A 113590-nucleotide genomic window follows, 5' to 3' on the forward strand; every position below is an offset into this window, starting at 1 on the left:
CCTGGCCTCATCGCCGATACGCGCCCCCGCCTTGTTGTTGACGACGTGGGACACGGTCGCGACCGATACGCCGGCGGCCTTGGCGACGTCCCGCATCGTCACGCTCGAGCCGATCTTGTTGGGGTCTGCCTTGCCGGGTTCGGGGGTGCTCATCCCTTGGTCGCCCCGCTCTCGAGGCCCTGGATCATCGCCTTGTTGAGGACGAGGAAGACCAGTAGCAGCGGCGTCACGGTCACGCAGACGGCTGCGAACGTGGCAGTCCAGTCGGTGTTGCCCATTGCCCCGATGTAGTTCTGCAGACCGAGCGGGATGGTCTTGAGCCCGTCGGAGAGCACGAAGGTGTTCGCGAAGATGAAGTCGTTCCAGATGAAGATGCTGTTCACGAGTACGACGGTAATGATCGTGTTCGCGGAGAGCGGGAAGGTGATCTGCGCGAAGATCCGGTACGGCCCGGCGCCGTCGAGCGACGCGGCCTCGTACAGCTCGCGGGGGATGTACTCGTAGAACGACGAGAACAGGTAGACGGCCATCGGCAGCGAGAAGGCGGCCAGCGGGATGATCATCGACAGATGGGTGTCGAGGAGCCCGATCCGGGAGTAGTCGATGAACAGCGGCACCAGTGCGATCTGCACCGGCACGACGATGCCGAGCAGGAACAAGGAGCGTACGAAGCCGCTGAACCGGAACCCGAGCACCTGCAGGGCGTACGCGGCCATCATTCCCGCGATGACGATCAGCAGGCTCGCCCCGGCTGTGACGATGAAGCTGTTGAGGATGTTCAGCCACAGGTTGCCGGTCGCGAAGGCTCGTGTGTAGTTGTCCAGGGTGTAGTCCGAGGGCAGCGCGAACGGGCTGCCACCGGTGAAGTCCGCGGCGGTGCGAAAGCTTGTCAGGAAGAGCCACAGCAGCGGGTAGACCTGCACGATGACGATGAGCACGATCGTGAGCGTGAGCAGCGCGCGTTGCAGACGGAGCCTTGGCGGTCGTGCCGCCGCGCGGGCATTGGGCGGTGTCGGCACGGTGGCCTCCGACGGTCGGGTGAGCACGGGCGTGGTCACGAGTCGTCCCTTCGACGAAGCAGCAGGAAGATGAGGCCGACCGCGATCAGGCACTCCACGACGATGAAGACGGAGATCGCACTGGCATAGCCGTAGTCGGTGTGCACGAAGGCGGTCTTGTACATGTACGTCGTGAGCAGCTCGGAGGATTGGCCCGGGCCGCCGTTCGTCAGCAGGTAGGGGATGTCGAACCCGCGCAGCGCGAAGGTCGTCGCCATGACCGTGGTCGTGATCCACACCGGGCGGATGTAGGGGAACCGGATACGCCAGAACGTCTGCCACCAGGACGCGCCGTCGAGTCGCGCTGCCTCCTCGAGCTCGCGGGGCACGGCGATCAGTGCTGCGTACACGATGAGCATGTAGAGCCCGGTGAAGCGCCAGCCCTCAGGAACGGAGACGGCTGCGAGAACCGTGTTCACGTTCGAGAGCCAGGCGGTCTGGGCGCCGTCGAGGCCGATCCAGGCGAGCAGCTGGTTGAGCGGGCCGACCGGGTCGTAGGAGTAGATCCGCTGGAAGAGGAAGGCGATCGCGACCGTCGAGATGACCGCAGGGAGCAGGTAGAGGGTCTTCACCAGCTCCCGGGCCCGTGGCAGCGCCGTCAGGAGCGCCGCGACGGCGAGGGCGCCGCCGAGCTGCAGCACCAGGCAGATCACCAGGTAGCCGAGTGCGTTGCCGAACGCCGTCCAGAAGACGTCGTCGCGGGCGAACATCTTGACGTAGTTGTCGAGGCCGACGAACTTCATCTCCGTGATGCCGTCCCAGCTGAACAGGCTGAGGAACAGGGACTGAACGATCGGAAGCAGCACCGCGACGCCGTACAGCAGCAGCGGAGGGATCAGGAAGACGGCCACCGAGAGCCGAGACCGACGCGGAAGCATCGATGTCGCCACTGGGCTCCGGCGTCGGCGCGGACCCGAACGGCCCGCGCCGGGCCTGGCTTGCGCGAGGTCAGCCATCGCTGTTCTCCGCCAGGGTCGCGTCCATCGTCGCGATGAACTCGTCCGGCTTGATGTCGCCCTGGACGAGCAGCGTCAGCTCCTGCTGCAGACGCGTGTTCGTGGCGGGGTCGAGCTGGGTGTCCCAGGGCATCGCGCTGTCGGCGCCGACCTCGTCGGCCTGCTTCACGGCCTTGGGGTAGAGGTCGGTCGCGTTCTCGGGGATCGAGGTCTCGACATTCGTGGTGGGGGAGAGCGCACCAGTCGAGGCGTACATCTCCGGGTAGCGCTCGAGGGCGTAGGCGAGGAAGTCGCGCACCAGCGGGTCATAGGTCTGCGCGTTGACCGCCATGCCGATGCCTGAGGGCGTGACGTACGCGTTGTCGTCGGTGACGGCGCCGTCGACCGTCGGCAGGGTGAAGTAGTCGACCGATTCACGCACCGCCGGGTCGAGCGCCTCCGTCGCGAGATTGGCGAGCTCCCAGGTCCCGATGTTGTAGATCGCGGCCTTCCCCGACGTGAACATGCCCTGCGCGTCTGCGTACCCGGTCGAGGAGAAGTCCTTCTGGAAGCATCCGGCCTGACCCAGCTCGTAGAGCCACTCGGCTGCGGCTCGGCCGGCGGGGTCGGCGAACTTCGCATCACCGTTCTTGAGCTCCTGGACGTACTCCGGTCCGGCCATCCGGAACGGGTAGTAGGCCAGGTAGCGTTCCAGGGGCCACTGGTCCTGCCCGTCGAGCGCGATCGGGGTGACACCTGCGGCTCGCAGGTCCTTGCACAGCTGGGGGAAGTCGTCGAGCGTCTCGGGAACCTTGACGTTCGCGCGCTCGAGGAGCGCGGAGTTGTACCAGAAGAACTCCAGCTGGAACTCGAACGGCACCATGTAGAGGGAGCCGTCGTCGAACCGCTGGTAGTTGAGCGCTGCCTCGCGGTAGTCGTCGGCAAGGCCGAGGTCCTTCAGCAGCAGGTCGACGTCGAGCATGCGGCCCTGGTCGGCGAGCTTCTGGGCGAACGGCGTCGCATCGGTGTCGAACAGCTCGGGCAGCTTGTTGGCTGCGGCGAGCGTCTCGTACTTCTGGATGTAGGAGGGACGGTCGGGGGTCGTGATCAGGTTGAGGGAGAACCCCGGGTGGTCCTTGGCGTACTCCTCGGCGATCTGCTCCATCGCCGTGATCACCCCGCCATCGGCCGGGCGCGAGAGCAGCCAGGAGATCTCGCGAGGCTCGACCTTGCCCTCGGGATCGATGTCGGTGGGGTCCGCGCTGCCAGCTGTGCCCGAGCAGCTGGTGAGCGCGAGCGCGGCGGCGGTCAGGGCGGCACACAGAGCCGTCTTGGGGATGGTCATGGGCATTGTTGGTCTCCGTTGACTTGGTCGGAAATGGGCTTAGTCGGTAGGGCCGAACGGGGGAGAGGGGATCAGGTTGCGGCAGCGATCAGATCGTGGTTCGAGATGGTGGGCACAGGACCGCGCTCGGCGCGGGCGAACACGGTGAAGGTGTCGACGGTGACCGTGCCTTCGCCGGCGAAGACGCCTAGGTGGCCCGTCGGCCGGTCGTAGATTCGCGTGCTCAGCACCGTCGCGTTGTCGAGGGTCGCCACGCAGAGATCGCCGTCGACGATGACCTCGAGCTCGTGCGCCCCGGGCCCGATCCGGCAGGGACGCTCCAGCTCGAGTGCGAACGGTACGTCGCCGGAGATCTGCCACTGCTCGGTGCCGGTGCTCCGGCGCGGCCAGCGGTCGAGGACGAGACGGCCACGCTTCGGTTCTAGACGAAGCACGTAGCCTTCGTCTCCATCAGCACTCGCCCGCAGCAGCAGACCGCACTCGGTCGTGCCGTCGGCGATGTCGAACCTGACAACGGACCGGAAGGCGCTCGGGGTCTCGGCCGGGGTCACCTCGACCGCGTAGCCGTCAGGGGCGCTCAGGACGGTGCCCGCATCGATCCCGACACCGCCGATCTCGGCGTCGAACGTCTCGCGCAATGCAGCGGTCGGGTGGAACGCGAGGGTTCCGTCCTCGCGCTGGTCGGCCTCGAGCACCGACATCGTGCCGGCCCACTGCCACGCGCCGTCATCGCTGGATCCCTCTCGGGAGGCGATCCAGCCGAAGAAGAAGCGACGACCGTCGCGGCTCGCCGACTTGGCGGCGTAGAAGGCGCGTCCGTCGAGCGTGTCGTGCTCCGGGACGATCCACGGGCCGTGCTGGCTGCGCGACATGCGGTAGCGAGTGGTGAAGGCGTCGCTGAACTCGGAGTAGACGAGATACCACCACTCGCCCCACTGGAAGACCTCGGGGCACTCCATCGCGACGTATCGCTGAGGATCCCAGAAGGCCTCGGCCGGCTCCCAGTGCACCAGATCGCGTGAGAGGCACTGCGCGATCACGCCGCGTCGCCGCGCCGGTCCCTTCGCGTGGCGTGCGGTGATCAGCATCCGCCACAGCTGGGCTTCGTCGTCCCAGAAGACGAAGGGGTCGCGCCAGTCGCCGGTCTCGTAGCCGTCGGTGGCGCCGAACGTCTCGTCCGGATGCCGCTGCCAGGTGTGCATGCCGTCGCGGCTCGTGGCGTGCATGACCAACTGCAGCGGCCGACCATCTGCGCCCGTGTTGGCGGGGTTCTGACCGGTGTAGAAGGCGTGATGGGTGCCATCCGGACCGAGCACGATGCTGCCGGTGTAGATGTTGAAGTCAGCGGCCGAGGGACCGTTCGATGCGATGGCTTCGCCGAGCTCGCGGAAGCCGACGAGATCCTCGGTCACCACCCGGTGCCAGGGCATGCCGTCGGCGGGAGTCCGGCGAGTCTCGTGCAGGTAGAAGAGGTGGAAGACCCCGTCCTCCTGCCAAGGGATCACATCGCCTACCCAGGCGTCCCGTGGTCGGTAGAAACCCTGCTGACTCATGCCACCTCATCCGTTGGTTAACCGGTTACGCAGGAATCGTAGATGTGACGCGCCTCACTGGTCAAGCGGTTAACCAAGTTAACCAGATTGTCCCGTCGCCGCGGTCCACGGCCCTGGCCGCCGACGGCGCGTAATCTGTCCCGCTCCCAGTCGGTGCGAGGCAAACCCATGGAAGAACCGACGCCGGACGCCGGTCACCGCTCGGACGACACCCCAGTGCCTTTGTCGCCCCGGTGACGGGGCGACGTCTCCGGGACGTCCGAAGTCCCGGCCGGCGGCGCCGGCTCGCCCTCGATCGAGATGTGGGGGAGGACCTTGTCGAGCCATCGGGGCAGCCACCAGGCCGCGCGTCCGAAGATCACGAGCGCTGCCGGCGCAAGGGTGACCACGAGGATGCCCGCGAGGAGCACAGCGACGGAGAGGCCGACGCCGAACTGCTTGATCGTCGGGTCCAGGTCGAGGATGAAGCTGGCGAACACCGACGCCATGATGAGGGCCGCGGCCGTGGTGATCCGGGCGCTGGAGACCAGCCCCGAGTGGACCGCCTGCCGGGGTTCGGCCCCCTCGTGGACGTGCTGCTGGACGTGGCTGACGAGGAACACCTCGTAGTCCATCGAGAGCCCGAACAGGCCGGCGAACATCATCAGAGGTACGTAGCTGGCGATCGGCACCGTCGAGGACGCCGTGTCGATGCCGAGCAGGTCGATGCCCCAGCCCCACTGGAACGCGGCGGTCAGGACGCCGAACGCGGCGGCGGCCGAGAGCAGGTTGGTCACCGCCGCCTGGAGCGGGATGAGCAGCGATCGGAAGGCCACCATCAGCAGCAGGAAGCCGAGCAGGATGACGGTCCCGATGACGAGCAGCAGCCGGGCCGAGATGAGGGAGGCCAGGTCGACGTACGAGGCGGTGTAGCCACCGACGTACGACGTGACGCCCGTGCCCTCGTTCGTCTTCGGCAGCACGGAGTCGCGGACGTGTCCGACGAGGTCGGCGGTGTCGTCCGAGGCGGGGGAGGTCGTCGGCACGGCGGAGAGCAGGACGACGTCGCCCTTCTTGTTGATCTGCGGTGGGGTGAGGGTCGCGACCCCGTCGGTGTCCGAGAGACCTTTCTGCAGGTTCACCACGCGGAGATCGGTGCCGCGTGCGTCGCCGCCCGCCGCCGTCATCATCTGGGTGAGCTCGTCCTGCAGCTGCTCGGCCTCCTTCTGCTCCTGCTCGGCCTGTTGCTGCTCAGCCTTGAGATCGTCGGCCTTCTTCTGGAGCTCTGCCGCCTGCTGCTCCAACGTGTCCCCCTGCCGGCGCAGCGAGTCGGCCTGGGCCCGGAGCTCGTTGCCCTGCGCCTGCAGATCGTCGCCCTGGGCCTGCAGCGAGGCCGCCTGGCGCTCGAGCTCGGCCTTCTGCCGGGCGAGCGAGTCGGCCTGCCGTTGCAGCGCGTCGGCCTGCTGCTGGAGGCGCTGTGCCTGCGCCTGCAGCCGGCGGGCCTGCCGAGCGAGGCTGCGTGCCTCCTTCTCCAGCGGCGCGAGCTTCTTCTGGACGGCGGCCTGCTCGGCCTCCACCGCGTCGAGGCGGGCCTGCAACCGTTCCACCCGGGCCTCGTCGCCTGCGCGCTCGGCGCGGGCGATGCGACGTTCCAGGACGCGCTCGCGGACCCGGAGGCGTACGAGCTCCCGGACGAGCGGCCGGGCCTGCATCGCCAGCCGTCTCGCCTCGCGTCGCAGCTGGTCCCGGCGTGCCTCGAGGCGTGCCTGCTCGGCCTCGAGCTTCCGCTGCTCGGCGCGGAGCCGGTCGGCCTGCCGCTCGAGGTCCGCCTGCTGCCCGCGCAGCGCGTCGGCCTGCTGCTCGAGGGTGGCCTGCTGCGCCTGCAGCTGTGCGCTCTCTCGTTCCAGGGACGCCTGCTCGGCCTCGAGCTGTGCCTGCTCGGCTTCGAGCTGTGCCTGCTCGTCCTCGAGCTGCTGTTGCTGTTTGGGCAGCTCCTTCTGCTTGTTCTCGAGGTCGGACTTGAGCGACATCGCCTTGTCGTACTTCTGGGTGTACTCGTCGCTCGGGGCCGCGGGCGGGTCGAGGGACGAGGCGACCTGCAGCGGACCGTTGTAGCCGACGCCCAGGCCCGCGCTGATCAGGTCGTACGCCTGCCGCTCGGTCGTCTCCTTCGAGGTGGCGCCGACGTCCTCCTGGCCGAGCTCGAGGCTGAGCACCGGGATGATGAGCGGCACCAGGGCCGCGAGCGAGACGCCCGCGACCCCCCACGGGTGGCGGTGGACGACCCCGGCCCACCGCGCCCACAGGCCCCGGTCGCGCCGTCGTCCCGGACGCATGAAGCCCGGCAGCGAGGCCCAGCGGATCCGGTGGCCCAGCAGTCCGAGGAATGCGGGCAGCAGGGTGATCGCCACCAGGACAGCGGCCACCACGGCCATCGCCGAGGCGTACCCGAGCGCGGAGACCAGTGGGATGCCGGCCACGCCCAGCGCGAGGAGGGCCACCACGACGGTGCAGCCGGCGAAGACGATGGCGCTGCCGGAGGTCGCCACCGCGTGCGCGATCGACTCGCGGATCGGCATCCCGTCGCGCAGCTGGTCCTGGTGGCGGGTGATCAGGAAGAGGGCGTAGTCGATGCCCACGCCCAGGCCGATCATGGTGGCCAGGGTCGGCCCCGCGGACGGGATCGCGAGGAGATGGCCGACCAGACCGACGCTGGCCAGGGCGACGCCGAGCCCGACGACGGCGGTGATGATCGGCAGCCCCATCGCCACCAGGCTCCCGAGCACGAGGCTGAGGATGATCATCGCGGCGATGATCCCGACGACCTCGCTGGTCCTGGACTCGTCGGTAGACAGCGTCGAGCCGATCGAGCCGCCGGCCGCGGTTGTGATGCCCGCGTCCTGTGCAGGGTGGGTGGCGTCCAGGACGTTGCCTGCGATCTCCTCTGTCAGGTCGCTTGACCCGACGTCCATCAGCACCGGCGCGAACGCCGTTCGACCGTCCTTCGACAGCAGGCCGGCGGTCTGTCCGTCGCTGCTCAGCGGGTTGGTGACGGTGTGGACGTGCGGCTGCTTGCCGATCTCCTTCACCGCGTCGCCGACGGCCTGCTTGTTGGCGGAGTCGGTCAGCTTCCCCTTGCTCACGTGGAAGACGATCGGGTTGACGCCGTTCTGCTGGGGCGGGAACCGGTCGGAGAGCAGGTCCTTCGCCTCCTGGCTGCCGGTGTCGGGCAGTGCGAGGTCGTTGCTGGTCTTGGCGCCGAGGGTCGAGACGGCCATGACCACGGTGACGAGCACCAGGACCCAGGCGCCGATGACGAGGAGGCTGTGCCGGGCACAGAAGCCACCGAGCCGGCCGAGGAGACCTGCCACGACGCTGCTCCCTTCTGTGGCCTCGTCGCATGAGCCGCGGGGTGCGTGTGCTGCCCATGGACCGTAGCGGGATCTCGTGACAGGGGAGGAGGGCCGATATGCAGGTTCCCCGGAATCGGGGACCGCATCCACGGCGACGGGGTTGCCGTGGAGCACGGCAACGTCCCCTGAACCGCGTTTCGGCAGTTCAGAGGTGGGAAGCGGACGGGCTGGCCTGTAAGCCGGGTTCTGTAGTCGGCGACCATCCATCTCGGGCCATCGTTGCCGATGGCCTCTAGCAACCTACCCGCGCACTCGGGCGGACCGCCCTCCCAGTGAACTAACACCGTCGTACGCTGTCTGGTCTTGCTCCGGGTGGGGTTTACCTAGCTCCTCGTGTCACCACGAGGACTGGTGGGCTCTTACCCCACCGTTTCACCCTTACCGCTACCTGGAGGGTAGAGGCGGTCTGTTCTCTGTGGCACTGTCCCGCGGGTCACCCCGGGTGGCCGTTAGCCACCACCCTGTCCTGTGGAGCCCGGACTTTCCTCGACGTATCTCTACGACGCGATCGCCCGGCCAGCCCGTCCGCATGAAAAGTCTAGTGCGAGGCGGGCTCGATGTGGGCATCCGGACCGGGGAAGACGAGCGACTCGTGGTCGCTGTCGCTCCAGCGTACGAGGTAGGGCGGGCTGCCGTCGGGGTGGCTGACCTCGATGATCTCGGCCTCTCGCGTGTGGTCGCCGACGTGTGGGCCCATGACGACGAGGTGGTCACCTACTGATGCATGCATGCGCGTTCACCTCCTAACCGTCACAATGGTGCTCCCAGAGCGGGTGCGGATGGAATACCGCGTGGGGGTATCACGTTCGGAGGGTGTGATGACGGAGAACGAAGAGTTCGAGTACGTAGCCCCGGCTGTCGTCTTCCCGGGCCAGACCTCGCACGAGGTGGCCTACCGGACGGCCCATGACCTGCTCTCGCGGCGCTTCCCGGTGGAGGCGCTGGAGATCTTGGAGCCGGCGCTGGCCGACGACCCCGACAACTTCGGGCTGCGCAGCATGCGGGCCTGGGCCTACATGCTGCGGGCTCAGCTCGCCAAGGCCGAGGCCGAGCTGCGCTGGCTGGTCGAGCGCGACCCGAGCGACGCCTGGAGCCAGCACTCGCTGGGTCGCGTCCTGGAGCGCCAGGACCGGCTCGAGGACGCGCTCGGCCCGCTGCGCCTGGCGGCCGTGATGAGCGACGACTACGACCATCACGCAGCCGTCTACCGCGTACGCAACCGGCTCGCGCAGCGTCAGGAGTGAGCCCAGCGGTGACCCGGATGACGCGGCGACCTCGGCGGTGGCAGGGTGGGGGTATGGAACCTGACACCACGACCCTCAACGCCGAGCAGGTCGCCCAGGAGCAGCTGGATGGCTGGACGTTCGACACGAGCGGCGAGGCCGACAGCATCGTCGCCCGCGTGGACACCGGTGACTTCATCACCGGTCTCGCGCTGGTCAACGCGATCGGGGCGAAGGCCGAGGAGGCCAACCACCACCCCGACATCGACCTGCGCTACCCGTACGTCGAGATCCGGCTCACCAGCCACGACGCCGGTGGCGTCACCAGCCGTGACATCGCGCTGGCGAAGGTCATCAATGGCCTCGCGGCCGAGTCCTCGCTCTGAGCGAGCCTAGGCGAGCCGGGTCATCTCGACGGTGACCTCGACCGCCGGCTCCTCGGGGCCCGAGTAGATCCCGCCCAGCGGCTTGACGTCGGTGTGGTCACGACCTGTGGCCACACCGACGTAGGCGTCTCCGGGCTCGGTGCCGGTGGCCGGGTCGATGCCGTGCCACCCGTTGTCCCACCACTCCACCCAGGAGTGGGCGCCGCCGGGGTAGACATAGCCGGAGACGTAGCGGGCCGGGATCCCGACCGTACGCAGCGCCCCGAGCAGCTGGTGGGCGGCATCCGGTGCCGGCGCCGACCCACCCGCGACCGCCCGGGCGATCTCGACCGCGGCCTCACCCGGAAGCGCCGCGGAGGCAGCAATGGTCTTGGCCCGGGTCGTGAGCTCCTCGTCGGGCACCACCAGCGACGGCAGGGCGAGGAACTCGATGAACCGGTCCGCGACCCCGGGCAGAGCGGCCTCCTCCCAGGTGAGCACCGGCGCGGCCCCGGGCTTCCGGTCGACCCGGACGGTGCTGGTCGCGGAGACCTTCAGGGCCCGATGCGCCTCGAGCACCTCGATCGCGGTGACCTCGTTGCCGAAGTAGTCCTTGTACTCATACGTCCACGGCTTGGGCGAGACGTCGATCCGGTGATGGACCACGATCTGGTCGGGCGTGGTCAGGGGAGTCAGCCGCGCCTGGTTGTAGGAGGCGACCGCCGGTCCGTCGTAGGCGAACGTCGTGGTGTGCACGATGCGGAACTGCATGCTCATCTCGATCAGACTCCTCAGACCGGCTGCCAGGCCAGCGCCTCGGCGCCGGCGAAGTAGCGCTTGGTGACCGCCTCGGTGGCCTCGGCGCAGGTGACCTGGAGCCGCTCCATCTCGGCGGGCAGGTCCGCCAGCAGATCGTGGAGCGAGCGATACTCCAGCGAGGCCCGCATCCGGCCGATCAGCCGATGGGCCTCGTCGGTGAAGCCGGCGCGGCGGGTCGTCCCCTCCAGGGTGTCCAGGGCCCCCTCGGCCCGCTGCAGCGCGTGCACCACCGAGCGCGGGAAGATCCGGTCCAGCAGCAGGAACTCCGCAGCCGCCTGCTCGGTCTCGACCCCCTTGTTGACCCGCAGGAACGCGTCGTACGCCCCACATGCGCGCAGCGTCGAGTTCCACTGCGACGCCCCGCCGGCGGCCGAGGTCAGCGACGTCGTCGCGACCAGCCGCGAGGTCATGTCGGCGCGCTCGACGTAGCGCCCGAGCATCAGGAACTGCCAGGACTCGTCACGCATCATCGTGGCGTCGGCGGTGCCGTTGATCTGGGCCACCCGGTCGCGCACCCAGCCGAAGATGAACGGGGCCCGCATGTGTTTGAACTGACCGGCCGGGATCGCCCGGTAGGTGGTGTTGAGCGCCTCCCACAACGGCACCGAGAGCGTCTCCCGAGCGCCGCGGGCCGACTCCCTGGCCGCGCCGAGCGCGTAGGCCATCGAGGTCGGTGCGGTCGTGTCGTACGCCAGCATGTCCAGCATCTGCGGCAGCCCGACCTTCTCCTCCTCGGAGAGCTCGATGCCCATCACCGCGAGCAGCGAGCGGCAGGCGGTCTCCTCGTCGGTGGCGGCGTCCTCGAGGATGTGCTGGGTCTGTACGTCGAGGATGCGCGCGGTGTCCTCGGCGCGCTCCACATAACGCCCGATCCAGAACATCGACTCGGCGATGCGACTCAGCATCACGCAACCCCCTGCGTTTGAGACTGACTCCGCCTGTGTGGCCGAGAGGACGTCGGTCCGGCGAGCACCCAGGTGTCCTTCGAGCCGCCGCCACGGGAGCTGTTCACGATCAGCTCGCCTTCTGCGAGCGCCACCCGAGTCAGGCCACCGGGAAGAACCCAGACCTTGTCGCCATCATTGACCGCGAACGGCCTCAGGTCCACATGCCGCGCCCCGAGATCGCCATCGGTGAAGGTCGGGACGGTCGAGAGCTGCACCACCGGCTGTGCGATCCAGGAGCGGGGGTCGTCCAGGATCTTGCCGCGCAGCACGTCCAGCTCGCGCGCGGAGGCTGCCGGCCCGATCACGATCCCCTTGCCGCCCGAGCCGTCGACCGGCTTGAGCACGAGCTCGTCGAGCCGGTCGAGGACCTCCTCGCGCGAGGAGGCGTCGCCCATCCGCCAGGTGTCGACGTTGCGGATCACCGGGTCCTCACCGAGGTAGTAGCGGATGATGTCGGGCATGTAGGTGTAGACGAGCTTGTCGTCGGCGACCCCGTTGCCGACCGCGTTGGCCAGCGTCACGTTGCCCATCCGGGCGGCGTCGATCAGCCCGACGCAGCCGAGCATCGAGTCGGGCCGGAAGTGCACCGGATCGAGAAACTCGTCGTCGATGCGCCGGTAGATGACGTGCACCGGGGCCAGCCCCTTGGTCGTACGCATCAGCACCTGCCCGTTGCGGCAGGCCAGGTCGCGCCCCTCGACGAGCTCGACCCCCATGGTTCGGGCCAGCAGCGCGTGCTCGAAGTAGGCGCCGTTGTAGACCCCCGGGGTCAGCACGACCACGGTCGGGTCCGCGACGCCGGCGGGAGCGGCCGCGCGCAGTGCGGCGAGAAGCTTCTGCGGGTAGTTGGCCACCGGCCGGATCCGGTGCTCGGCGATCGTCTCCGGGAGCGCGGCCGAGATCGCGCGACGGTTGGTCATGACGTACGAGACACCCGACGGCACCCGCACGTTGTCCTCCAGCACGCGGAACTCGCCGGCGTTGTCACGGACCAGGTCGATGCCCGAGACCTGGACGCGTACGCCGTTGGGCGGGTGCACCCCTGCGGCAGCGCGGTGGTAGTGGCTGGAGGTGGTGATCACCTCGCGCGGTATCACCCCGTCGTCGAAGACCTTGCCCTCGTCGTAGACGTCGGCGAGGAACAGCTCCAGCGCCTTGACCCGCTGCTGGACGCCCTTGTCGATCGTCGCCCAGGCGTCTCGCTCGATGACCCTCGGCACGATGTCGAGCGGGAAGGCCCGCTCCTCGCCGCCGATGTCGAAGGTGACGCCCTGGTCGAGATAGCTGGCCTGCATCGCCTCGACCCGGCTGATCAGCTCCGACGCGCTGAGCCGGCGCAGCGAATCACCGAGCCGTTGATAAGGGGGCCGGAGCTCGCTGCCGACGAACATCTCGTCATAGGCCGGATCCCGAGTCTCGTAGGCGTCGAACATCTGGCTCATGGAGGCAACCTACTGAAATCCGTGTAACAGCGCTGTTGCCCACGCGAACATCTCGCGCAACGGTAAGTTGGAGGCATGAGCGACGAGCACGCGGGCGAGTACTACTACTGCCTCAAGCACAAGACCGTCGAGCCGTACGAGGGCTGCAAGGCCAAGGACCGTCTCGGCCCCTACGCCTCCCATGCCGAGGCATCCCGGGCGCTGGAGCACGTGCAGGAGAACAACGAGCGCTGGGACAAGGAAGACAAGGCCTGGGAGGGCGACGCGGGCACCGAGGACAGGTGATCCTCAGCGCGGAGTGACCCGGAGCAGCTGGTCGCCGCCGCCGTTGTCGGTGGTGACCAGCAGGTCGCCGTCGGCGGCCAGCGAGACCGTACGCAGCCGCCCGTAGTCCCGCATGACCTCGGGTGAGCTGTCGTCGGTGAGCTTGCCGGACTCGTCGAAGGAGAGGATCCGCAGCTCCTGGTCCTTGAGCACCGCGACCGCGAGTGCCCCGCCGTAGGCGCCCCAACGGTCCTGGACCGGGATGAAGGTGCCGCCACCGGTGGCGACGGTCGGGTTGCCGGATTCCCAGGCCGCCTCGACCTGCTCTCCGGGCAGGTCCTGGTCGGTCATCGGCACCGACTCGTCGTAGCCCGCACCGGGGTTCCAGCCGTAGTCGCTGCCGAGGGTGATCTCGTTGACCTCGTCGTCGCGGTCCGGCCCGTGCTCCATCGACCAGATCGTGCCGTCTGCTCGCTCTGCCAGACCCTGCACGTTGCGGTGGCCGAACGAGGTGATGTAGCGCCGCGGCCCCTGGTCACCGGCCCACGGGTTGCCGGGCCACGGCTTGCCGGTCTGCGGGTCGAGCCGGAGCGTCTTGCCGCCCAGGGAGTCGAGGCTGCGCGGGTTCTCCTCGTTGGCGGCGTCGCCGGTGCCGACCCACAGCGCACCGTCGGCGCTGATCAGCAGCCGGCAGCCACCATGGCGCCCGGAGCTGGTGGGGAAGCCGTCGATCAGCGTCCGCTCCTGGGTGGCCCTGGTCAGGCCGGCGTCGAGGGTCCAGGAGATGACGCGTACGTCCTCGCCGTCGTTCCAGCCCTGGCAGGTGTAGATGCGCCGGTTCTCGGCGAAGCCGGGGTCGATCTCGAGGCCCATCAGCCCGGTCTCGCCGGAGACCCAGATGTCGTTGTCCTCGAGGGGGATCTCGCGCCGATTGCCGCCCTCGATCAGCGACAGGACGGCCCGGTCGCGCTCGGTGACCAGGAACCGGTCCTCGCCGATGTCGGCGACGTCCCAGGGATGGTCGAGCTCGTCGTTGACCACCTCGACGTCGAGCTCCGGGACCCGGTCGGACGTCGGCAGCACAGCCGCAGGGGCCGATGAGGAGGCGCTCGCTGAGGCGCTCGGCGAGCCCGACGGGTTCAGCGGTGGGGGAGTGGAGGCGGGATTGGAGTCTCCGGCGCATGCGGCGGTCGAGAGCCCGAGAGCGATCACGGAGGCGAGGGCGATGGCACGCATGGTGCCGACGGTACTGGTCGGGTGGGCTCTAGGGTGTCCGGTTGTGATGAACGTGATCAGGGCGATGCGCGAACACCCCTCCGCCGTACTCCTGCTCGGACAGGTGGTGGCGATCCTGGCCTACCCCTACCTCGACGGTTCGACCGCCGGCCGCGCTGCACTGGGCGTGCTGCAGCTGCTGCTCCTGCTGGCAGCGGTTGCGGCGGTGCGCATGACCCCAGCCTTCTCCTGGGCTGCCATCATCTTCGGCGGACCGGCGACGATCTTCGCGGTGTGGGAGTCCGTCGCGCCGAACGAAGGCTGGGTCGTGCTGACCTCGGCCTTCTTCCACGTCCCGTTCTACCTGTTCGTCTCCTACGCGATGATCCGCTATCTCTTCCACGACGACGTGGTGACCCGCGACGAGCTCTTCGCCACCGGTGCGGCGTTCACCGTGGTGGCCTGGGCCTTCGCCTATCTCTACGCCGCGGTGCAGGTGATCTGGCCCGGCTCCTTCGGCGACCACCGGCAGTGGTTCGACCTGCTCTACCTCTCCTTCACGACGCTGACCTCGGTCGGCCTCTCCGACATCGTGCCCGTGCTCCCCAACGCCCGCTCGGTGGTGATGATCGAGCAGATCGCCGGGGTCTTCTACGTCGCCATGGTCGTCGCCCGCCTGGTCGGGCTGGCGGCCGCCAGGGCGCGACGCTGAACCGTTCTCCACAGGATGGACTGAATACGGTGGCGGCAGACCTGACTTCGTCGCAGCGTGGGGTGCATGACGGAAGCGAAGTCACCGCGGGCGCCGCGCCGGCGCAGCGGCCGCTGGGTGAGTCTCGGGTCCGGGGTTCGGCTCGCGAGCGACGTCGGTGAGGAGACTCCGGCCTGGGCCAGGATGCGGGCCTGGGCGGAGCGGCTGCCGGACGGCACGGTCTTCACCGGGTTGACCGCGGCGGAGGCGTACGAGCTCTGGCTGCCGCCGCTGGCTCCGGACCGTCCCATCGAGATCTCGGTCCCGAGTGGGGTACGGGTGCGTCGGCCGCAGGTGGATGTCACCCGCCACCCGCTGCCCCCGCACAGTCACGGGATCGACGGCGTACGAATCGCGACGGTCGCCGAGACCGTGCTCGCCGCGGCTCCCCGCCTCGGGCTGCTGGACCTGGTCGTGATGGTCGACGGCGTGCTGCATGAGCGGGGTTGTACGCGCGAGGATCTCGAGGTCGTGGCGCGGGACCGCCGAGGCGGGCCGTGGTTGCGCGGAGCGCTCGCTCTGGCCGACGGCAGGTCGGAGTCGCCGTGGGAGTCGTTGCTCCGGATGCTGCACGAGGCGTGCGAGGTGCCGGTGCAGCCTCAGGTCGAGCTGTTCGACGACGCCGGTCGCTTCGTGGCGCGGGCCGCTGTGGGAGCAGGATCCGAGAAGTGGTCAATTTGGGCNCTCGCGTGGACGTTGCGTTTGAAGATCTCCCCATACAGCCCCAGGGACACCACGCCTTCTTGGATCCGGGCGCCGGCGCCCTCGTTGATCCCGATCAGCGGGGAACCGGTCNAGACCCGGCCGATGGACAGGCCACGGCCGCCGTAGGCCGAGGGGCTCTCCTGGTCGTAGAGCCACCACTCGTCGGCGCGGAAGGGTCGGTGGAACCAGATGGTGTGGTCGAGCGAGGCCATCTGGATGCCCTTGTGGTCCAGCGAGTGGGCGGCCAGGGAGGCGCCGAGCAGCGAGATGTCGGAGGCCCAGGTGAAGGCGCCACGCTGGATGTCGGGATCGTCGGGGAGCGAGGCGCCCAGCCGGATCCAGAGACGCTGCTGCGCCGGACGGGTCGGATCGGGCTCGATGCCGAGCAGCGAGTTGCCAACGGCACGCACCTCGACCGCCTCCCACTCGCGCGCCAGCGAGACGGCCTCCGGGCTGCCGGAGTCGGCCATCATCTTCAGGAAGTCGATGCACTTCTCGGGCGCCGGGACGGACGGCATCGCGTCCTGGTGCTCGAAGCCGGTCTCCTCACGCTGGAAGTTGGCGGTGAGGTAGTAGATGTCGCGCCCCTTCTGGCGCGCCCGGACCCGCCTGGTCTCGAAGGAGCGCCCGTCGCGGATCCGCTCGACGTCGTAGACGATCGGGTAGGACGGGTCACCCGGCAGCAGGAAGTAGGAGTGCATCGAGTGCACCGTGAAGGCCGGGTCGGCCGACCGCACCGCGGCCATCAGCGCCTGAGCGGCCACCTGGCCGCCGTAGGCGCGACCGCGCGAGTTGCGGGTGGTGGTGGCACCGTGGAAGAGGTCCTTGTCGATCTCGACCAGGTCGAGCACGCCTACCAGCTCTGCCACTGCCTGATCCGCCGCTACGGCGTCGGTCGTCATGCGTTGAGTTTCTCTCAATCCTTCTCAGGGTTGTCATCGGGGTCGGGACCGTTCAGCCCGGCCAGGAACTGCTCGAACTGCTCACCGAGCTCGTCACCGGTCGGCAGCGGCTCGTCGGGCGCCAGGAGCGAGCGTCCGGACTCCTCGCCGCGCTGGAAGGTGTCGTACTGCTGCTCGAGAGCGGCCACGACCTCCCGCACCTCGGCATTGTCCTCGATGTAGGAGGCGATCTCCTCCTCGCGGCGCTGCGCCTCGGCCTCCAGGTCGGAGACCGGGATCGTCAATCGGGCCGCGCGCTCGAGCTCCTCGACGAGCACGACCGCCGCGGCCGGGTAGTCGCTCTGGGCCAGGTAGTGCGGCATGTGCACCACGAAGCCACCCGCCGGGTGGCCCCACTCCCCCAGGCGTACTTCCACCAGAGCCTGAGCGGAGGCCGGGATCCGGATCTCGCCCTTCCAGGGGCTCTCCCAGACCTGGCCGGCGAGCTCCTGCGCGGGGTCGTTGGCGTGCCTTGTCGTGGTCAGCGGCCGGGTGTGCGGCACCGCCATCGGCACCGAGGCGAGTGCGATCACCTCGGTCACGCCGAGGCGCTCGATGACCTCGCGTACGGCGCCGGCGAAGGCCTCCCAGCGGTTGTCCGGCTCGGGGCCGTGCAGCAGGAGGTAGGGGTTGTCACCGGTGTCCTTGAGCAGCCGGACGACCAGCCGCGGCGCGTCGAAGGACTCGTAGTGGTCGCTGACGAACGAGATCGCCGGGCGGCGGGCCCGGTAGTCGTGGAGCTCGTCGACGTCGAAGGTCGCCACCACCGGCGCTCGCCTCGACGTCTGGATCAGATGGGCCGCGGCGCGCTCGGCGGCCTTGCCCGCGTCGAGGAAGCCGTCCAGGACGACCACCAGCGGCAGCTGGTCACCTCCGGCAAGGATGATCTCCTCGGGCAGGTCGTCGACGATGTGCACCAGTCGTGATCCGGCCATCGGTGTCTCCTCCCGTTGCGTACGGCCCTCGCGGACCTCGTCGTCGCTCGCCTCGCCAGGGATCGCGACCCTGGGGCTCAACCTTCTCAATACACGCTTCCACATGACGACAGCGCAGCATCCTGGACGCCCGCGTTATTCCCAAGCCGACGCGCGGAGACCGGCGACCCACCCTGCAACAGCCGGTGTGACCTCCCCCTCGGTGCGGCCGTTGTTACTAGCGGGTAATGTACTCGACGGGCACCACCCGTGCCCGCACCAACAGCGCCGCCAGGCGACAACCGACCGGCAACCCACATGGAGTGACACGGTGACCCGACAGCTGCGAGAAGTCGTCTTCGTCGACGGCGTACGCACACCTTTCGGCAAGGCCAAGGGCCAGTACGCCGAGACCCGCGCAGACGACCTGGTCGTCAAGCTCATCCGTGAGCTCACGCGCCGCAACCCCGAGCTTCCCCCCGAACGGATCGACGAGGTCGCCATCGCTGCGACCACGCAGATCGGCGACCAGGGCCTGACGATCGGCCGCACCGCCGGCCTGCTCGCCGGGCTCCCGCAGTCCGTCCCCGGCTACGCGATCGACCGGATGTGCGCCGGCGCGATGACCGCCGTCACCACCACCGCCGGCGGCATCGCCTTCGGTGCCTACGACGTCGTCATCGCCGGCGGTGTCGAGCACATGGGCCGCCACCCGATGGGTGAGGGCGTGGACCCCAACCCGCGGATCATCTCCGAGAAGCTCGTCGACCCCTCGGCGCTCGTCATGGGCAACACCGCCGAGAACGTCCACGACCGCTACCCGGCGATCACCAAGGAGCGCACCGACGCATTCGCCGTCCGCTCCCAGGAGCTGGCGGCCAAGGCGTACGCCGACGGCAAGATCCAGCCCGACCTGGTCCCCGTCGCCACCCGCTCCGCCGAGAACGGCTGGGGCCTGGCCACCACCGACGAGCCGATGCGTCCCGGCACCACCACCGAGGACCTGGCCAAGCTGAAGACCCCGTTCCGCCCGCACGGCCGCGTGACCGCGGGCAACGCGGCGGGCATCAACGACGGCGCGACCGCCTCGCTGCTGGCCTCCGAGGACGTCGCCCGCGAGCTCGGTCTGCCGATCAAGATGCGGCTGGTGTCGTACGCCTTCGCCGGCGTCGCCCCCGAGGTCATGGCCGTCGGCCCGATCCCCTCGACCGAGAAGGCGCTGGCCAAGGCCGGTCTCACGATCGACGACATCGAGGCGTTCGAGGTCAACGAGGCGTTCGCGATCCAGGTGCTCGCCTTCCTGGACCACTTCGGCATCGCCGAGGACGACGAGCGCGTGAACCCCTACGGCGGCGCGATCGCGTTCGGTCACCCGCTGGCCTCCTCCGGTGTGCGGCTGATGATCCAGCTCGCGCGCCAGTTCGAGGAGCGCCCCGAGGTCCGCTACGGCCTCACCACCATGTGCATCGGCCTGGGTATGGGCGGCACGGTCATCTGGGAGAACCCGAACTGGACTGGGGAGTCGAAGTGACTGACATCAACACCCTTCTCGCTGATGTCGAGAAGCTCTTCTCCGACGACGAGGTCGTGACCGCGGCCAAGCTGGCGAAGGTCAACCTGCCCTCAGGCAAGGTCCTCGGCCTGGTCACCCTCGACAACGGCCACGACCACACCCGGCCGAACACGTTTGGTCCGAAGTCGCTGGTCGAGCTCAACACGGCGTACGACGCGGCCTTGGCCGACCCCGAGATCGACGCGATCGCGGTGACCGGCAAGCCGTTCATCCTCGCGGCCGGTGCCGACCTGACCTCGCTGCAGGCGGGCGGCCCCGACGGGATCCGTACGATCGCCGAGCTCGGTCACGCGGTCTTCCGCAAGCTTGGCGACAGCGCCGACGGCGTCAAGAAGCCGTCCTTCGGCTTCATCAACGGGCTCGCGCTCGGTGGCGGCCTCGAGGTCGCACTGCATGCCGACTACCGCACGATCCAGGACTCGGTGCCGGCCGTCGGCCTGCCCGAGGTCATGCTCGGCCTGATCCCGGGCTGGGGCGGCGGCTACCTGCTGCCGAACCTGATCGGTCCGGCCAAGGCCGCCAAGGTCTTCATCGAGAACCCGCTCAACAACGGCAAGGTGCTCAAGGGCACCGAGGCCTTCGACCTCGGCATCGCGGACGCGATGTTCGGTGGCGCCGACTACCTCGAGCAGTCGCTGCTCTGGGCCGACGGCGTCCTGTCCGGTGACGTCACGGTCAACCGCGAGGAGATCGACCGGGGCGAGGCCTGGGACGAGGCCGCCAAGAACGCCGGCTTCTTCGCGTGGGCCAAGACCGGCGATGCCTCCCCGGCCGCCAAGAAGGCCGTCGAGCTGCTCACCCTGGCCAAGACGGCGACCCGCGACGAGGGCTTCGCGGCCGAGGACGACGCTCTCGTGGCGATGTCGAAGACCCCGCAGCTGCTCGCCTCGCTCTACTCCTTCGACCTGGTGCAGAAGCGCGCCAAGCGTCCCGCCGGCGCCCCCGACAAGGCGCTCGCGCAGAAGGTCACCAAGGTCGGCATCATCGGCGCCGGTCTGATGGCCTCGCAGTTCGCGCTGCTCTTCGTCCAGCGTCTCAAGGTGCCGGTCGTCATGGTCGACCTGGACCAGGAGCGTGCCGACAAGGGCGTGGCGTACGTCCACGCCGAGCTCGACAAGAAGCTCGCCAAGGGGCGTGCCTCGCAGGACGCGACCAACCGCCTCAAGGCGCTCGTGACGTCGTCGATCGACTACGCGGAGGCCTTCTCCGACGCCGACTTCATCATCGAGGCCGTCTTCGAGGAGATGGGGGTCAAGAAGACCGTCTTCGCCAACGCCGAGGCCGTCGCGCCGGAGACCGCGGTCTTCGCCACGAACACCTCGAGCCTCTCGATCACGGAGATGGCGGCCGACCTGAAGAACCCCGAGCGGGTCGTGGGCTTCCACTTCTTCAACCCGGTCGCGGTGATGCCGCTGCTGGAGATCATCCGCGGCGAGAAGACCTCCGACGCGGCCCTGGCCACGGCGTTCTCCGTCTCGAAGTCGCTGAAGAAGACCTCGATCCTGGTCAAGGACAGCCCGTCCTTCATCGTGAACCGGCTCCTGGGCCGCTTCATGGGCGAGGTCTCCAAGGTCGCCGACGAGGGCACCCCGATCGACGTCGTCGAGTCCGCCTTCGCCGGTGTCGCGCCGATGGGCCCGTTCGCGCTGATCGGCCTGGTCGGTCCGGCGATCGCGTACCACAACAACGAGACGCTCGCGAAGGCCTTCCCGGACCGGTTCTACCTCTCCGAGAACCTCCACCGGGTCGTCGAGGCCAAGAAGAGCTCCTTCTTCGGTCCTGACGGGCGCACCCTCGACCCTGAGGTCGAGGCGCTGCTCGTCTCCGGCGACGTGGTCAAGACCGCCGAGGAGGCCCGCCAGCAGTCGCTGGAGGCCATCGCCGACGAGATCGGCCGGATGCTCGAGGAGGGCGTCGCCCAGGCCGCCGAGGACATCGACCTGGCGATGATCACCGGTGCCGGCTTCCAGTTCTGGAACGGCGGCATCACCCAGCTCCTCGACCGCGAGGGCATCTCCGAGAAGGTCACCGGCAAGAAGTTCCACTGACCGAAGCAAGTCCGCCCCCGACCGATCTGATCGGTCGGGGGCGGTCCCATGCTGGGCCGGGGTCAGTCCCGGACGCACCTCAGCAGGGACTCAGGCCTTGTCGGTGGCCACCTTGCCGCCTCCGACCGCCGACTCCGGCGTGCCCATGTTCTGCCGCGTGCGGGGTCGCTGCTGGCGACCCGAGGCCTGCGCCGAGCCGCGCCGGCCCTCGATCCTCTTGCGGATCTGTTCGTCCGCCGCTCTGAGATCGAACGGCGCCGACATCTGCTCAGGTGACCAACGGAATTCGGCCACGAGGTCGTCATAGAGCATTGAATCCCCCGAGTGCTGTGTGGTGACGTTACCGAGGGCCCTCGTCGCCCCCGACGAACCCCACTCTAAGCCCAGACCGATCGATCTTCGCCAGGGGCTCGACGAGAGAGACCAACCCCGTAGGGTCAAGATTCGGCCCTTCAGGGCGTCAGAGGCTGACGTCTCGGGGCAGCGGGCTCGGGGTCAGAGCGCCCAGGCGCTCGATGGTGTCGAGCGCGACCGCCTGGGGGGTCAGGCCGATGCTCTCCAGGATCTTGGGACGCTTGGCGTGGTCGAGGAACTCCTGCGGGATGCCGTGGATCTTCACCGGGGTGCGTACGTCGGCGGCGGTCAGCGCCTGCAGGAAGGACGCGCCGACGCCGCCGGCGACACCGTTGTCCTCGATGGTGACGACCAGGCTGTGGTCGGCGGCCGCCTCGATGAGGGCCGGGTCGATCGGCTTGACCCAACGCGGGTCGACGACGGTGACGCCGATGCCCTGGGCGGTGAGCCGCTCGGCGACGCCCACGGCGACCTCGGCCATGGAGCCGACGCCGACGACCAGGACGTCCTTGGTGCCGTTGCGGACGAGCACGTCGGCCTCGCCGAGCTTGGCGATGGTGGGGATGTCCTCGGGCGGCGGGCCCTTCGGGAAGCGTACGACGGTGGGCGCGTCGTCGACCTCGACGGCCTCGTCGAGCAGCTCGTTGAGGCGAGCGATGTCACGCGGCGCGGCCAGTCGGAGCCCGGGGACGACCTGGAGGAGCGACATGTCCCACATGCCGTTGTGGGAGGCGCCGTCGTCGCCGGTCACGCCGGAGCGGTCGAGGACGAACGTCACCCCGGCCCGGTGCAGGGCGCAGTCCATCAGCACCTGGTCGAAGGCGCGGTTGAGGAAGGTCGCGTAGACCGCGAAGACCGGGTGCAGGCCACCCATCGCCAGGCCGGCGGCCGAGGTGGCGGCGTGCTGCTCGGCGATGCCGACGTCGAAGGTGCGCTCGGGAAACCTGGCCTGGAACGCGTCGAGGCCGACCGGGTGCATCATCGCCGCGGTGATCGCGACGATGTCCTGACGACTGTCTCCCAGCCGCACCATCGCGTCGGAGAAGTGGTCGGTCCAGATCCGGCCCTTGGGCTTCTCCGCGCCGGTCTGGACGTCGAAGGGACCCGGCGAGTGGAACTGGTCGGCCTCGTGGCGCTCGGCCGGGTCGTAGCCGTAGCCCTTGCGGGTGATCGCGTGCACGATCACCGGACCGCCGAACCGCTTGGCCGAGGTCAGCGCCTGCTCGACGGCGTGGCGGTCGTGGCCGTCGACGGGGCCGACGTACTTCAGGCCGAGGTCCTCGAACAGGCCCTGGGGCGCGACCGCGTCCTTGAGCCCCTTCTTCACCGCGTGCAGCGCGTCGTAGGCCATCGCGCCGATCCCGGGCACCGCGTTGAGGCGGCGCTTGACCATGTCGAGGAGGAGCTCGTAGCGAGGATTCGTACGCAGCGAGGTCAGCGCCGTGGCCAGGCCACCGATGGTCGGGGTGTAGGAGCGGCCGTTGTCGTTGACCACGATGACCAGCTTGGAGTCGTGCTGGATCGCGATGTTGTTGAGCGCCTCCCAGGCCATCCCGCCGGTCAGCGCGCCGTCGCCGATCACCGCGACGACGTGGCGGTCCTCGCCGCGGATCGTGTAGGCCTTGGCCAGCCCGTCGGCGTAGGAGAGCGCGGTGGAGGCGTGGGAGTTCTCGACCACGTCGTGGTCGGACTCGGACTGGCTCGGGTAGCCGCTCATCCCGCCCTCGCGGCGCAGCGTGCCGAAGTCGCCGGCCCGGCCGGTGACGAGCTTGTGGACGTAGGACTGGTGGCCGGTGTCGAAGACGATCTTGTCACGCGGGCTGTCGAAGACCCGGTGCATGGCCAGGGTCAGCTCGACCACGCCGAGGTTCGGCCCCAGGTGGCCGGTGTTGGTGGCCACGGTCCGGATCATCAGGTCCCGGATCTCGCTCGCGAGGAGCTCGAGCTGGTCATCGGAGAGATCACGAAGATCCTGCGGCGCGGCGATGCGTTCGAGGAGACCCATGGCCCGGATTCTACGTCTCGACCCTGAGGGACTCCGACCCGGATAGCGCCGCGTGCTGGGGCGATCCGAGGAAGGGCGTCAGCCCGATCCGGGCCGAGTCGCTGAGGTCCAGGTCAGGCGCCTTCGCAGGGTCGACGAAGACGATCTGCCGGCCCTCGTGGCAGACGATGTCGGCGTCGGTGAGGTCGACGCCAGCCGCGTACAGGTGGAGCTTGTCGTCGGTGCCGGTCTCGGAGTGGTGGACGTCGTGGACGGCGACCAGCTGCAGCTCGGCGGGGCTCAGCCCGACCTCGGTCTCCTCCTCGAGCTCGCGCACCGCGCCGGCCAGCGGGTCCTCGCCCGGCTCCAGGTGGCCGCCGCAGAAGGCCCACTTCTCCGGCGCGATCACGGGGCGCTCGTCGCGTTCCTGGAGCAGCACCCAGCCACGACGGTCGACAAGGATCACAGCGGCGAACTCGGTCATGGGGCGCGAGCCTAGTTGCTGCGCGGACGTACCGATGCCCTCGGCCTTCCCAGCTCGCTCGTCAATACGTCTGGTGTGGGGCTCGCCACCGAGCCCCACACCCACCTCCTCCCCTCCACCGCGGACCTGCCGACACTCCTGTGAAACATGCGTTCCTTGACTGGACACAAGCCAAGGCAAAGACTGGCTCCATGGCACTGACCAAGAAGCAGAAGGCGATCCTGACCACCGGCGCGCTCGTGGCCCAGGCGGCAGTCGCTCCGGTGATCCTGCGCGACCTGCAGACGCGCTCCGACGACGAGATCCGCGGGCCGCGGATGCTGTGGCGGCTGTGGGGCAGCACCAACCTGCTCGGCGCGGCGGTCTACTGGTTCTACGGCCGCAAGCCGGCCGCCGCCTAGGTCTTCGCCACGCCGCGAGGCTCGGTGAGGAGCCGGATCGCGAAGATCAGCTCCTCGACGTCGGCGAACCGGCGCAGGTCGCAGCCGGTGCGCTCGGCGATCCGCTCGAGCCGGTGGTAGGCGGTGTTGACGTGGACGTGCAGACGCTCGGCGGCGAGCTTCGCGTTGAGGTCGCAGGCGACGTACGCCAGCATGGTCTCGATCATCACGCAGTCACGCGCGAGGTCCTCCTCGACGAACTGGCGCAGCGCCGGGCGCACCAGGCGGCGAGCGGTCGGATCCTCGCGCAGCACCAGGTAGTCGATCGTCGAGATCATCGGCAGCGCCACCACGCCGGGATCCGCACCGAGGACGTCGCGAGCGATCCCCGCCTCTGCGTACGCGGCCGGCGCGGCGCCGAGGCCGGCGTGCACGGTGCTGGCGCCCACGGCCAGCTCGAATCCCTCCCGGGCGAGCTGGCGGTAGATGCGTCTCAGGTCGGGCACGATCGTCCTGACGTCGTCGGTGGCGACGGGCAGGATCCCGACGAGCTGCTCCTGACGGATCACGGTGACCCCCTCCCGCGCCGGACCCAGCTCGGTACGCACGTGGCGAAGCGCCTCCCTCAGGCTCCGACCCGGTCGTAGCGGCCGCACCGGCACCGCGACCACGACGATGATCCGGTCGTCCGGTTCCAGCCCGCACCGGCGGGCCACCTCGAGCATCGGGCCCGGCCGGACCCCGCGTCCGGCGAGCAGGTCCTCGACCAGGTCCCGGCGGATCCGGTCGCCCTCGGCGAGCTCGACCTGGTGGGCGGCGAGGTAGGCCTCGGCCGCGACCGTGCTACCGACCTCGATCACCTGCATCACGTGCGAGGCGACCGGGAGCGCCGCGCGGCTGGTCTCGGGGTCGGCGGCGGCGATCTCGACGATGCGCTCCCACAGCGCCACCTGGCCGATGCGGAAGGCCTGCAGGAAGTCGGCGAGCGCGACCCCCTGGCGAACCCGGCGGGTCGCCTGGTCCACGGTGAACTGGAAGTCCTCGCGTACGGCCGCGCGTCCCTCCTCCAGCGTGGTGAGCACCGCCAGGAAGACGGCCTCGGCGTGGTCGCCGACCTCCTTGCGCAGCTCGGGATCGGGGCTGACGGCGTAGGCCGGCACCTGGTCCCAGTTGTGCTTCAGGAACAGCTCCACGGTGTGCGGAAGGTCCTCCCTGATGCCCGCGACGATGCGTTTGATCGGCTCCGTGCTCATCGCGCTCCCTCGGTGTTTCGCTGGCGGTTGCGGCGTCAACCAGATCAACGCGCGAGTGTGGCGACAGTCACGCTCCAACCGGTTTGTGATCTGTCTCCATCCGGGTTGTCGCGCCCTCACACATTTCTCGACGCGCCCTTCCCAACCGAGATCTGGCTGGTGAATGGTGCTATGTGTCGGGGGTCACAAAACTCGGACCCTGCCCACGCCAGGAGTGATTACACATGGGGACGCACAACCCGGAAGGCCCTGCTCGGGTCTCCAGACGATCGTTCGTCGGATACGTCATCGGCGGCACCACGCTGATCGCAGCCGCAGACTTGGGCCTGGCTCCATCGGCCGCTCACGCCGCACCGATCCCGTCGGTGCCACAGGTCCCCGAGGTCTACGACCTCAACGACTTCCTCACCCACTGCGCGACGCCGACCTCGAACCTGATCGCGATCGAGATCGACGAGAAGGGGCACGCCCACTTCGCGCTTCCGCGGATGGAGGTCGGCCAGGGCATCACCACCGCCGTGGCCATGCTGATCGCCGAGGAGCTCGAGCTCCCGGTCGGCCACGTGCACGTCACCCTTGCGCCGGCCCGCCCCGAGCTGCTGTTCAACCAGCTGACCGGCGGCTCCAACACCATCATCTCGATGTACACCCCGGTCCGCGTCGCTGCTGCCATCGCCCGCAAGGCGCTGCTCGAGGCGGGTGCGATCCTGCTCGGGACCACCGTGGCGCAACTGGTCGCCAAGGGCGGCGTGATCAGTGCCCCGGGTGGCTCCTCGGTGACGTACGGCGAGGCGGCCGCCAAGGCGGCAGCCCCGACGACCGAGAAGGTCGAGGTCGAGCTCAAGGAGACCTCCGAGCACACCGTCGTCGGCAAGCCCCATCGCCGCGTCGACGCGCGCGCCGCCGTGACCGGCAAGAAGAAGTTCGCGATGGACCTCGACATCCCCGACGCGCTGCCCACGATGGTCTGCCGCGCGCCCGAGCTCAACGGCACGCCGGATTCGATCAACAACAAGGGCGAGGTCGAGAAGATGCCCGGCGTCACCCACGTCGCGATCATCCCCACCGGCGTCGCGGTCCGGGCCAAGACCTTCGGCCAGTGCATCGACGCCGTACGCGCGCTGGACGTGACCTGGAACTCCGGCACCGTGACCACGATGTCGGCCAAGCACATCAAGGCGGAGCTCAAGGCCGGACAGATCCCGCTGGCGGTGCCGAAGATCGGGGCGACCTCGGTCGACGGCGAGTTCACCTTCCACTTCCGCAGCGGCTCGGCCCTCGAGCCCAACTGCGCGGTCGCCGACGTACGCGACGGCAAGGCCACCGTCTGGGGAGGACTGAAGTCGCCGATCGACGCCCAGGGCAGGATCGCCAAGGCGCTCGGCCTCCCGCAGAACAGCGTGACGGTCAACGTGGTCCAGGGCGGCGGCTCCTTCGGCCGCAAGCTGTTCAGCGACGCCGCCGTCGAGGCCGCCCACGCCTCCAAGGCGTTCGGCGCGCCGGTCAAGCTGATGTGGCACCGCGCCGACGAGCCGCGCCAGGGGCGGGTGCACCCGATGGCGGTCTCGCAGATCCGGGCGACCGTGCTGGCCGGCAGCATCCTCACCTTCGAGCAGCGCCACGCCAGCGTGGCCTGTGACTTCACCCATGGGCTCGGCGAGCGCCTGACCGCCGAGGCGGCCGCGCTGCCGACCGGACTGTCGAACCTGACCTTCTCGGAGTCGATCTTCATGCTCGCCACCGAGCTGCCCTACAACTTCGGGGTCGTCACCCAGCTGCTCAACGAGCCCAAGCCCGCCGTCGACCGGTTCAACACCAGCTCGGTGCGCAACATCTACTCCCCCGACGTCGCCACGGCCAGCGAGCTGATGGTCGACCAGCTCGCCAAGAAGCTGAAGCAGGACCCGGTCGCCTTCCGGCGCAGGTACCTCAAGAGCGACATCGTCAAGCGGGTACTCGACCGTGCCGCCGAGCTCGGCGACTGGGGCCGCGCGATGCCCGCCGGCACGGCGCAGGGCATCGCCATCCACAAGGAGTACAAGGGCGCCACCGCCGTGCTCGTCGAGATCGACTGCCGCCCCGAGACCGTCAACCGCGAGGTGCGCGACGCGGTCACCGGACCGCGGGTCACCAAGGCCGTCGTGGTCGCCGACGTCGGCCTGGTGATCAACCCGGCCGGGGTCAAGGCGCAGATGATGGGTGGCTTCTCCGACGGGATGTGCCAGGCGCTGACCTACAGCAACCACCTGGTCGACGGTCACTTCCTTGAGGCCAGCTGGGACAACTCGGCCTACACCCGGCAGTGGAACGTGCCGTTCGAGTTCGAGTGCGAGGTGATGGAGTCGCACGGCAGCCAGCCGGGTGGTGTCGGCGAGGCCGGTGTGGCCGCCTCGATGGCCGCCGTCGCCTGTGCCTACACCCGGGCCACCGGCAAGATGCCGACGGAGTTCCCGATCAACTTCCACGAGCCGCTCCACTTCGAGCCCAAGTCATTCATCCCGTCCGTCCCCGAGTCGCCGACCGACGGCCTCGCCTACACGTTCTGAGGTCTCCGATGCCTTCTCACACCTTCCAGCTCAACGGCGAGACCGTCACCGTCGACGTCGAGGACGACGTACGCATCCTGTGGGTGCTGCGCGACGTCCTCGGCGTCACCGGCCCGAAGTACGGCTGCGGCATCAACGTCTGCAAGGCCTGTACGTCGCACATCAACGGCAAGGCGTTCAACCCGTGCTCGGTGCGCGTCGCCGACATCGGCTCCGACGACGAGATCACCACCATCGAAGGCCTGGCCGACACCGCTCCGGGCGACGGCCTGCACCCGATGCAGGAGGCCTGGCTCGAGCACGACGTCGCCCAGTGCGGCTACTGCCAGCCCGGCCAGATCATGACCGCGGTCGCCCTCGTCAACAAGGTCCGTAAGGAGGGCCGCGCCATCACCGAGGCCGACCTCGACACGATCCGCAACGTCTGCCGCTGCGGGACGTACTCCCGGATCCGGGAGGCCATCAAGACCGGACAGGACGCGATGGCCCGGGGTCTCTAGCCTCGGTCAGTCTCCGGAGAGCTCTTGCTCGATCCGCTCGACCTTCGCGGTGAGCTGGCCGGTGTAGCCGGGCCGGATATCGGCCTTGAGCACCAGCCCGACCCGCGGGGAGACGGCGGCAACCGCGTCGACGCACTGCTTGATGACACCCATGACCTCGTCCCACTCACCTTCCAGATTGGTGAACATGGCGTTGGTCTCGTTGGGCAGTCCGGACTCGCGGACGATGCGGATCGCCTCCGCGACGGAGGCGGCCACCGAGCCATCGGGGTCGTCGGTGGTCGTCGGGGCGATCGAGAAGGCGGCAAGCATGTCGAAACACTATCCAAACCCGGCACGCCCCACCTCGGCCTGCATATAGTGGCGCCGCCGGGGGCCGAAGGCGCACCGCCGGCGGGAAGGAACCGATGAGTGAGGGACTCGACCGGCTCGCCGCCACGCTGGGCGTGCCGGCCACGCGGCTGGCGCCGCTGGAGGCGTACGACGACCAGCAGCTGGGCCGGTTCAACGATCTGGTCCAAGGCGCGATGGCCGCGGAGGACAAGGCGTTCGACGCCTCCCTCGACGAGGCGCTGAAGCTGGTGCCGAAGATGCTGCGCGGGGTCGTCCAGAAGATGCTCGGAGGTAGCCGATGACCGCCCTGACCAGCGCGCTGGAGATCACCAAGCTCGCTCACGAGATGCACGTGGACGAGGCCGAGCTCGCCGAGTTCGCCACCACCTCCCCCGACGACCTCCGCGACCTGCGCGGGATCGTCTCGCACGCGATGTTCAGCCGTCACGAGTCTCGGGTGAAGGGGCTGGCCGCGGTCAGCAAGAAGCTTCCCGCGGCCGTCACCGCGAAGATCACCGAGATCGCGATGGGCCCCATGCTCAGCGCCCGGGTCGCGGCGGTGATGGACCCGGCCGATGCTGCCAAGCTGGCCGGCCACCTGAAGCCCGATTTCCTCGCCGAGCTCTCCGTCCACCTCGACCCGAGCCGGGTCGAGGGCATCATCGCCAAGCTCGACAGCGCGCTCGTCGTCGAGGTCGGCCGCCGGCTGCTCGCCGAGGGACACCTGCTCACGCTGGCCAGGTTCACCGGCGTCGTACGCCCCGAGACCTCACTCGAGGTCGTCGACGGCGCCTCGGGCGCCGAGATCCTCCAGCTCGCACTCTTCATCGACGAGCCCTCCGTGGTCGACCCGATCCTCGCCGGTCTCCCCGACGAGACCGTCGCGGAGATCGCCGCCGCGACGGCCGAGCACGGCGAGGCCGCCGATGCCCTCCTCGCGGCACTCCACGAGGACAGCCGCGCCAGGATCGCCTCACTGACCTGAGGCCGAGGCGTCAGGTACGTCGGCCGAAGCGTCACCCGCGCTGATCGAAGCGTCACCCGCGCTGGCCGAGGCGTCACTGCGGTGGATTGAGACGTCACCGCATGCCACCTCGACCGTCCAAACTGACGTCTCGTCCGACCTACCTGACACCTCGCCCGGCCTGCCTGACGCCTCGCCCGACGTACGTGACGCCTCGCCCGACGTACGTGACGCCTCGGCAGGATGGGAAACGGCCCGCCACCCCAGTCGGGGTGACGGGCCGTTCGTCGGCTCAGACTCAGGCGTTGACCAGACTGCGCAGGACGTACTGCAGGATGCCGCCGTTGCGGTAGTAGTTGGCCTCACCGGGGGTGTCGATGCGGACGACCGCGTCGAACTCGACGCCCGTGTCGGTGGTGACCTTGACCGTCTTCGGGGTGACACCCTCGTTGAGCGCGGTGATGCCGGAGATCGAGAAGGTCTCCTCACCGGTCAGGCCGAGGCTCTCGGCGTTCTCGCCCTTGGGGAACTGCAGCGGGATGACGCCCATGCCGATGAGGTTGGAGCGGTGGATGCGCTCGAACGACTCGGTGATGACCGCCTTGACACCCAGGAGCGAGGTGCCCTTGGCGGCCCAGTCGCGCGAGGAGCCGGAACCGTACTCCTTGCCGCCGAGGACGACCAGCGGGGTGCCGGCCGCAGCGTAGTTCTGCGCCGCGTCGTAGATGAAGCTGACCGGCGCGTCGGGCTGGGTGAAGTCGCGGGTGTAGCCACCCTCGGTGCCCGGGGCGACCTGGTTCTTGATCCGGATGTTGGCGAAGGTGCCGCGGATCATGATCTCGTGGTTGCCTCGGCGCGAGCCGTAGGAGTTGAAGTCCCGCTGCTCGACGCCGTGCTCGATGAGGTACTTGCCGGCGGGCGAGTCCTTCTTGATGTTGCCCGCGGGGCTGATGTGGTCGGTGGTGACCGAGTCGCCCAGCTTCAGCAGCACCCGAGCACCCTCGATGTCGGTGACCGGGGCCGGGGCCTTGGCCATGCCGTCGAAGTAGGGCGCCTTGCGGACGTAGGTCGAGTCCTCGTCCCAGGTGAAGGTGTCACCGGTCGGGGTCGGCAGGTTCTGCCAGCGCTCGTCGCCCGCGAAGACGTCGGCGTAGTCCTTGGTGAACATGTCGGAGGAGATCGCGGTGGCGATGGTCTCCTCGACCTCGGCCGGGGTCGGCCAGATGTCCTTGAGGAAGACGTCGTTGCCGTCCTGGTCCTGACCCAGCGGGTCCTCGAACAGGTTCAGGTTCATGTTGCCGGCCAGGGCGTAGGCGATGACCAGCGGCGGCGACGCGAGGTAGTTCATCTTCACGTCGGGGTTGATCCGACCCTCGAAGTTGCGGTTGCCGGAGAGGACCGAGACGACGGCGAGGTCGTGCTCGTTCACCGCGGCGGAGACCTCGGGGATGATCGGGCCCGAGTTGCCGATGCAGGTCACGCAGCCGTAGCCGACCAGGTTGAAGCCGACCTTCTCCAGGTAGGGCGTGAGGCCCGACTTGTCGTAGTAGTCGGTGACGACCTTCGAGCCCGGCGCGAGGGTGGTCTTGACCCACGGCTTGCGGGTCAGGCCCTTCTCGACGGCCTTCTTGGCCAGCAGCGCGGCGCCGATCATGACGGACGGGTTGGACGTGTTGGTGCAGGAGGTGATCGAGGCGATCGTGACCGCACCGTTCTCCAGCTCGAACTGCTGACCGTCGGCCAGGGTGACCGGGATCTTCGCGTCGGTCGCCTTGGAGGTGTACGTCGGCAGGTGACCCTCGAAGGAGGTCTTGGCGTCGGTGAGCGAGACGCGGTCCTGCGGGCGCTTCGGGCCGGCGATCGAGGGGACGACCGTGGAGAGGTCGAGCTCGAGCTTCTCCGAGAAGCGCGGCTCGGCGGCCGGGTCGTGCCAGAGGCCCTGCTCCTTGGCGTACTTCTCCACCAGCGCCAGCTGCTCCTCGGAGCGGCCGGTGAGCTTGAGGTAGTTGATGGTCTCCTCGTCGACCGGGAAGATCGCGATGGTGGAGCCGAACTCGGGGCTCATGTTGCCGATGGTGGCGCGGTTGGCCAGCGGCAGCGCCGTGACGCCGTCGCCGTAGAACTCGACGAACTTGCCGACCACACCGTGCTTGCGCAGCATCTCGGTGATGGTGAGCACCAGGTCGGTCGCGGTCGAGCCCTCGGGCAGGTCGCCGTTGAGCTTGAAGCCGACCACGCGCGGGATCAGCATGGAGACCGGCTGGCCGAGCAGCGCGGCCTCGGCCTCGATGCCGCCGACGCCGAAGCCGAGGACGCCCAGGCCGTTGACCATGGTGGTGTGGGAGTCGGTGCCGACGCAGGTGTCGGGGTAGGCCTGCAGCTCACCGTCGACCTCGCGGGTGAAGACGGTGCGGGCCAGGTGCTCGATGTTGACCTGGTGGACGATGCCGGTGCCCGGCGGGACGACCTTGAAGTCCTCGAAGGCGGTCTGGCCCCAGCGCAGGAACTGGTAGCGCTCGCGGTTGCGCTCGTACTCGATCTCGACGTTGCGCTCGAAGGCCTCCGGGGTGCCGAAGACCTCGGCGATCACGGAGTGGTCGATGACCATCTCGGCGGGCGAGAGCGGGTTGATCTTGGTCGGGTCGCCACCGAGCTCGGCCGCGGCCTCGCGCAGGGTGGCCAGGTCGACGATGCAGGGCACGCCGGTGAAGTCCTGCATGATCACGCGCGCCGGCGTGTACTGGATCTCCTTGTCGGGCTCGGCGGTCTCGTCCCAGCCCGCCAGGGCCTTGATGTCGTCGGCGGTGATGTTCGCGCCGTCCTCGGTGCGCAGGAGGTTCTCCAGCAGCACCTTCAGCGAGAAGGGCAGCGACGCGACGTCGAGGCCCTCACCCTTGACCGCATCCAGGCGGAAGATCTCGTAGGACTTACCGTCCACGTCCAGGGTGCTCTTGGCACCGAAGCTGTCCTTGCTGGCCAACGCGTTCATCTCCTTGCTCGCGTCCACAGTGACGTACGAATTCAAGTCTTTGAGGCCCATCCTGCCCCGGCTACCTACGCCGGGAAAACAAAGGCTCACCTAACCTTTTACGACATACTTGCCGTCGATCTCTTGATATCAAGATACATGATGTCGAACGACATTTCGAATCACCCCTGGCGCGCCGTGTTGTGACCACCGCCGCTGACAGCGATCCTCGGATGCTCCATGATTGGTCCGACCAGATCTCGGCGGGCCGCTACTCGTCGGGCACTAGTGATGCGAGGAGAGCCTTGAGCACCCTGATCGCCGTCGTGGCGCTGGTGATCGCCGTGGCCGCCGCCGCTGTCGCCTGGCGCCTGCGGCGCGCCAACAAGGCGCTGCGTGCCGAGACCATCGGTCTGCTGTGGCGACTGGAGCAGGCCGACATCTCGGCCCCGCGCACCGCCTACGCCGAGCTCCCGCCCGAGGACCGGCTGCTGAGCATCCGCATCCTCAACCCGCTCGAGCTGGCCTCCGCGCAGACCAAGGCGGCCACGATGCTGCACAAGGTGCGACCGGCGCTGCTCTCGAAGATGGTCTACGACCAGGCCGCCGACTCGCTGCGCGAGCGGCTGGCCGACGAGGGCGTGGTGGCGGAGGTCAAGGTCCATGCTGGTCGCTAGCCTCGCGCTGATCGGTGTGCTCGGCGCCGGTGTCGTCGTCGCGCTCGCCTTCCTGGAGCAGCGTCGTCTGGAGCAGGCCCTGGAGGACGTACGCCTCGCGGACCTGAAAGCGCGCACCTCCCTCGCCGAGGCCGAGCGTGCTGCCGACTGGCTCAGCCCCATCACCGACCCGATCACCGCGTCGTTCGCGGAGGCGACCCGGTCGGTGGCCGGGGCACTGGCTCGCGTGGTGCCCTACTCCGGGCGCCGTACGCCGCGCGTGCTCAACGCGATGCCGGCCACCACGACCGGGGAGCTGCTCGGCACGCTCGGGCCGCACCTGGACGAGGCCGTCCTGGACCGCCGGCAGCTGATCACCGACCTCTCCGAGGACCCGACGATGGCGATGCGGATCATCACTGACGACGCCAGTCGCTAGTCCAGGGTCTTAAGCCGCTCACCGAGGCGGGTCCGCTCGTCGTCGGTGAGCGGCACCGCGAGCTCCTCGATGTGGGCCATGACCTCGTCGATCCCGATCTCGCGGTGCTCGGTCTCCGCGCCCTCGCGGCGGATGGTGACGGTGTTGTGGGTGAGGCTGAGGTGTCGGTCCTCGAGTAGTTTGGTCACGATCATCCGGTGACGGAAGTGCACCGTCGGGTGGGTGCTGGTGTAGTGGTGGCCGAGCGCGACGTCGCTGGGCACGACCAACGCCTCGTCGTGGGTGTGCATGAGCTCCCAGTCGTCGTCCTTGGCCCGCTCCAGCGCCCAGCCGTGCTCGCTCCACCGCACCCGGTGCCTGATCCCGCGAACCTCGTCGACAGCGCCGTCGACCAGCGGGATCGGGCGCCAGACGCTCAGCCCGAACCCGGGATCAATCAGCAGCCGCTCCCCGTCGAGATCGGCGACGACCACCAGATGCGTACGCCCCGCCGCGGTCGGGTCTGCGCCCACCCGTGCCAGCCGCCGCTCGACGGCGAAGCCCAGCCGGTCCAGCACCGCCGCGAACAGCGTGCCGTGCTCGAAGCAGTAGCCACCTCTCCCCCGGCCCACGAACTTCTGCTGTACGTCGGGCAGGTCGACACCGGGATGCTGGTCGAGCAGCACGTCGATGTTGTCGAAGGTGAAGGTGCGCAGGTGGGCGTCGTAGATCTCCTCCAGCGCCTCCCGCGACGGACCGGGCGGCTCGCTCACCCCGATCCGGCCCAGATACGCCGTCAGGTCGAGCCGGTCGGTCCCCCACAGGTCATCGCTCACAAGATGAATCTGTACCGGCATCTCGCCATACCCGCAACGGACTAAGTGTCCGTGAGCGCCGCACCCGCGTCACCGACATGCGCGCTCGGCGGCACCCCGTACTGGCGCCGGTACTCCCGGCTGAACTGCGAGGCGCTCTGGTACCCGACCGCGTGCGCGACCCCGGTGACGTCGCCAGCCCGCCCCGCGAGGATCACTCGCGCCTCGTGCAGGCGCAGCTGCTTCTGGAACCGGATGGGGCTCATGCCCGTCACCGTGCGGAAGGTGCGGTGGAAGGCCGACTCGCTCATCCCCGCCATCCGCGCGAGCTCCGCGACCGAGACCGGGTCGGCGGGGTTGTCCCGGATCCAGCGAACCGCCCTGCCGACGTCGTGGAGGCGGCTGTCTGCCAGACCGAGCTGCCGCACCGTGGCGCCCTGCTCCCCCGTCATCAGCCGCCACAGGATCTCCCGCTCGATCAGCGGGGCCAGCACCTGGATGTCCCGGGGGCGGTCCAACAGTCGCAGCATGCGGACCGCGGCGTCGATCAGATCCTCGTCGGCCGAGCTCACGGCGAGCGCGGGCGCGGTGTCGCTCGAGCGGCGCCAGATCGGGTCAGCCGCAGAATCGAGCAACAACTGTGCGATCACCGATGACCGTAACCGCAGGCCGAAGCCGAGCGCGGGGTGCTGCACGCTCGCCTCCGTGTAATGACCTCTCACCGGGAGGTCCAGGGAGGTCACCAGGAACTCACCGGGGCCGTACTCATGGACCCGGTCGCCGACAGAGAGAGTCTTGCGCCCCTGCGCGATCAGGGCGAACACCGTGCCGGAGAGAGACACCGCCGCCGGATCACCAGGACCGGTCGCCATCGACACCAGCACGCCATCCGCGGCGGTGCTCGTCCCCCGCCGGGCGTGCCGGACGATCAGGCTCCGCAACTGCTCCATCGACATGTGAACAGTGAACCAGGTGGCATGCCGGTTCGCGCCTCGCCAAGCAGGATCAGGCAAGAGGACGGGAGGATCTGTCTACCTCTGAAGCGCTCGGGACGGTTGGCTGGACGACAACTCATCCAACCGATCAGAGAGACCGATCACATGTCTGCATCCTCAACGCCCACCGTCCCCGTAGCCGTGGTCACCGGAGCCAGCTCCGGGATCGGACGCGGCGCCGCAGTCCAGCTCGCCCTTCGTGGCACCGGAGTCGTCATCACGTACAACCGCAACCCCGACGGTGCACGCCAGGTCATCGACGAGATCACCGAGCTCGGCGGTAGCGCCGTCGCACTTCCGCTGGACATCGTCCGTCCTGAGTCCTTCGCCGCGTTCCGTGACCAGGTCAGCGAGGCGCTGTCCGAGCACTGGCAGACCGATCGCCTCACCGCGCTCGTCAACAATGCCGGTGTCGGCGGGGTCCCGTTGATGTTCTCCGACACCACCGAGGAGCAGTTCGACGCCTTCATGGAGGTCAACCTGCGTGGTCCCTACTTCCTCACCCAGGCGCTTCTGCCACTGCTCGCGGACGGTGGGGCGGTCGTCAACGTCACCAGCAACGCGACCGGGGCCGGGCTCACACCGGGCTACTCGGCGTACGCGATCTCGAAGGGTGGCATGGCGACGCTGACCCGCTATCTGGCCAAGGAGCTCAGCCCGCGCGGGATCCGGGTCAACGCCGTCTCCCCCGGCGTCACCCGCACCCGGCTCGGCGATGACGCGTTCGCCAAGCATCCCGAGATGATCCCCGCGATCGCCGAACAGACGGCGCTCGGCCGGATCGGCGAGCCCGAGGACGTCGGGCTGATGATCGCAGCGCTGGCCTCGGAGGAGGGACGGTGGGTGACCGCCCAGGAGATCGAGGTCTCCGGCGGCTACAACTTCTGACCGGGGGCCGGCTTTTGCTCCTGCACCTCATGCGGCAGGTCCTTGGTGAAGGCCAGAGAGAGCAGGGCAAGGAATGCCGCAGCGAGCAGCCCGGTCTTGAGCGCTTGCAGCTGTGCGGACTCGTAGCCCTCGACGAGCGCCTCGGTGGTCGTCTCGTCCAGCCCAGCCTCCTGGGCAGCTGCTCCGACCTGGTCGGCGGACACGAAGTCGATTCCGGACCCGACAGCCACACCGACCTGCTCGGAGACCGAGCTGCTGATCCGCTCATCGGAAGAGATGTTGGATACGAAAGCGCTGGTGAGGCCCGACAAGACGATCGCCCCCAGCAGGGCCACGCCCAGTGACGAGCCGAGCTGCTGGCCGGTGAACTGCAGCCCGCCGGCCTCTCCACGACCCGAGGCGTCGACCGAGGACTGCACGACGTTGCCGAGCTGCGATGCGATCAGCCCCATCCCCACGCCGAGCACCGCCATCGACAAGGCGAAGCTCGAGTTGTCCAGCTCCGGCTCGATCGTGGCCAAGAGCAGCACGGCTGCGACCATGCTGGTCGCCAGACCGGCCCGCACGATCGACCGGATGGGGAAGCGGCGCGACAGCCGTGACCCGGCTGCCGAGGCGAGGAACATGGTGATGGAGACGGGCAACATCCTGAGGCCCGTATCCAGGGCATCGAGCCCGATCACCAGCTGCAGATACAACGGAATCGTGAAGAAGACGCCCATCAGGATCAGGTTCTGGCTGAACAGGCCGAGCAGACCGGAGCGCAGCGGGGCGATCTTCAGCAGCACCAGGTGCACCAGCGGGTCGCGTCCACTGCTCTCCCGGCGAGCCTGCCACGCTTTGAAGCCCCACAACAGGACCGCCCCCGAGCCGATCACGAAAACCGTCAGCGAGAAGCCGAACGGTGTCAACGGAGAGTCCTCTGTCGGCTTGACCCACCCCCAGGTGCTCGACTGCAGCACCCCGAGCACGACCAGGCCGAGGCCCGTGGCTGACAGCACGGTGCCCACGATGTCGAGTCTCGGTGCCGGTCCGGTCCTCACCGCGTCGGCCACCTTCGGGGTCATCACCAGGATGAGGGCCACCAACAGCACCTCACCGGCGAAGATGATCCGCCACGAGTACTCGGTGGTCGCCCAACCACCCAGGATCGGCCCCACGGCGATCCCGGCACCGGCGACACCGCCGATCACGGCGTAGGCCGCCTTCCGCGAGGCACCCTCGAAATTGCCGGCAATCAGCGCCACCATCGCCGGAAGCACCAGGGCCGCACCGAGCCCTTCCAGCACCGACCAACCCAGCGTCAGGATGGCCACCGACGGCGCCAACGCCGTCATCGCCGAACCGCACGCGTAGATGATCAGACCGATGACGAACGCCTTGCGCCGACCGATGATGTCGCCGATCTTGCCGCCGGTCAGCATGAACATCGCCATCACCAGGCAGTAGAGCGTGATCACCGCCTGGATCGTGGTCACCGTCGTGTCGAAGTCCGCCACCAGCGCGCTGATCGAGACGTTCATCGCCGACTGGTCCAGCACCATGACGAACTGGGCGATGGCCAACGCCACCAGCGGCAACCATCTCGTCTTCGGAGTCGAGTCCGTCTGTGTCTCCTGGGAATCACCCGCGGTCACGGTTGCTCACCGCCTCGATGCGTTCGGGCAGCTCGATCCTCGGGTCGTCCGTTGCTCCTCGGCGGGTCAATGTGCTCGGCGCGTATCTCGTCGAGGACGGCGTCACCCGCTGTCCGACGAGATGGACCGCGAACGTCAGACCGGTCATGGGCACCACCTAGCTGAGGAACCTGTCTCCATGTACCGTCGCAGGCCCAGGTCGCCGTCGCGTCACCCGCTGCGGGCGAGGCTCAGGCCCCGCTACGCCTGACTCGCGCGGGTTCAGGCGCGCAGATCGGGCACGTCGTGACGCAGAGTGAGCCACCAGGCGGGTCCGCGGAGATCCACGCCTTCATCACGAACCGCTGCGCGGCAGGTCAGAGTCGGTTCTAGCGAGCAGAGCGACGGCTTCGACATGATGCGTCATCGGGAACAGGTCGAAGGCGCGCAGCGAGCGCAGCCGGTAGCCGTGCTCGGCGAAGATCGCGATGTCACGAGCGAGCGCGGCGGGGTCGCAGGCGACGTAGGCGACCTTGCTCGGCTCGCGCGCGACGACGGCCTCGACGACCGGGCGGCGAGCTCCCTCGCGGGGCGGGTCGAGGACGACGAGGTCGAAGGAACCTTCGTCGAGACCGCCCAGCACGGTGCTGACGTCACCAGCCACGACCTCGGCGGCGGGGACGTTGCCGACCGAGAGCGCGGAGGCAGTCTGGTCGCCCTCGACGGCGACGACACGTCCGGTCGGACCGACCCGGTCGGCGAGGAAGGCGGAGAAGAGGCCGACGCCGGCATAGAGGTCCAGGACGGTGTGGCCCGGGCCCGGGGAGAGGGCGGACAGCACCGCGAAGACCAGGGCCTCGGGCGCGCCCGGGTGGACCTGCCAGAAGCCGTCCGCGGCGACCTCGAAGGTGTGCTCCACTCCCCCGAGCGCCACCGTCTCCACGACGGTCCCGGCACCGGGCTCTCGCGCATCCTCTGTCGCGATCAGGCAGTCGTCGACGGGGATGACGTCGTGGGAGCGGTACTTCCGCATGCCTCGGCCGCCACCCGGGGCGGTCGTGTAGCGCTGACGGGTCCGCCAGCGCAGCCCGTGCTCGTCGCCGGGGACCGCCTCGACGACCAGGCCGGCGACCAGCGGGTCCTCGGCGGACAGACCACCCAGCCGGACCAGCTGCTCGCGCAGCACCGATGCCTTCAGCTCACGCTGGGCGGACACGGAGACGTGCTGGAAGTCGCAGCCGCCGCAGAGGCCTGGGCCGGCGTACGGGCATGGCGGAACGACCCGTTCCGGTGCGGCCGAGACCACCGAGACCGCGTCGCCGCGCCAGAACCGGTCGCCGGCGGTTCCCTCGGTGATCTCGACGACCACCTGCTCACCGGGCAGGGCGTGGCGTACGAAGACCACCCGCGAGGCGTCCTCGAAAGGCACGCGGGCGACGAAGTGGCCGCCGTGGGCGACCGGGCCGACCTCGACCTCGAAGCGACGGCCGACGTACGACTCGCCCTTCGACGCCTTCGGACGGGGCCGCCGCCCACGGGGCGCGGAACGCTGCGGACGGCTCATCGGCGTCCGCTTCCGCGGCGCAGGCCGGGCGCGAGCCAGTATTCCTCGCGCAGCTCCTCGGCGCGCTCCTTGCCGGAGGCGAGCTGATAGGGCACGGAGATGACCATGACGCCCGGGGTGAACAGCAGCCGGCCCTTGAGCCGCAGCGCCGTCTGGTTGTGGAGCAGCTGCTCCCACCAGCGGCCGACGACGTACTCGGGGATGTAGACGGCCACGACGCCGCGCGGGTTGGCGTCACGGATCGCCGAGGCGTACTCGACGACGGGGCGGATCAGCTCGCGGTAGGGCGAGTGGAGCACCTTCAGCGGCATCGGCAGGTTGCGCTCGTCCCACTGTTTCAACAGCTCGGCGGTGTCGGAGTCGGAGGTGGAGACCGTCACGGCCTCGAGCGCGTTGGGCCGGGTCGCCTGGGCGAAGGCCAGCGCTCGCAGCGTCGGCTTGTGAAGCTTGGAGACCAGCACGATCGCGTGGACCCGGGTCGGCATGACCTTGTCCTGCTCGTCCGCGGCCAGCTCGCGAGCGACGTTGTCGTAGTGGCGCCTGATCCCCAGCATGACCACGTAGAAGAAGCCCATCGCCAGGATCGTGATCCAGGCACCGGCGAGGAACTTGGTGATCAGCACGATCACCAGCACGACCGAGGTCATCCCGAGACCGAAGGTGTTGATCGCCCGCGAACGCTGCATCCGGCGCCGCTCGCTCGGGTCGCGCTCGGTGGCCAGATGGCGGGTCCAGTGGCGGATCATGCCAAGCTGACTGAGGTTGAAGGAGACGAAGACGCCGACGATGTAGAGCTGGATCAGCTTGGTGGTCTGCGCCTCGAAGATGATGATCAGCGCGATCGCCAGCACGGCCAGGAAGACGATGCCGTTGCTGTAGGCGAGCCGGTCGCCGCGCGCCCCCAGTGATCGCGGTGCGTAGCCGTCCTTGGCGAGGATCGAGCCCAGCACCGGGAAGCCGTTGAACGCGGTGTTGGCGGCGAGCACCAGGATGATCCCGGTGACGGTGATGACGAAGTAGAAGCCCGGCGGGAAGTCGTTGAACACCCCCGCAGCGATCTGGGAGATCACCGGGTGCTGCTCGTAGCCGTCCGGGACCGCGTCGCCGGCGGCGGTGCGCAGGTTGTCGAGAGCGTGCGGGTCGACGTAGCGGATGCTCATCTGGTTGGCCAGCACGATGATGCTCATCATCATCGTGATCGCGATCAGGCCGAGCAGCAGCAGCGTGGTGGCGGCGTTCTTGCTCTTCGGCCGCTGGAAGGCGGGTACGCCGTTGGAGATCGCCTCCACACCGGTCAGCGCCGCACACCCGGACGAGAACGCGCGGGCGAGCAGGAAGACGAGTGCCACCTGGTTGAGGGTGCCCTCCCAGCCCTCCTCGGGCCTGATGTGAAGGGAGGCGCTCTCCGCCTCGGGCAGGTTGCCGTTGACCAGCAGCAACAGTCCGTAGAGGCCCATCCCGAGGATGGCGAACATGAACAGGTAGGTCGGGACCGCGAAGAACGTCCCGGACTCGCGTACGCCGCGCAGGTTCATCGCGGTGAGCAGCACGATCGCGATCGAGGCGACCAGGACCTCGTGGCCGATCAGGCTGGGGATCGCGCTGGCGGCGTACTGCGCGGCGTTGGAGATCGACACCGCGACCGTCAGCACGTAGTCGACAAGCAGGGCGCTGGCCACGGTCACGCCCGCCCTGCGCCCCAGGTTGACCGTCGCGACCTCGTAGTCGCCCCCGCCGCTCGGGTAGGCGTGCACCGTCTGCCGGTAGGAGGTGACCACGGTCAGCATCACCAGGGCGACGACCAGGCCGATCTTCCAGGACCAGGCGTACGCCGAGGCTCCCGCCACCGCCAGCATGATGAAGATCTCGTCGGGCGCGTAGGCCACCGAGGAGAGGGCGTCGCTGGCGAAAACGGGTAGCGCGATGCGCTTCGGCAGCAGCGTCTCGCCCAGCTGAGAGCTACGGAGCTTGCGACCGATCAGGATCCGCTTGGAGACATCACCAACACCCACAACCGCAGACGCTACGGCACATCGCGGCTTCCTCGCGCTTCCGGATCGCCACGCGCATCCGAACACGCCAACTTCGAGGGCGTAGGCGACGCGCGGCCCGGGCGAGTGCAATCATGACACGGTGCACGTAGTGATCATGGGCTGTGGCCGCGTCGGCTCGACCCTGGCCAGGAGCCTCGAGGACCGTAACCACACGGTCTCGGTCATCGACCAGAACTCCGATGCCTTCCGTCGGCTGGGGCCGGGCTTCAACGGCGACAAGATCGCCGGGATGGGCTTCGACCGCGAGGTCCTCCTCAAGGCCGGCATCAAGCGCGCCGAGGCGTTCGCGGCGGTCTCCAGCGGTGACAACTCCAACATCATCTCCGCCCGGGTGGCGCGCGAGGAGTTCGGCATCCAGCAGGTCGTGGCCCGCATCTACGACCCCGGCCGCGCCGAGGTCTACCAGCGCCTCGGGATCAGCACGGTCGCGACGGTGAAGTGGACCGCCGACCAGGTGCTCCGCCGGCTGCTGCCGGCCGGCGCCGAGCCCGACTTCCGCGACATGTCGGGCAACATCCGCATCGACCAGGTCATCATGCCCGAGTCCTGGGTCGGCCAGCGGACCATCAAGTTCCAGCGCCAGTCCGGTTCGCGGATCGCGTGGATCGACCGGCTCGGTGAGGGGATCATCCCGGTCCGCGAGAGCGTGATCCAGGAGGGCGACGTGCTCCATATCGTCATGCGCGAGGAGAACACCGCGCAGGCGTACAAGACCATCAAGAACGGCCCCGAGGAAGATTAGTGGTCACTCCTGCCGCACCAGGCCCTGCTGCGCGCCGCTCGGTACGTGCGCTGGCGGCGTTGCCGCCGCTCGACAGACAACACCGGTATGCCTTCGCGGCGGCGCCTTGCCAGCGCACGCACCGAGCGACGCTCGCGACGGGCCTGGACGACAGGAGTGACCACTGATGCGCGTCGCAATCGCCGGAGCCGGGGCCGTCGGCCGGTCCATCGCCCGTGAGCTGATCACCAACGGCCACGAGGTGCTCCTCATCGACAAGAACCCGGGCTCGATCAAGCCCGAGCGGGTCGCCGACGCGGAATGGCTGCTCGCAGACGCGTGCGAGCTCTCCTCGCTCGAGGAGGCCAGGCTCGACAACTGCGACGTGGTCATCGCCGCGACCGGTGACGACAAGGCCAACCTGGTCTGCTCGCTGCTGGCCAAGACCGAGTTCGGCGTGCCGCGCACCGTGGGCCGGGTCAACCACCCCAACAACGAGTGGCTCTTCACCGAGGCCTGGGGCGTCGACGTCAACGTCTCCACCCCGCGGATCATGTCCGCGCTGGTCGAGGAGGCCGTCACCGTCGGCGACCTGGTGCGCCTCTTCACCTTCCGGCAGGGCCAGGCCAACCTGGTCGAGATCACCCTGCCCGCCGACTCGCCCTACGTCGGCAAGCCCACCGGTCTGGTGCCGTTCCCGGAGAACTGCGCACTGGTCACGCTGCTGCGTGACGGCCAGGTCTACGTACCCACCCCCGAGCAGCCTCTCGAGCAGGGCGACGAGCTCCTCTTCGTCGTGCCCACCGAGAAGGAGGACGAGCTCGAGCGTCTTCTCGCCCCCACCGGTCACGGCGGCTGACGCCGAGGATTCCGTACGCAGCAACCCCACGATCTCGGCAGGACAACAGTTGGCTCGCTCCCCTCTCCTCCAGACGCTTCGTCCTGTCCGGGGAAGGCTGGTCGCCAGCCTGCTGCTGATGGTCGTCTCGACCGTCGCCGGGCTGGTGCCGCTGGTCGGGATCGTCGAGCTCGCCCGGATCCTGCTGCCCGCGGCCACCGGCTCGCCCGTCGACGCCGACCGCGCCTGGGTCGTGGTCTGGGTGAGCGTGGCTGCGCTGCTGGTACGCCTGGCGACGGTGCTCGGCTCGTCGTGGCTCTCCCACGTCGCCGATCTCGACCTCTCCATCCACCTGCGCCGGCTGCTGGTCGCCCGGCTCGGCCGGGTGCCGCTGGCGTGGTTCACCGAACGCAACTCCGGCACGGTGAAGAAGGCGGTGCAGGACGACGTCGCCGCACTGCACCACCTGGTCGCCCACTCGGTCATGGAGCTGACCGCGGCGATCACGCTGCCGGCCGTCGTGGACTGCTACCTCTTCATCGTCTCCCCGCCGCTCGCCCTGATCACCCTGGTCCCGCTCGCGCTCGGGCTGGTCGGGTTCCGGATCTCGATGCGGGGTGCCGCCGCGCTCTACCGCGACTACGACGCCGGGCTGGCCGAGCTCGCCGCGGCCACGGTCGAGAACACCGGCGGGATCGCGGAGATCAAGACCTTCGGCGCCACCGGGCAGGCTCACCAGCGTCTGGCCGAGGTCGCCACCCGGTTCGGCGGGTTCAACCGCGCCTGGATGCGACACTCCGCCCTGGGGATGCTGCTGATGGAGCTCGCGCTGACACCGGCGCTGACCCTCGTGCTAGTCCTCGGGGCCGGGGTCTGGATGCTCCGGTCCGGCCAGATCACCGGGCCCGACCTGGTTCCGTTCCTCGTCCTCGGCCTGGCCATGACCGCGCCGGTCACCGTCGCCGGCTACGCCGCCCGCGAGCTGCGCGAGGCGACCGAGGCGGCCCGGCGCATCCAGCGCCTGCTGGCCGAGCCCGACCTTCCGGAGCCGGCCGCCCCGGGCCCAGCCCCAGACTCCGCCCGTGTCGAGCTCCACGGTGTCTCCTTCGCCTACTCCCCCGGCGCGTCACCGGTGCTCCACGACATCGACCTGGTCCTCGAACCAGGCACCGTGACCGCGCTCGTTGGTCACTCCGGCTCGGGGAAGTCGACGCTGGCCAAGCTGCTGCCCCGCTTCGCCGACCCCACGGCCGGCCGGATCACCATCGCCGGAGTGGACCTGCGCGAGATGACGAGCGCGCAGCTCTACGAGCAGGTCTCCTTCGTCTTCCAGGACACCGGGCTGCTGCGTACCTCGATCCGGGACAACATCCGGCTCGCTCATCCCGAGGCACCGGACGAGGACGTACGCCGCGCGGCCGAGGCCGCGCAGATCGCGGGCCGCATCGACGAGCTCCCGCGAGGCTACGACTCGGTGGTCGGCGAGGACGGCCAGCTTTCCGGCGGTGAGCGGCAGCGGGTCGCGATCGCCCGCGCCCTCCTCTCCGACACTCCGATCCTGGTCCTCGACGAGGCCACCGCGGCGGCGGACCCCGAGTCGGAGGCGCTCGTCCAGCGGGCGCTGTCCCGCCTCGTCGCCGGACGTACGCTGCTGGTGATCGCGCATCGGCTCTCGACGGTCACCGCGGCCGACCAGATCGTTGTCCTCGACGAGGGCCGGGTCACCGAGCTCGGCACCCACGAGGAGCTCCTCGCCCGGGGCGGGCGCTACGCGCGGCTCTGGGCCGCCGACCAGCGCGCCCATCCGGTGGACGGCTGGGCTCAGGAGAAGGCGGCCCAGGAGGAGTCGGCATGATCACCATCGTCCGTCTGCTCGCCGGCCTCCTCGATCACGCTCATCGGCGCCAGCTCGGCCGCGTCGTGGCGATGTTCGTCACCACCGGCGTACTCCAGGGGCTGGCCTTCGCCTGTGTCGTGCCGGTCCTGGACGCCGCGCTGCGCCAGGACTGGGACGCCGCGACCACCTGGCTGGGCGTGCTCGCCGGCCTCTTCGTGGCCCATCACGTGGCCCTGACCGTGGGCAACCTGGACGGCTACGACCTCGCCTGCGACCTGCTCGACATCACCCTCGCCCGGCTCGGCGACCACACCGTACGACTGCCGCTGGGCTGGTACGACCAGGATCGCACCGGCCAGCTCTCCCGGATGGCGTCCAAAGGCGCCACCGACATCGCCTCGGTGCCGGGACACCTGCTCCGGCCGCTGATCGCCGCCGTGGTCAGCCCGGTCACCGTGGTCGTCGCGATGGCGTTCCTGGAGTGGCGTCTGGCGCTCGCGCTCCTGGTCGGAGTCGTGGCCGTGCTGGCCACCACCCGGCTCCTGGCGACGATCGTCGGCCGTGGCGAGGGCGCCTACGACGCCGCGATGGCGGAGGGCTCGGCGCGCGTGGTCGAGTTCGCGCTCAACCAGCCGGCCCTGCGGGTCTTCGGCCGCACCGTCCACGGCAACGAGCTGGTCGAGAACGCGCTGCGGGAGCAGAAGCGGGCGTCGCGTCAGCTGCTGGTGACCGGGTTCGGCGGCCTGGGGATCCAGCTGCTCTCCATCCAGGCGCTGCTCACCCTGGTGATCGCGCTGGCCGTCCACCTCAGCCTCGGCGGCACGCTTGCCCCGGCCACGGCGATCGGACTCCTCGTCCTCACGGTGCGGTTCGTGGAGTCGCTCATCGACTACGGCGAGCTCTCCAGCGCACTGCGGATCGCCGAGGGTTCGTTGCGACGTGTCCTCGACGTGCTCGCCCTCGCGCCGCTCCCCGAGCCCGCCACACCCGGCGAGCCGGCCGACAGCGGCATCGAGCTGCGCGGTGTCGCCTTCTCCTACGACGCCAGCTCCTATGAACACAGCACCCGGGTCCTCGACGAGGTCTCCCTCACCGCGCAGCCACGCTCGCTGACCGCCGTGGTCGGACCGTCGGGCTCGGGGAAGAGCACCTTGCTGCGCCTGGTCGCCCGGTTCCACGACGTCACGGCGGGCTCGGTGATGCTCGGTGGGGTCGACGTACGCGACCTCGGCACCGAGGCGCTCATGCAGCGCGTCTCGATCGTCTTCCAGGACGTCTACCTCTTCGAGGGCACCCTGCGCGACAACGTGATGATGTCGCGTCCCGACGCCACCGACGACGAGCTGCGCGAGGCCGCCCGGCTGGCCCGCGTCGACGACATCGTCGACCGTCTCCCGCACGGCTGGCAGACCCGGATCGGCGAGGCCGGCTCCACGCTCTCGGGCGGCGAGAAGCAGCGGGTCTCGATCGCCCGGGCGCTGCTGAAGGACGCCCCCGTCGTCCTCCTCGACGAGGCGACCGCCGCCCTCGACGCCGAGAACGAGGCCGCCGTCCAGGAGGCGCTCACCGCGCTGTCGGCCGACCGTACGGTCATCGTCATCGCCCACCGCCTCCAGACCGTCGTCGCCGCCGACCAGATCGTCGTCCTCGACGGCGGCCGGATCGTGGAGCGCGGCTCCCACACGGACCTCCTCGCCCACGGCGGCCGCTACCTCGACTTCTGGCGCGAACGTACGCAGGCCGAGGGCTGGAGGCTTCTTGCCGGAGAGTAGGCACGAAGAGGTGACCGCCGGGCCGCCCCCGAGGACGACCCGGCGGCCCGGCGTGGATCCGACTCGGGCCCGGCTCAGAACGCGTCGGGGTGCAGGCCCTCCGCGATCGTCCGCACGGCGGTGACGTTGCCGAGCGTGCCCGGGAACGTGTCCGGGGTGCGCAGGGCGATGAAGCGGTCCTCCTTGACGGCGGTGACGTCGGGGAAGGTCTTGCGCAGGTACGCCTCGACCCGCCCGGCCTCGGACTCCTCCCGGACGGCGAACACGATGGCGTCGGGGTTGCGTGCGGCGACCTCCTCAGGTGAGACGACCGCGGAGAAGAACTGGGCGAAGAGCTCCTCGTCCGGGCTGAAGACGTTCTCGCCGCCGGCGCGCTCGATCATGTCGTACTCCACGCCGGCGCCGATCGCGGAGAGCGTCTTGCCCTCGACGAAGAGCTGGGCGACCGTGGGTCGCGGGCGGTCCTGCACGGCCTTCTCGACCGCCTCGAGGTCCCCTCGCGTCTCGGCGACCAGCTCGTCCGCGGCGCCCGAGACCCCGAAGATGCTCCCGAGTGCCTCCAGGTCGGTGAACAGGTCGGTGACCTCACCCGTGGAACGGCGCTCGGGGCAGCCGCCGGCGGCGACGTAGGTCATCACCCCGGCGTCGGTGAGCTGGTCGATCGTGGCGAAACCCTGCTCGGCGGTGAACTCGTACTCGGTCGGGGCGACGACCGCGTCGGGCTGGACGTCGAGGAGCTGCTCGCGGGCCGGCGGCGCGTCCGTGCTCAGCTCGGGCACGTCGCTCGCGTCCGCCGCGACGTCCGCGGGGAGCTCGTGCATGGCAGTCTGCGCCTGGCCGACGAGCCGGTCGGCGACCCCGAGGCGTACGAGCAGCTCTGTCTGCGCCGGGCTGAGCCCGACGATGCGCTTCGGAGCCGACTCGACCGTGATCTCGCGGCCGCAGTTCTCCACGGTCACCGGATAGCCCTCGGCGGCCTCATCTTTCGCCGCGGCGTCGTTCTGGACGCCGGTGCCGCCGCATCCGGTCGCGGCCAGGAGCGTGAGCGCTGCCGCCGGAACGGTGCGCAGCAGTGGGGTGGTGTTCATGTGTTCCTCTCTCGAACCCGCGCGGACGTCCCGCGCAGGAGCAGGTGTGGGGTGCCGGCCTCGGGATCGGTGATCCGGCTGGCCTCCACACCGAAGACCTCGCGCACCAGATCGGGCGTGAGGATGTCCGCGGGCTTCCCGAGGGCGACGACGTGCCCGCGGTCGAGCACCGCGACCCGGTCGCAGTAGGCCAGCGCGAGGTCGAGCTCGTGCAGTGCGACCACGGTGGTGATTCCGAGCTCGGCGACGGTGTGCATCAGCTCGAAGCGGTAGGAGACGTCCAGGTGGTTGGTGGGCTCGTCGAGGAGCAGGAGCTCGGCCTCCTGGGCGATCGCCCGGGCGAGCAACGTACGCTGCCGCTCGCCGCCCGATAGCCGGTGCACCGGCCGGTCGGCCAGCGCCGAGACGCCCGCCAGCCCCATCGCCCGGCCGACCACCAGCCAGTCCTCGGGACTGTCGCGACCGAGCACTCCGCGGTGCGGCGTACGCCCCAGCAACACGCTCTCGGCGACGGTGAGCCCGAACTCGTCCGGCGGCTCCTGGGCCATCACCGCGACCCGGCGAGCGATCTCGCGCCGGCTCATGGTGGCGACGTCGGCTCCGTCGAGACGAACCTGACCCGAGACGGGCCGGAGGGCGCCGAAGCAGGCGCGCAGGATGGTCGACTTGCCGCTGCCGTTGGCGCCGAGCAGGCCGAGGACCTCCCCCGGCTCCACCACGACCGAGGCCGCGGTGACGACCTCCCGGCTGCCCCGTTTCAGGGTGAGGTCCAGCGTCTCGAGCCTCATCGCGCCATCCCCTGCTCGTCGGCGGCCCGGCCGCGCATCAGCCACAGGAAGAACGGCACGCCGATCAGCGCGGTGACGATCCCCAGCGGCACCTCGGCGGGTGCCGAGACGGTCCGGGCGATCAGGTCCGCGCCGCACAGGAACAGAGCGCCGCCGAACACCGCCACGGGGACGATCCGCCGGTGGTCGGAGCCGACCAGGACCCGGGCGATGTGCGGGACCACCAGACCGACGAAGCCGATCCCGCCGGCGACCGAGACCACGGTGCCGGTGAGCAGCGCGGCGGCGAGCAGCAGGACCGACCGCAGCCGGTTCACCCGGACCCCGAGCGCCGTAGCCGTCTCGTCGCCGACCTGGAGCGCGTTGACCGCGCGTCCAGTGGTGACCGAGACAGCGAGCGCGACCACGAGGGCCACCAGCGGGCCGGCGAGATCGGTCATCGTGGCGGCGGAGACCGAGCCCAGCAGGAAGAACATCACGCTGAAGACGTTCTGCGCCTCGGTCGTGAGGGTGAGATAGCTGGTGATCGCGCTGAAGAACGTGCCCAGCGCCACCCCGGTCAGCACCAGGCGCTGCGGGGCGATGCTGCCGTTCTTGTACGCCACCCAGAACACCGCGGCGGTCGCGACCGCGGCGCCCAGGAACGCCGCGGTGCCGATCCAGGCGCCAACCGCCGCCGCGCCCAGGACGACCACGGAGACCGCGCCCACACCTGCCCCCGAGGAGACGCCGATGATCGCCGGCTCGGCCAGCGGGTTGCGTACGACTGCCTGGATGAACACCCCGGCCAGGCTCAGCGCCGCGCCGGCCAGAGCGGCCAGCAACGCACGTGGCAGCCGGAACTGCCACACCACCTGGTCCTGCAGCACGGTGTAGGTGCCGTCGCTCATCCACGGCATCCCCGGCAGCAGGTGCCCGGTGACGAGCCTGGCAGCGTCGAGCGCGCTCAGATCGACGGTGCCCGACGACGCGGACAGCGCGATGACGACGAGGAGGGCGGCCGCGAGGCCGATGGTCAGCACCCGGGCGCGCCATCTGCGCCGGGCGATGGCGGCGGGCACCAGGATGCGGCCGGGCCGCGGGAGCACCGGTGGCGAGACGTCGTCCGTGGGCACGGAGATATCGGTGGGGGTCATCACACTCCTGTGGAAACGCGTGCTGAGTCGAGGGCGAAGTCGAGGACGGAGGCGGCGAAGTCGTGCACGGCGTCGAGGTGGTTGCCGCCGTGGCCCATCCGTGGGCGGTGGCTGCGTACGACCTCGACGCCGCGAGCCGTGAGCGCCTCGGCGAGACGGTCGCTGGGTGCGGCCGCGACCCGGGAGTCCTCCGCGAAGGTGGTCAGCAGGAAGCGAGGCCAGCGCGCGCCCGGGAAACGACTGGCGCGCTCGAACGGCGAGTAGTCGTCCATGGCGGCGCGCACCGCCGGATCGCTCGGGTCGCCGAACTCCTCGGCCCAGTGCCGCGCGCCCGGATGCTCGCCGATGCGGTGCGGGTCGAGCGGCGCGGCCGTGCAGGCGACCCCGGCGACGAGGCCCGGCTCCGCGAGCGCCGCGGAGACGGCGACCAGTCCGCCGAGCGACGCCCCGGCAAGCACAAGCCGTTCCGGCCGGGTCAGGCCCAGGCGCACCAGCTCGCGCGCGACGGTGACCGCGTCGGCGACCGTACGCGCCTTGCCCGCGCCCTGCCCCGAGGTGTGCCAGGGCGTGCCCGCCCCGCCTCCGCCGCGCAGCCGGGCGGTCACGTGCAGCCCGCCGAGCTCGCACCAGGCGGCGACCGAGGGCTCGAAGGCCGGGAGGTCGACGATCCCGAACCCGCCGTAGACCTCCAGAAGGGTCGGGCCGCCGGGGTCTCCGGTCAGGATCAGCTCGATCTCGGCGACGTCCTCCGCGCACACGGTGGTCAGTCGCGACCGCGGGCCCTCGCTCGTCGAGCGTGCCGCATCCTCGAGCGCTATCACCCGCGGTGCCTCGGCCGGCGACTCGATCCGCACCCAGGCGCGGTCCTGCGCCCAGGAGAGGCCGGAGACGGTACGTACGTCCTGCTCCTCCGAGACGGCGATGGTCTGCGTCGGCGCGAGGACTCCGGCATCGGCGGCGAGGCGGACGACCACGGAGTGGCCGTCCCGGACCAGGTGGACCAGGCAGCCGCCGGGAACCGCCTGGGCGTGGACGGGGACTCCCGGCAGGGTCTCCAGTCGACATCGTGCTGGTGCCGGCCCGGGCATCCGGAGGCTCACCAGCTCGTCGCCGGTCACCGCCAGCAACGTGTCCGCCGCGGCGCTGACGCTGCGGACCCTCGGGAGCTCGAGGATCTCCGAGCCGTCGATGCCGACCAGCCGGGTCCGCACCTCGTCGGTCCGGGCGACGACCATCGTGCCGCCGACGCCGATCGGCGTCGCGCGCTCACCGGCGGCGGTGGTGAACAGCGTCCGTGGCGGTCCGCCGCGCCGGACCCGCAGGCAGCGACCCAGGGTGTCGACGAAGAACACGTCCTCGCCGGCCCAGGCCATCCGCGCGTGCCTCACCCCCACGTCCGGAAGCTCGGTCGAGGTCCGCGACGACGTGTCCACGACGACCACGCGCCCGTTCTCGGAGCCGTCGTCGCTGACCTCGAGGGCGACCAGGTGCCCGTCCGGCGACGGCGCGAAACCCTGGATCCTCACGCCCGGGTCGAGGACGAGCCCGCCGTCCTCGTCGACGAGGACCGCAAGCAGGTCGCCAGAGCGCCGGGACAGCCGGAACCGGCCCAGCGGCAGTCCCGGACGACCCGACCGCTCGGCACGACGCAGCGCGTCGCGCACGCTCGCGCGCCTCACCGCCCCACCCCGTCGACCCAGGTCTCGGAAAGCCTGATGACGCCCAGGTGCCCGCCCTCGTCGAAGGGAGAACCCAGGTCGATGGTCGACTCGATGCCCGTGCGGCCGACGAGGTGGAGCTCGCCGTCGCCTCCGCGCGTGACCGCGGCCAGGTCGTCGGAGACCAGCGCCAGCGCCCGCCGTTGTGCGGACCTGTCCCCGACGGGATCCCACGGAGCGACACCGGGACGCGGGGACGCGCTCATCGGCGGGAGCTCGACCTCGCTGAGCCGGCCGTCGGTGAGCATCGCCAGCCGGTCGCCGTCGGGATGCACGATCGTCCAGGCGACCGTTCCACCGGTCGCGTCAGGCCGGAACACCAAGCCGTCGCCGGTCCGGGTCACCTCGGCCGCACCGTCCGGGCTCCAGCGCACCAGGTGGTTGGTCCAGGTGTGCCACTGCCCGGCGTCGGAGTCGGCTCCACGTACGGAGCAGACGATCCCCAGCGCCGGATCGAAGCGGAGGAAGTACGCCCGGCCGGGCACCGGCCACGGCCAGGTCTCCAGGCGCTCGGCCCGGCCATCAGCGACCCGGAGTCGTTCGACGCCCGCCTCGGTGGACAGGTGGACGACTCCGGACCGGTGGTCGGCGGCGTCGCCGTGCCCGAGGTCGCCCGCGAGCTTCAGGCGCTCGCCGCGTACGACCGGGCAGTGCGGCCCGGCGCGGAGCAGGTGGTGCAGCGGGATGACCTCCGCCTCGCCGGGCTCGCGGTGTCGCAGCACGACCATCGGCTCTCCTGTTCCGACATCCGGAACGATCACGACGCCCGGTTCGCCGGTGCGGACCCGCACCCGCGCCGCGGTGGTGCCGCTCGGGTCGGCCAGGTCCACGACCGTGACCAGATCGCTCCACGGATCCCACGAGGCGCCCAGGCCCGTGGTGACGACGACGTAACGCCCGGTGGGGTCGCAGGCGAGATGCTCGGCAGGGATCGCGACCGGCACTCTCCGCGCCTGACCTGCGCCGTCGATCACCACGAGCGTGCCGAGCGCGTCGTCCGCGAACACCGCCCGCGCCCCGCCCGGAGCGCCTGCCGGGAGGGCGAGGACGCCCGCGTGCTCGGCCAGCGTCGCCCTCGACCACGGGCCCGGCGCACCACCGGGTTCGGAGGTACGCCAACGGCCGGCGCGATGGTCTGCCAGGACGAGTGTGGGGCTCATGTTGGGACACACTACTGGTATTGGGAATGATTCTCATATACGTTTGCCGCTGTCCGCACCAGCGGGCCCCGGCGACGCCGGGCCGAACGATCCGACAGAGGAGACAGCCGATGAACAACGACATCGTGAGCGAGATCGAGGACACCGAGCAGCTGGCGCACCTTTCCGCCACCCACTCCAACGCGCTGGTCGAGAACCCCTTCGACTGATCGCCGACGGGTGAGCACTCAGTGCCGTTCGGGCGACCTGGCCACCGTCTGATCGCGGGGGTGCCGGACTGACGAGCCCGGCACCCCCGGCCCTGTCCGAACCATGACCACCGAGCAGCCAGGAGACCCGATGTACCCCAGACACGACTGGCGCCCACTCCCCGCCGCCCGCGGCGAGGTGCGCCTCTCGACCGACATGCCGGCGCTGCGTACCGGGTCGGGCGACTTCCTCAGGCTGCACGACCTGCCCGGCCCCGGCCGGCTGTCGACCTACCGCTACCTGCTCCGGGTACGCCGCGCCGCGCTGGAACGCGACCAGCGAGCCCTGGCCTCACGATGGCCCGAGGGCCGGCGCAGCGTCCTGGTCCTCGGCCGTGGCCGGCTCAGCCGCGCACTCGCCGCCGAGCTCGCGCGCTCAGGCGCCGAGGTCATCCGCGACGACGGGGCCCGGACGCCTCCGCGCATCGATGCGGTGGTGGACGTACGCGAGGTTCCGCAGCGGCCGGACGCCGAGCTCGAGGAGCGTCTCGAGCACCTCAACGCTGACGGATCGGTCCTGCTGCGCGGTCGACGCGAGGGCGGCCGGATGCTGATCTTCCCCCTCGTCGTCGACGGCAGCGAAGCGACCCCCGACCAGGTCAGCCGCCGTCGGCTGGCCGCGTCCCCCGCCGCCCCCGAGCTCTCCTCGTGGCTCGCGAGCGGCCACCGCGACCCACGGCCGCTGCGCCGCGCGACGCTGACCCTCACGGTCGCTCGCTGCCTGGCCATCCTGGAGGACTGGGCCGCCGACGATCCCACGCTCGCCGAGCACCGGCGTCTGCTGCGCGTCGTCGGTGACGGCCTGCGCGAACGCACCCACACGGTCCTCGGCTTCGACGAACCGGCATCGCGGCCGCAGGAATCCGCGCAGTGACCGATCCGGAGGCCAGTCCCTTCCCGGTCAGCACCCGCGACGGAGTCGTCCTCGGCGGCTGGCTCGTCCGCTCGGTCGGCACCGCACGTGCCGTCGTGCTCGTGCGAACCCCGTACGACGCCCGGGCGCACCTGCCGCTGGCCAGGTCGCTGGCGCGTCACGGCTTCGACTGCCTGGTCCAGGACGTACGCGGCCGCTACTCCTCCGCGGGCACCTGGCGGCCCTACGCCGCCGAGGCCCTCGACGGAACCGACACCGTCGATGCTCTGTACCAGCGCTGCCCCCGGACACCGGTGGTGGCCTACGGCGCCTCCTATGCCGCCCACACCGCCCTCGAGACCGCTCGGACGGACGCGCGGGTGACCCGCGTGGTCGCCGTGGTGCCGGCCCTCGGGGCGTACGAGACCGCCTACTCGGCCGACGGGATCTCGCAGCACCTGGATCGGCTCGGCTGGTGGGCGATCCACGGGTTCGCGCGCGAGGACGAGGCGGCGTTGGACCCGTCTGTCCTGCGGGCCGCGGCCGCGGTCGCCGACCGCGAGGGACCGATGGCAGCCGCGGCTCGTCTCGGCTGGGACCCGGCACGTCTCGACGCGTTCCGCGAGCTGTGGACCACCCCGGCACTCGATCTGCCCGACCACTTCGGCGACGTCACCGCGCCGCTGCTGGTCGTCACCGGCGACGCCGACCCGTTCGACGCGTACGCCCGCCGGCTGGCTGTCGGGTGGGGTGCCCGCAGCGGGGTCGGCAGCGCCCTGGTCAGCGGTCCCTGGGGCCACGACCTCGGCATCGACACCCCAGACCCCGCGCTGCGGGCGGCGTACGACGCTGCCGGCTCCCCCGGCCGCACGATCCTGCGCTGGCTCACCCACGACGAGCCCGCTCCCGGGCGAGAGCTCCGGCTCGATGTCGCCTCCCGGACCTGGTCCGCGCGGCGGCTTGCCACGACCGTGCCGGCAACCGAGAGAGGACACGCATGACCAGGTCAGCGATGCCACCGCTGGACGTCGAGCGTCTGGTGGACAAGGAGACCGGACTGATCCGGCGGGTGCGCGAGGTGCTGCGCCCCGAACGGGCGCCGTTGCGCTACACCTCGCTGACCGCCGAGGTCTCCGATGCGCGCTGGCTCGGCGACTGGCCGGCCGACCGGGTATCGCTCGGCACCACCTTCGGCGATGTCGCGGGTGCCCGGATCGCCGCGATCGCGGAGGGGGTGGAGCGCTACTGCGGCAACTTCATCCCCGACCGGCCCGACCCCGCCGACTACCGGACCGGGACCGCCGCCGAGCTGCGGGACCAGGGCCTTCGAGTCATCGACCTCGACGACCTCCCCCGCTGGAGCTCGGCGCAGCTGGCCCGGCCCGACTTCCCCTACCGCGCGCTCGACGACGAGCTGCCGACGCTGTGGAGCCGTTGCCAGGAACAGCCGGCCGACGGACGGACCGATCCGGCGACCGACGTCTGGATGCCGCACGCCCTCATCGGGCTCAACTGGCGCCAGCGGCGGTTCGCTCACCTGGACCGCGTCTTCCACCTCAACTACGCCGGCATCGCCACGGGCCAGGGCACCGCCGACGCCCACGACCGTGGTCTTCTCGAGGTCGTCGAGCGCGACGCCCTCGAGGTGTGGTGGCACCACGGCGGACCGGCCCAGGGGATCGACACCGGCTCGGTTCCGGGGCTCAGCGCCGACCTGGAGGGCGCACCGCTCGACGTGCACGTCGTCCGGATGCCCACCGAGCTCGCCCCGGCGATGGCCGCGCTCGTCCGCGACCGGGAGACGGGTGTCTACGCCGCCGGCTTCTCGGCATCCACCGACCCGGTCCGCGCCGTCCGCAAGGCGGTGCTCGAGGCGGTCCACACCTGGATCTACACGCTCGGCTGCCGTGACGCCGACGGCTGGGTCTTCCAGGCCGTACGTGCCGGGCTGATGGCTCCCGGCCTCTACCTCGACCACCGCGAGGACCGCCGCTACCTGGACTCGGCAGGGCCGGACTTCACCCGGGTCCGCGACCTCGGCGCCCACGTCCAGGTCTGGCTCGATCCCCGGGTGCACCGGCTCGCCGACCGGTTCACGGCGCCGGCCCTGGGCATCGTCCCGGTCTCCGAGGTGCCGGCCACCGACGTCGCCGAGGTGCGCCGTCGCCTGCACGAGGGCGGTCATCGGGTGATCACCCGGGACCTCACGACACGGGATGTGGCACAGACGCCGCTGCGGGTCGTACGAACCTTCGTCACCGGCCTGGTGCCCAACGCCCCGGCCGCGTTCCGCTACCTCGGGATGCCGCGCTTCGCCGAGGCCGCACTGCGCCGCGGCTGGGACCCGGTCGATCTCCACGAACCGCTGGCCCTGTGCCCGCCGCCTCACATGTGATCCGGAGACGCGACATGACCTCGAGCGCCGCGCTCCTCGAGACCGCCTTCTCGCCCGACCTCCCGGGCGATCCGCTGCCTCCGGGGCCCCGCGAGAACCGCTGGCCCGGCGAGCCCGTCGAGGTCAGCGGCACACCGGCGACGGCGATCCACCGGCTGTGGCGGGCACGCGGTCACCATCCGCGCCCCGACGGGACCCCGACGACGGTCCCGCGCCGGGCGGTCCCCTCGGCAGGTGGCGCCTACCCCGTGCAGTGGCACCTGGTGGTGCCTCCTGGCCACGGGCGGCCGCTCAGCGACGGCCGCTATGTCTACCACCCGTCGGCCGAGACGCTCGTCCGTCGCTCCGAGCCCCGACCGGGACGGTCCGCACCCGGCCATGTCGAGATCGTCCTCACGGTCCAGCCGGGACGAACTTTCGGCCGCTACCGCCACCGGGCATGGCCGCTGTGGGTCGCCGATGCGGCGTACGCGCTGGAGGCACTGCTCCTCCTGGTCCCGGACGCCTACCTGCCCGAGGACTGGTCCGACCTCGCCGCGGCCCGCCGCGCCCTCGGCCTGCCCCGAGCGGCGCAGGCCGCATGGTGGCTCGAGCGCGGCCTCGTGCCCGAGATCGCGCTCGCCCGGATCCGGCTGCCCCGCGACCCGCACCTCGACGAGGTCGCCTCCGCCGCGCTCTGCTCGCGACGCAGCCCTGGGCTGGATCGCTTCCACGAGCGCCGCGACCAGATCCCCGGCATCCCACCCGGCACCCAGGCCGCGCGGCAGAGCGGCCAGTCCTGGGTGCTCGGCGCCGACCGGGTCATCGGCTGGCCGCGACCGCTACGGCTCGACGCCACCGGCTACGCCCGGCTGTGGCAGATCCATCGCCAGGCCGCCCGCCACACCTACTCACTGACCGCCCGGGGCCATGGCGTCCGCGCCGTCTCCGGGTTCTGCACACGCCCGATGGAGACCCGCCCGCTGGTCCACGCCATCGCCATCCTCGAGAACGGAGCCACCGCATGATGGTGGACAAGCTGCTTCTGCGCACCGCGCTGCGACATCCGGCCCCGGCCGCGGCCACCGTCGGCCTGCAGGTCCTCGTGACCGCGTCCTACCTCCCGCAGGCCTATGCCCTGGCCCAGGGGCTCTTCGCGGTGGTCGATCACGACGACGACCGGGCGGTCGCGGCAGCGCTGTGGATCGCCGGGATCGTGGCGGTGCGCTGGCTGCTGTCCTGGGTGCAGGCGACCACCGCGGCACGGCTGGGTGAGGACGTACGCCTCGGGGTGCGGGACGAGGCGCTGCGAGGCGTCCTGGTCCCTGAGGCCCTGCACGACCCCGGCCGGCGAGACGGGGGCCTGAGGACGGCGCTCGTCGACGGGGTCGACGGGGTCGACGCCTACGTCACCCGCTATCTGCCGGCGCTCGCCCAAGCCCTCGTGCTGATCCCGGTCGTGACGGTCCTGCTGGTGCTCGTCCACCCGCTCTCCGGGCTCGCCGCCGGGTTGGCCGCGGTCGGTGCCCTGACCGCTCCGCTGCTGTGGAAGCAACTCATGCGACGACGCTCGGACGACCACTGGGACACCTACGAGGCCCTCGGCTCCGACCTGCTCGAGGCCCTGCGCGGGATGGCGACCCTGCGCCTGCTCGGGCGGGTCGCGGAGACCCGTGCCCGGATGGCCCGCCGGAGCGAGGAGCTGCACCGCGCGACGGTGAGGGTGATGCGTACTTCGCTGCTCGACACCGCGCTCATCGACCTCGCGGTCCAGGGCGGCACGGTCGCCGCCGCCGGCCTCGCGCTGGTCGCGAGCGTGAGCGGGACGGGGGTGCCGCCGGCCGAGCTCTACCTGGCGCTGATGCTGGTGAGCGAGGTCTTCCGGCCGATCCGGGACCTCTCCGGCGCCTGGCACGCGGGCTACCTCGGGACCTCCGCCGTCCCGGCGCTCCGCGGGCTCGGCGTCGGCGGGCACCACGACGCCCCGGAAGTCGGCCCTCCCGAGGTGGACCGGACCGTGTCGCCCACGGCGGCGCTCGTCCTCGACGACGTCTCGTTCGCCTACCCCGACGGACCGGCCATCCTCGACGGCGCCCGGGAGCGCTTCGAGCCCGGCACCGTCACCGCCGTAGTCGGCCCGAGCGGCGCCGGGAAGACCACCCTCCTCGACCTGGTCCTCACCCACCTCTCCCCCACCGGCGGCCGGGTTCTGCTGGACGGCCGCCCGGTGCGTACCTCCGACGTGGCGGTGGTCTCGCAGCGGCCCGTGCTCTTCGAGGGAACGGTCCGCGAGAACCTCCGGGTCGCCCACCCCGACGCCAGCGAGAACGACCTGTGGGAGGCGTGCGCGGCGGCCGGCATCGAGCAGGAGGTACGCAGCCTCCCCACCGGTCTCGACACCCCGATCGCCAGCGCCGGAGCGAGCCTGTCGGGCGGTCAGCGCCAGCGGATCGCGCTGGCCCGGGCGGTCCTCTCGGACCGCCCCGTCCTCCTCGCCGACGAGCCGACCAGCGCCCTCGACCCGGCCTCGGCACGCACCGTGACCGCCACGCTCGCACGGCTCTCCGCCGACCGCATCGTCATCGTCGTCGCCCACCGCGAGGAGTCGCTCGACGGGGTCGAGCGCGTCCTCGAGCTCACCCACGGCCAACTGACACCGCTGCTCGACGGGAGCCACGTATGACCGCACCAGCCCCCGCCCGGCCGCTCACCGGGCTGCTCCGTCATCTCGGCGGCGAGCGCCGTGCCATCGTCGCCACCATCGTGCTGGTGGTCGTCAGCCAGGTGTGCCTGGGCGCGATCTCGGTGCTGCTCGCCGCCGCCGTCGGGCGCGCCGTCGTTCTCCGCGACGCCCCGCCGGGCTGGTTCTGGGCCCTGCTGGCCGGCCTGGTGATCCTCCGAGCGCTACTGACCTGGGGCGAGATGGATGCCTCCCACGCGCTCGCGTTCCGGGTGCTCGCCCGGCTCCGGATGGCGCTCTTCGACCGCTACGCGGTCGCGTTGCCGACCCGGCGTCGCGAGAACGTCGGCCGTGCCGCCTCGACCGCGATGGCCGACACAGAGCGCCTGGAGTTCTTCTACGCCCACACCGTGGCTCAGCTCGTCGCGGCGGCGGTCAACGCGCTTCTCGGCCTGGTCCTCCTCACCGTCGTGGAGCCCATGCTCGCGCTGGTCACCCTCGCGGCGCTCGCGCTCGTACTCGCGACGGTCCCGCTCGGCCGGCGCCGCCTGGAGACTCTCGGACACGAGGTCGTCGAGGCGACCGGTGCCCTCTCCGACCGTGTCGTCGACGTGCTCGGCGGCCTCCGCGAGGTGCTGGGCTACGGCATCCACGAACCGGTCCGTCGTCAGATCAGGGATACCGGCGCCGAGGCCGCCCGGGCCGCGGGCCGGCTCGAGACCACCCATCGCGTGCTCGCCGGAGCACGCGAGGCGGCGGTGACTCTCGCCGGCGTGGGCGTGCTGGTCAGTGTCCTCGGCCGTGACGTCGCCGCCGAGCAGGTCGCCGCCCTGGTCGTCCTCGCGCTCGCGACGGTCGCCCCGGTGGCCGACGCCGCGGCGACCTGCGCCCGCCTGCCCGCGCTGCGCGCGGCCGCCGCCCGGGTCGGCACCGAGCTCGCCCGCCCGTCCGTGCTCACCCTCGACACCCCCCAGGCGCCCCTACCCGAGGGGCCGCTCGGCCTCAGGATGAGCGAGGTGGGCTTCGGCTACGACGACCGGCGGGTCCTGGACGGGTTCGGCATCACCATCGCGCCCGGGGAGCACGTCGGGCTCCGCGGCCCCTCAGGAGCGGGCAAGTCCACCGTCGTGGCGCTGGCCAGCCGCCTCTGGGACCCCGACACCGGCGCCGTCGAACTCACCGACTCGGCCGACGGCCACGTACCGATCTCGGCTGTCGACGACGCCGCCCTCCGGGCCGCGCTGTCCACGGTCGAGCAGGACGGCGCGCTCTTCTCCGGCACCGTACGCGAGGCGATCGCCGGCCCCTCGACGACCGACGCCGAGATCGAGGACCTGCTGACCCGGCTCGGCCTCACCGACACGGTCACCGCGGAGAGCCACATCGGCGAGGCCGGCCTCCGCCTCAGCGGTGGACAACGGGCTCGACTGCGGCTGGCACGCGCCGTCCTGCATCGTCCGCGGATCCTGGTGCTGGACGAGCCCACCGCCGACCTCGACGAGGCCTCCGCGCGTCAGGTCACCGACCTGCTCGGCACCCTTCCGGCCACGATGCTGGTCGTCTCCCACCGGCCGCAGACCCTCGCCGGGATGGACCGGGTCGTCGACATCACCTCGCGCGAGGCCTCCGAAGACTCCCCCAAAGGCCCGCAAAGCCCGTAACCACGCGGGACACGCGGCGCGTGAACGTTGAAGATCCCCAGGTCTGGCCTACGCTGGCGACGAGCCGCATCTCGTCAACCTTTGCGGCTCGGATCAACGATTAAAGGAGATCGCATGAACCGCACCGACCTGGTGAGCGAAATCGCCAAGCAGGCCGAGATCACCCAGACGCAGGCCTCCGCCGCCCTGGGTGCCGCCATCGAGGCGATCAGCGCGGCCGTTGCCAACGGCGACAAGGTCACGCTGCCTGGCTTCGGTACGTTCGAGTCGCGCGAGCGCTCGGCTCGCACCGGCCGCAACCCGCAGACCGGCGCCGAGATCAAGATCCCGGCCTCGAAGGGCCCGGCGTTCAAGGCCGGCTCCGCGTTCAAGGAGCGGGTCGCCAAGGGCTGAGTCCCTGGACACCTAAGAAAGGCCGGGTCGTCATGACCCGGCCTTTCCTTCATTTGATGCCTGTTCTCAGAGGACTGTTCCTCAGAGCGCGATCTCCCGGTCGGCGACGGCAGCCGACAGGTCGGTGTCGTGGGTGACCAGCAGCAGCGCGGCCCCGCTCTCGTCGATCTCGCTCATCAGCGCGTCGACGGTCTGCTCCTGGGTGACCAGGTCGAGCCGCGAGGTGGCCTCGTCGGCGAAGACGAGCGCAGGACGAGGCAGCATCGCCCGCACGACCGCGATCCGCTGCAGCTCACCACCGGAGACCTGCCCCGGTCGGCGGCGCAGGATCTCGTAGGGCAGGCCGAGCCGCTCCAGCGACGCACGCACCTCCGCCACGCCCACACCGTGGCGCCGCATCACGTCGCCGAGCGCCTTCTCCAGGCTCACCTGCTGCGGGAAGGAGAGAGCCGGGTCCTGGTAGAGCTTCTGCAGCCTTCCCCGGACCACGCCGTCTCCGTACGTCACCGACCCCGCGTCGAGCCGGGTCAGACCGAGCAGCGCGTTGCCGAGCGTCGTCTTGCCCGCGCCGCTGGGCCCGGTGATCGCGACCCGCTCGCCAGCCCTGATCTCGAGGTCGAGGCCCTCGAAGACCGGCCCGTGGGCGTACGCCTTCGCGAGACCGGAGGCGCCGACCAGGAGCTCGCTCCCGCCAGGCGCCTGTGAACGCATCCAGCGGTGGTCCCAGCGTGAGGGCTCGGCTGCCAGCAGGCGTCGGGTGTAGTCGCCGGTGGGCGTGGCCAGCACCTCCTCGGCCGGCCCGGACTCGACCACGGCTGCCTCGCGCATCACCATCACCTCTCCCCCGAGCCGGCGGGCCAGGCGCAGATCGTGGGTGATGGTGAGCAGCAGGCCACCCTCGTCGAGGTGGCTGAGCAGCAGGTCGGCGAGCTGGTCGACCGACGCCCTGTCGAGGCCCTTGGACGGCTCGTCGAGGATCAGCAGCCTGGCCCCGCCGATGGTCGCCGCGGCGTACGCGACCCGCTGGGCCATGCCGCCCGAGAGAGTGTGCGGGTAGGCCCTGCCCGAGTCGGCCAGCCCGACCTGGCCCAGCCGGTGATCGGCGGCCCGGGCCGCGGAGGCGCTGCGTGGCGACCAGCCCGGTGCGCCCTCGGCGACCTGGGCGCGCACCCGCATGGTCGGGTCGAGCGCGAGCGCGGGCTCCTGCGGAAGCAGGGCGACCTCACGGCCCCACAGCTTCCGCCGGCCACCCCGGTCGGCCAGGTCGAACGACTCGTCCCCGACCGTCAGCGACCCGACGGCAGCCAGCTCGGCCGGCAGCGTACCCATGAGCGCGTGGGCGAGCACCGACTTGCCCGAGCCACTCTCGCCGACGATCGAGAGCGCACGCCCGGCCTCGATCCGCACCTCGGGTACGTCGGCGAGGACGAGCGGTCCGCTGCGTACGACCACTCCGGTGGCTTTCAGGTTCATCGCCCCTCCTCCGGGGATCGCAGTCCGAGCAGGCAGACGGTGAGCAGGAACAGGACCCCGACCGGGGCCAGCGGCATCCACGGCGCCGCGTCGTAGAACGGAAACGACTCGGTGATCATCAGGCCGAGCTCCGCGCGTGGCGGCTGGAGGCCGACCTTGACGAAGCCGAGCGTCGACATCGCCAGGATCGAGGTGACCATGCCGAGCGAGGCCAGCGTCACGAGCAGCGGACGCAGTGCCGGCCACAGATGGCGACGGACGACATGGATCCAGCCGAGCTGGAGCAGGCCGGCCGCCTCCACGGCGGGTGCGCCGAGCACCAGGGCGCTGCGTGCCCGCACCACCCGGAAGAACTCCACCCACTGCACCAGCGCGAGCCCCACATACAGCGCCACCATGCTCCCGGGCGCGGCGAGCGCCGAGACCAGCAGCACCACGAGCAACGCCGGCACCGCCACGAAGGCCTCCGAGACCGAGCGCAGCAGCGCGTCGACCCAGCCACCGAACCAGGCCGAGGCGACCCCGGCGACGCAGCCGAGCACCAGCGCGGTCGCCACGCACACCAGCGCGAGCAGCAGCGAGACCCGGGTGGCGTGCGCTACCCGGGAAGCGACGCTACGCCCGTAGTCGTCGGTCCCGAGCGGGTCCGACAGCGACGGCGGCTGCAGGTAGCGAGCCAGGTCCTGACTCGCGGGATCGGGCAGCACCAGCGGCCCGACCAGCGCGAACGCGGCGATCAGGACCAGCCCACCGACAGCGGCGATCCGAGTCCACGACCGCTGAGGCCGGGACCCGAGCGTCTGTTCCAGCATCAGCATGCTCATGCGGCCACCGCCCGTCCCCGCGGCCGCGGGTCGAGCCAGGCGACGGCCAGGTCGACCAGCGTGTTGACCAGCACGATCAGCAGCGCCAGCACCAGCGCGGACGCCTGCAGCACCGGGATGTCACGCCAGAACACGGCGTGGACCAGCGAGTGGCCCAGCCCGTCCCAGGCGAAGAGGCTCTCCACGACGACGACTCCTTCGATCAGCACGACGAACTGCACCCCGAGGTACGGCACCAGCACGACCGCGGCATTCCGCACCACGTGTCTGACCAGCACCCACCTCTCGGCCAGCCCCTTGGTCTGGGCGAACTCCACGTACGCCGAGCCGCGGACCTCCACGACGGCGTCCCTGGTCACCCGCGCGATGAGCCCGGACAGTCCGAGCCCCAACGTCAGCGCGGGCAGCACGATGCTCCCGCCGCCGTGCCCGACCGCTGGGAAGAGTCCCAGCTGCGCCGAGAGCACGATCATCAGCAGCAGTCCCAGCAGGAACGGTGGCACGGCACGTACGCCGGCGACCCACAGCGATGCGAACCGGTCGGCGATCCCGCCCGGCCGGCGCGCGGCCACGACCCCGATCCCGGCACCCAGGACGACCGCGATCACGATCGCGAGCCCGGCGAGCTGCAGTGTGCCCGCCAGGTAGAACCCGACCTCCTCGAGCACCGGCTGGGAGGTGACCAGCGACCGGCCCAGGTCCAGCTGGAGGAGGTCGAGCACCCACGCGCCGAGCTGCTGCCACAGCGGCTGGTCGAGTCCCAGCTCGTCGCGCACCTGGGCGGCCGCGGCCGCGTCGACCATGTCGTAGCCGTAGCGGCCCGCCGCGATCCGATAGGCGATGTCCCCCGGCAGCCGCTGGGTGATCACGAAGCACAGCGCCGATACGCCCACCGCCACCGTGAGAGCCTGCGCCGCCCGCCGGACGAGGACGCCCCCGACGACTCGCGTCCTCACGACGCCAGCTCGACGTCGGTGATCCGCCAGGTGGTCTCGAGGGAGTCCAGGACGAACCCGTCGACCCGGTCGCTGACCGCGGCGTTCATCCGGTACCACGCGACCGGGACCAGCGGCAGCTGTTCCTGAGCCGCCCGCACGATCGTCTCGCGGTGAGCGGCGCCCTCGGCACCTTCGGCTCCCGTCGTCAGCGCGGCCACGGCCTCCGCGACGGCGGGGTCGCTCCAGCCCATGGCGCCCCAGTCGGACCCACCCTCTCCGAAGGTGTCGGCGACCGTCGGCAGCGGGTCGGTGACCAGCGCGAAGAACTGGGCGACGAGCGCCATCTGAAGAGTGCCGTCGGCGTGCTTGGCCGGGATCTCGCTGGAGTTGGAGACCTCGACGTCTACCTGCACGCCGACCTTGGCGAGCTCGGCCTGGATGGCGGTTGCCAGCGCCGGCAGCTCGGGCCGGTCGGGGTAGGTCAGCAGCTCGAGCCGCAGCGGGTCGCCGTTCTTCGTGAGAGTGCCGTCGGCGCCGGCCTTCCAGCCCGCGTCGGCCAGCAGCGCCTTGGCACCCTCGGTGTCGTAGGTCAGCGGCTCGAGGTCGGCGTCCCAGTCCTTCAGGGTCGGCGGCATCAGCTGGGTCGCGGCGAGCTCCTTCTCCCTCAGCACCGCCTCGGCGATCGCCTCCCGGTCCAGCGCCAGGCTGATCGCCTGCCGGACGCGTACGTCCTTCAGCGCCGGGTCACCGGCGTTCATCTTCATGTGGATCGTGCGGGGCTGCAGGGTCGAGACCATGTCCACGCCGTCGGCCTTCTCGACCCGCTCGCGACCGGCCGGCTCGAGCCCGAAGACCACGTCGGCCTGGTCGCTGGTGGCCATGACCGCGCGGCTCTCGGCGCGGCCGACGGCCTGGAAGGAGACCTTCTCGACGTCGGGCTCCTCGCCACGCCAGTCGGCGACACGTACGGTCTCGATGCGGGAGGGCATCTGGATCGTCTCGATCCGGTAGGGCCCGGTGCCGATGACGTCCTCGACCTTCCCCTCCTCGTCGTAGGCCGAGGGGGCCAGGATCGCGGTGCTGTAGTGGCTGAGCACCGCAGGCAGGGAGACGTAGGAGTCTGCGAGCTCGATCACCACCGAGCCGCCCTCCGCGCGGATCGCCTCGACGCCGACATCGGCCAGCGGACTGGCAGCCTCGGCTTCGACCTTCTCGAGAACGGCGACGACGTTCTCGGCGGTCATCGGCTCGCCGTCGTGGAACTCGGCGTCCTCGACCAGGTCGAAGGTCCAGGTCCTGTTGTCGTCCTCGGCGGCCCACGACGTGGCCAGGCCGGGTGCGAGAGCACCGTCGATGTCGGCGGTCACCAGGGTCTCGGTGACCTGGAGCCGGGTGAAGAAGTAGCCGTCCGCGGACGACTCGAGGCTGTGCAGCTCGAAGGGTCCGGCGATGCGCAGCGTGTCGGTCGGGCTCTCGGATCGTGAGCCGCAAGCGGTCGCCGCGAGGACGACGGCCGCGAGGACCGCGACGCCGCGCAGGTGGGGGCGGATGTGCATGTTTGCTGCCTTCCAGTCAGGTGACGCCGAACCTTAAATGAGAATGATTCCCATCTGCAACTTTGCTGGCGGTCCAGCAGACAGACGTCGGCCCCGCAGCTNACCGGCCGCCGAGCAGGTGCCACGGGCTGGTCTCGTGGCCGCCCCAGGGCCCCCACCACAGCGTGTAGGAGCAGAAGACGACGCCGCCGGGCCTGGTGACGCGGAGCATCTCGTCGAGCATGGCTGTCGGTGTCGGGACGTGCTCGAGCACGTTGGAGGAGTAGCAGGCGTCGACCGAGTCGGTGCGGACCGGCAGCCGCATCCCGTCGCCCAGCATGCTGCCCTCGGCGACGATCCCGGCACCCTGCATCTCACCGGCGTCGGCGTCGAGCGCGAGGTAGGTCGCGCCGGCCTTCATGAAGGCGTCGCGGAAGTAGCCTGGGCCGCCGCCCACGTCGAGCAGGACGGTGCCCTGAAGAGTCTCACCGTCGGTGTGGTGCGCGAGCTGGCCGACCGAGTCTGCCGCCAGCGCGGTGTAGAAGCGCGCGGGATCGGTCTGCTCCACGCGGAAGTCGCTGAAGAGGCGTACGGAGCGCCGCAGCGTCGCCCGCCAGCCGCTGCCGACCGGGGCGTCGATCTGGTCCCCGCTCCGGGGGTCGAGGAGGTTCGGCACGGCGGGAACCCTAACCGAATTACCCCAACGGGTGTGCATTTGGTCACGAAGTGTCCTACTCTCCGGTAACTGCGTGACCCCTGGGGAGGGAGCGCTCAGTGCGGGGAAACTGCGAGTCAGGGGAGAACTGAGTTTTGCGCGCCAACGAGGGAGCGCAGCTGGAGGGTCGCCATGTGGCGGTCTTCAGCTGGCGCGATACAGACAACCCTGAAGCCGGTGGAGCCGAGCACTATCTCCACCAGATCACCGCCGGACTGGTGGGCGCGGGAGCACGGGTCACCGTGTTCACCGCCGCCTATCCAGGCGCGCGTGCCCGGGAGGAGCGCGACGGCATCCGCTACGTACGCCGCGGCGGCAAGCTCAGCATCTACCTGTGGGGCGTGCTGCTGCTGGCGCTGGGCCGGCTGGGCCCGATCGGCCGCGTCGACGCGGTCATCGACGTGCAGAACGGGCTGCCGTTCTTCTGCCCGCTCGGCACCAGGGCGCCGGTCACCGTGCTCGTCCACCACGTCCACCGCGAGCAGTGGCCGGTGGTCTATCCCGGCCTGTCCGGACGGATCGGCTGGTGGGTCGAGTCGTGGCTCGCGCCGCGGCTCTACCGCCACAAGCAGTACGTCGCGGTCTCCCGCGCCACCCGGGCCGAGCTGGCCACGCTCGGCGTCGACCCCGCCCGGGTCGCGGTCGTGCACAACGGCGCCGCGCCGGCGCTGAGCGACCGGCCGGCGAAGACCGAGCACCCCTCCATCTGTGTCGTCGGGCGGCTCGTGCCGCACAAGCGGGTCGAGCTCGCCGTCGACGCGGCGGTGGCGCTGCGGGCGTCCTACCCGGACCTGAGGCTGAGCATCGTGGGCGGCGGCTGGTGGGCCGACGAGCTGGCTGCGTACGTCTCCCGGGTCGGGGCCGGGGACTTCGTCGAGATGCTGGGGCATGTCGACGAGGAGACCAAGGAGTCGGTCTACGAGCGGTCCTGGCTGATGGCGCTGCCGTCGCTGAAGGAGGGCTGGGGTCTGGTCGTCACCGAGGCCGCCCAGCACGGCACCCCGACCGTCGCCTTCCGCGACGCGGGCGGGACGACCGAGTCGATCGACGACGGCGAGTCCGGGGTGCTGGTCGACGACCAGGCCGGCTTCGTGGCCGCGCTCGACCACCTGCTCGGCGACGAGATCCGCCGCAAGGAGCTGGCCGAGGGCGCCCGGTGGCACGCGCGCAAGCACACCTGGGAGCAGAGCCAGCTCAACTTCAACGCCGTGCTCGCCTCCGCGCTCCAGGGGCACGTGGTCAGCGCGGACTGAGGGCTCTGGACTGTCGTAGAGACTGTCGTAGAGATTGAGAAGAGGCCCGGCGGATCACCGCCGGGCCTCTTCTCGATTTGTCGAGCTCAGTCGTTGGTGCCGTACTGAACCGTCGACTCAGAGACGCTCGGAGGATTCTCGACGGTTTTGTCCGTGCTGCTGGTGACGACTCCGACGATGGTCGCTGCGGCGACTCCGCCGCCGACAAGAATGCTGGCGACGATGGCAATGATGTTGCCCATGGATATGTGACCTCCCTCTCCTAGCGGCGAACTTTAGCAGCCGGCCGACGAACAATACTGATCAGTAGCAGAACTGTTGATGTTGTGGCTGTGAGCCAGGCCAGGCCGTACGCCACCCACGCGACGATCACCGCCGTCAGGGTCACCGGGCCGATGGTGTAGGCGGCCGGCGGGGTCGCCTCCCCCGGCAGCCGTTGCAGGAGCAGGTCGCCGCTGTCATGGACCGTCTCGCCCGCTATCTGCGGCGCGTCTCCAGCGGTGCGGTCGGTGATGACGTACCCGATCCCGAGGCGGCTCAGCTCGGCCGCCCGTGCATCCGGGTCCGGTGCGGCGAGGGCCTCGGCGGCGGCGGTTGCGCGCGGGTCCTCACCTTCGATCTCGGTCTGGCCGATGACGAGGTCGCCGTTGATCACGCTCGCGCTGGGCAGCATCCTCGGCAGCGGATCGAGGACGGGACGATGTTCGTTCCACGCCGGTGCTCGGTAGGCGGACCAGGGCAGGACGAGTACGTCACCAGGTGCCGTCTCCTCGGCGAGCGTCACGCCGGCCTGCTGCCATGACGTCGGGTAGTCGGCGGTGCCGATGCCTCCGGCGAGACCCCATGCGGCGTCGGGAAGCACGGCGATCGGAGCGAGGACGAGGGCGACGGCTGCGGCCCATCGAGGTGCGGTCCCGCGAAGCCGGTCGCGCAGCGCGTCGACCCCGGCCGCGACGGTCAAGACGAGCAGCGGCAGACACAACGGAAGCAGGCGGCTGCTGTCCCGCATCAGCGCGAGACCGGGGATCTCCTGGGCGAGGTCGTCGAGGGCTTCGGGCGCCGCCCAGCCGGCGACGGCGATCGCCATCCCGGCCACCCACAGCGCCAGGATCGCGGTCCGTCGGCTGTCGGAGACCCACCACCGCCGGAGTCCGGCACCGATCAGCGCCACCAGGAGCGCCAGGGCCACCCAGGCCGGCCAGCTCTCGCGGCTCGCGGGGACGACCGAGGTGTTCCAGATCCCGCCGAGTGTCAGGGCTGCCAACGGGGCGGGCAGGGCGTCGCCGCGCAGCGCGAAGACCTCGAACCCGGTCGCCGACGCCGCCTCCCCCGCGTGGGTCAGGCCGGCGATCACCCAGGGCGCGTTGACCGCGGCCACCATCGCGAGCAGCAGCACCGGTCGCCGGCCCCGGCGCAGACCGGTTGCGAGCAGTACGGCGGCCGACACGATCCCCGCGCTGGCGCTCAGGCTCCCGACGAGCAGGACCGGGAGCAGCCACACCGGGCCGCGCTCGGCCCGACCGGCCTCAGCCGCGGCCCGACGCCGGCCGGCCAGCACCAGCCAGGGCACCGCGGCGTAGGCCAGCAGCATCGGCCAGTGGCCCATCCACAGCCGCTCGGCGACGTACGGGCTCCACACGGTCAGGCTCACCACCGCCAGCCGCGCGGCGAGCGAGCGCTCACGCACCAGCTCCGCGGCACCCGCCCCGGCGAGCACAAGCGCTCCCACCAGCACGAGCTTCTGCAGCAAGAGGCCCGGCACGACCTCGTCCAGCACCGCGATCACAGCGTCCGAGGGCACCGCCCGCGGCAGCCCCGACCCCAGGCCGAGCACATCCCGGGTCAGCGCGAGATCCGGCACCCACACCATGTCGTAGCTGAGCACGAACCCCGCCCCCAGCGCCGGCCCCAGCATCAGCACCGCCAGCACACCCGCCCACAGGGTCGGGGCCGCCCGTTCGATCACGCGGCAACCCTAAGCCCTCCCCAGGCCCGCCCCGCCGAGAAGTCACCCCGGTCGCGCGAGACGTCAGTTATGTCGGACGAGACGTCAGTTGTGGTGATCGAGTTCCGATCCTGGGCGGATGCCGGTGCCGGCATGTGACCCGCCGCACCCTAGGCTTTCCAAGTGCCCACGATGACCGCCAGCCCGACCAGCGCCCGCCGGCGCAGGCTGTCCGCGCTCATCCGCAGCAGCGGCTTCCTCGCCGTCTGCATCATGGTCACCAACGTCGCGACCTACGGTTTCCAGATCATCGCCGCCCGGATCCTCGGCCCCGGCCAGTACGGCGGCGTCGCGTCGATGATGTCGCTGCTCCTCGTGGTCGGCGTGGTCCAGCTCGGCATGCAGGCGACGGCGTCGCGACGGGTGACCGAGACGCCCGGCCAGGAGCGCGTCATCGAGCGGACGGTGCTACGAGCGACCTACCGCGCGGCCATCGTCGTCGGGATCGTCATGCTTGCCGCCTCGCCGCTGGTGTGGCGGGTGCTGCGGCTCGACTCCATCTATCCCGCTCTGCTGGTCGCGGTGTGTGCCGTACCGCTGACGATCATGGGCGGTCAGGCCGGGGTGCTGCAGGGCGAGCGCCGTTGGCTCGCCCTGGCGATGGTCTACCTGGCTCTCGGTATCCCCCGGGTCATCGTCACCACCGCCGCGATGTGGATCCGCCCCACCGAGGGTGCCGCCATGGCCGGCGTCGCGCTGGCCCAGTTCGCACCGGCGCTCGTCGGATGGTGGGTGCTGCGACGTCGCGCCGACACCGACGCGAAGCCCGGTCCGGTGAAGCCCGTCGTCGTCGAGATGCTCCATGGCTCATTCGCACTGCTGGGCTTCTTCGCGCTCTCCAACGTCGACATCCTGATCGCGCGCAACGTGCTCACCGACCACGTCTCCGGCCTGTACGCAGGTGGCCTGATCCTCACCAAGGCGGTGCTGTTCCTACCGCAGTTCGTGGTGATCATCGCCTTCCCGTCGATGTCGGCCGAGGCCAGCCGCCGCTCCGCGCTGGTCAAGTCGCTGGCGCTCGTCGGGGGGCTCGGCGCGTGTGCGATCGCCGGATCCTGGCTGCTGTCGTGGCTCGCGATGATCTTCATCGGCGGCCCCGACTACGCCGAGATCGAGGGCCTGCTCTGGGTCTTCGCGATCCTCGGCATGGTGCTCTCAGTGCTTCAGCTGCTCGTCTACTCGGTCCTGGCCCGGCGCAGCCGGCTCTCGGCGTACCTTCTCTGGATCGCCGTTGCCGCCGCCCTCGCCCTCGGCGCGATGCAGACCACCGTCGAAGGCCTCGTCTGGGCCGTACTCAGCGTCGACGCCGCCCTCGCCGCCGTCCTTCTCGCGACCACCTTCTGGCGACTCAGCCAGGCCCCGCACCGCAACTGACCCGCCGAGACGTCACCCCCGCCGGCCGAAACGGCAGTTACGTCGGCCGAGATGGCAGTTGTGGGCGACGAAANGACCGAGCCTCGGCAACGACCTGGTTCTCGGCACCATCCTCGGGCTCGTCCTCGAGGCTCCGCTCTACGTGCTCTTGCGGCTGTTCGATCTCACCCAGCTGATCTACGGCTATCCGGTCGCGGTGCTCGTCGGCGCGCTGGTGGTTCTCTGGCGCCGCCGACGGGTCGGTCCGGTGGTGATCGGACGGGCGCGCGTGTGGTCGTGGGCCGGTGCGGCGGTGGCGTGCGTACAGGTTCTTCTGGTTGCGAACCAGGTGTGGACTCAGAGGCCGGTCGACGCCTTGCGGGCGCCGTACGTCGACGAGCCCTTCCACCTCGCGATCGCCGGTGATCTGCTGCACCACTTCCCTGCCCAGATGCCGTGGGTGGACGGCACCCCGCTCTTCTACCACTGGCTGGTCTACGTCCACCTGGCGTCGGCAGCGACGGTCACCCACATCGAGCTCATCGTGCTCATGCGCAGCATGTCGATCGCGCTGCTCGTCCTGCTCACAGTCGGAGGAGCGTACGCAGCGGCCACACGTCTCACCGGACGGAAGTGGCCCGGGTTCGTCGCTGCGCTCGTCCTCGCCATGGGGGCCACGCCGGACTTCTTCGGCTGGACGAGCCTGGTCAGCCCCGCGCAGCTGGCCTTCGACTCCGTGACGCGTGCGTTCGACAGTCCGACGCACGCACTCGTGATGCCGCTCCAGATGGTCCTGATGGTGTTGGTGGTCGAGATGATCCGGCGCGAGCAGTGGCGTTGGGGGCCGTGGTTGCTGACGGTGGTCGTCATGGTCGCTGTGGCCGGCGCGAAGTCATCGGCCCTGCCGACGATCATCGCCGGCCTGTTCCTGGCTCTGGTGATCTCGGCTGTGCTGCGTCGCAAGCCGATGGTCCGCACCCTCGGCGCCCTGCTCGGATCGGCTGTCGCCGTCTTCCTGGTCGCACAACAGCTGTTCTACGGCGGCGGCACCCGGGCAACCGGGATCGATCTCAACGGGAGCACCGTTCAACGGCTGGGCATCTTGATGCTGCCGGAGGGGGAGACCCTTCCCGCTTCCGCGCCGTTGTCGATCTGGGTCTCGTTCACGGTCGGGTTCGTCCTCGTCGCCGTACCGGTGGTCGCGGCCGTGGTGCGTGGCGGCTGGCGACGGCCCGACTTCGTGTTCCTGGCAGGCACCTGGGCCGCTGGTGCCGGCGCGTTCATGGTCCTGAGCCATCCGGCGCTGAGCCAGGCGTACTTCCTCCTGGGCGCCAGCGGGTTCCTCGCCGTGGTCCTCGCCGTCTCGTTGTCGGACATCTTCCCCGTCGACCTGTCGTGGCGCGACGGCGCCCGGATCGTCGCCTGCGCCGCTCTCGGCTGTCTAGCCGTCGTGGCCGCGCGGCTGTTGGTGGGTGACGACATGCCGGCGAACGGCTCGGCCTTCACGCCGACGTTGCTGACCCAGCTCGTCATCGGGCTGCTGGTGCTCGCTGTCGCACTCGTCGTCGTGCTCGTGTACGCCAGGCGCTCGACGATCGCGGCACTCCCGGCCGTCGTGGCGTTGATGCTGGGGGTCGTGCTCGCCGGGGCGCCGCAGACCATCGCTCTGGCGACGGTCGGGCCCGCGGTTCCTCGGGCTGCTGACACGGACATCATCGGCCCAGGTGGAGTCGCCGCCGCACGGTTCGTCCGCGAGCACTCGCAGACCGACGATCTGATCGCGACGAACGCCCATTGCATCGGGCTGCCCGTGCCGGACTGCGATCGCCGCAACTTCTGGATCGCGGCGTACGCCGAGCGCCGGGTCCTGGTGGAGGGATGGGCCTACATCGACCCGCTCGTGGTCGGGCTGCCGTCCACGGATCTCAACAACTCGGCCTACCTGCCGTTCTGGGATCCAGAGCTGCTCGAGGCCAACGATGCGGCGATCACGCGCCCGTCTCCGGCGACGCTAGCCACGCTGCGCGACGAGCACGGAGTCGACTGGCTCGTCGTCGATCGTCGCTATCGCGCCGACCTCCGCGGCCTGCGTCGTGAGCTCGGCCAGCCGCGCTTCAAGCAGGGGCTGTACTCCGTGTTCGACCTGCGCTGACCACGCGGACCGATCACGCTCCGGTCAACGGCGCAGGAGACGACGGAGCCGGCCCCGCTGGGAGGCCTCCGCTTCCCTTCGCCGGGCGCGGGCGTCCTCGACCTCCTGCTGGATCTCCTCCGGCATCGTGTGCAGGCCCTGCATGACCAGCTTCACGACCGCCATCACCTCGTCGCCGGGGATCGAGGCGTAGTCGCCGATGTTGTATTCGGGGAAGCTGCTCTGCTCGATCATCTCGGTGAAGGAGAAGCCGCCGAGCTTGCCGATGAGGAGGTTGTCGTCGCGATAGTCGTCGAGAAGCTCCTGGCGGAACTCGGAGGTCATGTAGACCGCGCTGGTGTCGTTCCAACCGAGCTGGGTGGCCCTGGTGACGAACTCACCACGGAGGATCTGGATCCACTTCAGCCGGGTGGCCTTCCAGGAGTCGGCGCCTCGGAGGCGACCACGCATCGGTGCCGCTGCCACGATCGGAGCCAGGTGTCGCGCGGTCTCGACGGTCCGCCAGCCGGATCCGACGTTGCTCGCCCCTGCCCCCTCGCCCTGGATCGGGAGCTCGCACGTGCTGAGGAAGTCCGCGACGGCGTTCCCGTGGCGCAGCTCCTTGCGGATGAATGGGCGAAGCCGCAGGTCGACGTCCGGGATGGCCGTGGTGATGGTGTCCGCGAACTCTCCGTAGCGCAGGAAGCTCATGTCGAGCGGTGACCACTCGCGAAACTCCTCGAAGGGGAGATCGACCAGCTCGGCGTGCTCGGGCCGCATCACCATCAGCCGCTCGACGTAGAAGGCGTTGTAGAACGTGGCCTGATCGCGAACGTAGTGGACCCAGCGGACCTTCGCGCCCGCCTGGCGCGCGTAGTCGCCGATCGCGCTGATGTGCTCGGGCTTGAGCAGCGAGAACGACTCGCACGAGATCACCGTGGTCTCGGCGCTGCCCGAGGCGATCGACTCGACGAGCTGCTCCCAGGTGCCGAGGGCGGGCGTGAAGAGCACCTCGCCGAGGAGCTGGGAGTAGAGGTTCTGGTGCTGGACGCTGTGGGTGCCTCGGCCGATCGTCGGATAGGCGACCTCGGGAGGGAGATTTCCCTCGCGGCTTGCGCGGGCAAGGAAGGTCTGGATCGCCGTGCTCCCGGTCTTGAAAGTGCCGGAATGGACGATCAGAGTCTTCTGCATTCAACGCTCCAAATGTCGCAGCTGGGACGGAGCGCGGCGCGACGTCCCGCGTGGCACGGATCTTACCCGCCGGGGCTTATTGGCCGAGCTTCTTCTGCTCGATCTGAGCGTTGATCTCGACCAGCTCGGGGTGGGTCTCCAAGAGGGAGACGAGGCCACTGGTGTCGAGACGATGGGCGTCGTGGTCCTCGATGAGGATCTGCAGGAGCCGCAGGTCCTCGGGGGTGTCGAGGGTGATCCGGTACGCCGAGGCATCCCGCTCCCACGGCAGGTTGAGCTTGGGCCGGGTGTCGTCGGTGTAGAGCCACGGGGTGACGTGCTCGCGGTGGGGCGTCTCGGTGGCGAGCCGGTCGGCCTCCAGCAGCGCCGCCGCGGAGAAGACCTCGAAGTCGAGCCCTCGTGGGTAGGTGCGCTCCAGGGCGTTGCTGGCATAGAGCGTGGGGTCGCCGGCGGCGGCCCAGGTGTCGATGCCGCGGCGTACGACCTCGCCGTCGATCAGGGGGCAGTCGCTGGTCACCCGGACGACGACGTCGGGCTCGAACTCCCGCACCGCCAGCGCGAAGCGCGACAGCACGTCGGGCTCGCTGCCACGGACCACCCCGGCGCCGAGCTTGTCGGCCAGGACGGCGACCGGGTCGTCGTCGATGTTGGCCGTCGTCGCGACGATCACCGGGAGCCCGGCCGCGGTGAGCCGGGTGAGGTGGTGCTCGAGCATGGTGATGCCGGCTGCCTCCCGAAGCACCTTGCCGGGGAGGCGGGTGCTGGTCATGCGCGCCTGGGTGATGACCGCGGTCTTCACAGGGTTCCGATCAGCGTCTCGACGACCTGGTCGACCTGGTCGTCGGTCAGGTCGGGGTACAGCGGCAGGGAGAGCTCCTCGGCGTAGAACGCCTCCGCGTTGGGGCACATCCCGCGCTGGTAGCCCAGGTCCGCGTAGACCGGGTGCCAGTAGACCGGGATGTAGTTGACCTGTACGCCGATGCCGGCCGCCCGCATCTTCTCGAACACCTCGCGCCGACGGTCCTCGAGGATGCGCACCGGATAGAGGTGCCACGCCGGGTCGGCGCCCTCGCGCCGGACGGGCAGCCGCAGCCCGTCGACGTCGGCGAGCGCGGCGTTGTAGCGGGCGGTGATCTCCGCGCGCCGCTGCTTGAACCCGGCCAGCCGGGCGAGCTGGGAGAGCCCGAAGGCGCACTGCAGGTCGGTGAGCCGGTAGTTGAGCCCGAACTCGTGGACCTCCTGGTGCCACGGTCCCTCGTCCTTGATCCGGAAGCGGTCGGCGTCGCGCATCAGCCCCACGAAGTGGAACTCGTGGGCCCGCTGCGCGATGGCGGCGTCCTTCGCGACGACAGCGCCGCCCTCGGCGGTGGTGAGGTTCTTGGTCGGGAAGAACGAGAGCGTGGTCAGGTCGGCCAGGTCTCCGACCGGGCGGCCGCCGGAGAAGCCACCGATCGAATGGGCCGCGTCCCCGAGGGTGAGCGCGCCGACCCGGTCGGCGATGGGCTGGAGCGCGGCGTAGTCGGCCGGATGGCCCGCGTAGTCGACGGCGGCGATCACCTTGGTGCGGTCGGTGACGAGGGAGTCGACGGCGGCCGGGTCGAGGAGGGCGGTGTCCTCCTCCACGTCGGCGAAGACGACCTTCGCGCCGAGCAGCGAGGCTCCCGACGCGGTCGCGACGAACGTCATCGGCGTGGTGACGACCTCGTCACCGGCACCCACACCGGCGGCGGCGTAGGCGATGTGGAGGGCAGCGGTGCCGGACGTGCACGAGACCGCCCGGTGCCCACCGACCAGGTCGGAGAGCGCCTGCTCGAACGCGGCGACGGTCGGCCCGGTGGTGAGCCAGTCGCCACGCAGGATCGCCGTGACTGCCTCGATGTCCTCCTCGGAGACCGACTGGCGGCCGTAGGGCAGCATTAGTGTCCCGCACCTCCATTCCGCACCGTAAGTCGCACGCTGCGCACGCACCTCGCCGCGTTGGCATCGCTCGGAAGACGCCCGGTATGCCGTCGCGACGCCGCCTTGCGACGCACGCACGCATCGCACGACTTACGGCACGGACTCTCGGATTGGGACACTAGATCCCCGACTCCAGAACCTTGCGGAGGTCCTCGGCGTCGTACCAGATGTCGTTCTTGTCCGAGGCGCAGTGGAAGCCGTCGGGGACCGGCACGGCGTCCATGATCGGCTTGTAGCCCCACTGCGGATTCTCCGGCTCGATCACGTAGTACTTCCCGTCGCGGATGCTGACCGCGCGGCGGCCCTCCTCGGGGCTGATCATCTCCTCGTGGAGCTTCTCGCCTGGGCGGAGCCCGATGTCGACGAGCTTCGCCCCCGGTGCGACCGCCTCCGCCAGGTCGACGACCTTGTGGGAGGGGATGTGGGGGACGAGGAGCTCGCCACCCTGCATGATCTCGAAGGTGTCGAGCACCATCTGCACCGCCTGCGGCAGCGTGATCAGGAACCGGGTGCAGCGCATGTCGGTGATTCCGAGCGCCTCGCCGCGCTCGGCCATCGCCTTCCACTTCGGGATGATCGAGCCGCGCGAGCCGGTCACGTTGCCGTAGCGCACCACGGAGAACCGGGTCTCGTAGGAGGAGGCGTAGTTGTTGCCGAGGATGAAGATCTTGTCGGCCGTCAGCTTGGTCGCGCCGTAGAGGTTGATCGGCGAGGAGGCCTTGTCCGTCGAGAGGGCGACGACCTTCTTCACGCCGGCGTCGATGGAGGCCTCGACGACGTTCTGCGAACCCAGGACGTTGGTCTTGATGAACTCGAAGGGGTTGTACTCCCCGGTGTCGACCTGCTTGAGCGCAGCGGCGTGGACGACGTAGTCGACGCCGTGGAGCGCCCGGTGCAGGCGGTCGCGGTCGCGGATGTCTCCGATGAACCAGCGGAGCCGCGGGTCGTTGCCGAACAGCTGGCGGCACTCGTACTGCTTCAGCTCATCGCGCGAGAAGACGATCACGCGCCGCGGGTTGAGGTTGTCCAGGAGATGGCGGATGAACGCCTTCCCGAACGATCCGGTCCCGCCGGTGACCAGGATGCTGGCGCCATCGAGAGGATGGTTGATCGGGGCGTCGGACTCTTGAACGTCCGAATTGGGCACGGTCACAGGGATGCTCTCTACTCTGGGCCTCACTGGTGCGCCAACGACACGGCGCGCAAAAGGTGACACATGCCGTGCCGTCCGCCGAAACGGACGAATCCGAGAGGTTGCGCATACATGTCCGTGGGATCGGTCGAGGCCGAAGGTCTTTGCGTGGCCATGGTGTGCGATGCCGGTCCCGATGTCGGGATCGGGCACGTCATGCGCTGCCTTGCTCTCGGAGAGGAGCTCGTCGCCCGAGGCGTACGTGTCGTGATGGTCGCCGACCTGGACCGGGTGCCGTGGGCAGCGGAGCAGGTGCGGCGCCGGGGGATCGAGATCGCGTCGCCGGGACCGGGCGACGTCCGCGACGTCCTCGCCCGCCTCGAGCCGTCGTCGGTGGTCGTGGACTCCTATCTCCTCCCGGCCGCGGTCTACGCCGACCTGAGGGAGCGCTGGCCGCTGCTGGCGCTCACCGACGGCGACCCGCGCGGACGGGTCGCCGACCTGTACCTGGACCAGAACCTCGGCGCGGAGGCCTCGACCTGGGCACTCCCCGAGGGATCCAGGCATCTCGGCGGTCTCGACTACGCCCAGCAGCGACGTGAGATCGTCCGGCAGCGCCCGAGCGTGCCCAAGGCCGCCGCCGACGAGCACACGCCCCTCCGAGTGCTGGCGTTCTTCGGTGGAACGGACGCCTTCGGGGTCTCACCACGAGTCGCGCGCCTGGTCGCGCGGGCGGGGATCGCCGTGGAGCTGACCGCCATCGCAGCCACCCCGGAGCTGGCCGAGGAGATCGCCGGCATCGAGCCGGCGCCGGGCCAGGCCATCCACGTGATCGGGCCGACCGACACCCTGGCCGAGCTCGTCGCCGACTCGGACGTGGTGCTCAGCGCCGCCGGCACCTCGGCCTGGGAGCTCTTCTGCCTCGGCGCGGCGGTCGGGTTCGTGTGCGTCGCCGACAACCAGAAGGACGCGTACGTCCGGATGGACCGGGACCGGCTGGCCGTCGGGATCGCCGCCCTGGCCGAGCTCGACGGCGACTCCGCGGATGCCGTGGGCCGGATGCGTGACCTCCTGGGAGACGTACGTCTGCGGGAGAGGCTGCGCGCCGCCTGCTGGGCCATGGTCGACGGCCGAGGGCCGGCGCGCGTCGCCGACGCGCTCCTCGCCCTCGACCGCGATCAGGTCTAGACCAGGTCCCAGCTGAGCGGTGTGCCGGCCGGGGTGTCCTTGGTGAAGGTGCGTCCGAAGACGATGTCCACGTCGCCCGGCGGCAGCCCGTCGGCGGGGCGGACGGAGCGTACGTTGTCCGGTCCGACCTTCTCCCCGGCGCGCACGTCGCGGGTGACGAAGAGCGAACGACGGAACCGCAGGCCCTCGCGCTCGGCCGACTTCGGGCCGATCCGGGCCTCGCCGAGTGCCTGCCAGGCGATTCTCGTCTCGCTGACGAGCGAGGCGAACTCGTCGGGCTCCAGGGAGAAGTCGGAGTCGACGGCACCGTCCGCGCGCGAGAGAGTGATGTGCTTCTCGATCACGCAGGCGCCGAGCGCGACGGCCGCGACCGAGGCGCCGATGCCGAGCGTGTGGTCGGAGAGGCCGACGGCGACGTCGAGGCCGTCGCGCAGCACCGGGATCCCGCGGAGGTTGGAGGCCTCCGGGGGAGCCGGGTAGGACGCGGTGCAGGCCAGCACGACGAGGTCGTCGTTGCCGGTCGCTCGTGCCGTACGCACCGCCGCGTCGATCTCGGCGAGCGTCGCCGTGCCGGTGGAGATGATCATCGGCAGCCCGGCCTCGGCGATCGCGCGGACCAGCGGAAGGTCGGTGATCTCGGAGGAGGCCGACTTCAGCATCGGGACCCCGAGCCCGACCAGGAAGTCGACCGCGGTCGGGTCGAACGCGGCGCTGAACGGCACCATCCCGAGCTCGCTGGCCAGGGAGAAGATCGGCTCGTGCCACTCCCACGGCGTGTGCGCCTCCTCGTAGAGCTCGTGGAGGCGGCGGTTGGGCCACAGCGGGTGGTCCGTGGAGAGCCGGAAGGCGGGGGTGTCGACGTCCAGGGTGATGGTGTCGGCGGTGTAGGTCTGGATCTTGAGCGCGTGCGCGCCGGCCTCGCCCGCTGCGCGCACGATGTCGAGCGCCCGCTCCAGGTCACCGCCGTGGTTGCCGGACATCTCCGCGATCACGAACGGCTCGTGGCCGGGACCGATCGTGCGGTCCCCGACGGTGATCTCGTGGTGGGTCATCACTGCTCCTTGGCGGAACGTCGGGTCGGTCGGTCGTCGCGGTGCAGGCTGACCGGGATGGCGGTCACCACGCCGTCGTCAGTGGTCTGCTCATAGGGCTCGCCCTCGGTGAACCCGAGCCGGCGGTTCATGGCGCGTACGGATTCGTTGTGGGGGAGCACCTCGCCCTCGAGGAGGTCGATGTCGAGTCCGTCGGGCTCGGGCGCGAAGGCGTACGCCACGGCCTCGCGCATCACCTTGGTCCACGCCAGCAGCGCGGTGCCGTCGGCGGTGGTGCCGTCATGGTCGAGAAAGAATCCCCAGGAGGCCGACCTGGCGACGGGATCGTGGTCGAAGAAGGCCACCACGCCGAGCGGACGGCCGGCGTACTCGAACATGAGCACCCGCCGGGTCGCGTCCTGGCTGACCCGGGACCACCAGGCGGCGTGCTCCTCGGCGGTGATCAGGTGCTGGTTGATGCTCACCGACCGGTTGGCGTCCTGGTTGCGCCAGGCGAGCATGCTCGGCAGGTCGTCGGCGGTCGCCCGTCGTAACATCGGTCTCCTCAGACGTCATGGGATGCGCGCTCACGTTATATGGTCCGAGGCCATGGAGACTCTTGACCGACCGGCGGTCCGCAAGCTCATGGGCGAGGTGCTGGCCGTGCAGGGGAAGACCCTGCCTGCTGACGACACCGCGAAGCTGGCCGACATCGGCTTCCGTTCTCTCGACTTCTCCGAGCTCGCGCTCCGGGTCGAGGACGAGATCGGCGACGAGCTCAACTTCGAGGCGGCCGGGCTTCGCTCGATCGAGACGATCGGAGACGTGCTCGACCTGCTCGTGGAGATCCAGGGGCAGTGATCGCCGACAACCTCGTCGTCGACGCCCGGACGGGGAGGCGAGCGACCTGGGGTGAGCTCGTCCAGCAGCACGCCTCGCGGCCGGCGCCGACGGCCCACGTGGTGGAGCACAGCGTCGATGCGCTGCCGGCGGTCGCCGGCCTGAAGGACGGCGGCGAGCTGCTCGTCGTCGCCGCCGGACGTCTCGACGAGGCCCTCGCGACCGAGCTGCGTGGAGCCGGGTTCGACCTCGTCGAGCCGTCCGGCGGCGTGCAGGAGGCCACCAGCCGCCGTGCTGCCGAGGACGGCCGGGTCTGGTTGCTCACCTCCGGGTCGACCGGCCGGCCCAAGCGGGTCGGCCACACCCTGGAGTCGCTCTCGACGGTGACCGGCGAGCTGGCGCCGCGCACCTGGCTGTGCCCCTACTCGCCCGGCACCTACGCGTGGTGGCAGGTGATCACCCTCGGGCTGGGCGTGCCCGGTCAGGACCTGGTCCTCGTCGACCCGGCCGACCTGGACGACTGGGTGGCGCCGGCGCTCGAGCACGGCGTGACCGCCGTGTCCGGGACCCCGACGTTCTGGCGACGTACGCTGATGCGCCACGGCGCCGAGCTGCAGAAGCTGCCGCTCGAGCAGGTCACGCTCGGTGGCGAGCCGGTCGACCAGGCGGTGCTGTCGCAGCTCGGCGAGGCCTTCCCGGACGCGCGCGTGTCCTGGATCTACGCCTCCTCCGAGGTCGGTGCCTCGATCGTCGTCCACGACGGTCGCGCGGGCTTCCCGACCGAGTGGCTGGACCGCGACCTCCCCGGTCGCCCGCGGCTGTCGGTGGCCGACGGCGAGCTGGTGATCACCTCGCCGCACCACGGCACCGACGCCTCGGGCGCGGAGCTGGCCGGGGCGGTTCGCACCGGCGATGCCGTCCGTATCGAGGACGGCCGGGTCCTGGTCACCGGTCGCCTGGACCGCGACGAGCTCAACGTCGGCGGCTCCAAGGTCTCGGCCGGTGCCGTACGAGACCTGCTGCAGTCCCATCCCGCGATCGCGTGGGCGGCCGTGCGCGGCCGGAAGGCGCCGCTGGTCGGCACCATGGTCGTCGCCGACGTGGTCGCCGACCAGGACTCGGGCGTGACCGCCGACGACCTGACCCGTTGGGCCGCCGAGCGACTGCCCGAGTACGCCGTGCCGCGGCGCATCAAGATGCTTGCCGATATCCCGGCCAAGGAGACGCTGAAGAGCGATGTCTGATTTCCAAACTGCCGAAGCGAAGCCCGAGGCGATCAGCGCTGTCCCGCCCGTATCCGTGGCGCTGGTCTCCGGCGCTTCGCGCGGCCTCGGTCTCGCCATCGTTACGGACCTGCTCGAACGTGGCGTGAAGGTCGCCGCCTTCGCGCGCACGGTGACCCCCGAGCTCGAGGCGCTGGCCTCGAAGTACCCCGAGGACACCCACTTCGGCTCGGTCGACGTGACCGACGAGAAGGCGGCCCAGGCGTTCGTCAAGGAGGTCGAGGCGACGCTCGGCGTCATCGACGGGCTGGTCAACAACGCCGCGATCGGCCAGGACTCGCTGCACGTGCACACCTCGTCGGACCGGATCGCGCAGATCATCGAGACCAACCTGACCGCGCCCTTGGTGCTGACCCGGTTCGTGCTGCGGCGCCTGATCGGCAAGGGCCTGAAGGGCCGGGTCGTCAACGTGACCTCGATCTGCGGCCAGCGCGGCTATCAGGGCCTGGTGGCCTACTCGGCCACCAAGGGAGGTCTCGACGCGGCGACCCGCTCGCTGGCCCGTGAGCTCGGTGGCCGGCTGCTGGTCAACTCGGTCGCTCCCGGGTTCTTCGCCTCCGAGATGTCCGCGGTGCTCGGTGCGAACCAGCTCGAGTCGATCGCGCGCCGCACACCCTCGGGTGCGATGACCACCCCCGAGGACGTCGTGCCGACCGTGCGGATGTTGCTGCTCGAGCAGACCAACATCAACGGCCAGGCGATCGTCATCGACGGTGGCGGCTCGATCTGATGTCCCGTGACCGGCTCCGCGTCGGCAGCGATGCCGAGCTCGCCGGCTATCGCGCCCGCAGCCACCTCCACGACGGCCGGGTGGTCGCCTGGGCGGGCTCCTACGACGGCCCGGTGGCGGTCGACGCCGAGGTGGAGCGTACGGTTCCGGAGGCCCTCGCCAGGCGGTTCGGCACCGACGGGTTCTGGGAACGATGGACCCGGGCGGAGTGCGTCGTGAAGCTCACCGGACGCGGCGTCGCCGACATCGTGGGCCTGATGGCCGACGACCCTGCTGGGGGCGACGGACCTGGCGCGGCGGTGTCCGTGAGCACCGTACGTCTGCCGGGCGACATCGTGGTGTCGATCGGCACACTCCACCGCGAAGGTTCCCCGAGGGGTATCGGCCGGAGTGCGGGAGACCGTTCGTTCGCCTGTAACCTCTGAGTTCGATCAGATTCGCGGGCGCGTCACCCAGGACGCCTCGGACCGAGAGGGAATGTGCATGGGTCAGGGAATCGTCGACGTCTTGCGTCGCGCCGAACGAAGGATGCCTCAGGGTGTCCGTCGACTGGCTCGTGACGCCGGGCATCGCGTTCTCGGCCACGAGCGCGGCCCGCTCGTCTCGGTCGTGGTGACGGTGACCGACCAAGACAAGCAGTATCTGGCCGAGTCGCTGCTCTCCGTGCGCGAGCAGACCCACACGACCCTCGAGATCCTCATCGCGCCCTATGGTGAGGCCAGCGTGGTGAGCGACCAGATCCTCGCCGACCTCCCCGACGACTACCGCCTGCGGCTGCTGGACAGCTCCGCGACCCAGGCCGAGGCCCGCGACCGTGGTGGTCGTGCGGCGCGCGGATCCTACGTCTGCTTCCTGCTCGCCGCCGACCTCCTCACCCAGAACGCGATGCGTACGCTGGTGACCTCCCTGGAGGAGAGCGGGTCCGATCTCGCGGTCGGTCGCATCGAGAGCCGCCAGCGGCTCTCCCCGCCGGTGGTGCCGGCCTACGACCTCGTGCACGCCGAGAACCGCTCCGGCCTCACCCTCGACGAGTTCCCGGTGGCGCTGAGCGATGTCGGGGTGAGCAACCGGCTCTTCCGCACCTCGTTCTGGCGCCGGCACGGCTTCAGCTTCGGCGGCCGCGGGGGTGCCGACGCGGTCGGCTTCGACGGCTACCTGAAGGCCAACCGCTTCGACGTGGTCACGGCGCCGGTGTGCGTCGACATGGACCGCGCCGACGGCACCCCGGTCGAGCAGCTCCATGACCAGACCCTCGGGATGGAGGAGTGGATCGCGCAGACCCGCTCGACCTGGGTCGCGATCGGCGAGCTGGCCTCCGACCTGCGCGACCACTGGGCGCTCGGTGGGCTCGCCGGCCGCGCCAACACCATCCTCGGTGACGTCGAGCGGATGAGCGCCGAGCAGTGGACCGCCCTGCGCGACCTCGTCGTCGAGATCGAGCGCGACGTCTCTCCGGAGGTGTGGCTCAAGCTCCCGGTCGAGGTGCGGGCCCGGCTGACCTACCTCATCGCCGACCAGCGCGAGGACCTGACCGCGTTCGTCGCGTCGCGCTGGTTCGAGCGAGGCAACCTGCGCACCCGGGTCGTCGGAGGCCAGGTGCGCGGGATCTTCCCCGACACGGACCTGCCCGAGGCCGTGACCACGCTCAACGAGCACGAGACGCCGGCTCGGGTGCTCGTGCGGGACGTACGTCCGCTCGACTCCGACCGGGTCGTGGTGGACCTGGTGGCCCGGATCGAGCTCGTCGACCTCGCCGAGACGACCCCGTTCTTCACCGCACGCCTGGTGCCGGACTTCGTCAGCGTCGACGACGAGGACGGCGTCGCGAGCGATCCTGACACGGCGCTGCCCGACCCGATCGACCTGACCGTGACGCCGCGGCGCGACGCGCAGGCCAACATGACCATCGGCCACAAGTATCAGGACTACCGCGCCGGCGGGTGCCGCACCGAGATCGACCTCACCCGGCTCACCGCCGGGCGCTGGCACCTCGAGGTCACCGTCGGCGTCGACGGCGTCGTCCGCACCACCAGCGAGGTACAGATCGACACCCGTGGCCCGGCGGGCAACCTGGCGACGCGCTACCGGCCGCGGGTCCACACCTCCACCGGCCTGTCGGTGGGTTGCGAGCGCTACCTCGATCAGCTCAGCTTCCGCGCCGTCCCGACGACGACGACCTCCCTCGAGAAGGCGGAGGTCGACGGCCGCACCGTCTCCCTGACCCTCGCCGGCGAGCTGCCGCAGGCCGTGCGGGCGATCGGTGGCGGCGTACGCATCGAGGCGCCCGTCAAGGACGGCAAGGTCACCCTCAGCCTCCCCGCCCACGGTGCCGTCGAGCCCGGGGTGCCGGCCGCCTGGCGGCTGGACACTCTCCAGGACGGGACCTCTGGCCGGATCGTTTGGACCGACCCGATCGGTTCGCCGTGGACCGGCGAACGCGGCGGCAGCGTGCTGGCTTCGCGAGACGGCCGGGGCTACGCCCAGATCATCGAGGTGGCCGACACCGTCGCGATCGACCGCGTCGAGCTCGGCGACGGCCAGATCACGGTGTGGGGCGAGTGGCTCAGCTCGATCCCGAAGCATGCCCGGCTGACACTCTCCGGATCGCGCCACAGCGAGACCGTCAAGATCGACACCACCGCCGCCGAGTTCGAGGTCGTCTTCACGCTGCGCTGGGACGAGTGGGGCCTGGGCGATTCCGTCCTGCCCAGCGGCGTCTACCAGTTCCAGCTCACCTGCGGAGCCAAGCGCAGCGGCAACGTACGCCACACCACCGCGTTCCTCGAGCACCAGGCCGAGTTCCAGACCAGTGACGAGGTCCGGCTGCGTCCGGTCAACGGCAACGGCCCGGGAGTCACCCTGCAGCCGCCGATCCCCGTCGACCACGCCGGCAGCTACGCCCACAATCTCGCCCGCGAGCGCGTCCTGGCGGCCGAGGAGCCGCTCGACGAGTCCGCGGTCTATCTCTCGACCTACGCCGGCTCGACCGCCACCGACTCCCAGCTCGCGATCCACGAGCACCTGCGTCGCACCCGGCCCGACCTCACCCTCTACTGGGGCGTCGCCGACCACGCCTCCCGGGTCCCCGAGGGCGGCATCCCGGTCGTGCTGCAGAGCCCGGAGTGGTACCGGGTCATCGGCACCGCGAAGTACCTCGTCCAGAACATCGACTTCGACCGCTGGTGGCACAAGCGGGAGGGGCAGCGGTTCCTGCAGACCTTCCACGGCTACCCCGCCAAGTCGATGGGCCTGCGGATGTGGCGGGCGAAGATGTTCTCGCCGCTGCGCTGCGAGGCCGAGCTCGACCGTACGACCGCCGGCTGGGACCTGATCCTGACCCCGACGCCGGAGATGGACCGCTACTACCGCGAGGAGTACGCCTACGACGGCCCGATCCACAGCGAGGGCTACCCGCGCGATGACGCGCTGGTCCTCCCGTCGGCGGCGGAGGACCGCGAGCGTACGCGCAACCTGCTCGGCATCGGCTCCGACCAGAAGGTGGTCCTCTACGCACCGACCTGGCGGGACCACCTGGCGCTCAACTACCGCTCGGCGAAGATGGTCGAGCACCTCGACGTGGTCGCGGCCAGCGAGGCCCTGGGCGACGAGTACGTCATCCTGCTGCGCGGTCACCGGTTCAACTCCAAGGGGAGCGAGCGCAGCGAGCGCACCGCCCGGATCATCGACGTCACCGACTATCCGGAGATCAACGACCTGATCCTGGCCTCCGACGCGGCGGTGCTCGACTACTCCAGCCTGCGCTTCGACTTCGCCCTCACCGGGCGGCCGATGGTGTTCCTGGTGCCCGACCTGTCCGACTACACCGGCGGCATCCGCGGCTTCCTCTACGACTACGCCGACACCGCCCCCGGCCCGATGCTCGACACCGCCGAGGAGGTCGTCGCGGCCCTGTCCGACCTGGACCGGCTCGAGGCCGAGCACCGCGACCGGATCGCCGAGTTCAACGCCAAGTACCAGTACACCCAGGACGGCAAGGCGACCGAGCGGGTCGTCGAGGCCTTCTTCGACAAGCCCAGCTTCGACAAGCCCAGCTTCGACAAGCCCTGACGGTCACAGAAGCAGCGATGGCGCGTCCCCTCGCGGGGCGCGCCATCGCTGCTTTCTACGGCCTCAGGCCAGGATCACGGCAGCCGGGCGAGAGCCGGTTTGGCCACCGAGGTCTTGCCGGGGATCGCGTTCCAGCGCTCCGGCAGGACCACGCGGTGCGGGCCGACCTCGAGGAGGAGCACGTTGCGGTAGGTCATCCCGTACGTCTCGACATAGGGCGTCAGCGAGGTGAGCAGGTCCTGAGCGCGCCACTGAGCGGCGTCGAGCACGAGCACGTCGATGTCGAAGGCGTCGAAGTCGAAGGCGTGCCGCTGGTGGCCGTCCCGACGCAGCTCGGCCGCCTCGGTGGTGCGCTCGGCCTGCTTGTTGGCGGCGGCGTGGATCTGCTGGAAACCGCTGACCGCGCGCGTGCCGACGACGTCGGCGGCAGCCACCAGGTTGCCCTCCAGGTCGGTGTCGGCGAGCCCGGCGATGTCCTCGGTCAGCACGGCGGAGACCGGGAGGATGACGAGCTTGTCGACGTCGGGGAGCAGGTCGGCGACCACGAGCCGCTCGACCTGGCCGATCGGGAGCGTGCTGCCGTCGGGCTGCTTGATGCCGTCGAAGCCGGACACGTCCAGCGCGCTGAGCGTGATCCCCGGCCGGGCGAGCTCGTCGAGCCGCAGGTCGGTGCCACCGGTCTGGACCCACAGGTGAACCGGACGGGACGAGTAGGCGGCGATGGACTTGATCAGCCGGCGCAGCTTCGGGCGCTGCTTCGGGCGGGCCGAGACGGCGACGTGGATCGCGTCGGCCGGGACCTGCTCCAGGGTGCTGACCGGGTTGCTGCGTACGTCATCGGCGATCGAGCTGACCAGCTCGCCCACCTTGCGGGCGCCGGCCCGGCGCTCACGGGCGATCTCGACCTCGGCGGCGTTCATCTCGCGCCACTGCGTGTAGACCTCCTCGACGCTGGCGCCGGAGAAGATCTTGGTGAGGATCGTCTCGAGCCGGTCGTTCATGCTCTCCCGGATGCCGTCGAACTCGGCGGGGGTGAGCGGGTTGAGACCGGCGAAGCGCGGGTCGGAGAGGTTCTTCGGGCGGAAGTCGATGTCGATGCCGATGCTGCGACCGGGCAGGTAGCAGTGCAGGCGGCTGGTGACCAGCTTGCGGTGGTCGCGGCGGTAGCCCTCGAGCATCGTGATCGCGTCGTCGATGTTCTGCACGAACGGCCGGAACCGGACCTCGTCGAGGCCACCCTGGGCGTAGGTCGGGGCGCCCTCGGGGATGGAGCCGTCGAAGACGTCGACGTAGCCGACCGGCGCGTCCGGGCCGGGCAGCTCGGTGGCGTCGGGGAAGACGGTCGAGACCGTGGTGGTGAGGCAGCCGGAGAAGAAGGCGGGCACGCCGACGGAGAGCAGGATGTCGACGGTCGTCCAGTCGCGGCAGCCGATCGGGGCGTACTTCTTGAGGTACTCGATCGTCTCGTCGGTCATCATGGCGCGGGTGCTGCAGTGGAACGAGACGAAGATCGGGCGCAGGTTCTTGTGGAACGGCATCCCGTAGCGCATCTCGAAGATCGGGTGCATGTACCACCCGAAGCCGAGCATCCAGGTGTCCTTCGGGACGGGCTGGTACATCGACGCGTCGCGCTGGAGGGTCATCAGCTGGACCTTGGCGGACAGGCCCTCGCGGACGCGCTCGGGGCGGACCCGCTCGCGCAGCCGGTTGGCCAGGTCGTCGAGCTCGGACTCGCCGGTGAACTCCAGGTCCTTGTGGCGCACCACGTGACCGAGCGAGGCGACGGTCTGGACGTGGTCGCCGATGTTGGCCGAGGCGCGGGAGCGGCCGGGGTGGCCGTAGTCGACGACGGCGTAGGAGACGGTGCCCTCCGGCGCGGCCGGGGCGTCGGGCTCGTCGTTGTCGGCAGCGACCCACGGGCGCAGCCAGTCACGGCTCTCGACGGTCCACTTGGTATCGCCGTTGGTGCCGTCGCCGACGGCCTCGTCGAGGCGGGCGTAGAGGCTGCGTGCCAGCTCCTGGTCGCCGTAGCCGAAGACGCGGCTGGTCATCGCGAGCCACGCGCGCCCCGAGACGTACGACGCGCCGGACTCGGCGAGCTCGCGCAGCGTCGCGCGGGTCGCGTCGGGGTCGACGTGGAGGCCGGACATGACGTACTCGTCTGCGGCCTTGGCGGCCCACTCCTCGACCGGGACGCCCTGGAAGAGGGCCCAGGCGCGCTCGTAGAACCCGCCGCCGGCGGCGTTGACCGCACCCTCGAGATCAGCGGCGACGACGAGCGGCTCGACCTCGATGGAGATCGGCGCCGGCTTCGAGTCCTGCGGCGCACCCTCCGAGATGGACGGGACGCGAGCGGTCAGGCTCTGACGCAGGCGCTCGGGAAGCAGCTGGCGAGCGAGTCGTCGAGCTGGGCTGGCCATGGGACTCCTTCATTGATGGTTCGACGCAGTGTCGTCGGGCGGAGCCGCGATGTTCGCGGTCCGTTCACACGTTTCCCCCTATGATCCAGGCCGGATATCCTGCCCGAAGAATCGGCAATCCCCAAAGACGCCGACTAATCTCTGCGCATGCCGATCCCCAACCCCCACGAGCAGGTCGCGTTCCCTGAGGGCCGCTACCTCACGATGTGCAACGAGATCGCGACCAAGTTCGGTGGGCAGACGCGGGCGATGATCATGCGCAACCGCCTGATCACGCAGCACACCGGGATCCCGACCACGCTGCTGACGACCGAGTCGAAGCCCGTCTACGACGAGGTGCGCGAGGTGCTGCGCGAGTCGGGCCAGCTGGTCGAGGGCATGGACCTCCTCAACCTCTACGAGTGGTACCGGCTGAACACCCCGACCGACGCGCCGGACGAGTCCGTGGCCGCGCTCGGTGGCCAGCTGGGTGAGGTGGCCGGCACGACCACCTCCGACGTACTGCACCCCGACGGCACGGTCTACTACACCGCCCACTCGCAGTCGGGGAAGGACCTGGCGCGTGACTACCGTCGCGCCGACGGGTCGATCTACCTGCGGGCGCCGGGTCCGGGTGCCCCGGCCGCGTCCCGGGTGCCCTACATCCTCACCGACGCCGAGGGGCGTCCGATCCGGTCGTGGGAGACGGTCGGCGGCTGGCTGTGGCACTGGCTCGAGCTGCTCGCCGGCGACGCCGAGCGGGTCTTCTTCGTGACCGACTCCCGGTTCGCGCTGCGTGACGTCATGCCCCGACAGGACGACCGCTTCTACTTCCTCCACCTCATGCACAACAACCATGTCGTGAAGGAGCGCCGCTGGAACTCCCAGCTCTCGGGCAAGTACGCCCCGCTGCTCGACAACATCCACGAGTACGACGCGCTGGTGAACCTGACCCATCGTCAGTCCGAGCACATCGCGATGCGCTACGGCTCGACCTCGCACCGGTTCGTGGTGCCCAACCCGGTCGAGCTGCCGGAGCTGCCCGAGACGATGCCCCAGCGGGAGCCGGCGACGTTCGTCACCGTCGCCCGGCTCGAGCCGCAGAAGCGCCTCGAGCACGCCATCAAGGCCTTCGCGAAGGTGATCGAGAAGCGGCCGGAGGCCAAGTTCCAGATCTACGGTGACGGCAAGCTCTACAAGCCGCTCGCCGACCTGATCGAGACCCTCGACGTCGGCAAGAACGTCCAGCTCATGGGCCACGACCCGCGAGCCAAGGAAGCGCTGCTGCACGCCACCGGCTTCATCATGACCAGCGTCAACGAGGGCTACCCGCTGGCGACCCTCGAGTCGCTCTCCTTCGGCTGCCCGGTGATCAGCTACGACATCAACTACGGTCCGCGCGAGCAGATCAGCGACGGTGTCGACGGCTTCATCGTCGAGGCCGAGGACATCGACGCGGTCGCCGAGCGCTGCATCCAGATGATCGACGACCCCGCCGCGGTGGCCGAGATGTCCCGCAAGGCTCTGGAGAAGGCGAGCAAGCACGACTGGCGCGCCTTCCTCGAGGACTGGCGCGTCGCCTTCGAGGGCGCCGTCGCGCAGCGACCGGGCCGGATCGAGAACGCGCGCGCCCGGCTCGACGTCCACGCCCTCGGCTGGGCGCGCCCGATGCCCGAGGGCGTCGCGACCCGGCTGCCGGGTCCGGCCAGCCGGCTGGGTCGCACCCAGGCCAGCTCGGCCGCCTTCCGTGACTCTCGTACGCTCCGCTTCGACGCCATGCTCACCGTGATGGGCGAGTGGCCGAAGGGCGTGATGGCGGACCGCATCGTCACCCTCGACGCCGTCTGCAACGAGACCGGCGAGGTGGCCGCGCTGCCGCTCGAGGTCTCGCCCGAGGGCCGCGGTGAGTTCCGGCTCGCCTCCAGATTCGACCTCGCGGAGGTCTTCGAGGAGTTCTCGGAGAAGGCGCGCAACCTCGACCTACGGCTCCGGTTCACGGTCCACAACTGGAACTGGGAGACCAAGCTCGGCCGGCCCCGCGAGGTGCGCCCGAACTTCGAGGTGTCGTTCGGTCCGAACGACGTCCTTCACCTGCAGCGCCGCTGACCGGCGGGCGTCAGGCTCCGGCCGTGCGTACGACGTGCAGCTTCGTACGCCGCTCCAACCGGAAGCCGGGACGGTCCTTGAAGTACTCGTCGACAGCGTCGCGGCACCCGCTGTAGTGGAAGTAGTCGTCGAGCACGATCCGTCCCCCCACGACCAGGTGGGGGACGATCCGCTCCAAGCACGTCATCGTCGACTCGTACCAGTCACCGTCGAGGTGGGCGAAGGCGACCGGCTCGTCGATCTTCAGCGTGTCCTGGAACAGGCCCTGCACCAGCTCGACGTTGTGCTGCGCCGGATCGATCCCGTGCCTGGTGAATGAGTCGCTCACCTCGTCATAGAGGTTGTCGCGATAGCCGTAGTAGGTCTCCCCGCCGATCCCCTTCGACGTGCCGCTGACGATCTTCTGGTAGCGCTTGTGCACGTCGTCGCCGTCGCGCTCGGACGGCTCCGGGATCATCCCGAAGACGTCGTAGACCCTCATCGGCCGCTTCGGGTCCTTCGCCGCGGCCATCACGATCGCGGAGCCACCGAGCGCCGCCCCGGTCTCGATGATCAGGCCGGGCCGGTCCTGGATATCGGCGTCCAGCACCTGGCGGGCGAGCACCTGCAGGTTCTCGGGCTTGAGGTAGGTCAGGTGCTCGGCGCGGACACCGTCGAGGACGGTGCGGACCTCGGCCGGAAGCGCGAGGTCGGCCAGCGGGTCGCGTACGGACTCCCGGGTGCGTACGGTCTCGGTCCTCAGTCTCTCGACCTCGGCCTGGAGCTCGGACATGGTCGGGGCGGCCTTCGTCTGGGTCTTCGTCTCGGCCTCGGGCCGCTTCGATACGAGCGGCGTCCCGTCGGCGGGCTTGCGCGCGACGACGACGTAGTTCTTCGGCATCCCGCGCTCGAAGCGGCGACCGGAGACCTCCAGCCGCGCGTAGAGGCGGCTGAGCCGGACGGCGAGCTTCCGGTTGAGGAGCACGATCGGGGCGACGTAGGCGAGCTTCCAGCGCAGACCGCGCCCGCGAAGCTCGCCGACGCTCGCGGGGAGGTTCTTCGCCATCATCTGGTAGCTGTAGGCGACCGTCCCGAAGTAGCCCTCGAGCCAGTTCATCCTGGCGATCTCGAAGCCAGCCTCCTCGAACATCTTCCGCAGCGAGAACTGGGTGTAGCGGAAGAAGTCGTAGGGCTTCTGGTGCTCGGCGAAGAAGAGGGGCGCGGAGAGGAAGATCCGCCCGCCCGGCTTGAGTACGCGGTAGAGCTCCGCGATGGCCTTCTCCGGCTCGGGCACGTGCTCGAGGACCTGGTTGCAGATCACCCGGTCGAAGCGCCCGTCATCGACCGGGATGTCGGTGATGTCGCAGACGTAGTCGAGCGGTGCGTACGCCGAGCTCAGCTGGGCGAAGTCAGCGGCCTCGTAGTGCGCGTGCTTGAACAGCTTCCGGTAGGGCGAGCGGCCCGCACCGGCGTCCAGGACACGCATGCCACGCTTGGTGCCTTTGGCGAAGCGTGCCATCTCCTGGCGGAGACGCACTCGGGAGGGATTGATGTGTCGGGGCTGAACCGCAGCGCCGCGATTCTGCCGGCCTCGGGTCAGCATGGAGAGACATTAGCGCTGTTGAAGCGGAGTCTCCCGTAAACCACGCAAGACCGCGTCGCGGACCGGATCGTGGAGGCGGCGCTCGATGAGGTAGTGGAGCGCGATGGCCAGGACGAGGGCGGTCGAGACGGCAGCGGCCAGGACGATGTACTCGTCGTAGCGGCCGTGGAACTCGTCGATGATCCAGAACGCGAACTGCGCGTGGATCAGGTAGAGCGGATAGGTCAGCGCCCCGAGCGTCGTCAGGAAGCGCGCCTCGACCCGCCCCAGTGGGCCGGCCGAGACCAGCCAGACGAGCACCGCGAACCCCACGATCGCCCAGCCGGTGACCACCGGCGACACGGTGGCACCGACCAGCTCCGTGGCCCGGTCGGCGTACTCCGTCGCCTGGCGGATGCCCAGGATCACGTTGTAGGCCACCGCGAGCCAGGCGATGAACGAGTTGCCGAACCGGTAGATGAGGAACAGCGCCATGCCCATCGCGAAGAACGGGGCGTGCTCGGCGAACAGGAGCGAGTTGAGCATGCCGGAGTCGGTCGCCCGGGCGATCTGGGCCAGCAGCGGCCACAGGAACACGACCGCGATCACCCGCTGCTTGGTGATCCCGACGAGCAGGAAGACGCCGATCAGCAGGTAGAACTTGAGCTCGATCCAGAGCGTCCAGAAGGCACCCTGGGCACTGAGTACGTCCCAGGCGTCCTGAGTCATCGTCATGTTGATCAGGCCGCCGACGAACCCCTGGTCGCGGCCGCCCTTCCAGTAGGCCTGGAGGATCAGCGTGATGATGACGGCGACCCAGTAGGCCGGGAACAGCCGGGCGACGCGGGAGGAGACGAAACGGGGCAGGTCACGACCCCACGCGGTCATCAGGATCACGAAGCCGCTGATGATGAAGAAGAGCTCCACGCCGAGGTAGCCGTAGCGGGTGACGTGGTTGAGGGTCGGGAAGACCTCCCGTGGGTCGAGACCCCAGTAAGGGGTCGCGATGCCGGTGAGGTGGTAGCCGACGACGACGGCTGCAGCGATGAACCGGAGCGCGTCGAGCGCGCCGAGCCGGGAGCGGCGTACGGCCTTCTTCTTGGGCTCGGGGGCGGGTGCAGAGGCCGGGGCCGTTTCCGCGGGCGCGGTCGGGGTGCTGGTCATCGGGTCAGTTCCCCGCCGCAGCGTCCAGGGCCTCCTGGATCGGGTCGATGCGGCGCAGGTCGATGACGTGGCCGGTGCTCGACGCGATCAGGGTGTCCAGCGACGCCCGGGCGACGGCCTTCGACTCCAGGAGCGTGTGGGACGGCTCCTGGCCGAACGCCTTCGTGCGCATCGGGGTGCCGGTGCGCTCGGGGTTGATCGCGTTGACGCGTACGCCCTGGTCGGCCCACTCGTCGGCGAGGGCCTGGGTCAGGTTGACCGTGGCCGCCTTCGCGGAGGAGTAGAGCGCGTAGCCGCGGCGACCGCGGGTATAGGAGCTCGACGTGAAGAAGAGGAGCGAGCCCTTCGCCCGGGCGAGGTAGGGGAAGAACTCCTGCGCGATCAGGACCGGCGCGATGTAGTTGATCTCGGTCGCGTTGTAGATCGTCTCCTCAGAGACGGTGGCGAGCTCGCCGCGCGGCAGCACACCGGCGGTGTTGACCACGAAGTCGATCGAGCCGAAGCGCTTGCCGGCGTCAGCGGCCGCGGCGACGATGTCGGCCCGCTTGGCGACGTCGGTGCTGGTGGCCGAGCGGCTGTAGGAGGCGACGTTGGCACCGTAGGACTCGGCCAGCTCCGCGATGTCGGCGCCGATGCCGTAGCTGCCACCGAAGACGACCATGTTCTTGCCCTCGAGGGCTGCCCGGTAGTCGGCTTCGTCCTTCTGCGGGAACTGCTGGTGAGCGGTGAGCTGGAAGAGCTTGTCGGCGATGTAGACGTCGATCGGCTCGGTGACCTTCATGTTCTGCTCGTGGCCGTCGACCACCCAGATCTTGGTGTCGGGCAGGTACTTCAGCACCACGCTGCAGTCGTCGGTCGCCCGGAACTCAGGGTCCTGGTCGGCGATCTCGTAGGCCCGCTTCAGGGTCGAGGCGAGGAAGGCCTGCGGGGTCTGGCCGCGGCGCAGCCGCGAGCGGTCCGGGATCTGCGAGATGGTGTTGTCGTCGTTGAGCTCGATGATCGTGTCCGCGGACGGGATGGCGACGTCGACGGCCTGGTAGGTCACCAGCGCCTTGAAGCAGTCGGTGATCACGTCCTCGCTGAGCAGCGGACGTACGGCGTCGTGGAGGAGTACGTTGCAGTCCTCGCCCTCGGGGAGCGCGGCCAGGGCGCGCTTGGTCGTCTCGTTGCGGGTGTCGGCGCCCTCAAGGATCTTGGAGACCTTCGGGTAGCGGCCGTCGCGGGTCATCGCGTGCACGGCGTCGAGGTGGCCGGGGGCCATCAGGATGATGATCTCGTCGATCTGCGGGTGGCGGTCGAGCACGCCGAGGGTGTGCTCCATGATCGGCATGCCTGCGATCTTGATGAGCTGCTTCGGGATGTCGAGACCCACGCGGGAGCCCACACCGCCGGCAAGCAGCACGGCAACGTTACGAAGCACTGAACTCTGACCCTTTGGTAGATGACGAGGAGGGGTGGATTGTTCCATGATGCGCTCGATTGACTCCAATGCTGGGGGCGAGGTGATACCCAGTCGTTGGTCCGGCGTGTGATCAGCGGCGGCCGTACCTCGGTGTGATGGCAGTCACGGCATCGTGGTGTTTCGGAAGTGTGTCGGGCGGCGTACCTTTGTTTCGGCTTCGCTGAAGCGAAGCCCGAAGCATTACTGCTCGGTCACGGTGGCTGAGCAGGCAGGCACAACGTCTGGTACCCATCCCGGCTCCGCTCACACGGGGGAGTGGTCGGAGGGACTGGAACGAAAGGTCTAACCATGAACCCACTCAGGGTGGGCGTCGTCGGCGCGGGTCGCGTCGGGGCCGTCCTTGCTGCAGCGCTTCGGTCCGCCGGTCACGAGATCGTGGCTGTCGCCGGAGAGTCGGACGCCTCCCGTGCGCGGATCGCCGCTCTTCTCCCGGGGGTCCCGGTCGAGAAGCCGACCGCTGTCGCTCGCGCGTGCGACCTCCTTCTTCTCACCGTCCCCGACGACATGCTCGGCAACGTCGTCAAGACGATGACGGATGCCGGCGCCATCCGCCCAGGGATGTACGTCGCGCACACCTCCGGCCGCCACGGCCTGGCGATCCTCGAGCCGGCCGCCGCGATCGGCGCCCACGTGATGGCCGTCCACCCGGCGATGACCTTCTCCGGCACCTCGGTCGACCTCGCCCGCCTCACCGGCTGCGTCTTCGGCCTGACCGCTGCCACTCCCGCCGACCGCGCCTTCGCCGAGGCACTGGTCCAGGACCTCGGCGGCAAGCCGATGTGGGTGCCCGAGGAGATGCGGACGCTCTACCACGCCGGCCTCGCCCATGGCGCGAACCACCTGGTCACCCTGGTCACCGAGGCGATGGAGATCCTCGCCGCGGCCGGGGCCACCGACCCCGCGGGCACCCTGCGGCCGCTGCTGACCGCCGCGCTCGACAACGCCCTGGACCACGGCGACGCGGCCCTGACCGGCCCGATCGTCCGCGGCGACGTCGGCACGGTGGCGGCCCACCTCGACGACATCCGCACCAACGCACCGCAGACCCTGGCGTCGTACGTCTCCATGGCGCGGGCCACGCTCGACCGGGCCGTCTCCGACGGGCGGCTGCTGCCCATCCGGGCGCTCAAGATCAAGAACCTGCTCGACACTGTGCCGATTGCCTCGAGCTCCGCTTCGGCCACAGATCGTGCTGCCGTGCAGCCCCTGCCGCGTCCGATCCACACCTGGAACCAGTGATGACCGTTCTCGCTTCCACTCGCGAGGAGCTCGCCAAGCTTCTCGACCCCGCGCGCCGCGACGGCGTCTCCGTCGGCTTCGTGCCGACGATGGGCGCGCTGCACGAGGGGCATGCGTCGCTGATGCGCGTCGCCCGCGAGCGGGTAGGCGACGGTCCGGTGGTCGTGTCGATCTTCGTCAACCCGCTGCAGTTCGGGGCGGGCGAGGATCTCGACCGCTACCCGCGCACCCTCGAGGCGGACCTGGAGGTCTGCGAGCGGGAGGGCGTCGACATCGTGTTCGCGCCCTCGGCGGACGAGGTCTACCCGGGCGGTGACCCGCAGGTCACCGTGGCCCCCGGGCCGCTCGCCGAGGTGCTCGAGGGTAAGACCCGACCGGGCCACTTCGGGGGCGTGCTCACCGTTGTCGCGAAGCTGTTCGGGCTGGTCAAGCCCGATGTCGCCGTCTTCGGTCAGAAGGACTACCAGCAGCTCGCGCTGATCCGCCGGATGTCGGACGACCTGTGCCTCGGTGTCGACGTCGTCGGCGCGCCCACACAGCGCGAACCCGACGGTCTGGCGCTCTCCTCGCGCAACCGCTACCTCTCGCCAGAGCAGCGGGAGGAGGCGACGACGCTGTCGCGGGCGCTCTACGCCGCGCAGCGCGAAGCCGCCCACGGAGTCGAGGCCGCGCTCCAGGCGGCCCGCGCCGAGCTGCGGCAGGCGTTGGGGGTCGACCTGGACTACCTCGTGGTCACCGACCCCGCGCTCGCGCCGCTACCCGACAACCCAGCGCGCGCCAACCCGGAGCCGGGCGCCGAAGCCCGGATCCTCGTCGCCGCCCGCGTCGGCACCACTCGACTCATCGACAACATGAGCCTCACGATCGGAGCATCCCGATGACTCGTCTGCGCACCATGATGACCGGCAAGATCCACCGCGCCACGGTCACCCAGGCAGACCTCCACTACGTCGGCTCGGTGACCGTCGACGCCGACCTCCTCGACGCCGCGGACATCCTCCCCGGCGAGCTGGTCTCCATCGTCGACATCACCAACGGTGCCCGCTTGGAGACCTACACGATCGCGGGCGAGCGCGGGTCGGGCGTCCTGGGGATCAACGGCGCTGCCGCCCACCTGGTCCACCCCGGCGACCTCGTCATCCTCATCGCGTACGCGCAGATGAGCACCGAGGAGGCGAAGGCTCTCGAGCCGCACGTCGTCCACGTCGACGAGGCCAACCACATCATCGCGCTCGGCTCCGACAGGAGCGAGCCGGTTCCAGGGACCGACCAGGTGCGTGGACCACTCGTTCTCACGCAGTAGCGTGCCAGCATGAACATCGAGCTGCTCTCCGCCCGCGATCCGGGCTGGACCGAGTGGGCGGACGTGATCGTGGTCGGCTCGGGGATCGCCGGGTTGACCGCGGCGCTGCGGCTGAAGGACCAGGTCGAGCGGGTCGCGGTCGTCACCAAGGACGAGCTCAAGGCCGGCTCGACGCAGTGGGCCCAGGGCGGCATCGCGGCGGCTCTCGGCGAGGGCGACACCCCTGCTCAGCACGAGGTCGACACGCTCGTGGCAGGCGCCGGGGCGTGCGACCTGGAGGCCGTACGCGTCCTGGTCGGTGAGGGCGCCGAAGCGGTCCGTGAGCTGATCGAGTGGGGCGCCGAGTTCGACAAGGACCCGTCCGGCAACCTGTCGCTCACCCGCGAGGGCGGCCATCGGCGGGATCGGATCGCGCACGCCGACGGCGACGCGACCGGTGCCGAGATCCAGCGCGCGCTGATGGAGGCCGTCCGCCGCGCTCCCGAGATCCTGGTCTTCGAGCACGCGATGGTCGTCGACCTGCTGACGGCCGCCGACGGCGGCGTCGCCGGCCTGACCATCCACGTGATGGGCGAGGGCGATGCCGACGGCGTCGGGATCGTGCGTACCCGGGCCGTCGTGCTCGCCTCCGGCGGCCTCGGCCAGGTCTTCTCGCAGACGACCAACCCGGCCGTCGCCACCGCCGACGGGATGGCGATCGCGCTGCGCGCCGGTGCGACCCTGCGCGACCTCGAGTTCGTCCAGTTCCACCCCACGGTGATGTATCTGGGTGAGGACTCCCGCGGGCAGCAGCCGCTGATCTCCGAGGCCGTACGCGGCGAGGGCGCCTTCCTGGTCGACTGGGACGGCAACCGGCTGATGGAGGGCGTCCACGAGCTCGGCGACCTCGCTCCGCGCGACATCGTCTCCAAGGCGATCATGAAGCGGATGCTCGAGACCGGACAGCCCAACATGTGGCTCGACGCCCGCCACCTCGGTCGTGAGTTCTGGGAGAAGCGGTTCCCCAACATCCTCGCCTCCTGCGAGCAGCACGGCGTCGACCCGTCCGTCGACCTGATCCCCGTCGCTCCGGCGTGCCACTACGCCTCGGGCGGCGTACGCACCGACCTCTGGGGGCGTTCGGACGTGCCCGGGCTCTACGCCACCGGCGAGGTCGCGTGCAGCGGTGTGCACGGCGCCAACCGGCTCGCCTCCAACTCGCTGCTCGAGGGACTGGTCTTCTCGCGCCGGATCGCCGAGGTCCTGCCCGGCGAGCTGCGGCAGCTGGAGGACCCGGCCCCGGGTCCCGGCACCGGGCGCGCGCTCGTTCCCGGCACTGCGCTCAAGCAGCTGCAGGAGACGATGACCACCAAGGTCGGAGTTCTCCGCAACGCGACCGGCCTCGCCGAGGCGATCGACGAGCTCGAGCAGCTCGGGGGCACCCCTGCGACCGAGATCGACCCGGCCGCCTGGGAGGCGACCAACCTGCTGACCGTCTCGCTCGCGCTGGCGACGTCCGCGCTGCTGCGCGAGGAGACCCGCGGCTCCCACTGGCGCGAGGACTTCGCCGAGCGCGACGACGCCGGGTTCGCCGGCCACTTCGACCTGAGACTCCGGGACGGCGAGACTGTCGCCATCTTCACCCCGGCCCCAGCGACCGACCCGTCCCAGACCGAACCAACCCAGTCAACCCTGGCAGGAGCCTGATGACCATCCGACGCGTGCCCTTCGACGAGATCCCGCAGCCGCTGCGCGACGAGCTGACCAAGGCCGGCCTGGACGCCGGCGAGGTCTACGACGCCGTAGAGCTCGCTCTCGACGAGGACCTGCCCACGTCCGCTCCCGGTGAGATGCCCAGCGAGGACGTCACCTCGGTGGCCACCATCGCCCCCGACTCGACGGGGATCGGCGTCTTCGCCGCTCGTGAGGAGGGCGTCGTGGCCGGCCTCGGCGTTGCCGAGCTCGTCTTCGCGTACGTCATGGGTGACTCGGTCACGGTCACCGACCGCGTCAAGGACGGCTCCAAGGTGAAGGCCGGGGACGTCATCATGCGGATCGCCGGGCCGACCCGCGGGCTGCTGACCGCGGAGCGTACGGCGCTCAACTACGCCTCCCACCTCTCCGGCGTCGCCACCGGCGTCGCGGCCTGGACCGAGGCGCTGGAAGGGACCGGCGCGCAGGTCCTCGACACCCGCAAGACGCTGCCGGGCTTCCGGGCGCTGGAGAAGTACGCCGTACGTTGTGGCGGCGGCGCCAACCACCGGATGTCGCTCTCCGACATGGCGCTGGTCAAGGACAACCACATCGTCGCCGCGGGTGGCGCGGTGCAGGCCTACGAGGCCGTGAAGTTCGCCTACCCGGACGTGCCGATCGAGGTCGAGGTGACCACGATCGAGGAGCTCGAGGCGCTCCTCGACGCCGGTTGCGGCCGGATCATGCTCGACAACATGTCGACCGCGACGATGAAGGAAGCCGTCGAGATCACCGCCGGGCGTGCGGTGCTCGAGGCCTCCGGCGGGCTGACCCTGGACCGGGCCCGCGAGGTCGCCGAGACCGGTGTCGACTATCTCTCCGTCGGTGCGCTGACCCACTCGGTGAAGGTCTTCGACATCGGCTTCGACCTGTCCGAGGGCTGAGGCGTCCCGCGATGTCTTTGCTCGCCGTCAACATCGGCAACAGCCACACGGTCATCGGGCTGATTGCCGACGGCGTCGTGTCCGCGGACTGGCGGGTCTCCACGCTCGAGCACCGCACCGCCGACGAGTGGTGGGCGCTGCTGCGGGGAATTCTCGGCGACGCGTTGGTGGCGAGCGTGGACGGCGTGGTCGTGTGCGCGACGGTTCCCTCGGTCCTGCACGAGTGGCGCGAGATGATCGCCCGCCATCTCGGCTCGGTCGAGAGCGTGGTGGTCGAGCCCGGCGTACGTTCCGGCATCCCGATCCTCATGGACAACCCGCGCGAGGTAGGCACCGACCGGATCGCCAACGCGGTGGCGGCCCTGGCCCTCCACGGCGGCCCCGCGATCGTGGTCGACTTCGGTGGCACGGCGACGACCTTCGACGTGGTCAACGCCGCGGGACAGTACGTCGGCGGCGCGATCCTGCCCGGGATCGAGCTGTCGCTGGAGGCGCTGGGGCGGCGCGGTGCGCAGCTGCGCAAGGTCGAGCTCGCCCGCCCGCGGTCGGTGATCGCCAAGAACACGGTCGAGGCGCTGCAGTCCGGAATGGTCTTCGGAGTCGCCGCGCAGGTCGAAGGTCTGGTCGCTCGGATCATCACCGAGCTGGGTGTCTCCGCCGAGGAAGTGACCGTGATTGCGACCGGCTATCTGGCGGAGTTCGTTCTCGACGAGAGTAAATGCTTCTCGTTGCATTCTCCGTGGCTGACGATGCAAGGACTGGAACTCATATTCCAGCGAAATGCCGTTCGTTAGTCTTTTTCCAGTATGGCGACCTGTTGGTTCATCCGGATCGTATGTAATGCTATGGGCATCTCGCTTAACGGCGATGGCGATATTCGGCCCGTTTCCGGGTGAAGAAGAGCAGTGAAGGTAGGAACATGGCTAAGAAGGTTCAGATCATCCTCGAGGATGACATCGACGGCTCGGAAGCTGCTGAGACGGTGTCTTTTGCCCTGGACGGCACGTCCTACGAGATTGATCTCAGCGATGCCAATGCGGCAAAGCTTCGTGATTCTCTCGCGCTCTTCATCGGCCACGCCCAGAAGGTGAGCGGCCGTCGCGGCAGCGCCAAGAAGGCGCCCGCCGCCGGTGGCTCGACCCCGAAGGTCATGCGCGAGTGGGGGAAGGCCAACGGTTACACCGTTCCCGACCGTGGTCGCATTCCGGCCGACGTCCGAGCGGCTTTCGAAGCGGCTCACTGACAAACCGGTCCCACCGCACCGAACGTCCGGCTGCCGCGCCCTCCGGGGCGCGGCAGCCGCCTTTGTGTGAGGTCGGCTGTGACCCGGCGTCTGTCCGGCGTACGGAACGCGTGTTCGCTCTCAGCGCACGGATCGCGTTGTGTTGTCGGGAACGCGTAGGCTGTCTGCGGGGTTGAATCTTGGTGACGCCCCAGAATTCTTAGGAGAGATGCGTACATGTTCGAGCGGTTCACTGACCGAGCCCGCCGGGTGGTCGTGCTGGCCCAGGAAGAGGCCCGCATGCTCTCCCACAACTACATCGGGACCGAGCACATCCTGCTCGGCCTGATCCACGAGGGAGAAGGCGTCGCTGCCAAGGCCCTCGAGTCCCTCGACATCTCGCTCGAGGCGGTGCGCAACCAGGTCGAGGAGATCATCGGCCAGGGCCAGCAGGCACCGTCCGGGCACATCCCGTTCACGCCGCGCGCCAAGAAGGTGCTCGAGCTGTCCCTGCGCGAGGCGCTGCAGCTCGGCCACTCCTACATCGGCACCGAGCACATCCTGCTCGGCCTCATCCGTGAGGGCGAGGGCGTCGCCGCCCAGGTGCTGCAGAAGCTCGGCGCCGACCTCAACCGGGTCCGGCAGCAGGTCATCCAGCTGCTCTCGGGCTTCCAGGGCAAGGAGGGCCAGGCCGGCACCTCCGGCGCGACCGCGTCGACCGGCACCACCTCGACCGAGGCGCCTTCCTCCAGCCTCGTGCTCGACCAGTTCGGCCGCAACCTGACCCAGGACGCCCGCGAGGGCAAGCTCGACCCGATCATCGGTCGCGAAGGCCAGATCGAGCGCGTGATGCAGGTGCTGTCGCGGCGTACGAAGAACAACCCGGTCCTCATCGGCGAGCCCGGCGTCGGCAAGACGTCGATCGTCGAGGGCCTGGCCCAGGACATCGTCAAGGGCAACGTTCCCGAGACGCTCAAGGACAAGCAGATCTACACGCTCGACCTGGGCGCGCTCGTGGCCGGTTCGCGTTACCGCGGTGACTTCGAGGAGCGCCTGAAGAAGGTGCTCAAGGAGATCAAGACCCGCGGCGACATCGTGCTGTTCATCGACGAGATCCACACGCTCGTCGGTGCCGGTGCGGCCGAGGGCGCGATCGACGCAGCGAGCATCCTGAAGCCGATGCTGGCTCGTGGTGAGCTGCAGACCATCGGTGCGACGACGCTGGACGAATACCGGAAGTACCTGGAGAAGGACGCCGCTCTCGAGCGTCGTTTCCAGCCGATCCAGGTGCCGGAGCCGACGATCGCGGTCGCGATCGAGATGCTCAAGGGCATCCGCGACCGCTACGAGGCCCACCACCGGGTCACGATCACCGACGAGGCGCTGGTCGCTGCGGTCACCATGGCCGACCGCTACATCTCCGACAGGTTCCTGCCGGACAAGGCGATCGACCTGATCGACGAGGCCGGCTCGCGCCTGCGCATCCGCCGGATGACGGCCCCCGCCGACCTGCGGGAGTACGACGACAAGATCGCCGACGTGCGCCAGCGCAAGGAGGCCGCCATCGACGGCCAGGACTTCGAGGCCGCGGCCCGTCTGCGCGATGAGGAGAAGCAGCTCATCGCCAAGAAGGCCGAGCGTGAGAAGGCCTGGCGTGCCGGCGACATGGACGAGGTCGCCGAGGTGGACGAGGAGCTCATCGCCGAGGTTCTCGCCGTCGCGACCGGCATCCCGATCGTGCAGGTCAACGAGGAGGAGTCCGCGCGACTGCTGCGCATGGAGGACGAGCTCCACAAGCGCGTCATCGGCCAGGACGAGGCGGTCAAGGCCCTGTCCCGTGCCATCCGACGCACCCGTGCCGGTCTGAAGGACCCGAAGCGCCCCGGCGGTTCGTTCATCTTCGCCGGTCCGTCCGGTGTCGGTAAGACCTGGCTGTCCAAGACGCTCGCCGAGTTCCTCTTCGGCGACGAGGACGCGCTGATCCAGCTCGACATGTCGGAGTTCGGCGAGAAGCACACCGTCTCGCGGCTCTTCGGTTCGCCTCCGGGCTACGTCGGCTACGAGGAGGGTGGCCAGCTCACCGAGAAGGTGCGCCGCAAGCCGTTCTCCGTGGTCCTCTTCGACGAGGTCGAGAAGGCTCACCCGGACATCTTCAACTCGCTGCTGCAGATCCTGGAGGAAGGTCGCCTGACCGACTCCCAGGGCCGCGTGGTCGACTTCAAGAACACCGTCATCATCATGACCACCAACCTCGGCACGAGGGACATCGCGAAGTCGGTCAACCTGGGCTTCTCCCAGGCCAGCGACGTCGCGGGCTCCTACGACCGGATGAAGAACAAGGTCTCCGACGAGCTCAAGCAGCACTTCCGGCCTGAGTTCCTCAACCGTGTCGACGAGGTCATCGTGTTCCCGCCGCTGTCGCAGGAGCAGATCATCGCGATGGTCGACAACATGATCGCGGCCGTCGAGATCCGTCTCAAGGACCGCGACATGGGCATCGAGCTCACCACGGCCGCGAAGAAGGTGCTCGCCGAGCGCGGCTTCGACCCGGTCCTGGGTGCTCGACCGCTGCGCCGCACGGTCCAGCGCGAGCTCGAGGACGTGCTCGCTGAGAAGATGCTCTACGGCGACATCGGTCCCGGCGAGATCGTGCTGGTCGATGTCGACGGTGAGGGTCCTGCCGCGCAGTTCACCTTCAAGGGGCAGAAGCGCTCCGTCGTCCCGGACGTACCTCCGCTGGAGGGTGCGACCGTTTCCGATATCGAGCTCCCCGACCAGGATGAGCCGACCAACATCGACAAGCCGAAGCCCGCCGAAGGCGAGTAACCCGAGACGTCACTTTCTGACGTCGAGAAGTCAGTTATCGACGCCGAGTGGTCAGAAATTCTGGCCACTCGGCGTCGTTTCTCTTCCAGTGCTTCAAAAAGTGACCGTTCGCCGTCAGAAACCGACTTTTCGGCGGGGTTAGGGGAGGGCGAAGAAGTCTGGCTCCACCTCGGTGGCCAGGTTGTCTTTCAGGAGGCCTTCCAGCGCCCGTTGCCGTTGGGTTTCGTCGGACCAGACGACATCGAGACGGCTGCGGTGGACGGGGGAGTCGGCGTCGCGGAGAACGGCCATCAGGCGGCCGCGGCACTGGCGGTCGGTGCCGGCCCAGGTCTGGACCTTGCGAGGCGGTCCGTCGTACGCCGGGTGGCCGGCCGCGCGCCAGGCGCACTGGTCGGCGACGGGGCAGCGGGTGCAGGACGGGTTGGCCGCGGTGCAGACGAGGGCGCCCAGCTCCATGACCGCGACCGACCAGGTGGCGGCGGTCGGCTCGTCCTGCGGGAGCACACCGGCGGCGAGCTCGCGCTCGGCCTTGTTGACCGACTGCGCGGGGAACTCGACGCCGCTCAGGGTCCGGGCGAAGACGCGGCGTACGTTCGTGTCGAGGACCACGTGACGCTTGCCGTAGGCGAAGGTGGCGATCGCCGCCGCGGTGTAGTCGCCGACGCCCGGGAGCGCGATCAGCTCGCCGTACGTCGCCGGCACCTCGCCGTCGTGCTGCTCGACGATCGCGGTGGCGGCCGCGTGCAGCCGCAGCGCCCGACGGGGGTAGCCGAGGCGGCCCCAGGCGCGTACGGCCTCGCCGGTCGGCTCCGCGGCCAGATCGGCGGGGGTCGACCAGCGTTCCATCCAGGCCTCGTGGACCGGGAGCACGCGGGAGACCGGGGTCTGCTGGAGCATGAACTCGCTGACCATCACCGACCACGGTGTCGCGGTCGCGGAGCGCCACGGAAGGTCGCGGGCGTTGGCGTCGTACCAGTCCAGGACGGCGTCGTGGAGAACTGTCACACCCAGATTGTGCCGTGCGACAGGTATTGCCACGGAGTGGCACCCCGAAACCCGGGCACGGGATCATTACGGTGTCGCCTATGGCCCGCTCGAGAAGGACTGGAGGACGGCTGCCAGCCTCGGTCTACTGGCGCCGGCGGCTGGCGGTGCTCAGCATCGTCCTGCTCCTGATCGTCGGGATCTCGCGGTTCTTCCTCAGCGGTTCCGACGGCGCGGACGACACCGCGACCCCGGTGGCCGACGAGCCCACCGCGACCGTGACGGTCACGCCGACGCCCAGCGCGAAGCCATCGAAGGAGGCGGGCAACGCGGGCGGCAACAACAAGCCCAAGAAGCCGAAGAGCAGCGCGCCGCCGGAGCCGACCGGCGAGTGCTCTCCCTCCGACATCGTCGTCGAGCCGGCCGTCACCGACGCCTACTCCTACGACAACGTCACCATCCCGCTGGAGCTGCGCACCGTGAAGGCGTCTGCGTGCACCTGGAAGCTGTCCGCGGACGCGCTCCAGGTGCGGATCTCGCAGAAGGGCGGCGACCTGGTCTGGTCGACGGTCGACTGCACCAAGGCGGTGCCGACCAAGGAGATCGTCGTACGTCGCGACGTCGTCACCACGCTGCCTCTGACCTGGAGCGGCCGCCGCGTCGTCGCCGGCGAGTGCACCGGCCACGGCCCGTGGGTGAAGCCCAACTTCTTCGTGATCGTCGCCTCCGCCCTCGGTGGCGAACCGTCATCGGCCACCTTCGGCCTCTACAAGCCCGGCACCGCCCTGTCGCGTACGGAACCCGACTCCCCGGTCAACTGACAGCCGAGGCGTCACTCCCGCCGGCCGAGATGGCACGGGCGTGCCGACTCGGCCGACGTAGCTGACGCCTCGGCCGACGCGGGTGACGCCTCAGCGAAGGCTTCGTCAGACGTAGCGCTCGAGGATGGTGGACTCGGCGAGGCGGGAGAGGCCCTCGCGTACGGAGCGGGCGCGGAGCTCGCCGACGCCCTCGACGGCCTGGAGGTCGTCGACGCTGGCGGAGAGGAGCTTCTGCAAGGTGCCGAAGTGGTCGACGAGGCGGTCGACGACGGCGGGTGGGAGGCGGGGGACCTTCGCGAGGAGGCGGTAGCCGCGCGGTGCGACGGCGCCGTCCAGAGCGTCGGAGGTGGTGAGGCCCAGGACCCGGGCGGTGGCGGCGGGGTCGACGAGCTCGGCGGAGTTGAGCGCCTCGAGCTCGGCCAGCAGCTCCTCGGGGCTGCGGGCTCGGCGGCCGCGGGGGAGGTAGTCGCGGATGACCATCTCGCGCTCAGCGTCGACGCCGGTGATGAGCTCCTCCAGCTGGAGGGACAGCAGCCGGCCGTCGGTGCCGAGCTCGAGCACGTAGTCCTCGATCTCGCGGGCGATGCGGGTGACCATCTCCAGGCGCTGGGCCACGACGGCCACGTCGCGCACCGTCACCAGGTCCTCGATCTCGAGCGCCGACAGGGTGGAGGCCACCTCGTCGAGGCGCAGCTTGTAGCGCTCCAGGGTCGCCAGCGCCTGGTTGGCGCGGGAGAGGATCTGGCCGGAGTCCTCCAGTACGTGGCGGGTCTCCCCGACGTATGCAGCGATGATCTGCATCGACTGGGACACCGAGATCACCGGGTGACCGGTCTGCTTCGCGACCCGGTCGGCGGTGCGGTGCCGGGTGCCGGTCTCGGTCGAAGGGATGGTGTGGTCGGGCATCAGGTGGACTGCGGCCTGCACGATGCGGCTCAGCGAGTCGTCGACGATGATCGCCCCATCCATCTTGGCGAGCTCACGCAGGCCGGTGGAGGTGAACGGAACGTCGAGCGTGAAGCCACCGGTCGATATCCCATCGACCATCTTGTCGTAGCCGAGCACGATCAGTGCGCCGGTGCGGCCGCGGAGGATGCGCTCGAGCCCGTCACGCAGCGGTGTCCCGGGCGCGATCAGAGCAAGCGTCTCGCGCAGTCGGATGGAGTCCGCGGTGCGGTCGGCGGGCACGAGATTCCTTTCGGAGTGGGATGGGGTGATTCTAACCGTGGATCCAACCGTAATGCCGAGAACGTTCGGCCACGAGTCACCAAGCCGATCACACCAAGCGGAGGAATTCCAGTGCACCACTGATGCTGTGCACCTCAAAGACACGCATCCCGTCGACTTCGCGCTCATTGGGACGGTTGGGCACCGGCGCTCCAGGATCGGCCGGAACGACGGCCACGGTGAACCCCAGTCGTGCCGCTTCGGAGAGCCGCTGGTCGAGATCGCGCACCCGGCGCAGCTCGCCGGCGAGGCCGATCTCGCCGAGCGCGACCACCCCGCGCGGCGTCGGCGTGCCGGTATGGCTCGACGCGACAGCGAGCGCCATCGCGAGGTCGGCGGCCGGGTCGCTGATGCGGGCCCCGCCGACGGTCGAGGCGAACACGTCGCGACCGGAGAGACCGACCCTCGCGTGGCGCTGCAGCACGGCGAGGATCATCGCGAGCCGGGAGCCGTCCAGCCCCGAGGTCGTACGCTTCGCCCGCTCCTCCGCGCCCAGCACGGTCAGCGCCTGGATCTCGGCGAGCAGCGGCCGGCGCCCCTCCATCGTCACGGTGACGCAGGTGCCGGGGACCGAGACGTGATGGGTCTCCACGAAGAGCCCCGACGGGTCGGTCACCGCGACGATGCCCTCCGCGGACAGGTCGAAGCAGCCCACCTCATCGACCGGGCCGAAGCGGTTCTTCATCGCCCGCACCATCCGGAACCGTGAGTCGCGCGCGCCCTCGAAGTGGAGGACGACGTCGACCAGGTGCTCCAGCACCCGCGGTCCGGCGATCGCCCCGTCCTTCGTCACGTGGCCGACCACGATGGTCGTGATGTTGCGGGTCTTGGCCACCCGGATCAGGGCCGCCGCCACCTCGCGCACCTGGGTCACCCCACCGGGAACGCCCTCGACCCCGGAGGCGCCGATGGTCTGCACCGAGTCGACCACGATCAGCTCTGGCCGGCTCTCCTCGATGTGGGTCAGCACGGCGCCGAGATCGGTCTCGGCGGCGAGATAGAGCTCGTCCTGGATCGCGTTGGTCCGGTCGGCCCGCAGCCGCACCTGCGAGGCGGACTCCTCGCCTGTCACGTACAGCGCCCGGCGTCCGTAGCGCGCCGTCTGCGCCGCCACCTCGAGCAGCAGCGTCGACTTCCCGACGCCCGGCTCGCCGGCCAGCAGGATCGCGGCGCCCGGCACCAGCCCGCCGCCGAGGACCCGGTCGAGCTCCGGCACTCCCGACGTACGCCGCTCCGACTCGGTCACCGACACGGTCCCGATCGGCACCGCCGCGGTGGAGACCGGGGCTGCCTGCGTACGTCCGATCGGGGCCGCCGCCTCGGCGACCGACCCCCACGCCTGGCACTCGCCGCAGCGACCGACCCACTTCGCGGTCTCCCAGCCGCACTCGGAGCAGCGGTAGGTGGCGCGTTTGGACGAGCGAGCGGTAGCCATGCCCAGCAACTTAGAGCACGGCACCGACAGTTCTGGGGCCGAAGGCATCGTGGGAGGCCCGCCTTCGTTACCATGGCTTGGAACGATCCAGAGTTCCACATCGGCATCAAGGGAGGCAGAGCGTGGCGGTGCCGCGTTCCGGCGGTCATATCTCGGCCGCTCCGCCGACCCTGGCGGACGTCGCGGAGCTGGCCGGCGTGTCCCGGCAGACGGTCTCGAACGCGGTCAACAACCCCGACCTGCTGCGTGCCGACACCCTGGCGAGGGTGCAGGACGCGATCGACAAGCTCGGTTACCAGCCCAACCGCGCCGCGCGCAGCCTGCGCACGCGAGCGAGCCACCTGATCGGCCTGCGGATGCCCGCCCTCCAGGAGGGCACGGCCAACGCGATGATGGACCGGTTCGTGCACAGCTTCGTCGAGGCCGCGGCCGAGACCGGCTACCACGTGCTCCTCTTCTACGGTGACCCCGCCGACCCGCTCGACGGCTACGACGAGCTGCTCAGGTCGACCGCCGTCGACGCGTTCGTCGTGACCGACACCCACCTCGGCGGCCAGCAGACGACCTGGCTGCAATCGAGGCGAGCGCGGTTCGTCTCCTTCGGGCGCCCGTGGACCCAGCCCGACGCCAAGCACCCCTGGGTCGACGTCGACCTCGCCTACGGTGCCGAGATCGCCACCGAGCACCTGATCGAGCGTGGTCACTCCAAGATCGCCTGGATCGGCTGGCACAAGGACTCGCTCCTGGGTGAGGAGAGGCGAAGCGGCTGGATCCACGCGATGCACACCCACGGCCTCTCGACCACCGGCCTGGCCTCGCGCACCGAGGACTCGATCAGCTCGGGCAAGGCCGCCGCCGACGCGATCCTCGACGAGACCGAGCCCACCGCGCTCGTCTGCGCCTCCGACACGCTCGCGATGGGCGTGCTCCACGCGCTCTTCGAGCGGCGGCTGCGGCTCGGTGAGGACATCGCGGTCGTCGGCTTCGACGACTCCCAGGTCGCTCAGACGGTGCCGCCGGGCATCACCTCCGTACGCCCTCCGCTGGAGGAGGCCGCGCGCGAGCTGGTCAAGGCGCTCGAGGAGCTGCTCGCCACCCCGTCCTACGCCGCGCCCGGCGTGATGCTGAAACCCGCCCTGACGGTGCGAGGGTCTTCATAGTTCACCGTTTCCGAGCGACGATGGCGTCATGGGAACTGAGGACACCGGGGAGATCGTCGTCATCGGTGCTGGTCTCGCAGCGGTCAGCGCCATCGAAACCCTTCGTGACGAGGGGTACGCCGGGCGCCTGACCCTGGTCGGGAAGGAACCGGAGCTGCCCTACGAGCGACCGCAGCTCTCCAAGGACTTCCTCTCCGGCGCCAAGGAGTTCAAGCTCTCCCACGACGAGGCGTGGTACGCCGAGAAGGACGTCACCGTCCTCACCGGCACCACCGCGACCACCCTGAACCTGGACAGCGGGACCGTCACCCTCGACAACGGCGACGAGCTGTCCTTCGGCGCCCTGCTCCTGGCGACCGGCGCCGAGCCGAAGACGCCGCCGATCCCCGGCATCGAGCACGCGACGACCCTCCGCACCGTCGAGGACGCCCGCCGCCTCAAGGCCGCGATCGAGCCCGGCACCCGGGTCATCACGGTCGGCGGCGGCTGGATCGGCCTCGAGGTCGCGGCGTCGGTGACCGCGCTCGGTGGGAAGGCCGTCGTGCTCGAGGCGGCCGCGCAGCCGCTGCTCAACGTCCTCGGCCCGGTGCTCGCCGAGCACGTCGCCGACCTCCACGTCCGCCATGGCGTTGAGGTCCACACCGGGACGACCGTCGAGGCGATCGAGCCGGGAGTCGTACGCACCAGCGAAGGCGAGATCCCCGCCGACATCGTCCTCGTCGCCGTCGGTGCGGCACCGGCCACGGCGCTGGCCGCGGACGCCGGCCTCGAGGTGGGTGACGGCATCGTGGTCGACGAGGGGCTGCGTACGTCTGATCCGAGGGTCTTCGCCGCAGGCGACGCCGCGCTCGCGAAGCACACCGTGCACGGCCCGCTGCGGGTAGAGCACTGGGACAACGCGATCCGGCAGGGCCGGCTGGCGGCCCGGTCGATGCTGGGCAAGGGCGGCGCCTACGACTGGCAGCCCTACTTCTTCACCGACCAGTTCGAGTTCTCGATGGAGTACGTCGGCCGCTCCGCGCCCGATGACGAGGTGCTGCTCCGTGGCGACACCGACGGTGACGAGTTCATCGCCTACTGGCGGCGCGGTGCGACCGTGACCGCCGGGATGAACGTCGGGATCTGGGACGTCAACGACAAGCTCCGCGAGCTGGTCGGGACCGATGCCGATCCCGACCAGCTCACCGAGTCACCCTGACGGCTCAGGGCCTCGCGCTCACCAATGCATCGGTCGCGGTGCGGATCACCCCGCCCCTGCTGGTGCCGGCGTACAGCCACTTGCCGTCCTGACTGACCGCGAGATCGCGGATGTCGAGCGCGGTGAGGCCACTCGAAGCAGGCTGCCACGTCTTCCCGTCGTCGGTGCTGACGAAGACTCCGGCCCCGGAGGCGAGCACCCCGTCGCGGACGAGATCGGTGCTCCCGGCAACCAGCACACGCATGGCCTTGCCCGGTCTGCCGTGGGAGTCGGCCGAGACCTCGACCGAGGCGACCGCACCGACTGCCGCGCGCAGGTTCGGGATCACCGACCTGCGGAACTTCTTCCCGCCGTCCGTGCTGACCAGCGCGCCGCCGTCCGTGCCCGCGACCACGACGCCCTTCTCGACGGACAGCGATCGGACGGGACCGTCGGCCACCTTCGTGAGCGTCGTGCCGAGGTCGTCCGACCGGTACAGCCCCTCGCTCGCGGCGATCCAGAGCCGCTCGGGCCGGGACGCATCGAACTCGACCGCGCGGACCGCGAGGTCGTACGGATGCGTGGTCCACGTGGCGAACCCGTCGGTCGAGACGAGGACACCGTGCTCGGGCTCGGCGCCGTAGGTCGTCGCGACGGTGCGGTCCTTCAGCGGCGACACCGCGATGTCTCCGACTTCGACCTGTGGGCCGACGCGGGCGTCGGTGCGGTCGAGCGAGCGGCGGATCAGCTGCGTGCCGAGGAAGCCGTCCTGGCGGATCCACCACACGTCGCGCGCGCCGGTCGGCGACTGCTCGACGTCCAGGGCCGTCAGGCCGATCCAGCCCTCGTCGCCCGTCAGGCCCCAGTCGAGCGAGCGGCCGGTACCGAGATCGCCCTGCCGGCGCTCCTTGATCCCTTCTGCGTCGCCCGTGCGCAGCACGGGCTCCTCCGCGGCATCGGTGCCGACCGCCAGGCTCCACGTGTTGCCGCCCGCCAGCGGGTACCTCGTCCAGGTGTCGCGGTCCTCACCCCAGACGCCGGCGCTCGTGGTCACCACGAGCCCGTCCCCGCCCTGCCATGAGTCGACGTCGCGTACGTCGCGCGTCCCCTCGGGCAGTGCGACCGGTTTCGCGGTCGCGCCGTGGTCGGTGCTGGCGTACACGCGGTCGAAGAAGCGCAGGTAGGTGGTGCCGCCGGCCACCGACAGGCCGAGCGAGTAGGCGTCGGGCACCGGCTGCGACGACTCCCAGGTGGCGCCGGCGTCGGAGGACCGCAGCACGGTCGCATCCTCGATGCCCCGCACGGTCGCGATCACCGTGTCGCCCGCGACCGCCACGTCGGAGAGCGAGCCGATGCTGCTCTCCGGCGCCACGACCTGCGTGACGGTGCCGCGTGCCTGACCGGTCAGATCGACCCGCCACACTCCGTCGAACGTCTGCACGTACGCCCGTCCGTCGGCCACTGCCAGGTGCTCGACCGATTCCGTCCAGGCGGTGGGCACGACGTCCCAGGTCCGGCCGTGGTCGTGGCTGAACCGCAGCCCCGCGGCGGTCACGACGGCGACCGTGGAGCGGTCGGCGCCCAAGGCGTGGATCTGCTCGTCGGGCAGCGACTGCACATCCCAGCTCTTCCCGCCGTCCGCGCTGTGCAGCAGGCGGCCCTGGTACGTCGCGTCGAGCACGTCACGCCCGGCCATGCCGTTCACCGCGAG

The 113590-nt window shown here is 70.0% G+C and carries 97 protein-coding genes, 1 other RNA gene and 2 pseudogenes (2 of these 100 cut by a window edge); 46 read left to right on the forward strand and 54 right to left on the reverse strand.

Annotated elements, in window-relative coordinates; all coding sequences use genetic code 11:
- From ACFX43_RS12685 to ACFX43_RS12720, 8 genes are all read right to left on the reverse strand, one after another.
- A protein-coding gene (locus tag ACFX43_RS12685) for a LacI family DNA-binding transcriptional regulator (protein WP_378821307.1) crosses the window boundary here: on the reverse strand, positions 1 to 153 show its 5' portion. 882 nt of this gene lie to the left of the window's left edge; the window shows 153 of its 1035 coding nt (coding positions 1-153); it begins with the start codon at positions 151 to 153; the stop codon falls past the left edge of the window.
- On the reverse strand, positions 150 to 1058 hold the full coding sequence (locus ACFX43_RS12690; protein ID WP_378821310.1) for a carbohydrate ABC transporter permease: 909 nt from the start codon (positions 1056 to 1058) through the stop codon (positions 150 to 152). Before ACFX43_RS12690 ends, ACFX43_RS12685 begins: the two co-directional genes overlap by 4 nt.
- On the reverse strand, positions 1055 to 1936 hold the full coding sequence (locus tag ACFX43_RS12695) for a carbohydrate ABC transporter permease (RefSeq protein WP_378821315.1): 882 nt from the start codon (positions 1934 to 1936) through the stop codon (positions 1055 to 1057). Before ACFX43_RS12695 ends, ACFX43_RS12690 begins: the two co-directional genes overlap by 4 nt.
- 70 nt (positions 1937 to 2006) lie before the next feature.
- On the reverse strand, positions 2007 to 3344 hold the full coding sequence (locus ACFX43_RS12700; protein ID WP_378821317.1) for an ABC transporter substrate-binding protein: 1338 nt from the start codon (positions 3342 to 3344) through the stop codon (positions 2007 to 2009).
- A 65-nt stretch (positions 3345 to 3409) separates the two neighbouring features.
- On the reverse strand, positions 3410 to 4891 hold the full coding sequence (locus ACFX43_RS12705) for a family 43 glycosylhydrolase (RefSeq protein WP_378821320.1): 1482 nt from the start codon (positions 4889 to 4891) through the stop codon (positions 3410 to 3412).
- Between the two features lie 194 nt (positions 4892 to 5085).
- Positions 5086 to 8241: an MMPL family transporter gene (locus tag ACFX43_RS12710; protein WP_378821322.1), complete on the reverse strand. Its 3156-nt coding sequence runs from the start codon at positions 8239 to 8241 to the stop codon at positions 5086 to 5088.
- 201 nt (positions 8242 to 8442) lie between these two features.
- Positions 8443 to 8807: RNase P RNA component class A (gene rnpB / locus ACFX43_RS12715), an RNA gene on the reverse strand.
- A 14-nt stretch (positions 8808 to 8821) separates the two neighbouring features.
- Positions 8822 to 9013, reverse strand: coding sequence for a DUF1918 domain-containing protein (locus ACFX43_RS12720; protein WP_378821324.1), 192 nt, complete (start codon positions 9011 to 9013; stop codon positions 8822 to 8824).
- A gap of 88 nt (positions 9014 to 9101) precedes the next feature.
- Between ACFX43_RS12720 and ACFX43_RS12725 the strand changes: the two genes are divergently transcribed.
- The gene (locus ACFX43_RS12725) at positions 9102 to 9527 is read left to right on the forward strand and encodes a tetratricopeptide repeat protein (protein WP_378821326.1); all 426 of its coding nucleotides are present in this window, start codon (positions 9102 to 9104) and stop codon (positions 9525 to 9527) included.
- A 53-nt stretch (positions 9528 to 9580) separates the two neighbouring features.
- Entirely contained in the window at positions 9581 to 9892 is a 312-nt protein-coding gene (locus ACFX43_RS12730) for a 4a-hydroxytetrahydrobiopterin dehydratase (RefSeq protein WP_378821329.1), read from the forward strand.
- Positions 9893 to 9898: 6 nt separating this feature from the next.
- Here the strand turns inward: ACFX43_RS12730 and ACFX43_RS12735 are convergent, their stop codons facing one another.
- Genes ACFX43_RS12735 through ACFX43_RS12745 form a run of 3 tightly spaced genes read right to left on the reverse strand, consistent with a single transcriptional unit; the run spans position 9899 to position 13079 of the window.
- Positions 9899 to 10648, reverse strand: coding sequence for a transglutaminase N-terminal domain-containing protein (locus ACFX43_RS12735; RefSeq protein ID WP_378821332.1), 750 nt, complete (start codon positions 10646 to 10648; stop codon positions 9899 to 9901).
- 14 nt (positions 10649 to 10662) lie between these two features.
- Positions 10663 to 11595 carry an alpha-E domain-containing protein gene (locus tag ACFX43_RS12740; RefSeq protein ID WP_378821334.1) on the reverse strand — a complete coding sequence of 311 codons (933 nt, stop codon included), beginning with the start codon at positions 11593 to 11595 and terminating at the stop codon, positions 10663 to 10665.
- Positions 11595 to 13079 carry a circularly permuted type 2 ATP-grasp protein gene (locus tag ACFX43_RS12745; protein ID WP_378821337.1) on the reverse strand — a complete coding sequence of 495 codons (1485 nt, stop codon included), beginning with the start codon at positions 13077 to 13079 and terminating at the stop codon, positions 11595 to 11597. The genes ACFX43_RS12740 and ACFX43_RS12745 overlap by 1 nt, the downstream gene beginning before the upstream one ends.
- A gap of 75 nt (positions 13080 to 13154) precedes the next feature.
- On the opposite strand from ACFX43_RS12745, the gene ACFX43_RS12750 reads away from it, so the two are divergent.
- A complete protein-coding gene (locus tag ACFX43_RS12750) occupies positions 13155 to 13364 on the forward strand; it encodes a hypothetical protein (protein WP_378821340.1) in 210 nt (69 codons plus the stop codon).
- 3 nt (positions 13365 to 13367) lie between these two features.
- Here ACFX43_RS12750 and ACFX43_RS12755 read toward each other — a convergent pair whose 3' ends face one another.
- Complete coding sequence (locus ACFX43_RS12755; RefSeq protein WP_378821343.1) at positions 13368 to 14579, reverse strand: PQQ-dependent sugar dehydrogenase; 1212 nt, start codon at positions 14577 to 14579, stop codon at positions 13368 to 13370.
- 46 nt (positions 14580 to 14625) lie between these two features.
- Between ACFX43_RS12755 and ACFX43_RS12760 the strand changes: the two genes are divergently transcribed.
- Complete coding sequence (locus tag ACFX43_RS12760) at positions 14626 to 15270, forward strand: ion channel (protein WP_378821346.1); 645 nt, start codon at positions 14626 to 14628, stop codon at positions 15268 to 15270.
- On the opposite strand, the gene ACFX43_RS12765 is transcribed toward ACFX43_RS12760, so the two are convergent.
- The 4 genes and pseudogenes from ACFX43_RS12765 to ACFX43_RS12780 form a co-directional block, all read right to left on the reverse strand.
- Positions 15210 to 15560 carry a hypothetical protein gene (locus ACFX43_RS12765; protein ID WP_378821349.1) on the reverse strand — a complete coding sequence of 117 codons (351 nt, stop codon included), beginning with the start codon at positions 15558 to 15560 and terminating at the stop codon, positions 15210 to 15212. The two genes, ACFX43_RS12760 and ACFX43_RS12765, sit on opposite strands and share 61 nt — an antisense overlap.
- 411 nt (positions 15561 to 15971) lie before the next feature.
- Positions 15972 to 16109, reverse strand: a pseudogene (locus ACFX43_RS12770) (carboxyl transferase domain-containing protein); the annotation flags it as partial.
- A gap of 6 nt (positions 16110 to 16115) precedes the next feature.
- Positions 16116 to 16916: pseudogene (locus ACFX43_RS12775) on the reverse strand (acyl-CoA thioesterase); the annotation flags it as partial.
- A gap of 14 nt (positions 16917 to 16930) precedes the next feature.
- Complete coding sequence (locus ACFX43_RS12780) at positions 16931 to 17890, reverse strand: proteasome assembly chaperone family protein (protein WP_378821352.1); 960 nt, start codon at positions 17888 to 17890, stop codon at positions 16931 to 16933.
- A gap of 310 nt (positions 17891 to 18200) precedes the next feature.
- Here ACFX43_RS12780 and ACFX43_RS12785 point away from each other — a divergent pair, with 310 nt between their 5' ends.
- Both ACFX43_RS12785 and ACFX43_RS12790 read left to right on the forward strand, forming a co-directional pair.
- A complete protein-coding gene (locus ACFX43_RS12785) occupies positions 18201 to 19400 on the forward strand; it encodes an acetyl-CoA C-acyltransferase (RefSeq protein WP_350658645.1) in 1200 nt (399 codons plus the stop codon).
- The gene (locus ACFX43_RS12790; RefSeq protein WP_378821354.1) at positions 19397 to 21490 is read left to right on the forward strand and encodes a 3-hydroxyacyl-CoA dehydrogenase NAD-binding domain-containing protein; all 2094 of its coding nucleotides are present in this window, start codon (positions 19397 to 19399) and stop codon (positions 21488 to 21490) included. Before ACFX43_RS12785 ends, ACFX43_RS12790 begins: the two co-directional genes overlap by 4 nt.
- A 90-nt stretch (positions 21491 to 21580) precedes the next feature.
- Here the strand turns inward: ACFX43_RS12790 and ACFX43_RS12795 are convergent, their stop codons facing one another.
- From ACFX43_RS12795 to ACFX43_RS12805, 3 genes are all read right to left on the reverse strand, one after another.
- Positions 21581 to 21802 carry a hypothetical protein gene (locus ACFX43_RS12795; RefSeq protein WP_378821357.1) on the reverse strand — a complete coding sequence of 74 codons (222 nt, stop codon included), beginning with the start codon at positions 21800 to 21802 and terminating at the stop codon, positions 21581 to 21583.
- A gap of 148 nt (positions 21803 to 21950) precedes the next feature.
- Positions 21951 to 23849 (reverse strand): 1-deoxy-D-xylulose-5-phosphate synthase, encoded by a 1899-nt coding sequence (dxs, locus tag ACFX43_RS12800; protein WP_378821360.1) that lies wholly within the window; start codon positions 23847 to 23849, stop codon positions 21951 to 21953.
- A gap of 10 nt (positions 23850 to 23859) precedes the next feature.
- Positions 23860 to 24312, reverse strand: a complete 453-nt coding sequence (locus ACFX43_RS12805) for an NUDIX domain-containing protein (protein ID WP_378821362.1) — start codon at positions 24310 to 24312, stop codon at positions 23860 to 23862.
- Positions 24313 to 24503: 191 nt separating this feature from the next.
- On the opposite strand from ACFX43_RS12805, the gene ACFX43_RS12810 reads away from it, so the two are divergent.
- A complete protein-coding gene (locus ACFX43_RS12810; protein ID WP_378821364.1) occupies positions 24504 to 24713 on the forward strand; it encodes a hypothetical protein in 210 nt (69 codons plus the stop codon).
- Here the strand turns inward: ACFX43_RS12810 and ACFX43_RS12815 are convergent.
- The gene (locus ACFX43_RS12815; RefSeq protein WP_378821367.1) at positions 24710 to 25945 is read right to left on the reverse strand and encodes a PucR family transcriptional regulator; all 1236 of its coding nucleotides are present in this window, start codon (positions 25943 to 25945) and stop codon (positions 24710 to 24712) included. The genes ACFX43_RS12810 and ACFX43_RS12815 overlap by 4 nt on opposite strands.
- A gap of 224 nt (positions 25946 to 26169) precedes the next feature.
- Here ACFX43_RS12815 and ACFX43_RS12820 point away from each other — a divergent pair, with 224 nt between their 5' ends.
- Together ACFX43_RS12820 and ACFX43_RS12825 are read left to right on the forward strand one after the other, a co-directional pair.
- On the forward strand, positions 26170 to 28491 hold the full coding sequence (locus tag ACFX43_RS12820) for a molybdopterin cofactor-binding domain-containing protein (RefSeq protein WP_378821372.1): 2322 nt from the start codon (positions 26170 to 26172) through the stop codon (positions 28489 to 28491).
- Between the two features lie 8 nt (positions 28492 to 28499).
- A complete protein-coding gene (locus tag ACFX43_RS12825; RefSeq protein WP_378821375.1) occupies positions 28500 to 28991 on the forward strand; it encodes a (2Fe-2S)-binding protein in 492 nt (163 codons plus the stop codon).
- 6 nt (positions 28992 to 28997) lie between these two features.
- Here the strand turns inward: ACFX43_RS12825 and ACFX43_RS12830 are convergent, their stop codons facing one another.
- A complete protein-coding gene (locus ACFX43_RS12830; protein ID WP_378821378.1) occupies positions 28998 to 29303 on the reverse strand; it encodes an MTH1187 family thiamine-binding protein in 306 nt (101 codons plus the stop codon).
- 95 nt (positions 29304 to 29398) lie between these two features.
- On the opposite strand from ACFX43_RS12830, the gene ACFX43_RS12835 reads away from it, so the two are divergent.
- Both ACFX43_RS12835 and ACFX43_RS12840 read left to right on the forward strand, forming a co-directional pair.
- The gene (locus tag ACFX43_RS12835) at positions 29399 to 29626 is read left to right on the forward strand and encodes a hypothetical protein (RefSeq protein WP_378821381.1); all 228 of its coding nucleotides are present in this window, start codon (positions 29399 to 29401) and stop codon (positions 29624 to 29626) included.
- Positions 29623 to 30309 carry a hypothetical protein gene (locus tag ACFX43_RS12840; protein WP_378821384.1) on the forward strand — a complete coding sequence of 229 codons (687 nt, stop codon included), beginning with the start codon at positions 29623 to 29625 and terminating at the stop codon, positions 30307 to 30309. Before ACFX43_RS12835 ends, ACFX43_RS12840 begins: the two co-directional genes overlap by 4 nt.
- A gap of 277 nt (positions 30310 to 30586) precedes the next feature.
- On the opposite strand, the gene acnA is transcribed toward ACFX43_RS12840, so the two are convergent.
- Positions 30587 to 33277: an aconitate hydratase AcnA gene (gene acnA / locus ACFX43_RS12845; protein WP_378821391.1), complete on the reverse strand. Its 2691-nt coding sequence runs from the start codon at positions 33275 to 33277 to the stop codon at positions 30587 to 30589.
- 284 nt (positions 33278 to 33561) lie between these two features.
- Here acnA and ACFX43_RS12850 point away from each other — a divergent pair, with 284 nt between their 5' ends.
- Both ACFX43_RS12850 and ACFX43_RS12855 read left to right on the forward strand, forming a co-directional pair.
- Complete coding sequence (locus tag ACFX43_RS12850) at positions 33562 to 33933, forward strand: hypothetical protein (RefSeq protein WP_378821394.1); 372 nt, start codon at positions 33562 to 33564, stop codon at positions 33931 to 33933.
- Positions 33920 to 34351: a hypothetical protein gene (locus ACFX43_RS12855; RefSeq protein WP_378821397.1), complete on the forward strand. Its 432-nt coding sequence runs from the start codon at positions 33920 to 33922 to the stop codon at positions 34349 to 34351. The genes ACFX43_RS12850 and ACFX43_RS12855 overlap by 14 nt, the downstream gene beginning before the upstream one ends.
- On the opposite strand, the gene ACFX43_RS12860 is transcribed toward ACFX43_RS12855, so the two are convergent.
- Positions 34348 to 35166 (reverse strand): arylamine N-acetyltransferase, encoded by an 819-nt coding sequence (locus ACFX43_RS12860; RefSeq protein WP_378821400.1) that lies wholly within the window; start codon positions 35164 to 35166, stop codon positions 34348 to 34350. The two genes, ACFX43_RS12855 and ACFX43_RS12860, sit on opposite strands and share 4 nt — an antisense overlap.
- Positions 35167 to 35207: 41 nt before the next feature.
- A complete protein-coding gene (locus ACFX43_RS12865; RefSeq protein ID WP_378821403.1) occupies positions 35208 to 36101 on the reverse strand; it encodes an AraC family transcriptional regulator N-terminal domain-containing protein in 894 nt (297 codons plus the stop codon).
- Positions 36102 to 36245: 144 nt separating this feature from the next.
- On the opposite strand from ACFX43_RS12865, the gene ACFX43_RS12870 reads away from it, so the two are divergent.
- Positions 36246 to 37028 (forward strand): SDR family NAD(P)-dependent oxidoreductase, encoded by a 783-nt coding sequence (locus ACFX43_RS12870; protein ID WP_378821406.1) that lies wholly within the window; start codon positions 36246 to 36248, stop codon positions 37026 to 37028.
- On the opposite strand, the gene ACFX43_RS12875 is transcribed toward ACFX43_RS12870, so the two are convergent.
- The 4 genes from ACFX43_RS12875 to ACFX43_RS12890 form a co-directional block, all read right to left on the reverse strand.
- The gene (locus tag ACFX43_RS12875; RefSeq protein ID WP_378821409.1) at positions 37016 to 38599 is read right to left on the reverse strand and encodes an MFS transporter; all 1584 of its coding nucleotides are present in this window, start codon (positions 38597 to 38599) and stop codon (positions 37016 to 37018) included. The genes ACFX43_RS12870 and ACFX43_RS12875 overlap by 13 nt on opposite strands.
- Before the next feature lie 52 nt (positions 38600 to 38651).
- Positions 38652 to 38813, reverse strand: a complete 162-nt coding sequence (locus tag ACFX43_RS12880; protein ID WP_378821412.1) for a hypothetical protein — start codon at positions 38811 to 38813, stop codon at positions 38652 to 38654.
- Positions 38814 to 38999: 186 nt separating this feature from the next.
- The gene (locus ACFX43_RS12885) at positions 39000 to 40208 is read right to left on the reverse strand and encodes a class I SAM-dependent RNA methyltransferase (RefSeq protein WP_378821415.1); all 1209 of its coding nucleotides are present in this window, start codon (positions 40206 to 40208) and stop codon (positions 39000 to 39002) included.
- Positions 40205 to 42220 carry an APC family permease gene (locus ACFX43_RS12890; protein ID WP_378821419.1) on the reverse strand — a complete coding sequence of 672 codons (2016 nt, stop codon included), beginning with the start codon at positions 42218 to 42220 and terminating at the stop codon, positions 40205 to 40207. The genes ACFX43_RS12885 and ACFX43_RS12890 overlap by 4 nt, the downstream gene beginning before the upstream one ends.
- Positions 42221 to 42341: 121 nt before the next feature.
- On the opposite strand from ACFX43_RS12890, the gene ACFX43_RS12895 reads away from it, so the two are divergent.
- The 4 genes from ACFX43_RS12895 to ACFX43_RS12910 all read left to right on the forward strand — a co-directional run bounded on the left by ACFX43_RS12895 (position 42342) and on the right by ACFX43_RS12910 (position 47430).
- Positions 42342 to 43004 carry a potassium channel family protein gene (locus ACFX43_RS12895; protein ID WP_378821422.1) on the forward strand — a complete coding sequence of 221 codons (663 nt, stop codon included), beginning with the start codon at positions 42342 to 42344 and terminating at the stop codon, positions 43002 to 43004.
- Between the two features lie 166 nt (positions 43005 to 43170).
- Positions 43171 to 43842, forward strand: a complete 672-nt coding sequence (locus ACFX43_RS12900; protein WP_091041412.1) for a TrkA family potassium uptake protein — start codon at positions 43171 to 43173, stop codon at positions 43840 to 43842.
- 49 nt (positions 43843 to 43891) lie between these two features.
- Complete coding sequence (locus ACFX43_RS12905) at positions 43892 to 45676, forward strand: ABC transporter ATP-binding protein (protein ID WP_378821426.1); 1785 nt, start codon at positions 43892 to 43894, stop codon at positions 45674 to 45676.
- The gene (locus ACFX43_RS12910) at positions 45673 to 47430 is read left to right on the forward strand and encodes an ABC transporter ATP-binding protein (RefSeq protein ID WP_378821445.1); all 1758 of its coding nucleotides are present in this window, start codon (positions 45673 to 45675) and stop codon (positions 47428 to 47430) included. Before ACFX43_RS12905 ends, ACFX43_RS12910 begins: the two co-directional genes overlap by 4 nt.
- A gap of 74 nt (positions 47431 to 47504) precedes the next feature.
- Here the strand turns inward: ACFX43_RS12910 and ACFX43_RS12915 are convergent, their stop codons facing one another.
- Genes ACFX43_RS12915 through ACFX43_RS12935 form a run of 5 tightly spaced genes read right to left on the reverse strand, consistent with a single transcriptional unit; the run spans position 47505 to position 53320 of the window.
- The gene (locus tag ACFX43_RS12915) at positions 47505 to 48518 is read right to left on the reverse strand and encodes an ABC transporter substrate-binding protein (protein ID WP_378821462.1); all 1014 of its coding nucleotides are present in this window, start codon (positions 48516 to 48518) and stop codon (positions 47505 to 47507) included.
- Positions 48515 to 49306: an ABC transporter ATP-binding protein gene (locus ACFX43_RS12920; protein WP_378821480.1), complete on the reverse strand. Its 792-nt coding sequence runs from the start codon at positions 49304 to 49306 to the stop codon at positions 48515 to 48517. The genes ACFX43_RS12915 and ACFX43_RS12920 overlap by 4 nt, the downstream gene beginning before the upstream one ends.
- Positions 49303 to 50442, reverse strand: coding sequence for a FecCD family ABC transporter permease (locus ACFX43_RS12925; protein WP_378821488.1), 1140 nt, complete (start codon positions 50440 to 50442; stop codon positions 49303 to 49305). The genes ACFX43_RS12920 and ACFX43_RS12925 overlap by 4 nt, the downstream gene beginning before the upstream one ends.
- Complete coding sequence (locus ACFX43_RS12930; RefSeq protein ID WP_378821493.1) at positions 50442 to 52121, reverse strand: prolyl oligopeptidase family serine peptidase; 1680 nt, start codon at positions 52119 to 52121, stop codon at positions 50442 to 50444. Before ACFX43_RS12930 ends, ACFX43_RS12925 begins: the two co-directional genes overlap by 1 nt.
- Complete coding sequence (locus ACFX43_RS12935; RefSeq protein WP_378821499.1) at positions 52118 to 53320, reverse strand: hypothetical protein; 1203 nt, start codon at positions 53318 to 53320, stop codon at positions 52118 to 52120. Before ACFX43_RS12935 ends, ACFX43_RS12930 begins: the two co-directional genes overlap by 4 nt.
- Positions 53321 to 53430: 110 nt before the next feature.
- Here ACFX43_RS12935 and amiA point away from each other — a divergent pair, with 110 nt between their 5' ends.
- The 8 genes from amiA (at position 53431) to ACFX43_RS12975 (ending at position 61529) form a co-directional block, all read left to right on the forward strand.
- Positions 53431 to 53529, forward strand: a complete 99-nt coding sequence (gene amiA, locus ACFX43_RS12940) for a streptamidine family RiPP (protein ID WP_241248494.1) — start codon at positions 53431 to 53433, stop codon at positions 53527 to 53529.
- A 130-nt stretch (positions 53530 to 53659) separates the two neighbouring features.
- Positions 53660 to 54442, forward strand: coding sequence for a hypothetical protein (locus ACFX43_RS12945; RefSeq protein WP_378821503.1), 783 nt, complete (start codon positions 53660 to 53662; stop codon positions 54440 to 54442).
- Positions 54439 to 55422, forward strand: coding sequence for a CocE/NonD family hydrolase (locus ACFX43_RS12950; protein WP_378821513.1), 984 nt, complete (start codon positions 54439 to 54441; stop codon positions 55420 to 55422). The genes ACFX43_RS12945 and ACFX43_RS12950 overlap by 4 nt, the downstream gene beginning before the upstream one ends.
- A complete protein-coding gene (locus ACFX43_RS12955; RefSeq protein ID WP_378821518.1) occupies positions 55419 to 56816 on the forward strand; it encodes a YcaO-like family protein in 1398 nt (465 codons plus the stop codon). Before ACFX43_RS12950 ends, ACFX43_RS12955 begins: the two co-directional genes overlap by 4 nt.
- Before the next feature lie 14 nt (positions 56817 to 56830).
- Entirely contained in the window at positions 56831 to 57823 is a 993-nt protein-coding gene (locus ACFX43_RS12960; protein WP_378821521.1) for a hypothetical protein, read from the forward strand.
- Complete coding sequence (locus tag ACFX43_RS12965; protein ID WP_378821523.1) at positions 57820 to 59478, forward strand: ABC transporter ATP-binding protein/permease; 1659 nt, start codon at positions 57820 to 57822, stop codon at positions 59476 to 59478. The genes ACFX43_RS12960 and ACFX43_RS12965 overlap by 4 nt, the downstream gene beginning before the upstream one ends.
- Positions 59475 to 61136 (forward strand): ATP-binding cassette domain-containing protein, encoded by a 1662-nt coding sequence (locus tag ACFX43_RS12970; RefSeq protein WP_378821525.1) that lies wholly within the window; start codon positions 59475 to 59477, stop codon positions 61134 to 61136. The genes ACFX43_RS12965 and ACFX43_RS12970 overlap by 4 nt, the downstream gene beginning before the upstream one ends.
- 99 nt (positions 61137 to 61235) lie before the next feature.
- Positions 61236 to 61529 carry an HU family DNA-binding protein gene (locus tag ACFX43_RS12975; RefSeq protein ID WP_378840858.1) on the forward strand — a complete coding sequence of 98 codons (294 nt, stop codon included), beginning with the start codon at positions 61236 to 61238 and terminating at the stop codon, positions 61527 to 61529.
- Positions 61530 to 61610: 81 nt separating this feature from the next.
- On the opposite strand, the gene ACFX43_RS12980 is transcribed toward ACFX43_RS12975, so the two are convergent.
- The 5 genes from ACFX43_RS12980 to ACFX43_RS13000 are packed head-to-tail and all read right to left on the reverse strand — an operon-like array spanning position 61611 to position 66975.
- Positions 61611 to 63002 (reverse strand): ABC transporter ATP-binding protein, encoded by a 1392-nt coding sequence (locus tag ACFX43_RS12980; RefSeq protein WP_378821532.1) that lies wholly within the window; start codon positions 63000 to 63002, stop codon positions 61611 to 61613.
- A complete protein-coding gene (locus ACFX43_RS12985; RefSeq protein WP_378821536.1) occupies positions 62999 to 63826 on the reverse strand; it encodes an ABC transporter permease in 828 nt (275 codons plus the stop codon). The genes ACFX43_RS12980 and ACFX43_RS12985 overlap by 4 nt, the downstream gene beginning before the upstream one ends.
- A complete protein-coding gene (locus ACFX43_RS12990) occupies positions 63823 to 64782 on the reverse strand; it encodes an ABC transporter permease (protein ID WP_378821546.1) in 960 nt (319 codons plus the stop codon). The genes ACFX43_RS12985 and ACFX43_RS12990 overlap by 4 nt, the downstream gene beginning before the upstream one ends.
- Positions 64779 to 66320: an ABC transporter substrate-binding protein gene (locus ACFX43_RS12995; RefSeq protein ID WP_378821555.1), complete on the reverse strand. Its 1542-nt coding sequence runs from the start codon at positions 66318 to 66320 to the stop codon at positions 64779 to 64781. Before ACFX43_RS12995 ends, ACFX43_RS12990 begins: the two co-directional genes overlap by 4 nt.
- Before the next feature lie 16 nt (positions 66321 to 66336).
- Positions 66337 to 66975 carry a class I SAM-dependent methyltransferase gene (locus ACFX43_RS13000; protein ID WP_378821558.1) on the reverse strand — a complete coding sequence of 213 codons (639 nt, stop codon included), beginning with the start codon at positions 66973 to 66975 and terminating at the stop codon, positions 66337 to 66339.
- A gap of 134 nt (positions 66976 to 67109) precedes the next feature.
- Here ACFX43_RS13000 and ACFX43_RS13005 point away from each other — a divergent pair, with 134 nt between their 5' ends.
- Positions 67110 to 68267, forward strand: coding sequence for a glycosyltransferase family 4 protein (locus ACFX43_RS13005; protein WP_355018316.1), 1158 nt, complete (start codon positions 67110 to 67112; stop codon positions 68265 to 68267).
- A gap of 86 nt (positions 68268 to 68353) precedes the next feature.
- On the opposite strand, the gene ACFX43_RS13010 is transcribed toward ACFX43_RS13005, so the two are convergent.
- Both ACFX43_RS13010 and ACFX43_RS13015 read right to left on the reverse strand, forming a co-directional pair.
- Positions 68354 to 68509 (reverse strand): hypothetical protein, encoded by a 156-nt coding sequence (locus ACFX43_RS13010; protein WP_328531482.1) that lies wholly within the window; start codon positions 68507 to 68509, stop codon positions 68354 to 68356.
- A 20-nt stretch (positions 68510 to 68529) separates the two neighbouring features.
- Positions 68530 to 70233 (reverse strand): hypothetical protein, encoded by a 1704-nt coding sequence (locus tag ACFX43_RS13015; RefSeq protein ID WP_378821586.1) that lies wholly within the window; start codon positions 70231 to 70233, stop codon positions 68530 to 68532.
- 171 nt (positions 70234 to 70404) lie between these two features.
- Here ACFX43_RS13015 and ACFX43_RS13020 point away from each other — a divergent pair, with 171 nt between their 5' ends.
- Positions 70405 to 71646 (forward strand): lipopolysaccharide biosynthesis protein, encoded by a 1242-nt coding sequence (locus ACFX43_RS13020; RefSeq protein WP_378840863.1) that lies wholly within the window; start codon positions 70405 to 70407, stop codon positions 71644 to 71646.
- Between the two features lie 2155 nt (positions 71647 to 73801).
- Here the strand turns inward: ACFX43_RS13020 and ACFX43_RS13025 are convergent.
- From ACFX43_RS13025 to pseB, 4 genes are all read right to left on the reverse strand, one after another.
- Positions 73802 to 74947: a hypothetical protein gene (locus ACFX43_RS13025; protein WP_378821590.1), complete on the reverse strand. Its 1146-nt coding sequence runs from the start codon at positions 74945 to 74947 to the stop codon at positions 73802 to 73804.
- 76 nt (positions 74948 to 75023) lie between these two features.
- Positions 75024 to 75746 carry a cytidylyltransferase domain-containing protein gene (locus tag ACFX43_RS13030; RefSeq protein ID WP_378821595.1) on the reverse strand — a complete coding sequence of 241 codons (723 nt, stop codon included), beginning with the start codon at positions 75744 to 75746 and terminating at the stop codon, positions 75024 to 75026.
- Positions 75743 to 76864 (reverse strand): DegT/DnrJ/EryC1/StrS family aminotransferase, encoded by a 1122-nt coding sequence (locus ACFX43_RS13035; protein WP_378821599.1) that lies wholly within the window; start codon positions 76862 to 76864, stop codon positions 75743 to 75745. Before ACFX43_RS13035 ends, ACFX43_RS13030 begins: the two co-directional genes overlap by 4 nt.
- A 160-nt stretch (positions 76865 to 77024) precedes the next feature.
- A complete protein-coding gene (gene pseB / locus ACFX43_RS13040) occupies positions 77025 to 78059 on the reverse strand; it encodes a UDP-N-acetylglucosamine 4,6-dehydratase (inverting) (RefSeq protein ID WP_378821603.1) in 1035 nt (344 codons plus the stop codon).
- Between the two features lie 111 nt (positions 78060 to 78170).
- Between pseB and ACFX43_RS13045 the strand changes: the two genes are divergently transcribed.
- Positions 78171 to 79226 carry a PseG/SpsG family protein gene (locus ACFX43_RS13045; protein ID WP_378821606.1) on the forward strand — a complete coding sequence of 352 codons (1056 nt, stop codon included), beginning with the start codon at positions 78171 to 78173 and terminating at the stop codon, positions 79224 to 79226.
- On the opposite strand, the gene pseI is transcribed toward ACFX43_RS13045, so the two are convergent.
- Together pseI and ACFX43_RS13055 are read right to left on the reverse strand one after the other, a co-directional pair.
- Positions 79223 to 80278 carry a pseudaminic acid synthase gene (gene pseI / locus ACFX43_RS13050; protein WP_378821669.1) on the reverse strand — a complete coding sequence of 352 codons (1056 nt, stop codon included), beginning with the start codon at positions 80276 to 80278 and terminating at the stop codon, positions 79223 to 79225. The genes ACFX43_RS13045 and pseI overlap by 4 nt on opposite strands.
- Positions 80278 to 80814, reverse strand: a complete 537-nt coding sequence (locus tag ACFX43_RS13055) for a GNAT family N-acetyltransferase (RefSeq protein ID WP_378821713.1) — start codon at positions 80812 to 80814, stop codon at positions 80278 to 80280. Before ACFX43_RS13055 ends, pseI begins: the two co-directional genes overlap by 1 nt.
- Before the next feature lie 52 nt (positions 80815 to 80866).
- On the opposite strand from ACFX43_RS13055, the gene ACFX43_RS13060 reads away from it, so the two are divergent.
- From ACFX43_RS13060 to ACFX43_RS13080, 5 genes are read left to right on the forward strand one after another with little or no spacing between them, the layout of a single operon-like run.
- Positions 80867 to 81118 (forward strand): phosphopantetheine-binding protein, encoded by a 252-nt coding sequence (locus ACFX43_RS13060; RefSeq protein ID WP_008354901.1) that lies wholly within the window; start codon positions 80867 to 80869, stop codon positions 81116 to 81118.
- On the forward strand, positions 81115 to 82341 hold the full coding sequence (locus ACFX43_RS13065; RefSeq protein WP_378821724.1) for an AMP-binding protein: 1227 nt from the start codon (positions 81115 to 81117) through the stop codon (positions 82339 to 82341). The genes ACFX43_RS13060 and ACFX43_RS13065 overlap by 4 nt, the downstream gene beginning before the upstream one ends.
- Entirely contained in the window at positions 82334 to 83110 is a 777-nt protein-coding gene (locus tag ACFX43_RS13070) for an SDR family NAD(P)-dependent oxidoreductase (protein ID WP_378821747.1), read from the forward strand. The genes ACFX43_RS13065 and ACFX43_RS13070 overlap by 8 nt, the downstream gene beginning before the upstream one ends.
- On the forward strand, positions 83110 to 83535 hold the full coding sequence (locus tag ACFX43_RS13075; protein ID WP_378821768.1) for a hypothetical protein: 426 nt from the start codon (positions 83110 to 83112) through the stop codon (positions 83533 to 83535). Before ACFX43_RS13070 ends, ACFX43_RS13075 begins: the two co-directional genes overlap by 1 nt.
- A 58-nt stretch (positions 83536 to 83593) precedes the next feature.
- Positions 83594 to 87178, forward strand: coding sequence for a CDP-glycerol glycerophosphotransferase family protein (locus ACFX43_RS13080; RefSeq protein ID WP_378821789.1), 3585 nt, complete (start codon positions 83594 to 83596; stop codon positions 87176 to 87178).
- Between the two features lie 74 nt (positions 87179 to 87252).
- Here ACFX43_RS13080 and ACFX43_RS13085 read toward each other — a convergent pair whose 3' ends face one another.
- On the reverse strand, positions 87253 to 89598 hold the full coding sequence (locus ACFX43_RS13085; RefSeq protein ID WP_378821797.1) for a hypothetical protein: 2346 nt from the start codon (positions 89596 to 89598) through the stop codon (positions 87253 to 87255).
- 147 nt (positions 89599 to 89745) lie between these two features.
- On the opposite strand from ACFX43_RS13085, the gene ACFX43_RS13090 reads away from it, so the two are divergent.
- Positions 89746 to 91683, forward strand: coding sequence for a glycosyltransferase (locus tag ACFX43_RS13090; protein ID WP_378821811.1), 1938 nt, complete (start codon positions 89746 to 89748; stop codon positions 91681 to 91683).
- A gap of 10 nt (positions 91684 to 91693) precedes the next feature.
- Here ACFX43_RS13090 and ACFX43_RS13095 read toward each other — a convergent pair whose 3' ends face one another.
- Genes ACFX43_RS13095 through ACFX43_RS13105 form a run of 3 tightly spaced genes read right to left on the reverse strand, consistent with a single transcriptional unit; the run spans position 91694 to position 95828 of the window.
- Entirely contained in the window at positions 91694 to 93265 is a 1572-nt protein-coding gene (locus tag ACFX43_RS13095) for a class I SAM-dependent methyltransferase (protein ID WP_378821818.1), read from the reverse strand.
- Positions 93266 to 93274: 9 nt separating this feature from the next.
- On the reverse strand, positions 93275 to 94408 hold the full coding sequence (locus ACFX43_RS13100; protein WP_378821825.1) for an acyltransferase family protein: 1134 nt from the start codon (positions 94406 to 94408) through the stop codon (positions 93275 to 93277).
- A gap of 4 nt (positions 94409 to 94412) precedes the next feature.
- Positions 94413 to 95828 carry an SDR family NAD(P)-dependent oxidoreductase gene (locus ACFX43_RS13105; protein WP_378821843.1) on the reverse strand — a complete coding sequence of 472 codons (1416 nt, stop codon included), beginning with the start codon at positions 95826 to 95828 and terminating at the stop codon, positions 94413 to 94415.
- Between the two features lie 330 nt (positions 95829 to 96158).
- Between ACFX43_RS13105 and ACFX43_RS13110 the strand changes: the two genes are divergently transcribed.
- The 8 genes from ACFX43_RS13110 (at position 96159) to ACFX43_RS13145 (ending at position 105075) form a co-directional block, all read left to right on the forward strand.
- Positions 96159 to 97109, forward strand: coding sequence for a Rossmann-like and DUF2520 domain-containing protein (locus tag ACFX43_RS13110; protein ID WP_378821871.1), 951 nt, complete (start codon positions 96159 to 96161; stop codon positions 97107 to 97109).
- Positions 97109 to 97990, forward strand: a complete 882-nt coding sequence (gene panC, locus ACFX43_RS13115) for a pantoate--beta-alanine ligase (protein WP_378821897.1) — start codon at positions 97109 to 97111, stop codon at positions 97988 to 97990. Before ACFX43_RS13110 ends, panC begins: the two co-directional genes overlap by 1 nt.
- A complete protein-coding gene (gene panD, locus ACFX43_RS13120; protein WP_378821931.1) occupies positions 97987 to 98412 on the forward strand; it encodes an aspartate 1-decarboxylase in 426 nt (141 codons plus the stop codon). Before panC ends, panD begins: the two co-directional genes overlap by 4 nt.
- Before the next feature lie 9 nt (positions 98413 to 98421).
- Positions 98422 to 100098: an L-aspartate oxidase gene (locus tag ACFX43_RS13125; protein WP_378821953.1), complete on the forward strand. Its 1677-nt coding sequence runs from the start codon at positions 98422 to 98424 to the stop codon at positions 100096 to 100098.
- Entirely contained in the window at positions 100098 to 101027 is a 930-nt protein-coding gene (nadC, locus tag ACFX43_RS13130; RefSeq protein WP_378821987.1) for a carboxylating nicotinate-nucleotide diphosphorylase, read from the forward strand. The genes ACFX43_RS13125 and nadC overlap by 1 nt, the downstream gene beginning before the upstream one ends.
- 11 nt (positions 101028 to 101038) lie before the next feature.
- A complete protein-coding gene (locus ACFX43_RS13135; RefSeq protein ID WP_378822005.1) occupies positions 101039 to 101821 on the forward strand; it encodes a type III pantothenate kinase in 783 nt (260 codons plus the stop codon).
- Positions 101822 to 101946: 125 nt separating this feature from the next.
- Positions 101947 to 102270 (forward strand): Lsr2 family protein, encoded by a 324-nt coding sequence (locus ACFX43_RS13140; protein ID WP_045547125.1) that lies wholly within the window; start codon positions 101947 to 101949, stop codon positions 102268 to 102270.
- A gap of 216 nt (positions 102271 to 102486) precedes the next feature.
- A complete protein-coding gene (locus tag ACFX43_RS13145; RefSeq protein WP_378822033.1) occupies positions 102487 to 105075 on the forward strand; it encodes an ATP-dependent Clp protease ATP-binding subunit in 2589 nt (862 codons plus the stop codon).
- 138 nt (positions 105076 to 105213) lie between these two features.
- Here ACFX43_RS13145 and ACFX43_RS13150 read toward each other — a convergent pair whose 3' ends face one another.
- Positions 105214 to 106086, reverse strand: coding sequence for an A/G-specific adenine glycosylase (locus tag ACFX43_RS13150; RefSeq protein ID WP_378840866.1), 873 nt, complete (start codon positions 106084 to 106086; stop codon positions 105214 to 105216).
- A gap of 74 nt (positions 106087 to 106160) precedes the next feature.
- Between ACFX43_RS13150 and ACFX43_RS13155 the strand changes: the two genes are divergently transcribed.
- Positions 106161 to 106880, forward strand: a complete 720-nt coding sequence (locus ACFX43_RS13155) for a hypothetical protein (RefSeq protein WP_378822045.1) — start codon at positions 106161 to 106163, stop codon at positions 106878 to 106880.
- A gap of 105 nt (positions 106881 to 106985) precedes the next feature.
- Here ACFX43_RS13155 and disA read toward each other — a convergent pair whose 3' ends face one another.
- Together disA and radA are read right to left on the reverse strand one after the other, a co-directional pair.
- Positions 106986 to 108068, reverse strand: coding sequence for a DNA integrity scanning diadenylate cyclase DisA (gene disA, locus ACFX43_RS13160; RefSeq protein WP_141801687.1), 1083 nt, complete (start codon positions 108066 to 108068; stop codon positions 106986 to 106988).
- Between the two features lie 88 nt (positions 108069 to 108156).
- Complete coding sequence (radA, locus tag ACFX43_RS13165) at positions 108157 to 109542, reverse strand: DNA repair protein RadA (RefSeq protein WP_378822069.1); 1386 nt, start codon at positions 109540 to 109542, stop codon at positions 108157 to 108159.
- Between the two features lie 122 nt (positions 109543 to 109664).
- Between radA and ACFX43_RS13170 the strand changes: the two genes are divergently transcribed.
- Positions 109665 to 110702 carry a LacI family DNA-binding transcriptional regulator gene (locus ACFX43_RS13170; protein ID WP_084100324.1) on the forward strand — a complete coding sequence of 346 codons (1038 nt, stop codon included), beginning with the start codon at positions 109665 to 109667 and terminating at the stop codon, positions 110700 to 110702.
- A 28-nt stretch (positions 110703 to 110730) separates the two neighbouring features.
- Positions 110731 to 111900 carry an NAD(P)/FAD-dependent oxidoreductase gene (locus ACFX43_RS13175; RefSeq protein ID WP_378822075.1) on the forward strand — a complete coding sequence of 390 codons (1170 nt, stop codon included), beginning with the start codon at positions 110731 to 110733 and terminating at the stop codon, positions 111898 to 111900.
- A 4-nt stretch (positions 111901 to 111904) separates the two neighbouring features.
- On the opposite strand, the gene ACFX43_RS13180 is transcribed toward ACFX43_RS13175, so the two are convergent.
- Positions 111905 to 113590, reverse strand: the final stretch of a protein-coding gene (locus tag ACFX43_RS13180; protein WP_378822076.1) for a S8 family serine peptidase. The gene runs 2682 nt beyond the window's last position; 1686 of the gene's 4368 nt are visible here — the last part of the coding sequence; its start codon lies beyond the right edge, outside the window — the gene reads right to left on this strand; it ends in the stop codon at positions 111905 to 111907.

Source organism: Nocardioides sp. YIM B13467 (genome assembly GCF_042788075.1).
Lineage (GTDB): Bacteria > Actinomycetota > Actinomycetes > Propionibacteriales > Nocardioidaceae > Nocardioides.

What these genes read in the sequence shown, in the direction of transcription:
- ACFX43_RS12985 (WP_378821536.1), bottom strand. Translation starts at nt 63,826, where the DNA reads ATGAGCATGCTGATGCTGGAACAGACGCTCGGGTCCCGGCCTCAGCGG.
- ACFX43_RS12740 (WP_378821334.1), bottom strand. Translation starts at nt 11,595, where the DNA reads ATGCTGAGTCGCATCGCCGAGTCGATGTTCTGGATCGGGCGTTATGTG.
- ACFX43_RS12805 (WP_378821362.1), bottom strand. Translation starts at nt 24,312, where the DNA reads ATGACCGAGTTCGCCGCTGTGATCCTTGTCGACCGTCGTGGCTGGGTG.
- ACFX43_RS12880 (WP_378821412.1), bottom strand. Translation starts at nt 38,813, where the DNA reads ATGACCGGTCTGACGTTCGCGGTCCATCTCGTCGGACAGCGGGTGACG.
- ACFX43_RS13145 (WP_378822033.1), top strand. Translation starts at nt 102,487, where the DNA reads ATGTTCGAGCGGTTCACTGACCGAGCCCGCCGGGTGGTCGTGCTGGCC.
- ACFX43_RS12995 (WP_378821555.1), bottom strand. Translation starts at nt 66,320, where the DNA reads ATGCACATCCGCCCCCACCTGCGCGGCGTCGCGGTCCTCGCGGCCGTC.
- ACFX43_RS12835 (WP_378821381.1), top strand. Translation starts at nt 29,399, where the DNA reads ATGAGTGAGGGACTCGACCGGCTCGCCGCCACGCTGGGCGTGCCGGCC.
- ACFX43_RS13060 (WP_008354901.1), top strand. Translation starts at nt 80,867, where the DNA reads ATGGAGACTCTTGACCGACCGGCGGTCCGCAAGCTCATGGGCGAGGTG.
- ACFX43_RS12935 (WP_378821499.1), bottom strand. Translation starts at nt 53,320, where the DNA reads ATGAGCCCCACACTCGTCCTGGCAGACCATCGCGCCGGCCGTTGGCGT.
- ACFX43_RS13055 (WP_378821713.1), bottom strand. Translation starts at nt 80,814, where the DNA reads ATGTTACGACGGGCGACCGCCGACGACCTGCCGAGCATGCTCGCCTGG.
- ACFX43_RS13095 (WP_378821818.1), bottom strand. Translation starts at nt 93,265, where the DNA reads ATGCTGACCCGAGGCCGGCAGAATCGCGGCGCTGCGGTTCAGCCCCGA.
- ACFX43_RS12960 (WP_378821521.1), top strand. Translation starts at nt 56,831, where the DNA reads ATGACCTCGAGCGCCGCGCTCCTCGAGACCGCCTTCTCGCCCGACCTC.
- ACFX43_RS13110 (WP_378821871.1), top strand. Translation starts at nt 96,159, where the DNA reads ATGAACCCACTCAGGGTGGGCGTCGTCGGCGCGGGTCGCGTCGGGGCC.
- ACFX43_RS13035 (WP_378821599.1), bottom strand. Translation starts at nt 76,864, where the DNA reads ATGCTGCCCTACGGCCGCCAGTCGGTCTCCGAGGAGGACATCGAGGCA.
- ACFX43_RS12765 (WP_378821349.1), bottom strand. Translation starts at nt 15,560, where the DNA reads ATGGGACGGTCCGGAGCCAGCGGCGGCAGCCAGAGCTCGTACGCCTCC.
- ACFX43_RS12745 (WP_378821337.1), bottom strand. Translation starts at nt 13,079, where the DNA reads ATGAGCCAGATGTTCGACGCCTACGAGACTCGGGATCCGGCCTATGAC.
- ACFX43_RS12925 (WP_378821488.1), bottom strand. Translation starts at nt 50,442, where the DNA reads ATGACCCCCACCGATATCTCCGTGCCCACGGACGACGTCTCGCCACCG.
- ACFX43_RS12760 (WP_378821346.1), top strand. Translation starts at nt 14,626, where the DNA reads ATGAACGTGATCAGGGCGATGCGCGAACACCCCTCCGCCGTACTCCTG.
- ACFX43_RS12780 (WP_378821352.1), bottom strand. Translation starts at nt 17,890, where the DNA reads ATGGCCGGATCACGACTGGTGCACATCGTCGACGACCTGCCCGAGGAG.
- nadC (WP_378821987.1), top strand. Translation starts at nt 100,098, where the DNA reads ATGACCATCCGACGCGTGCCCTTCGACGAGATCCCGCAGCCGCTGCGC.
- ACFX43_RS12920 (WP_378821480.1), bottom strand. Translation starts at nt 49,306, where the DNA reads ATGAGGCTCGAGACGCTGGACCTCACCCTGAAACGGGGCAGCCGGGAG.
- ACFX43_RS13045 (WP_378821606.1), top strand. Translation starts at nt 78,171, where the DNA reads ATGTCCGTGGGATCGGTCGAGGCCGAAGGTCTTTGCGTGGCCATGGTG.
- ACFX43_RS13155 (WP_378822045.1), top strand. Translation starts at nt 106,161, where the DNA reads ATGGCCCGCTCGAGAAGGACTGGAGGACGGCTGCCAGCCTCGGTCTAC.
- ACFX43_RS12900 (WP_091041412.1), top strand. Translation starts at nt 43,171, where the DNA reads ATGCGCGTCGCAATCGCCGGAGCCGGGGCCGTCGGCCGGTCCATCGCC.
- ACFX43_RS12825 (WP_378821375.1), top strand. Translation starts at nt 28,500, where the DNA reads ATGCCTTCTCACACCTTCCAGCTCAACGGCGAGACCGTCACCGTCGAC.
- ACFX43_RS12965 (WP_378821523.1), top strand. Translation starts at nt 57,820, where the DNA reads ATGATGGTGGACAAGCTGCTTCTGCGCACCGCGCTGCGACATCCGGCC.
- ACFX43_RS12840 (WP_378821384.1), top strand. Translation starts at nt 29,623, where the DNA reads ATGACCGCCCTGACCAGCGCGCTGGAGATCACCAAGCTCGCTCACGAG.
- ACFX43_RS12870 (WP_378821406.1), top strand. Translation starts at nt 36,246, where the DNA reads ATGTCTGCATCCTCAACGCCCACCGTCCCCGTAGCCGTGGTCACCGGA.
- ACFX43_RS12820 (WP_378821372.1), top strand. Translation starts at nt 26,170, where the DNA reads ATGGGGACGCACAACCCGGAAGGCCCTGCTCGGGTCTCCAGACGATCG.
- ACFX43_RS12970 (WP_378821525.1), top strand. Translation starts at nt 59,475, where the DNA reads ATGACCGCACCAGCCCCCGCCCGGCCGCTCACCGGGCTGCTCCGTCAT.
- ACFX43_RS12700 (WP_378821317.1), bottom strand. Translation starts at nt 3,344, where the DNA reads ATGCCCATGACCATCCCCAAGACGGCTCTGTGTGCCGCCCTGACCGCC.
- ACFX43_RS13080 (WP_378821789.1), top strand. Translation starts at nt 83,594, where the DNA reads ATGGGTCAGGGAATCGTCGACGTCTTGCGTCGCGCCGAACGAAGGATG.
- ACFX43_RS12830 (WP_378821378.1), bottom strand. Translation starts at nt 29,303, where the DNA reads ATGCTTGCCGCCTTCTCGATCGCCCCGACGACCACCGACGACCCCGAT.
- ACFX43_RS12720 (WP_378821324.1), bottom strand. Translation starts at nt 9,013, where the DNA reads ATGCATGCATCAGTAGGTGACCACCTCGTCGTCATGGGCCCACACGTC.
- acnA (WP_378821391.1), bottom strand. Translation starts at nt 33,277, where the DNA reads ATGAACGCGTTGGCCAGCAAGGACAGCTTCGGTGCCAAGAGCACCCTG.
- ACFX43_RS12695 (WP_378821315.1), bottom strand. Translation starts at nt 1,936, where the DNA reads ATGCTTCCGCGTCGGTCTCGGCTCTCGGTGGCCGTCTTCCTGATCCCT.
- ACFX43_RS12945 (WP_378821503.1), top strand. Translation starts at nt 53,660, where the DNA reads ATGTACCCCAGACACGACTGGCGCCCACTCCCCGCCGCCCGCGGCGAG.
- ACFX43_RS12735 (WP_378821332.1), bottom strand. Translation starts at nt 10,648, where the DNA reads ATGAGCATGCAGTTCCGCATCGTGCACACCACGACGTTCGCCTACGAC.
- ACFX43_RS13010 (WP_328531482.1), bottom strand. Translation starts at nt 68,509, where the DNA reads ATGGGCAACATCATTGCCATCGTCGCCAGCATTCTTGTCGGCGGCGGA.
- ACFX43_RS12750 (WP_378821340.1), top strand. Translation starts at nt 13,155, where the DNA reads ATGAGCGACGAGCACGCGGGCGAGTACTACTACTGCCTCAAGCACAAG.
- ACFX43_RS12815 (WP_378821367.1), bottom strand. Translation starts at nt 25,945, where the DNA reads ATGAGCACGGAGCCGATCAAACGCATCGTCGCGGGCATCAGGGAGGAC.
- ACFX43_RS12865 (WP_378821403.1), bottom strand. Translation starts at nt 36,101, where the DNA reads ATGTCGATGGAGCAGTTGCGGAGCCTGATCGTCCGGCACGCCCGGCGG.
- radA (WP_378822069.1), bottom strand. Translation starts at nt 109,542, where the DNA reads ATGGCTACCGCTCGCTCGTCCAAACGCGCCACCTACCGCTGCTCCGAG.
- ACFX43_RS13175 (WP_378822075.1), top strand. Translation starts at nt 110,731, where the DNA reads ATGGGAACTGAGGACACCGGGGAGATCGTCGTCATCGGTGCTGGTCTC.
- amiA (WP_241248494.1), top strand. Translation starts at nt 53,431, where the DNA reads ATGAACAACGACATCGTGAGCGAGATCGAGGACACCGAGCAGCTGGCG.
- ACFX43_RS13140 (WP_045547125.1), top strand. Translation starts at nt 101,947, where the DNA reads ATGGCTAAGAAGGTTCAGATCATCCTCGAGGATGACATCGACGGCTCG.
- dxs (WP_378821360.1), bottom strand. Translation starts at nt 23,849, where the DNA reads ATGGGTCTCCTCGAACGCATCGCCGCGCCGCAGGATCTTCGTGATCTC.
- ACFX43_RS12885 (WP_378821415.1), bottom strand. Translation starts at nt 40,208, where the DNA reads ATGAGCCGTCCGCAGCGTTCCGCGCCCCGTGGGCGGCGGCCCCGTCCG.
- ACFX43_RS13135 (WP_378822005.1), top strand. Translation starts at nt 101,039, where the DNA reads ATGTCTTTGCTCGCCGTCAACATCGGCAACAGCCACACGGTCATCGGG.
- ACFX43_RS13070 (WP_378821747.1), top strand. Translation starts at nt 82,334, where the DNA reads ATGTCTGATTTCCAAACTGCCGAAGCGAAGCCCGAGGCGATCAGCGCT.
- ACFX43_RS13085 (WP_378821797.1), bottom strand. Translation starts at nt 89,598, where the DNA reads ATGGCCAGCCCAGCTCGACGACTCGCTCGCCAGCTGCTTCCCGAGCGC.
- ACFX43_RS13020 (WP_378840863.1), top strand. Translation starts at nt 70,405, where the DNA reads ATGACCGCCAGCCCGACCAGCGCCCGCCGGCGCAGGCTGTCCGCGCTC.
- ACFX43_RS12795 (WP_378821357.1), bottom strand. Translation starts at nt 21,802, where the DNA reads ATGCTCTATGACGACCTCGTGGCCGAATTCCGTTGGTCACCTGAGCAG.
- panD (WP_378821931.1), top strand. Translation starts at nt 97,987, where the DNA reads ATGACTCGTCTGCGCACCATGATGACCGGCAAGATCCACCGCGCCACG.
- ACFX43_RS12855 (WP_378821397.1), top strand. Translation starts at nt 33,920, where the DNA reads ATGCTGGTCGCTAGCCTCGCGCTGATCGGTGTGCTCGGCGCCGGTGTC.
- ACFX43_RS12980 (WP_378821532.1), bottom strand. Translation starts at nt 63,002, where the DNA reads ATGAACCTGAAAGCCACCGGAGTGGTCGTACGCAGCGGACCGCTCGTC.
- ACFX43_RS12725 (WP_378821326.1), top strand. Translation starts at nt 9,102, where the DNA reads ATGACGGAGAACGAAGAGTTCGAGTACGTAGCCCCGGCTGTCGTCTTC.
- ACFX43_RS12705 (WP_378821320.1), bottom strand. Translation starts at nt 4,891, where the DNA reads ATGAGTCAGCAGGGTTTCTACCGACCACGGGACGCCTGGGTAGGCGAT.
- ACFX43_RS12910 (WP_378821445.1), top strand. Translation starts at nt 45,673, where the DNA reads ATGATCACCATCGTCCGTCTGCTCGCCGGCCTCCTCGATCACGCTCAT.
- ACFX43_RS12955 (WP_378821518.1), top strand. Translation starts at nt 55,419, where the DNA reads ATGACCAGGTCAGCGATGCCACCGCTGGACGTCGAGCGTCTGGTGGAC.
- pseI (WP_378821669.1), bottom strand. Translation starts at nt 80,278, where the DNA reads ATGACCCACCACGAGATCACCGTCGGGGACCGCACGATCGGTCCCGGC.
- ACFX43_RS13100 (WP_378821825.1), bottom strand. Translation starts at nt 94,408, where the DNA reads ATGACCAGCACCCCGACCGCGCCCGCGGAAACGGCCCCGGCCTCTGCA.
- ACFX43_RS13075 (WP_378821768.1), top strand. Translation starts at nt 83,110, where the DNA reads ATGTCCCGTGACCGGCTCCGCGTCGGCAGCGATGCCGAGCTCGCCGGC.
- ACFX43_RS12755 (WP_378821343.1), bottom strand. Translation starts at nt 14,579, where the DNA reads ATGCGTGCCATCGCCCTCGCCTCCGTGATCGCTCTCGGGCTCTCGACC.
- ACFX43_RS13090 (WP_378821811.1), top strand. Translation starts at nt 89,746, where the DNA reads ATGCCGATCCCCAACCCCCACGAGCAGGTCGCGTTCCCTGAGGGCCGC.
- ACFX43_RS13025 (WP_378821590.1), bottom strand. Translation starts at nt 74,947, where the DNA reads ATGCAGAAGACTCTGATCGTCCATTCCGGCACTTTCAAGACCGGGAGC.
- panC (WP_378821897.1), top strand. Translation starts at nt 97,109, where the DNA reads ATGACCGTTCTCGCTTCCACTCGCGAGGAGCTCGCCAAGCTTCTCGAC.
- ACFX43_RS12915 (WP_378821462.1), bottom strand. Translation starts at nt 48,518, where the DNA reads ATGAACACCACCCCACTGCTGCGCACCGTTCCGGCGGCAGCGCTCACG.
- ACFX43_RS12730 (WP_378821329.1), top strand. Translation starts at nt 9,581, where the DNA reads ATGGAACCTGACACCACGACCCTCAACGCCGAGCAGGTCGCCCAGGAG.
- ACFX43_RS13125 (WP_378821953.1), top strand. Translation starts at nt 98,422, where the DNA reads ATGAACATCGAGCTGCTCTCCGCCCGCGATCCGGGCTGGACCGAGTGG.
- ACFX43_RS12810 (WP_378821364.1), top strand. Translation starts at nt 24,504, where the DNA reads ATGGCACTGACCAAGAAGCAGAAGGCGATCCTGACCACCGGCGCGCTC.